We start from the raw sequence: 115,343 nt of genomic DNA on the forward strand, positions 1-115,343 counted from the left end.
GCCAGGGCAGCGCCGGCAGCGTCGCCTCGGGCCGGGTGTCCTACACGTTCGGGCTGGAGGGCCCGGCCGTCACCGTCGACACCGCCTGCTCGTCCTCGCTGGTCGCCATGCACTGGGCGATGCAGGCCCTGCGGTCCGGTGAGTGCTCGCTGGCTCTCGCCGGTGGCGTCACCGTCATGTCGACCCCGGCCACGTTCGTCGAGTTCTCCCGGCAGGGCGGCCTCGCCGCCGACGGCCGCTCCAAGCCCTTCGCCGACGGCGCCGACGGCGTCGGCTGGTCCGAGGGCGTCGGCATGCTCGTCCTGGAGCGGCAGTCCGACGCGCTCCGCAACGGCCACGACATCCTCGCCGTCGTCCGCGGATCGGCCGTCAATCAGGACGGCGCCTCGAACGGCCTCACCGCGCCCAACGGGCCCTCGCAGCAGCGCGTCATCCGCCGGGCACTGGCGAACGCCGGTCTGAGCCCGTCGGACGTCGACGCCGTCGAGGCGCACGGCACCGGCACCACCCTCGGCGACCCGATCGAGGCGCAGGCGCTCATCGCGACCTACGGCGCCGGCCGCGACCCGGCACACCCGCTGCACCTGGGCTCGCTGAAGTCCAACATCGGCCACACCCAGGCCGCCGCCGGCGTCGCCGGGGTGATCAAGATGGTGCAGGCGCTCCGCCACGGGGTGCTGCCGCGGACCCTGCACGTCGACGCGCCGTCGTCGCACGTCGACTGGTCCGACGGCACCGTCGCGCTCCTGACCGGGCAGGCGGCGTGGCCGGAGACCGGCCGCGCCCGGCGGGCCGCCGTGTCGTCGTTCGGGATCAGCGGCACCAACGCCCACGTGATCGTCGAGCAGCCTGCCGCCGTCCCGGCCGAGGAACCGGCGGAGCCCGGGCCCGACGGCCCGCTGCCGTGGGTGCTGTCCGGGAAGACCCCGGAGGCGCTGCGCGACCAGGCCGCCCGGCTCCGTGACGCCGTCACCGAGCGGCCGGAGCTGCGCCCCGTCGACGTCGCCCACTCCCTGGCGACCGGCCGCTCCGCGTTCGACCACCGCGCCGTCGTCCTCGCCACCGACGCCGACGCGACCGGGCGGGCGCTCGCCGCGCTCGCCGACGGCGCGAGCGACCCGGCGACCGTCACCGGCCGCGCCCGCGCGGGCCGCACCGCGGTCCTGTTCTCCGGGCAGGGCTCGCAGCGGCTCGGGATGGGCCGCGAGCTGCACGCGCGGTTCCCGGTGTTCGCCGACGCGTTCGACGCCGTCGTCGCGGCCCTGGACGCCGAGCTCGGGGGCGACCTGCGGGCGACCGTCTGGGGCACCGGTGACGCGGCCGCCGCCGCGCTCGACGAGACCGGAGCGACCCAGCCCGCCCTGTTCGCGATCGAGGTCGCGCTGCACCGGCTCGTCGAGTCCTGGGGTGTGCCCGCCGACCTCGTCGCCGGGCACTCCATCGGCGAGATCGCCGCGGCGCACGTCGCCGGGGTGTTCTCCCTGGCCGACGCCGCCCGCCTGGTCGCGGCCCGTGCGTCGCTGATGCAGGCCCTCCCCACCGGGGGCGCCATGCTCGCCGTGCAGGCGAGCGAGGACGAGGTGCGCCCGCACCTCACCGACGGCGTTGCGATCGCCGCCGTCAACGGCCCGTCCGCCGTCGTCGTCTCCGGCGACGAGGACGCCGTGGCCGCGGTCGGCGAGCAGCTCACCGGCCGCAGGACCCGGCGGCTCGCGGTCTCGCACGCGTTCCACTCGCCGCTGATGGACCCGATGCTCGACGGCTTCCGTGCCGTCGCCGAGCAGCTGACCTACGCCGAGCCGACGATCCCGGTGGTGTCGAACCTGACCGGGGCGCTCGCCGAGCCCGGCGAGCTGAGCGACCCCGGGTACTGGGTGCGGCACGTCCGGGAGGCCGTCCGCTTCGGCGACGGTGTCCGGGCGCTGGCCGAGGCCGGTGCGACGACGTTCCTGGAGCTCGGCCCCGACGGCGTGCTCTCGGCGATGGCCCGCGACACCCTGCCCGACGAGACGATCGAGACCGTCCCCGTCCTGCGCCGCGACCGCGACGAGGCCGGCGCCGCCCTGACCGCGCTGGCCCGGCTGCACGTCGCCGGCGCCCGCGTCGGCTGGACGGAGCTGCTCCCCGGCGGCCGCCGCGTCGACCTGCCGACCTACGCCTTCCAGCACGCCACCTACTGGCCCGCCGCGACCCGTCCGGCGACCGACGCCGGTGCGCTCGGGCTCACCGCGACCGGGCACCCCGTCCTGCACGGCGCCGTCGAGATCGCCGAGGGCGAGGGCGTGCTCTGCACCGGGCGGCTGTCGCTCGCCACCCACCCGTGGCTGGCCGACCACACCGTGCGGGGCACCGTCCTCGTCCCCGGCACCGCCCTGCTCGAGCTGGCCCTGCGGGCCGGCGACGAGGTGGGATGCGACCGCGTCGAGGAGCTCACCCTCGCCGCGCCGATGGTCGTCCCCGCCCGCGGCGCCGTCCGGACCCAGGTCCGGGTCGGGGTCGCCGACGGCGACGGACGCCGCACCGTCACCGTGCACTCCCGGCCCGACGACGCCGGCGACGCACCCTGGACCCAGCACGCCACCGGCACCCTCACCACGGCCGCGCCGGAGCCGGTGCGGTTCGACGCGACGACCTGGCCCCCGGCCGGGGCGGCCGAGCTCGACGTCGAGGGGTGCTACGAGCGGTTCGCCGAAGCCGGGTTCGACTACGGCCCGGTGTTCCGGGGTCTGACCGCGGCCTGGCAGGACGGCGACACCGTCTACGGCGAGGTGGCGCTGCCGGAGCGGGCCGACGGTGCGGCGGACGACGCCGCCCGGTTCGGGCTGCACCCCGCCCTGCTCGACGCCGCCCTGCACGCCGGGATGCTCGACGACGACGGCTCCGCCGGACTCCCCTTCTCCTGGGAGGGCGTCACCCTGCACGCCACCGGGGCCGTCGCGCTCCGGGTGCGTCTGACCCGCACCGGCGGCGGCATCGCGATCGCCGCCGCCGACCCCGCCGGCCACCCGGTCGCGACGATCGACACCCTCGCGGTCCGCCCGGTCGCCGAGGCACAGCTCGCACCCACCGGCGACGCCACCGGTGACGCGCTGTTCGCGCTCGACTGGACCCCGGCCGGCACCCCCACCGGCACCCCCGAGCCCGGGAGGGTCGCCGTCATCGGGATCGGCCGGGGCGGCGCGGCCGCCGCGGAGGTCGCCGACGGCCTGTCCGCCGCGGGCGCCGAGGCAGAGGTCCACACCGGTCTCGCCGCCCTGGCGGACGACCTCCCGGACACGGTGGTCGTCACCGTCGACGGCACCGACACCGGTACCGACACCGGCACCGCGGCCACCACCCACGCCCTGACCGCCGCGGTCCTCGAGCTGCTGCAGGAGTGGACCGCCGGTGCCGCCACCGGGCGGCTGGCCGTCGTCACGCGTGGAGCCGTCGCCGCCGGGGGGACCGCACCCACCGACGTCGCCGCCGCCGCCGTGCACGGCCTCGTCCGTTCCGCGCAGTCCGAGTTCCCCGACGGCATCGTGCTGGTCGACCGTGACCCGGGGACCGCGGGCACCACCGACGACGGCCGCCTGCTGCTCGCCGCGCTGCACACCGGCGAGCCGCAGGTCGCGGTCCGCGACGGCGCGCTGCTCGCCGGGCGGCTGGCCCGCGCGGAGGCAGGTCCCGGGCTCCGGGTACCGGCTGCGGACGCCTGGCGTCTCGACAGCACCGCCCCCGGCAGCGTCGACGGGCTCGCGCTCGTGCCGTACCCGGAGGCGACCGTCCCGCTCACCGGGCACGAGGTGCGGGTCGAGATCCGCGCCGCCGGGCTGAACTTCCGCGACGTGCTCAAGGCCCTCGACATGTACCCCGGCGACGCCGGCCGGTACGGCCACGAGGCCGCCGGCGTGGTCGTCGAGACCGGCCCGGACGTCACCGGGCTCGCCCCCGGAGACCACGTCCTGGGCATGATCTCCGGCAGCTTCTCCTCGCTCGCCGTCGACGACGCCCGCCGCCTCACCCGGCTCCCCGACGGCTGGGACTGGGAGACCGCCGCGTCGGTCCCGCTGGTGTTCCTCACCGCCTGGCACGCCCTGCGCGAGCTCGGGAACCTGACGGCGGGGGAGAAGGTCCTGATCCACGCCGGCGCCGGTGGCGTCGGCATGGCCGCGGTGCAGATCGCCCGGCACCTCGGAGCCGAGGTCTACGCGACGGCATCCGAGCCGAAGCAGGACGTGCTGCGCTCGCTGGGGGTCGCCGACGACCACATCGCGTCGTCGCGGACCCTGGAGTTCGCCGAGACCTTCGCCGGGGCGGGCTTCGACGTCGTCCTCAACTCGCTGGCCGGCGAGTTCGTCGACGCCTCGATGGGCCTGCTCGGCGACGGCGGCCGGTTCCTGGAGATGGGCAAGACCGACGTCCGCGACGCGGACGCGGCACCCGACGGCGTCTCCTACCAGGCGTTCGACCTCGCCTGGGTCGAGCCCGCCGCCGTCGACACGATGCTCGCGGAGCTGATGGAGCTCTTCGCGGCGGGCGTGCTGACCCCGCTGCCGGTCCGCACCTGGGACGTCCGCGACGCCCCCGACGCGTTCCGGTTCATGAGCGCCGCCCGCCACATCGGCAAGATCGTCCTGACCCTGCCGCGGCCCTGGACCACCGAGGGCACCGTCCTCGTCACCGGCGGCACCGGCGGGCTCGGCGGCCTCGTCGCCCGCCACCTCGTCACCACCCACGGGGTCCGGCAGCTGCTGCTGACCAGCCGCTCCGGTGCGGACGCACCGGGTGCCGCGGAGCTGGTGACGGAGCTGGAGGAGCTGGGCGCCGAGGTCTCGGTGGCGGCGTGCGACGTCGCCGACCCCGGCGCGGTCACCGCGCTGGTGGCCGGGCACCCGGTCCGTGCCGTCGTGCACACCGCCGGCGTCCTCGACGACGGCGTGCTCGCCTCGCAGACTCCCGAGGGCCTCGCCCGCGTGCTGGCACCGAAGGTCGACGGCGCGTGGAACCTGCACCACGCGACCCGGGACCTCGACCTGGACGCGTTCGTGCTGTTCTCCTCGGTCGCCGGGGTGTTCGGCGGCGCCGGTCAGGCCAACTACGCGGCCGGCAACGCGTTCCTCGACGCCCTCGCGGCGCACCGTGCCGCCGCCGGCCTCCCCGGCGTCTCCCTGGCCTGGGGTGCGTGGGACCAGGGCGCCGGCATGACCGCCGGTCTCGACGAGCGCGACGTCCGCCGCGCCGCGGACTCCGGGATGCCGCTGCTCGCCGCCGGCCAGGGACTCGCCCTGTTCGACGCGGCGCTCGCCACCGGCCGCCCCGCGCTCGTCCCGGTCCGGCTCGACCTGGCCACGCTCCGCCGTCGCGGGACGGTCCCGCCGCTGCTGCGCGGCCTCGTCCGCGCCCCCGCCCGCCGCGCCACGACCGCCACGGCCGCCGCCGGCGGCCTCGCCGGGCGGCTCGGCACCCTGGACCGCGCCGAGCGGCGCGCCACCCTGCTCGACCTGGTCCGCGGCGAGGCCGCGACCGTGCTCGGGCACGCGGGCGGCGACCGCATCGACCCCGAGCTCGCGTTCCGCGACCTCGGCTTCGACTCGCTGACCGCAGTCGAGCTGCGCAACAAGCTCGGCGCCGCCACCGGCCTGCGGCTGCCCGCCACCGCGATCTTCGACTACCCGACGGTCGCCGCGCTCGCCGAGCACCTGCTCGTCGAGCTCCTCGGCCCGGACACCGACACCGGCGCCGGGACCGGCGCCGACACCGCCGGGATCGCCACGGCGGACGACCCGGTCGTCGTCGTCGGCATGAGCTGCCGGTTCCCCGGCGGCATCGGCTCGCCGGAGGACCTGTGGCGGGTGCTCGACGAGGGCACCGACGTGATCACCGGGTTCCCCACCGACCGCGGCTGGGACCTCGACGACCTGTTCGACGACGACCCCGCGCACCGCGGCACCTCCTACGCCCGCTCCGGCGGGTTCCTCGAGGACGCCTCCGGGTTCGACGCGGACTTCTTCGGGATGAGCCCGCGCGAGGCGATGGCGACCGACGCCCAGCAGCGGCTGCTGCTGGAGTCGTCGTGGGAGGCCGTCGAGCGCGCCGGGCTGGACCCGCACAGCCTGCGCGACAGCCGGACCGGCGTGTTCGCCGGCGTCATGTACTCCGGCTACGGCACCCGCCTCGACGGCGACGAGTTCGAGGGCTTCCAGGGCCAGGGCAGCGCGCTGTCCGTGGCGTCGGGCCGCATCTCCTACTCGTTCGGCTTCGAGGGCCCGGCGATGACGGTGGACACCGCCTGCTCGTCGTCGCTGGTCGCCCTGCACCTCGCCGCGCAGGCCCTGCGCGGCGGGGAGTGCTCGTTGGCGCTCGCCGGCGGCGTCACCGTCATGTCGGGCCCGGAGACCTTCGTCGAGTTCTCCCGGCAGCGCGGCCTCGCCCCCGACGGGCGGTCCAAGCCGTTCTCCGAGTCCGCCGACGGTGTCGGCTGGTCCGAGGGTGTCGGCATGCTCCTGCTGGAGCGGCAGTCCGACGCGGTCCGCAACGGCCACCGCATCCTGGCCGTCGTCCGCGGGTCGGCCGTCAACCAGGACGGCGCCTCGAACGGCCTGACCGCGCCGAACGGGCCGTCGCAGCAGCGGGTCATCCGCCAGGCGCTGGCCTCCGGCGGGCTGTCCACCGCGGACGTCGACGCCGTCGAGGCCCACGGCACCGGCACCACGCTGGGCGACCCGATCGAGGCCCAGGCGCTGCTCGCGACCTACGGGCAGGACCGTGAGCAGCCGCTGCTGCTCGGGTCGGTGAAGTCCAACATGGGCCACACCCAGGCCGCCGCGGGTGTCGCAGGCGTCATCAAGATGATCATGGCTATGCGGCACGGGGTGCTGCCCCGCACGCTCGGGGTCACCGAGCCGTCGTCGCACGTCGACTGGGAGGCCGGCGCCGTCGAGCTGCTCACCGAGCAGGCGGCCTGGCCGGAGACCGGCCGTGTCCGCCGGGCCGGGATCTCGTCGTTCGGGATCAGCGGCACCAACGCGCACGTCGTGCTGGAGCAGCCGGCGCCGGTCGAGCCCGCGGACACCGCGGAGCCCGAGCCCGCACGCGACGGCCTGTCGCCGCTCGTCCTGTCCGGCAGGACCCCCGAGGCGCTGCGCGGGCAGGCCGACCGCCTGCGCGCGCACCTCGAGGACCGGCCCGGTCTGGTCCCGGCCGACGTCGCGGCGGCACTGGCCACGACCCGGTCGCGGTTCACCCACCGTGCCGCCGTCCTGGCCGGTGACCGTGACGACGCCCTGCGTGCCCTGGCCGCGCTCGCCGCGGACACCCCGGACCCGGCGGTCGTCACCGGGATCGTCCGGACCGGCCGCACCGCGGTGCTGTTCTCCGGGCAGGGCTCGCAGCGGCTCGGGATGGGCCGTGAGCTGTACGCGCGCTTCCCGGTGTTCGCCGAGGCGTTCGACGAGGTCGTCGCCGCGCTGGACGCCGAGCTCGGCGGTGACCTGCGGGCGACCGTCTGGGGCACCGACGCAGTCGCGCTCGACGAGACCGGTGCCGCGCAGCCCGCGCTGTTCGCGATCGAGGTCGCCCTGTACCGGCTGGCCGGGTCGTGGGGGATCACCCCGGACCTCGTCGCCGGGCACTCCATCGGCGAGATCGCCGCGGCCCACGTCGCCGGGGTGTTCTCCCTCGCCGACGCCGCACGGCTGGTCGCGGCCCGCGCCTCGCTGATGCAGGCGCTCCCGGCCGGTGGCGCGATGGTCGCCGTCCGGGCGGCGGAGGACGAGGTGCGCCCGCACCTCACCGGCGGTGTCGCCGTCGCCGCGGTCAACGGCCCCGCCTCGGTGGTCCTGTCCGGCGAGCGCGACGCCGTCGAGGCGGTCGCGGAACGGCTGCGCGCCGACGGCCGCACGACGACCGCGCTCCGTGTCTCGCACGCGTTCCACTCGCCGCTGATGGACCCGATGCTCGACGGGTTCCGTGCCGTCGCCGAGCAGCTGACCTACGCCGAGCCGGTGCTCCCGGTCGTGTCGAACCTGACCGGTGCGCTCGCCGCACCCGGGCAGCTCTGCGACCCGGAGTACTGGGTGCGGCACGTCCGCGAGGCGGTCCGCTTCGCCGACGGCGTCCGGGCGCTGGCCGAGGCCGGTGCGACGACGTTCCTGGAGCTCGGCCCCGACGGCGTGCTCTCGGCGATGGCCCGCGAGTCCCTGCCGGAGGAGGCCGGGACGATCCCGGTGCTCCGCCGGGACCGCGACGAGGAGCGCACCGCGCTCACCGCGCTCGCCGCGCTGCACACCGCGGGCGTCCCGGTCGACTGGAGCGCCCTGCTCCCGGCCGGTGCGGAGCTCGTCGACCTGCCCACCTACGCGTTCCAGCACCGGCCGTTCTGGCCGGCCGCGACGACCGGCGCACCGGACGGCCCCGGCGCGACCGGGCACCCGCTGGCCGGCACCGTCGTCGCGCTCGCCGACGGCGAGGGCGTCGTGCTCACCGGGCGGATCTCGGCCCGGACCCGGCCGTGGCTGGCCGACCACGCCGTCGGTGGCCGGGTGCTGCTGCCCGGCACCGCGTTCGTCGAGCTCGCGCTGCGCGCCGGTGAGGAGGTCGGCTGCGACCACGTCGAGGAGCTCACCCTCACCGCGCCGCTGGTGCTGCCCGGCGACGGCGCCGTCCGGACCCAGGTCCGGCTCGGCGCCCCCGACGCCGCGGGCCGCCGCCCCGTCACCGTCCACGCCCGCCCCGACGGGGCCGGCGACGGCGCCGACCCCGGTACCGACTGGACCCTGCACGCCACCGGCACCCTGGTCACCCACCTCCCGGCCGTCCCGGACCCGCTCGACGGGGCCTGGCCGCCGGCCGGTGCCGAGCCGGTCGACCTCGACGGCTTCTACCCGGCCCGCGCGGCCGAGGGCTTCGCCTACGGCCCGGTCTTCCAGGGTCTGCGGGCCGCCTGGCGGCGTGACGGCGACGTGTTCGCCGAGCTCGCCCTCCCCGCACCGGCCGACGAGACCGCCTCCGCGTTCGGCCTGCACCCCGCCCTGCTCGACGCCGCCCTGCAGTCCGCATGGCTGCTCCAGGGCGGCGAGCACGACACGGACGGCGGGGCTCCGGCCGGGGGCGTCCCGTTCGCCTGGAGCGGGGTCTCGCTGGCCGCGGCCGGCGCGTCCGCGCTGCGGGTGCGGCTGCGCCGCGACGACCACGGCACCCTCGCCGTCTCCGCGACCGACACCGGCGGCGCCCCCGTCGCCGAGGTCCGGGCGCTGGAGATGCGGGACGCCGGCACCGTCGGCGGCGCCGCACCCGAGGTCCGGGACGCCCTGTTCCGGCTCGACTGGACCACCGTCCCCGACGCCACCGAGCTCCCCTCCGGCACGACGGCCCTCCTGGTCGGCGACGACCCGTTCGGCCTGACCGGCGCGCTGGAGGAGCTCGGCGCGACCGTCGAGCACCACGACGACCTGCCGTCCGGCCCGCCCGCCGGGCCGGTGCTGCTGCCCGTCGCGGCCGGCCCCGCCGACGACGCCGCCGCGGCGGGCCACGCGCTCACCGCCCGGGTGCTCGGCCTCGTCCGCGCCCGCCTGGACGACGAGCGCTTCGCCGGTACCCGGTTCGTGGTCGTCACCCGCGGCGCCACCACCGGCGACGACCCGGCCGCGGCCGCGGTGTGGGGCCTCGTCCGGTCCGCGCAGTCGGAGAACCCCGGCGCGTTCGGCCTGGTCGACCTCGACCCGCACGCCGCCGCCACGCTGCCGGTCGCCGCCCTCCTCTCGGACACGGACGGCGAGCCGCAGCTGCGCACCCACGACGGCGAGGTCCGGGCGGCACGCCTGGTCCGCCGGGCACCCGCCGGCACCGACCCCGGAACCCCGGAACTCGGCGACGGCACCGTCCTCGTCACCGGCGGTACCGGCGGTCTCGGCGCCGTGCTCGCCCGGCACCTGGTCGCCGCGCACGACGTGCGCGACCTGCTCCTGGTCAGCCGCCGCGGACCGGACGCCGACGGCGCCGCCGACCTCGTCGCCGCACTGGCCGACGCCGGAGCACGGGCCACCGTCGTCGCGTGCGACGTGACCGACCGCGACGCCGTCACCGCCCTCCTCGACGACCACCCGGTCACCTCCGTCGTCCACGCCGCCGGCGTGCTCGACGACGGCCTGGTCGCGTCGCTGACACCGGAGCGGCTCGCGGCGGTGCTCCGCCCGAAGATCGACGCCGCCTGGCACCTGCACGAGGCGACCCGCGACCGCGACCTGGCCGCGTTCGTGATGTTCTCCTCGGTCGCCGGTGTGCTCGGCAACCCGGGCCAGGCGAACTACGCCGCCGGGAACGCGTTCCTCGACGCCCTCGCCGCCCGGCGCCGCGCCGAGGGTCTTCCCGCCGCCGCGCTGGCCTGGGGTCCCTGGGAGCTGGGCATGGCCGGAGAGCTCACCGACGCCGAGGCGGAGCGCCTCGCCCGGTCCGGTGTCCCGGCGCTGCCCGCCGAGCAGGGTCTCGCCCTGTTCGACGCCGCGCTGGCCACCGGCGAGCCGGCGATCGTCCCGGTCCGCCTCGACCCGGCCGCGCTGCGGGCCCAGGGCGAGGTGCCCGCGGTCCTGCGGGCGCTGGTCCGTGGCCGCTCCCGCCGCGCCGCCGTCGCCGGCTCGGCCGCCGCCTCCGGGCTGCGGGACCGGCTGTCCGCCCTCGCACCGGACGAGCGCCGCGAGGTGCTCCTCGACCTCGTCCGCGGGCAGGTCGCGCTGGTGCTGGGCCACGCCGGCGCCGACGACGTCGACGCCGGGCGCGCGTTCCGCGACCTCGGCTTCGACTCGCTCACCTCGGTCGAGCTGCGCAACAGGCTCAACACCGTCACCGGCCTGCGGCTGCCCGCCACGATGGTCTTCGACCACCCCACCGTCGACCTGCTGGTCGACGTGGTCCTCGACGACCTCCTCGGCACCAGCGACGACGTCCCGGCCGTCACGCCGCGCACCGCGGCGGTCGCCGACGACCCGATCGTCATCGTCGGGATGGCGTCGCGGTACCCGGGCGGCGTCGCCACCCCGGAGGACCTCTGGACCCTGGTCACCTCCGGCGGCGACGCGATCTCCGGGTTCCCCACCGACCGCGGCTGGGACCTGGAGAACCTGTACCACCCGGACGCCGACCACCTCGGCACCTCCTACACCCGTGAGGGCGGCTTCCTGCACGACGCCGCCGAGTTCGACGCCGGGTTCTTCGGGATGAGCCCGCGCGAGGCCACCGCGACCGACGCGCAGCAGCGGCTGCTGCTGGAGACGTCGTGGGAGGCGGTGGAGCGGGCCGGGATCGATCCGGTCTCGCTGCGCGGCAGCGCCACCGGTGTGTTCGCCGGTGTCATGTACAGCGACTACGGCGCGGTGCTCGCCGGCCCCGAGTTCGAGGGCTTCCAGGGCAGCGGCAGCTCGCCGAGCGTCGCCTCCGGCCGGGTGTCCTACACCCTCGGACTGGAGGGCCCGGCCGTCACGGTGGACACGGCGTGCTCGTCGTCGCTGGTGGCGATGCACTGGGCGATGCAGGCCCTGCGCACCGGGGAGTGCTCGCTGGCCCTCGCCGGCGGCGTCACCGTCATGTCCACGCCCGGCGTGTTCGTCGACTTCGCCCGGCAGCGCGGCCTGTCCCCGGACGGGCGGTGCAAGGCGTTCTCCGACGACGCCGACGGTGTCGGCTGGTCCGAGGGCGCCGGGATGCTGGTGCTGGAGCGGCGGTCCGACGCGCTCCGCAACGGGCACGACATCCTCGCCGTGGTCCGCGGGTCCGCGGTCAACCAGGACGGCGCGTCCAACGGGCTGACCGCGCCGAACGGTCCGTCGCAGCAGCGGGTGATCCGGCAGGCGCTCGCCGTCGGCGGGCTCGCCGCCGGGGACGTCGACGTCGTCGAGGCGCACGGCACCGGCACCACCCTGGGCGACCCGATCGAGGCGCAGGCCCTCATCGCGACCTACGGCCGCGACCGCGACCCCGAGCGCCCCCTGCTGCTCGGCTCGGTGAAGTCGAACATCGGCCACACCCAGGCCGCCGCCGGCGTCGCCGGGGTGATCAAGATGGTGCAGGCGATGGAGCACGGCACCCTGCCGCGGACGCTGCACGCCGGCGTCCCGTCGTCGCACGTCGACTGGTCCGACGGCACCGTCGCGCTGCTCACCGAGCAGACCGCGTGGCCGGAGACCGGCCGGCCCCGCCGGGCAGCGGTCTCGTCGTTCGGGATCAGCGGCACCAACGCCCACGTGATCCTGGAGCAGCCGGCCACCGTCCGGCCCGCGGAGGTCGTGACCCCCGACGGCGACCGGGACGACGCGGTCGTGCCCTGGGTGCTGTCCGGCCGCACGCCGGAGGCACTGGCCGGGCAGGCCGCGAAGCTGGCCGGCGCACTGGAGCGGCGGCCCGGGCTGCGGCCCGCCGACGTCGGCCTGTCGCTGGCCACCGGCCGCACCCTGTTCGACCACCGCGCCGCCGTCCTGGCCGGTGACCGAGACGACGCCCTGCGTGCCCTGGCCGCGCTCGCCGCGGACACCCCGGACCCGGCCGTCGTCACCGGGACGGCGCGGACCGGACGCACCGCGGTGCTGTTCTCCGGGCAGGGCTCGCAGCGGCTCGGGATGGGCCGTGAGCTGTACGGCCGGTTCCCGGTGTTCGCCGACGCGTTCGACGCGGTCGTCGGCGCGCTGGACGCCGAGCTCGGGGGCGACCTGCGCGCCGTCGTGTGGGGCGAGGGCGACGCCGCCGAGGCCGCGCTGAACGGGACCGGCACGACCCAGCCGGCGCTGTTCGCCCTCGAGGTGGCGCTCTACCGGCTGGCGGAGTCGTGGGGGATCACCCCGGACGTCCTGGCCGGGCACTCGATCGGCGAGATCGCGGCGGCGCACGTCGCCGGGGTGTTCTCGCTGGCCGACGCCGCCCGGCTGGTCGCGGCGCGCGCCTCGCTGATGCAGGCGCTCCCGGCGGGCGGCGCGATGATCGCCGTCCGCGCGACCGAGGACGACGTCACCCCGTACGTCACCGACCGGCTGTCGGTCGCCGCGGTCAACGGCCCGGAGTCGGTCGTCGTCTCCGGCGACGAGCACGCCGTCCGCGAGGTCGCCGCCCGGTTCACCGCCGACGGGCACCGGGCCACCGCGCTGCGCGTGTCCCACGCGTTCCACTCGGCGCTGATGGACCCGATGCTCGACGCGTTCGCGGCCGTCGCCGCCGGGCTCACCTACGCCGAGCCGTCGGTCCCGGTCGTGTCGAACGTGACCGGTGCGCTCGCCGGTCCGGGGGAGCTGTGCGACCCCGGGTACTGGGTGCGGCACGTCCGCGAGGCCGTCCGCTTCGCCGACGGCGTCACCGCCCTGGAGGGCGCGGGCGTCGGCACGTTCCTCGAGCTCGGACCGGACGGCGTCCTGTCCGCGCTGGTCCGGGGCCAGGCCGCCGACGGCGCCACCGTCGTCCCGCTGCTGCGCACGGACCGCCCCGAGCCGGAGGCGGCGCTCGCCGCGCTGGCCCGGCTGCACACCGCGGGCACGCCCGTCGACTGGCCGGCGCTCCTCGCGGGCGGCCGCCGGGTGGAGCTGCCCACGTACGCGTTCCAGCGGGAGCGGTACTGGCCCACCGGGCCGCTCGGCGGCGGCGCCGACCTGCGGTCGGCCGGGCTCGGCACGGCCGGGCACCCGCTGCTCGGCGCCGCCGTCGGCCTGGCCGCCGACGACGGGTGCCTGTTCACCGGGCGGATGTCGCTGCGGACGCACCCGTGGCTGGCCGACCACACCGTGGCCGGCCGGGCCGTCGTGCCCGGCACCGCGCTGCTGGAGATGGCCGTCCGCGCCGGGGACGAGGCCGGCTGCGACCGGGTCGACGAGCTCACCCTCGGCGCCCCGCTGGTCCTGCCCGCCTCCGGGTCGGTGCAGGTCCAGGTCGCCGTCACGGCACCGGACGACGACGGGCACCGCACCGTCGGCATCTGGTCGCGCGGCGACGGCGCCTGGACACAGCACGCCACCGGCGCGCTGAGCAGCACCGGCACCCCGGCCGCCCCCGACGCGGCGACGGCCGAGTGGCCGCCCGCCGGGGCCGAGCCGGTCGACGTCGAGGGCTGCTACGACGCGTTCGCCGGCGCCGGGTTCGGCTACGGCCCGGTGTTCCGCGGCCTGCGCGCGGCGTGGCGCCGCGGCGAGGAGCTGTTCGCCGAGGTCGCCCTGCCCGACGGGGCGGCCGAGACCGCCGACGCGTTCGGCCTGCACCCGGCCCTGCTCGACGCCGCCCTGCACACCTCCCTGCTCGCCGGGCTCGGCGACGGCGGGGCGGCGGCCCTGCCCTTCTCCTGGCAGGGCGTGACCCTGCACGCCTCCGGCGCCACGGCGCTGCGCGTCCGGCTCGCCCCGGCCGGCGCCGACGCGGTGTCGGTGCGGGCGACCGACCCGGCCGGGACACCGGTCGTCACCGTCGAGTCGCTCCTGACCCGCGCCGTCACCGGCGACGCGGCCGTCCCCGGCGTGGGCGACGCCCTGTTCGGCGTCACCTGGCAGCCCGTCGCGGCCACCGGGGCGCCCCGGACGGTCGCGGTGCTCGGCGACGACCCCCTCGGTCTCGCCGGCCCGCTCGCCGACGCCGGCGTGACCGTCGGCACCGGCACCGGTCCCGCTGAACTCGCCGCGGGCCCTGACGTCCCCGATGTCGTCGTCCTCGGTGCCGGCGGCACCGGCGACCCCGTGGCCGGCACCCACCGGCACACCGCCGAGGTCCTGGAGACGCTGCAGGAGTGGCTCGGGCACGACGCGCTCGCCGGGTCCCGGCTGGTCGTCGTCACTCGGGGCGCACGCGACGGCAGCGACCTCGCGGCCGCCGCCGTCGCCGGGCTGGTCCGGTCGGCGCAGACCGAGAACCCCGGCACCGTCGGCCACGTCGACCTGGACGGGACCGGCGCCGACGGGCAGGCCCTCGCCGCGGCGCTCGCCTCCGACGAGCCGCAGCTGGCGGTCTCCGGCGGGCAGGTACTCGCCGCCCGCCTCACCCGGCTGCCGGCCGGCGGCGACCCGGCCGTCTGGAACCCGGACGGCACCGTGCTGGTCACCGGCGGCACCGGCGGCCTCGGCGCGCGGCTCGCGCGCCACCTGGTCGACGTCCACGGCGTCCGGCACCTGGTCCTGGCGGGCCGGCGCGGACCCGACGCCCCCGGCAGCGCCGAGCTGGTCGACGACCTCACGGCGCGCGGCGCCGAGGTGTCCGTGCGTGCCTGCGACGTGTCCGACCCGGCTGCGGTCGCCGCGCTGGTCGCCGCCGCCGGGGCGGAGCGGCCGCTGACCGCGGTCGTCCACACCGCCGGTGTGCTCGACGACGGCGTGCTCGCCTCGCTCACCCCCGAGCGGCTCGGCACCGTGCTGGCGCCGAAGGCCGACGCGGCCTGGCACCTGCACGAGGCGACCCGGGACCTGGACCTGGACGCGTTCGTCGCGTTCTCCTCGGTGGCGGGCGTGCTCGGCAGTGCCGGGCAGGCGAACTACGCCGCCGGCAACGCGTTCCTCGACGCCCTGATGGAGCACCGCCGCGCCGCCGGCCTCCCCGGTGTCTCGCTGGCCTGGGGGCCGTGGGAGCAGGGCACCGGCATGACCGGCACCCTCGACGACGCCGAGGCGCAGCGGCTCGCCCGGTCCGGGATGCCGCCGCTGTCGGCGCAGGACGGCCTGGCGCTGTTCGACGCGGCCCTCGCCGTGAGCGGGACCGGTCACCCCCTCGTCGCGCCGGTGCGGCTGGACCTCGCGGCGCTGTCGGCGTCCGGTGAGGTGCCCGCGATCCTGCGCGGCCTGGTCCGGACCCGCACCCGCCGCGCCGCGGCCGGCGGCTCGGCGACCGTCGCGGGGCTGGTGGACCGGCTCGTCGCCCTCGGGCCCGACGAGCGCCGCCGCGAGCTGCTCGACCTGGTCCGCACCCGGATCGCGCTGGTACTGGGGCACGCGAACCCGGCCGTGGTCGACGCGGAGGCACCGTTCCGGGACCTCGGGTTCGACTCGCTCACCGCGGTCGAGCTCCGGAACCGGCTGAGCACCGCCACCGGGTTGCGGCTCACCGCGACCCTGGTGTTCGACCACCCGACCGCCACCGCGCTGGCGGAGCACCTGCACGACGAGCTGTTCGGTGCCGACGGTGCCGACGGGGCCGTGCCGGCGTCCGTGGCGCCCGCCGCCGCGGTGGCCGACGACCCGGTCGTCGTCGTCGGGATGGCGTGCCGGTTCCCCGGCGGGGTGTCCTCGCCGGAGGACCTGTGGCAGCTCGTCGGGGACGGCGTCGACGCCGTCTCCGGGTTCCCCACGAACCGGAACTGGGACATCGGGTCGGTCTACGACCCGGACCCGGAGCACACCGGGACCTCCTACACCCGGCACGGCGGCTTCCTGCACGACGTCGGCGGGTTCGACGCCGGATTCTTCGGGATGAGCCCGCGGGAGGCGCTGTCCACCGACTCGCAGCAGCGGCTGCTGCTGGAGACGTCGTGGGAAGCGGTGGAGCGGGCCGGGATCGACCCGACCAGCCTGCGCGGCAGCGCGACCGGCGTGTTCGCCGGCGTCATGTACAGCGACTACGGCTCGCTCCTGGGCGGCAAGGAGTTCGAGGGTTTCCAGGGCCAGGGCAGCGCCGGCAGCGTCGCCTCGGGCCGGGTGTCCTACACGTTCGGGCTGGAGGGCCCGGCCGTCACCGTGGACACGGCGTGCTCGTCGTCGCTGGTGGGCATGCACCTCGCCGCGCAGGCGCTGCGGGCGGGGGAGTGCTCGCTGGCCCTCGCCGGTGGCGTCACCGTGATGTCCACGCCGGGCACGTTCGTCGAGTTCTCCCGGCAGCGGGGCCTGTCCCCGGACGGCCGCTGCAAGGCGTTCTCGGAGTCCGCCGACGGCGTCGGCTGGTCCGAGGGCGTCGGCATGCTGGTGCTGGAGCGGCGGTCCGACGCGCTCCGCAACGGCCACGAGATCCTCGCCGTGCTGCGCGGGTCGGCGGTGAACCAGGACGGTGCGTCGAACGGGCTGACGGCGCCGAACGGGCCGTCGCAGCAGCGGGTGATCCGGCGGGCGCTGGCGAACGCCGGGCTGTCCGCGGGTGACGTGGACGTGGTCGAGGCGCACGGCACCGGCACCACCCTGGGTGACCCGATCGAGGCCCAGGCGTTGATCGCGACCTACGGTCGGGACCGCGATCCGGAGCGGCCGTTGCTGCTCGGGTCGGTCAAGTCGAACCTGGGGCACACGCAGGCCGCGGCCGGTGTCGCCGGGGTGATCAAGATGGTGCTCGCCATGCGGCACGGGGTGCTGCCTCGCACGTTGCACGTGGACGCGCCGTCGTCGCACGTGGACTGGTCCGACGGCACCGTCGAGCTGCTGACCGAGCAGACGGCGTGGCCGGAGACCGGGCGTGCCCGCCGGGCGGGTGTGTCGTCGTTCGGCATCAGCGGGACCAACGCGCACGTCGTGCTGGAGCAGCCCACCGCCGTCGCCGAACCGGCGGAGCCGGCCGGGCCCGCGGCGCCCGAGCCCGGCCTCGTGCCGTGGGTGCTCTCCGGCCGCTCGCCGGAGGCACTGCGCGCCCAGGCGGCGCGCCTGCGGGAGGCGCTGGACGAGCGGCCCGGCCCGCGCCGGGTCGACGTCGCCCACGCGCTCGCGACCACCCGGTCCGCGTTCGCCCACCGCGCCGTCGTCCTGGCCGCGGACGGCACCGACCCGCTCGCGGCGCTCGACGCGCTCGCCTGCGGTCGCCCCGACCCGGCGGTGGTCACCGGCGAGAGCGACGGCGGCCGCACGGCGCTGCTGTTCTCCGGGCAGGGCTCGCAGCGGCCCGGCATGGGACGGGAGCTGTACGACCGGTTCCCGGTGTTCGCCGAGGCGTTCGACGCCGTCGTCGCGGCGCTGGACGCCGAGCTCGACCCCGCCGGCGGCGGCACACCGTCGCTGCGCGAGGTGATGTGGGCGTCCGGCGACGACCGGGAGTCCGGCCGCCTCGACGAGACCGGCTGGGCCCAACCCGCGCTGTTCGCGATCGAGGTCGCGCTCCACCGGCTCGTCGAGTCGTGGGGGATCAGCGCGGACCTGCTGGCCGGGCACTCGATCGGTGAGATCGCCGCGGCGCACGTGGCCGGGGTGTTCTCCCTGGCCGACGCCGCCCGGCTGGTCGCAGCGCGGGCCCGTCTGATGCAGGCGCTCCCGACCGGCGGGGCGATGATCGCGGTGCAGGCAGCAGCGGACGAGGTCACGCCGCTGCTCACCGGCGACGTCGCGGTCGCCGCGGTGAACGGACCGGCCTCGGTGGTCGTGTCCGGCGCCGAGGACGACGTGCTGGCCGTCGGGAGGAGCCTCGCCGGACAGGGCAGGCGCACCACCCGGCTGCAGGTCTCGCACGCGTTCCACTCGCCGCTGATGGACCCGATGCTGGCGGAGTTCCGCGCGGTCGCGGAGCAGCTGACCTACACCGAGCCGGTCGTTCCCGTGGTGTCGAACCTGACCGGTGCGCTCGCCGGTCCGGGGGAGCTGTGCGACCCGGAGTACTGGGTGCGCCACGTCCGGGAGGCCGTCCGGTTCGCCGACGGCGTCGCGACCCTCGACGCCGAGGGCGTCACCGCCTACCTGGAGATCGGGCCGGACGGTGTCCTGTCGGCACTGGCCGCGCAGACCGCCTCGGACGGCGCCGTCACCGTGCCGCTGCTGCGCCGCGACCGCGACGAGGAGACGACCGCCCTCACCGCGCGGGCGCAGCTGCACGCCGCCGGCCGCGCCGGCGGCTGGGACGACCTGTTCACCGGGACCCGGCCGGCCCGCGTCGACCTCCCGACGTACGCGTTCCAGCGGCAGTGGTTCTGGCCGGCGGCCCGGACCTCGGGCGGCGACGTCCGCGCGGCCGGGCTCGGCGCACCCGAGCACCCGCTGCTCGGCGCCGCCGTGGAGCTCGCGTCCGGGCAGGGCGTGGTGCTCACCGGGCGGCTCTCCCGGAGCTCGCACCCGTGGCTGGCCGACCACACGGTCCTCGGCCAGGTGCTCGTCCCCGGGACCGCGCTGCTCGACATGGCGATCCGGGCCGGCGACGAGGTCGGCTGCGGCCGGGTCGAGGAGCTGACCCTGGCCGCCCCGCTGGCCCTTCCCGAGCAGGGTGCCCTGCAGGTGCAGGTCACCGTCGACGCCCCGGACGCCGGCGGGCACCGCGCGATCGGGATCCACTCCCGGCCCGAGGGCACGGGCGACGGCGACTGGACCCGGCACGCGGCCGGTGCGCTGGCCCCGACCGGCCCCGCCGCCTCGGCCGGGTTCGACGCGGCGGTGTGGCCGCCGCAGGACGCCGTCGCGATCGACGCCGACGGCTGCTACGACACGTTCGCCGACGCCGGGTTCGCCTACGGCCCGGTGTTCCGCGGCCTGCGCGCGGCCTGGCGCCGCGGCGAGGAGCTGTTCGCCGAGGTCGAGCTCCCCGACGGTGCCGGTGGCACCGACGGGTTCGGCGTGCACCCGGCACTGCTCGACGCCGCGCTGCACGCGTCGCTGCTGACCGCCCTCGCCCCCGACGGCACCGGCGGGACGGGCGGCGGGGCGCTGCCCTTCTCCTGGTCCGGGGTGTCGCTGCTCGCCGGGGGAGCCGCGGTGCTGCGGGTCCGGCTCGCCCCTGCCGGGGACGGCGTGCTGTCGGTGCACGCGGTCGACGGGGCCGGCGCGCCGGTCGTGACCGTCGAGGGCCTGCACACCCGGCAGGTCGCCGCCGAGCAGCTGCGTGCCGCCCGGACCGGCCGCGACGCGCTGTTCGGTCTGGACTGGACGGTCGTCGGCGCGGCGGAGGAGGCCGCACCCGCGGTCGCCGTCGTCGGGGCCGACCCGTTCGGGCTGGCCGGGGCCGTGCCGGACGCCGTGCAGGCCGACGACCTGGCCGCGCTCGCCGCGGCCACGGACCCGGTGCCGGACGTGGTGCTGGTCCCGGTGGCGGCCGAGCCCGGCGTGACCGGACGGCCCGGCGAGGTGCGCGCCTGCACCACCCGGGTCCTGGAGCAGATCCAGCAGTGGCTCACCACCGAGGAGTTCGCGGCGGCCCGGCTGGTGGTCGTCACCCGCGGCGCCGTCGCGGTCGACGACGGCGGCGTGCCCGACCTGGCGGCCGCCGCGGTCCGGGGCCTGGTCCGGTCGGCAGGGAACGAGAACCCCGGGGTCCTCGGCCTGCTCGACCTCGACCCGGACGCGACGGGCACCGACCCGGCGCAGCTGGCCGCGGCGCTCGCCGCGGTGTCCGAGGAGCCCGAGCTGGCACTGCGCGACGGCGAGCTGCGCGCCCCGCGCCTGGCCCGGATCGACGCGGCTCCGGAGCAGGGGAGCGGCGACGGTGGCGACGACGACCGGGCCCCGGCCCTGCGGACCGACGGCACCGTGCTCGTCACCGGCGGGACCGGTGGGCTCGGCAGCCTGGTCGCCCGGCACCTCGTCGCGGAGCGGGGCGTGCGGGACCTGGTCCTCGCCGGCCGCCGCGGCCCGGACGCGGCCGGGGCGGCGGAGCTCGTCGCCGGTCTCGAGGCGCTCGGGGCCCGGGTGCGGGTGGTGGCCTGCGACGTCGCCGACGGCGACGCCGTCAGCGCACTGGTCGCCGAGGCCGGGCGGGAGCGCCCGCTCCGCGCGGTCGTGCACACCGCCGGCGTCCTCGACGACGGTGTGGTCGGCTCCCTCGACGCGGCCCGGCTCGACACCGTGCTGCGGCCCAAGGCCGACGCCGCGTGGCACCTGCACGAGGCGACCCGCGGCCTGGACCTCGACGCGTTCGTCCTGTTCTCCTCGGTCGCGGGCGTGCTCGGCGGTGCCGGGCAGGCCAACTACGCGGCGGGCAACGCCTACCTGGACGCGCTGGCGGCGAGCCGCCGCGCCGCCGGGCTCCCCGGGCTGTCCCTGGCCTGGGGACCGTGGGAGCAGGGCAGCGGCATGACCGGCACACTGGGCGAGGCCGAGGCGCAGCGCCTGGCCCGCTCCGGGATGCCGCCGCTGCCCGCCGGGCAGGGCCTCGAACTCTTCGACGCCCTGCTCGCGGCCGGCTCGACCGGCCGGGCGCTGGCCCTGCCGGTCCGGCTCGACCTGGCCGCGCTGCGGGCGCTCGGGGAGGTCCCGGCGCTGCTGCGGGGTCTGGTCAGGGCCCCGGCACGGCGGACCGCCACCGCGGGCGCCGCACCGGACGCCGACGCGCTGACCCGGCGGCTCACCGGGCTCGGCGCGGCCGAGCAGGACGAGATCCTGCTGGCCGTGGTCCGGGGCCAGGCGGCCGAGGTCCTCGGGCACACCGACGCCGCCGCGGTCGGGGTCCGGCAGCAGTTCCAGGAGCTGGGCTTCGACTCGCTCACCGCGGTCGAGTACCGGAACCGGCTCAACGTGGCCACCGGGCTGCGGCTGCCGGCCACCCTGCTGTTCGACTTCCCGACCCCGGCCGAGGTCGTGCGGCACCTGCGGAGCCGGCTCGTCGTCGCCGAGCCCGTCGGCGCCGACGCCGTCCTCGCCGCGCTCGACGGCCTGGAGCGGGCGATCGCCGGCCTCAGCGTCGACGACGAGGGGGAGCACCGCCGGGTGGCGGGCCGGATCGAGGTGCTCCGGACCAAGTGGGCCGGGGCGCGCGCCGAGGACCGGCCGTCGGAGACCGGCGACGGCGTCGACGGCGGCGAGGGCGACACCCTCGCCGACGCGTCCGACGACGACATGTTCGCCCTGCTCAACGACGAGCTCGGGCTCGGCTGACGCCGTGGTCCCGGGGTGGGGCGGCCGGTCCCGGCCGCCCTGCCCCCGGGACCAGGACTAGGGATTCACCGGCCTGCCGGCCGGTTCACTGGGCGGGCCGTCCGGCAGCACGCCGGGTGCGTCCGCGAGGAGGGAACCCCATGACGACGACCGCCACCGAGGAGAGCCTCTGGGTCCGGTGCTTCCACCCGGCGCCGGAGCGACCCGTCCAGCTCGTGTGCTTCCCGCACGCGGGCGGCTCGGCCTCGTTCTACTTCCCGGTCTCCGCGCAGCTGCAGTCCGACGCCGAGGTGTTCGCGGTGCAGTACCCGGGCCGCCAGGACCGGCGCCGCGAGACCAGCCCCGGCGACCTCCACACGCTCGCCGACCAGGTCCACGCCGCACTGCGCGACTCCCTGCAGGACCGCCCCACGGTCTTCTTCGGACACAGCATGGGCGCGACACTGGCGTTCGAGGTCGCCCGCCGGCACGAGGCGGGCGGCGGCGAGATCGCCCACCTGTTCGCCTCCGGGCGGCGCGCCCCGTCCCGCGTCCGGGACGAGAACGTGCACCGGCTGACCGACGAGGGCATCGTCGAGGAGCTCACGCTGCTGGCGGGCACCGACACCGCGCTGCTCGGTGACGAGGAGATCCTCCGGATGATCCTCCCCGCGATCCGCAGCGACTACCAGGCGATCGAGACCTACCGCTGCGCGCCCGGGGCCACCGTGCGCGCGCCGCTGACCGTCCTCACCGGGGACAGCGACCCCAAGACCTCCCACGACGAGGCGGAGTCCTGGCGCGACCACACGACCGGACCGTTCGACCTGCACGTCCGCCCGGGCGGGCACTTCTTCCTCGGCTCCGACGCCCCGGCGATCATCGCGATGCTCCGGAAGGTCCTCACCACCCTGGCATGACCCCGCCCACGCGACTCCCTGTCGCCGTCCCGCCGCGCTGCGTCCGGTGCCCGGTATGGGACAGAATCTCCTAGGCTCAAGATCGTCGAGCCGGGTCCGCCCGGCCGGCCCGGTCGCTCGTGGAGGTAGCCCAGGATGTCCGACGCCACCGATCTCCGCGAGCGCCTGGTGGGCCGCGGGACCGAGTCGGACCGGCTGGCGTCGGCCGGCACCGGGGCCGCCGCCGGCACGCACACCGCACGGCTGCTCGTCGGCCCGCCCGGGATCGGCAAGTCGGCCCTGCTGGACGCGTTCTGCGCGGGCGTCCCGGCGGGCGTGCGGACCGCGCGCGCCCGGGGCCGGGAACGGACGTCGGACATCTCGTTCGCGGTGGTCCGCGACCTCTTCCGTGACCTCGTGCCCGGTGACGCCACCGAGGACCCGGACCTGTTCGAGGGCGGCGCCCGGTGGAGCGTCTCCGCGCTCGACGAGGGCTCCGCCGGCGCCGAGCCGGACAACCTCTACCCGGTGCTGCACGGCCTCTACTGGCTGACCGCGAACCTCACCGCCCGGTCCCCGCTGGTCCTGGTCGTGGACGACCTGCAGTGGTGCGACGACGCGTCGCTGGCCTTCGTCGGGTTCCTGCTGCGGCGGTCGGTGGGCCTCCCGCTCGGGGTGGTGCTCGCCTCCCGCACCGACGGCGCGGGCGCGCTCCCGGACCGGCTCGCCGAGGTCGGCGCCCAGGTCGGCGCCGCGCTGACGGAGGTGCGCCCGCTGGACCGGTCCGGCGTCGGCCGTCTCGCGGCGGCGCGCAGCGGAGGCGGCGCCGGCGGCGCCGGCGGCACGGTCCCCGAGCTGCCGCAGGCCCCGCTGCTCGACGCGCTGACCGAGGCGTCCGGCGGCAACCCGCTGCTGGTCGAGCAGCTCGTCGCCGAGCTCGGCCCGGCGACCGGCGAGGGGGCGACCGACCGGGTGCACCGGCTCGGCCGCGAGGTCATCGACAGCCTGGTCGAGCGGCACGTGTTCGACGCCCCGCCGCACGTCCGCGCCGTCGCGTCGGCGGTCGCGGTGGTGGGTGCCGAGCAGACGGCGGTGCTCGCCACGCTGTCGGGGGTGCCCGCCGGCTCGGTCGTCGACGCGGTCGGGACGCTGGCCCGGACGGAGGTGTTCGCCCCGGACCGCTCCGACTTCCGGCACGACCTGCTGCGCTCCGCGGTGCTGCGCGGGCTCCCCGGCGACGAGCTCGACGACCTGCGCCGGCGCGGGGCGCGGGTGCTCAGCGACGCGGGCCGCCCGGCCGAGGTGGTGGCCGCCGTCCTGCTCGTCCTGCCCGGCGCCGGCGAGCCCTGGATGATCGACGTCCTGCTGGAGGCGGCGGACGCGGCCGCGCACCGCGGCGCCCGCCCCGCCGTCGCCCGCTACCTGGAACCGGTGGTCGCGGCACGGCCCGGCGACATCGGCGTCCGCACCCGGCTGGCCGCGGCGCTGGGCCAGAACGAGCCGGAGCGGGCCGTCGCGCACCTGCGCGACGCGCTCGACCGGGCCGCCGACCTGCCGTCGCGTGCGCAGGTCGCGGTGCAGCTGGCCATGACGTCGCTGGCGGTGCAGCAGGCGCCCCGCGCGGTCCGGGTGCTGGAGGACGTCCTGGACACGATGGACCGCGAGCTCCCGGCCGACCCCGGTCCCGGGGCGACCGAGCTGCGCACGCACGTCGAGGCCGCGCTGCTGGTCGTCGGGCTCGACGAGAAGAAGACCGTGGCCGCGACGATCGACCGGATGGGCCGGATGGCCACGCCCGCCGGCCGCACCCCCGCCGAGCGCCAGAAGCTCGCGATGATGACGGTGACCAGGGCGATGGACGGCGAGGACGCGCCCGCCACCGTGGATCTCGCGCGCCGGGTGCTGCTGGTCGACGAGGCCACCCTCGGCGGCTGGGCGGTGCTGGCGTCGTCGCTGGTGCTGCGGCTGGCCGACGAGGTCGACGAGTCGACGGCGGTGCTCGACCGGCTCGTCGCGCAGAGCCGCGAGCAGGCATCGGCCTGGACCTACAGCCTCGCCGTGGGGACCCGCGCGACCAACCACGTCGTCGTCGGCGACCTGGCCGAGGGCGAGGCCGACGCCCGGACGGCGCTCGACATCGCCGAGCAGGAGGCCTGGCGGGGCAACACCGTGGTGCCGACGATCGCCCTCGCGAACGTGCGCCACCTGCAGGGCGACCCGGAGGCGGCGCTCGCCCTGCTCGACGGCATCGTCCGGCCCCGGCTGGAGGACTTCGCCTGGGAGTACCACGACTACCTGATGGCCCGGGCGGGGGCGACCGCCGACACCGGCGACACCGACCGGGCGCTCGCGACCTACCGGCGCTGCGGCGACAGCCTGGAGGCGGCCGGCATCGCGAACCCCGTCCTGGCGCCGTGGTGGCTGCACGCCGCAGTGCTGCTCGCCGGCAGCGGCCGCGCGCACGAGGCGCACGGGATCGTCGAGCGCGGCGCCGACCGGGCCCGGCGCTGGGGCACCGCCCGCGGGCGGGGGCTCGCGCTCGTCGCCCGCGGCGTGGTCACGCCGGGCCGGGGCGGCACGGACCTGCTCGGAGAGGCGGTCGCGGTCCTGGAGGGATCGCCCGCCCGGACCGAGCTGATCCTCGCCCACCACCTCCTCGGCCGGGCGATGCTCGACGCCGAGTACCCCGAGGCCGCCCGCGAGGAGCTGCGGCAGGCGGCGACCCTGGCCGCGCGGTGCGGGGCCCTCCGGGCGGCGACGGCGGCCCGCGAGCTGCTCGTGCAGGCAGGCGGCCGGATGCGCCCGCCCACCGGGTCCCCGCTGGACCCGCTGACCAGCGCCGAACGCCGGGTGGTCGCCCTCGCCGCCGAGGGCGCCCGCAACCGCGAGATCGCGGAGGCGCTGTTCGTCACCCTCCGCACCGTGGAGGTCCACCTCACCAGCGCGTTCCGCAAGCTCGGCGTCCCCGACCGGGCCGCACTGGCCGGGATCGTCGGCGCGGCACGGACCCGCCTCGGATGAACGAGCGCCTGCTCCGCGAGCGCGACGCCGAGTGCACCGCCCTCGACCGCGCCCTCGACGCGCTGGTGGCCGGGTCGTCGCCGTTCGTCGCCGTCACCGGCGAGCCCGGCACGGGCCGGTCGGCGCTGCTGCGGCGGGCGACCGGGCGCGCCACGGCCCGCGACGTGCGCGTGCTGACCGCACGGGCCGTCCCCGCGGAGAGCGGGTACCCGCTCGGGGTGGCGCACGGCCTGGTCGGTGGCCTGGACCCGGCGCCCGCGCTGCCCCGGTCCGGCCCGGTCGGCGCCGGGCTCCTGCACGAGTGGTGCCGCGCCGTCCTCGACGCCGCCCGCACCGGACCGGTACTGCTGGTCGTCGACGACCTGCACTGGGCCGACGACGAGTCCCGGCAGTGGCTGCAGATGCTGCTGCGGCGCCGGAGCGAGGCGCCGATCGGGCTGCTGGTCGCCCTCAACGGCACGCACGACGGCCTCGGCTGGGCCACCGCGCCCACCGCCCCGTCGGACGTCGTGCTGCGGACCGGTCCGCTGTCCGCCGACGCGGTCCGGGCCGTGGTCACCACCGAGTACGGGATGCTGCCCGACCGCGTGTTCGCCGTCCTCGCCCGCCGCACGACGGGCGGCAACCCGGCGGTGCTCGCGGCGACGCTGGCCCGGCTGGACCGCTCGGAGTCCCCGACCGCGGCCGCGGTGCCCGAACTGGTGCGGTGCGCCGCGACCGCCCGCCGCGACCACGTCGCCGGGGTGCTCGACGGCCTGCCCGCCGCGCTGGTCGACGCGCTGCGCGCCGCGGCGGTGTGCGGCACGGAGCTGGCGCCGGTGCGGGAGCGGATCGGCGGGACGGGGCCGTCCACCGGGGGTGGGACGCGCGCCGCGCTGGCCGCCACCGGCCTGGTCCGCGGCACCGATCCCGAGCTGCCCGCCGACGGCACGGTCACCGACGCCGTCCTCGCCGGGATCGACCCCGAGCGGCGCCGCGCGCTGTTCGCCTCCGCCGCCGGACTCGCCGCCCGGGCCGGTCTGCCCGAGGACCGCATCGCCCGCGCCCTGCTCGCCGCGCCCGCGCTCGGCGAGCCGTGGGCGGCGGAGCTGCTGCACCGGGTCGCCACCCGGCACCGGGCCGGGAACCGGCACGCCGACGCCGCCGACGTCGCCGAGCGCGCGCTGCAGGAACCGGTCCCGGAGCAGCTGCGCGGGGCGCTGATGGTGGAGCTGGCGCTGTCCCGTGCGCACAGCGCCCCCGGGACGGCGGCCCGGGTGCTCGCCCGGATCACCCTCGACACCGACCTGGCGGCGAGCACGCACGGGGCACGGGCGGTCGACCTGCTGCTGTCCGACGGCGAGGTCGGCGCGGCCCGGCGGGCGCTGAACATCGCCGTCCGGCGCTGCCCGGAGGACGCGCCGACCCGGGAGGACCTGCTGTCGTTGTCCCGGCTGACCGACGAGCTGGGTTTCGAGGAGCGCGCCGCGCTGCGCGGGCCGGTCGGTACCGCCGTCGCCGAGTCCGACGACGGCGGGCCCGTCGCGCGGGGCACCACGGCCTGGGCCCTCGTCCTGCGCTGCCAGGACCGGGACCGCGCCACCCGGCTCGCCCGCGCCGCCCTGGCCGGGCCGGTCGGCGCCGCCCCCGCGATGCCGCAGGTCATGGCGGCGCTCACCCTCGACGCCGCGGGCTGCCGCGGCGAGGCCGTCGACACGATGCACCACCTGCTGCTCGAGATCACCCGGGACCGGCCCGTGCCGCCCGCGGTGCTCGCCGTCTCCGCGCTCGTCGGGCTGCGGGCCGGCGACCTCGACGGAGCCCGGCGCGACCTGCGCGCGGCCGGCGACGCACCGGTCTCCTCGGACGGGGCCGATCCGCTCGCCGGTGCCGCCCGGGTGCTGCTGCACCTGGCGGAGTCCGACCACGCCGCGGCGGCCGCCGCCGCCTTCGCGCACCCGGTCGCCGGCCGGGAACGGCCCGGGTCCGCGCTGCTCGAGTACGCGCGCGGGCGGGTGCGGGCGGCCGAGGGACGCCACCGCGAGGCGATCGAGATGTTCATGGGGTGCGGGCGGCTGCTGCTGGACCGGGGCCGGGTCAACCCCGTGCTCGCGCAGTGGCGCTCCGCGGCGGCGACCTCGCTGCAGGCCTGCGGCACGCACGCGGCCGCCCGCCGGATGGCCGACGACGAGCACCGGCTCGCCGTCCGGTGGGGCGCGCCCGGCCCGATCGCGGTGGCCGAGGCCGCCCTGGCCGGGCTGGACGGGGACCCCACCGGCACCGGTGGACCCGAGCGGGACGGGGTGCGGCGTGCTGTACGACCGTGACCCCGAACTGCGCTGTCTGCGCGACGCCGTCGCCGGCGCCGCCGACGGCCGCGGTGCCGCCCTCGTCGTCGGCGGCGGTGTCGGCACCGGTCGTACCGCCCTGCTCGACGCGGCGGCCGGTGCCGCGACGGGGACGGGCCTGACCGTCCTGCGGGCCGCGGCGGCGCTCGTCGAGCGCGACTTCGAGCACGGCGTCGCCCGGCAGCTCTTCGACCCGATGCTCGCCGCCGCCGGTCGTGGCACCCGCAGCCGGTGGCTGGCCGCTGGCGGCGGCGAGCTCCCCGCCGCGCTCGCCGCGGAGCCGGTCGACCCGCCGGCCCCGGAGGTCCGGCACGGCCGGGTCCGCGAGCTCCAGGAGCTGCTCGAGACCGTGAGCGCCGAGCGGCCGGTCCTGGTGCTGGTCGACGACCTGCAGTGGGCGGACACCGCGTCGTTGCGGTGGCTGAACCGGCTCGCCGCGCGCGTCCCGGAGCTGCCGGTCGCCCTCGTCGGCACCGTCCTGCACGGCGACCCGGGCGCGGGGCGGGCGCTGGTGCGCGGCCTGGCGGGGTCGGCCACGCCGTTGCGGACCCGCCCGCTGGGGGACGCCGCCGTCCGCGGGGTCGTCGCCGACCGCCTCGGCCGCGACGGCGAGCCGGAGTTCGTGCAGGCGTGCCGGGACGTCTCCGCGGGCACGCCGTCGGTGCTGCACGCCGTGCTCGACGACGTCGCCGCCACCGGCTGCGGCCCGCTCGCGGTGCACGCCGGCCGGGTGCGGGAGGCACTGCCCGCCGCCCTGCGCGAGCGGTTCGCCCGGTGCCTGCGGGCCCAGGACGACCCGGCCCGCCGGTACCTCGGCGCGCTCGCGGTGCTCGGGACCGACGCCGACCCGATGACCGTGCAGCGCCTCGCCGACCTGGACCCCCACGGGCTCCGCACGGTTCAGGGACAGCTGGCCGAGCAGGGCCTGCTCAGCGAGGACCACACCGGGTTCGCGCACCCGCTCGTGCGGGAGGTCGCCACCGGACCGGCCGAGCGGGAGCGGCTGCACCTGCGCGCGGCGTGGCTGCTGCACGAGACGGGGCACCACGTCCGGGAGGTGGCCGTGCACCTGCTCGCGGTCGCCGCACCGCTCGACGACTGGGCCGTCGAGGTCCTGCGGGCCGCCGCCCACCAGGCGACCACGGCGCACCGCCCGGACTCCGCCGACGACCACGACGGCGACCCGGCCGCGGTCCGCTACCTTCGCCGTGCGCTGCTCGACAGCGACGTCACCGGTCACGAGCGCGGTGTCCTGCTGGTCGAGCTGGCCGCGGCGGAGCGGTTCACCGAGCCCGGCACGGCGGTCCGGCACGTGTCGCAGGCGCTGCCGCTGCTGGCGTCGGCGCGGGACCGGGCGACCGCTCTCACCCTGATCGACCCGTCGACGGTCCGGGACGCCACGGACCCGGTCCGCGACGCCGTCCGCGCCGCCGACCGCGACGACCGCGACGACGGCGGGACCGGTCCCGCCGACGACGACGGGCGCGCGGTGACGGTGCGGATCCGCGCCCGCGCCCGGCGGCTGGACGAGCAGCGCCCCGAGGGACTGGCCCGCTCGTGCGCGCTGCTCCGCGAGGTGATCGACGCGCCGGACGAGCTCCTGAGCACCTCGGCCGGCCGCGAGCTGGTCGGCGTGCTGCTGCACGCCGCGGCGTTGTCCGGGCGGGTCCCGGCGGCCGACGTCGCCCACCTCGGCGAGCGCCTGCTGCGGATCACCCCGGCCCGCGAGGTCCGGCCACCGCACGGGGTACCGCCCGGCGACGGCCCGCGCGGCCTGCTGGTGCTCGCGCTGGTCGCCGCGGACCGGCCGCGGTCATTGGGGACCTGGCTCGTGCCCGACCCGGCGTCGCCCGCGGCGGCCACGGCCGACGAGCTCGCGCTGGTGCTCCTCGCGCACGGGCGCCCCGCGGAGGCCGCCGCGCTGCCCGGCGGCGTCCTGCGCGAGCGGGTGCCGCCCGCGTCGGCGGCGTTCCACGCCGCGCTGATCGCCGCGGCGATCGAGGCCCGGGTGCCTGCCCTCGGCCCGGAGCCCGCCGGGCGGCCGCCCGGCGGGGGCCTCGTCGCGCACGCCACCCACCAGCTCGTGCGCGCGGCGGGCGCGCTGCTGGGCGAGCAGCGGGACCTGGCGCTGGAGTGCTTCCTCGACTGCGGCCGCCACCTGGAGCACCTCGGCTGGTCCAACCCGGCGCTGTTCCCGTGGCGGAGCTGGGCGGCGCGGCTGCTGCGGCGGCGCGGCGAGACGACGGCGGCACTCGACTGGGCCGACGAGGAGCTCGCGCTGGCCCGGGCCTGGGGGGCGCCGGCCGCGCTCGGGCGTGCCCTGCGGGTACGGGGCTCGCTCGTCGGCGGGTCCGCGGGCGAGGCGCAGCTGCGCGAGGCCGTCGCCGTGCTCGGGGACTCCGCCGACACGGCCGGCCTGGGGCGCGCCGAGATCGCACTGGGGCGGCACCTCGCCGCGGCGGGGGACCCGGCGGGGGAGGACCTGCTGCGCCGGGGCCGCCGTCGCGTCGACGAGGCCGGGACCGGCGACGCCGGTGCGGCGGGGTCGCCGCAGGCCGTGGCACCGGCCGTCGAGATGCCGGTACGGACCGACGGCGCCGCCGGCCCGACCGGCTCCGACGGCTCCGACGGCGCGGCGACCGCGGGCCCTGCCGACGTCCTCACCGATGCGGAGCGGCAGGTCGTGGACCGGGTGGTCGGCGGGGCCACCAACCAGATGATCGCCGAGGAGCTGGGCGTCAGCCGCCGGGCCGTGGAGAAGCGGTTGACGAGCGCCTACCGCAAGCTCGGGGTGAGCGGTCGCACCGCGCTGCCCGGCGCGGGCTGACGGCCTCCTCCGGTGCCGGGTGGTCCCGGCACCGGAGGAGGAGCTCAGCGGGCGGCCCCGGCCCGGCCCGCGGTGGACCCGGCCCAGCTCGCCGGGGACTGGTAGCCGCCGGGCCCGGCCCAGGTCGTGGGACGGCGCCGGGGCGCCTCCGGGGCGCCGTCCGCACGGCCGGCCAGGGCCAGCAGCGCCACGGTCACCGCCGCGACCTCGGCCGGATCCGGGTGACCGGCGGTGATCCTGATCCGCGGGGCGGCGTCCGTCGCGGCGCTCACGTCGGCGGGTTCCCGTGCTTGCGGACCGGCAGGTCCGTGCGCTTGGCCCGCAGCATCGCGAGCGCGTCGACCAGGGCCGAACGGGTGTCGGCCGGGTCGATGACGTCGTCGACGAGTCCGGCCTCGGCCGCGTAGTACGGGTGCATGAGGTCGTTGCGGTACTGCTTGATCCGCTGGGCGCGGGCGATCTCGGGGTCGGGTGCGGCCGCGATCTCGCGCCGGAAGACGACGTTGGCCGCGGCCTCGGCGCCCATGACCGCGATCTCGTTGGTCGGCCAGGCCAGGGACAGGTCCGCGCCGATCGAGCGGGAGTCCATCACGATGTACGCGCCGCCGTAGGCCTTGCGCAGGATGAGCTGCACCCGCGGGACGGTGGCGGCGCAGTAGGCGTAGAGCAGCTTGGCGCCGTGCCGGATGATGCCGCCGTGCTCCTGGTCGCCGCCGGGCAGGAAGCCCGGGACGTCGACGAGCGTCACCAGCGGGATGCTGAAGGAGTCGCAGGTGGAGACGAACCGGGCCGCCTTCTCCGAGGCGTGGATGTCGAGCACCCCGGCCAGCGACGCCGGCTGGTTCGCGACGATCCCGACGGTGTGCCCGTCGAGCCGGGCGAGCCCGCACACGATGTTGGTCGCCCACCCGGCGTGCACCTCGAACAGGTCGCCGTCGTCGACCACCTCGGCGACGACGTCGCGCATGTCGTACGCGCGGGTGGTGTCGGCGGGGACGATGTCGAGCAGCGACGGGGTGGCGCGGTCCGGCGGGTCCGCCGTGGGCGCGACCGGGGGCTGCTCGCGGTTGTTCGACGGCAGCAGCGACACGAGGTGCCGGACGTCGGCGAAGCAGGACTCCTCGTCGTCGTACACGAAGGCGCTGGCCCCGGACTCGGTGCTGTGCACCTCCGCGCCGCCGAGCTCCTCGTGGGTGATGTCCTCGCCGGTCACGGCCGACACCACGTCCGGTCCGGTGATGTACATCTGGGCGATGTCGCGGACCATGAACACGTAGTCGGTCAGGGCGGGGGAGTAGGTCGCACCCCCGGCGCACGGGCCGAGCATCACGCTGATCTGCGGGACGACGCCCGAGGCCCGGACGTTGCGCCGGAAGATCCCGCCGTAGCCGGCCAGTGCGGTGACGCCCTCCTGGATCCGGGCGCCCGCACCGTCGCTCAGGCTGATCAGCGGGGCACCGGCCGACTCGGCCAGGTCCATCACCTTGTGGATCTTGGTCGCGTGCGCCTCGCCGAGCGAGCCGCCGAAGATCCGGAAGTCGTGGGCGTAGACGAACACGGTGCGGCCGTCGATCGTGCCCCAGCCGGTGACGACGCCGTCGGTGTGCGGTCGCCGGTCCTCGAGCCCGAACCCGGTGGCGCGGTGCCTGCGGAACTGCTCGATCTCGCGGAAGCTGCCCTCGTCGAGCAGCATCGCCAGGCGCTCGTGCACCGTGAGCTTGCCGCGGGCGTGCTGCTGTTCGGTCGCCCTGGCGGACGGGCCGGACCGGGCCTGCTCGCGGGCCGCGTGCAACTCGGCCACCCGCGACCGCAGGTCGGCCGTGGTGGTCTGGATGTCGTCGGTGGCGGTCATGTCCTCACCCCTCGCCTCGGGCCGTCGGCGTCACGTCACGTGGTCACTTCACGTGGTCGGGAACGACCTGGGGCGGCCAGGACCCCAGCTCGAAGAAACCCATCGAGTAGGCCTTGGAGATCAGTGCCGGCCGGTTCTTGACCTTCATCTTCCGGAGCAGCGCGGTCACGTGGTACTCCACGCCGCCGCGGCTGAGGAACAGGGTGGAGGCCAGCTGCACGGTGGAGGCTCCGGAGGCGACGCCCTCGAGGATCTTGGCGTCCATGTCCGAGAGCAGCCGGCGCGGCCCGCTCCTGGCCGACGACGGCTCGGCGTCACCGGTGCGGAGCACGGCGACGACACCCTCGACCCGGCCGGCGTTCCGCGCGATCGCGGTCGCCATCAGGTCGCCCTGGAGCGACGAGTCGGGCCCCGCGAGGGCGACCGACCGCTCCTGGAACCGGGGCTGCTGACCGTCCAGCAGCCGCTCCATCTGGTGGCGGACGCGGGTACGGATGCTCGCGTCCAGCAGGTCGCAGAACGCCGACCCGCACACGTCACCGGAGCCGATGTCGCACATCCGGCGGAACATCTCCTGATTCGCCGCGACCACGCGCAGACCCCGGTCGAGCGATACCATGCACGCACTGGTGGATTCCTGGGAAATTCGCTCGTCGGTGGCGCCGTCGTATGGCAGTGCTCGCATGGAATAACTCCCCGAAGTTCAACGGAACGCGCTGTTCCGGGAGCGGACCGGACAGTCGCGGTAGCCGTTCTCGATAACCGATTTCGACCGTATGGAGGACACTCGACGGGGGTCAACGGCTCCCGGACGTAAGCGCTTAACACTGTGGCATCGGAGGTACGGGGGTTCGGTGGGGTGCGGTACGGTGTGTGAGCTGGATCACTACGGTGCGGGGTGCGGACACTATGGTTCTGCTGGTCGCCACCGTGGTCCGCGTGCGCGCCCGGCGGGTGCGCGAGATGTGCTGCCGGCGGTCGTGCGGGGCCGCTCCGGCGCTCCGCAGTGCGGGTGCTCAGTGCTGCACGAGACCGGCTTCCTGCAGGTCGGCCAGCCAGTCGTCCATCATGTCCCGCATCCACCAGGGATCGGCGTCCCAGAGCTCGGCGAGGTGCGCGGCCGCGTCGCCGAGGTTCCAGGCGGACCGGCACAGGGCGATCCACATGGCGGTGCCGAGCTCGTCGCACATCAGCCGGTCGTCGTGCCCCGGGTGCCCCAGCTCCATCCAGCCGGTGTCGAGTACCCGGACGGTCAGTCCTGGAACCGGTTCCACGTCCATCCCCCTCGGTGCCGGACGGGGTCCGTCCGTGAATCCGTGGCCGACCGGATCGCCGGTCGGCCGCACTGCCGACATGATGTGTTCACGTTCGCCGTCCTCGATCGTCATCGCGGTGGACTATGCCTTCGGCGAAACCCGGATACCACCAGTATCCACTGCGCGGATCGAACCCGCACTGCCCGGAGCGGACGAAGAACGGGTGTTTTCCCGGTGCGTTCCGTAGTCGGGTGGCGTCCGACCGAGGTGCTCCGTTCCCCACCGGACGGGGGCCGTAAGGTCATGATCGACTTGTTCCCGTCCGTGGTGTCGGAGGTCGCATGAGCGTCGAGGGCGTACCCGAGGGCACCGGCCGCCGCGCGGACCCGGACACCACCCGGGCCCCGGTACGTCGGCGGGGATGCCGCTGATGCCCCGGCCGGTGCTGGTCGACCGCGACGACGACCTCGGTGCCGTCGACGCGGCGGTCGACCGCGCCGTCGGCGGGTCGGGGAGCCTGCTCGTGTTCACCGGCCCGCTCGGCATCGGGCGCACCGCGCTGCTCGACGAGTGCGCGCGCCGCGGCACCGCCCGCGGGGTGCGGGTGCTGCGCGCCCGCGGCACCGACGACGAGCGCGGCGTCCCGCTCGGCACCGCCCGGCGCCTGCTCGCCGTCGCCCCCACCGACCTGCCCGGACGCGCCGCCCACGGGGACTTCGAGGCCCTGCACGCCGAGCTGGCCGCGCACGCGGCCGACGGGCCGGTGCTGCTGCTCGTCGACGACGCGTCCCGCTGCGACGCGGACTCGCTGCGCTGGTTCGCCTTCCTCGGCCACCGCCTGGCCGGGCTGCGGGTGACGATCGTGCTCACGGCGCTGGACGGCGACGGCGGCCACGACGGCGGCGCCGGCCCGGTCCCGGCGGACCTGGCGGGTCAGGCCGGCGCGGTGCGTCCGCTGCGCCCGCTCTCGGACGGGGCGGTCGCCGTCGCCGCCCGGGCCGGGCTCGGCCGGGACGCGACGCCGGTCGTCGTCACCGCGCTCGCCGAGGTGACGGGCGGGAACCCGCTGTTCCTCGCCGAGGTGGTGGAGGAGGTCGCGGCCGGCCCGCAGGGCTGTCCGGAGACGCTGGCGCACCGGGTGCGCGAGTGCGCCCCGGCGCGGTTGCGGGACCGGCTCGCCTGCGCCGTGCGGCGGATGCCCGAACCGGAGCGCCGGTACCTGACCGCGGTCGCCGCTGCGGGTGACGTCACCGACGACACGATGCTCGGCCGGCTCGCCGGGCTGGACGCCACCGACACCGCCGCCGCCGGGTCCGTCGCCCGGCGGATGGGGCTCACCGGGCCCGCGGAGCACCGGCTGCGGCACCGCGTCGTCGGCGACGCCCTGGACGTCGTCCAGTCCTCGGGCCAGCGCCGCGACACCCACCTCCGGGCGGCGGAGCTGCTGCGTGACTTCGGCGGGTCCTCCGACCGGGTCGCCCTGCACCTGCTCGCGGTCGGCGGACCGGCGCCGGGCTGGGCGATCGACGCGCTGCGCGAGGCCGCGGGGCCCGCCGCCGGACGCGGCGAGCCGTGGACCGCGATCCGCTACCTGCGGCACGCGCTGCTCGCCGAGCCGGGCGAGGCCGAGCGGGCCCGCGTGCTCGTCGACCTGGCCGGTCTGGAGCGGTGCCTGGACGCCGGGCTCGCCCTGCGCCGGGTCGTCCAGGCGGTGCCGTTGCTCGGGCCGGTGCGTGACCGGGCCGAGGCGCTGTGCCGGGTCACGCCGCTCGCGCTGGAGGGCGCGGCGCCCCCGGTGATCGCGATGCTCCGGGGGGTGGCCGGGGAGCTGGGACGCGCCGTCGCCGGGGACACCGGGGACGCCGCGGGCCGCGAGCTCGCGCTGCGGCTGGAGGCCCGGCTGCACTACGTCGACAAGCACACCCGCGCCGGGCTGTCCGCCGCGGCCGCCCGCCTCGACGAGCTCGAACGGCGTCCCGGTGGGCTACCCCTCGACACCCCGGGCGAGCGGGAGCTCGCCTGCGTCCTGGTCCACTCCGCCGCCGTCGGCGGTCACCGCCCGGCGGCCCGGGTGGCGGCGGTGTGCCGGGCCGTCCTGGCCCGCGAGCCGGCGTCGTCGGAGCACGTGCACAGCACCGTCGGGATGCTGGTGACCTGCCTGTGCATGGCGGACGCGGTCGAGGACCTCCCGGCCTGGCTGTCGGTCGCGGCCGGGCACGCGCGGACCGAGCGGGCCGGCGTCGCCGAGGCCGTGATCCGCGCCGAGCTCGCCGCGGTGCTCCTGTGCTCCGGGCGCCCCGCGGAGGCCGAGGAGGAGGTGCGGCGCTCGGTCGACCTCGTCGACGACCTGGCCGACGACTCCCTGCTGCCCGGCATGGTGCTCGCGCCGGTCCTGACCGCGGTGCACCACCCCTCCGGCGCCGAGCGGGTCCTGGCCCGGTACGGCGCCGCCCCGTCGGTCCCGCCGGGCTTCGGCGCCTGCCTGCAGATGCTGCGGGCCCGCGCCGCGGTCGAGGCCGGCGACGCGGACACCGCTCTGGAGTACTGCCTCGACGCCGGACGCCGGTTCGAGCGGGCCGGCTGGACCGCGACGCCGGTGCCGTGGCGCCCGTGGGCGGTGGAGATCCTCGCCGGGCGTGGCCGGTGGCCGGAGGCCAGGGCGCTCGCCGAGCAGGAGGTGGCCCGCGCCCGCCGCTGGGGGGCACCGACGCAGCTGGGCCGGGCCCTGCGGATGCTCGGGGAGCTGTCCGCTCCCGCCCGGGCCGGCGAGCTCCTCACCGAGGCGGTCACGGTCCTGGACACCGCCGGTGACCGCACCGAGTCCGACCGGGCGGTCCGGGCGGTGGCCGCGCACCGGGACCGGGCCGCCGATCCCGGCACCGGGCCGCTCCCGCGGACGCCCCGCGCCCCGGCGGAACCGCCGCGCGGCCACGACCCGGCCGGAGCACCGGCGCCGGCGGGCCACCCCGGCGGCGATGCCCGGCCCGCCCCTGCCCTGACCCGGTCCGAACGGCGGGTCGCGACCCGCGCCGCGCAGGGCCGCACCAACCAGGAGATCGCCGGTGACCTCGCCGTCAGCGTCCGCGCCGTCGAGAAGCACCTGACCGGCGTCTACCGCAAGCTGGGGGTGTCCGGCCGGGCCGCGCTCCGCCGGGTCTGGGAGGGCGGGTCCGATCGCATCGCCTGACCCCGCCGACACCGTCCCGGCCGCGCCGCCGTCCGTCCGCAGCGCGGTCGCGACGCTGCGCGACGAGCCGTCCGGCGTGGTCGCCCTGGCCCGGGCCGCCGCGGTACTCGGCCCGGACACGACCGCCCCCACCCGCGCCCGGGTGGCCGGGCTCGACGACGCCGAGTCCAGCCGCGCCGCCGAACGGCTCGCGGAGCTGGGCGTGCTCGACGGGACCCGGTTCCGGCACGAGCGGGTGCGCGACGCGGTCCTCGCGGACGCCGGCGACGACCGGCTCCGGCAGGTGCACGCCCGCGCCGCCCGGGTGCTCGACTCCGAGGGCGCCCCGCTGGAGCGGGTGGCGGAGCACCACCTCGCGGCCGGCCCGCCGCAGGACGGCGGTGTGGTCGAGCTGCTGCACGTCGCCGCGTCGCGGGCCGAGCAGCGCGGCGACCGCGCACACGCGACCGCCCTGCTGGAGCACGCCCTCACCGGCCCGGTGACCGGACGCCGGCGTGCCGCCCTGCTGGTGGACCTGGGCGTCAGCCGGCGGGTCGTCGCGCCGGCGACGGCGCACGGCCACCTCGTCGACGCACTGGCCCTGCTGCCCTCCGCGCGGGAACGGGCCGAGGTGCTCGCGCACACCGTGCCCCTGCTGTCCGGGACCGATGCCGCGGGCCTGCTCCGGACGCTCGACGACGGCCTGCGGGACCTCGCCGCAGGGACCGTCGGCGCCGGGACGCCGGAGGACCGCGAGCTGCGGCGGCGCCTGGAGGCGCTGCGGCTCTACGCGGCCTCCGAGGACACCGCGCACGTCGGCCGGGTCTGGGACTGGGTGGCGCGGACCGATCCCGGCGCGCTGGGCGCCGGGACCGGCGCCGACGCGCTGCGCGGCGCGCACCTGTTCTTCTCCGCGCTGGGCCTGCACGACGACGCCGCGACGGTCGCCGCCCGGACCGTGGAGGTGCTGCGCGGCGACCTCGACGACAGCGCGTACTTCCAGCCGATCCGGATGGGGGCGCTCGGCCTGCTGTCCTGGACCGAGGCCGACGCCGACCTCGACGCCGTCCACCGTCGTGCCCTCGACGCGGCGCACCGCCGGAACCGCCCCGACGTCGAGGCGTTCCTGCGCGGGGTCCGCTCGCTGCTGCGCCTGCGGTGCGGCCGGGTCCCCGAGGCGCTCGCCGACGCCCGCGCCTCGCTCGACGTCCTCACCGGGGAGGTCAGTGGTGAGGCGCGGTTGATGGTCCTCTACTCGGCGGCGCTCGCGCTGGTCGAGCTCGGCGAACCGGAGGAGGCCGGGCGGCTGCTCAGCTCGGGCGTCCCCGACGGCACGTCCGACCGGACCTGGCGGTGGAGCTGCCTGCTCGACGCCCGTGCCGCCGTCCTGGCGGCGACCGGGCGGACCCGGGAGGCGCTCGCGCTGTCGCTGGAGTCCGGGCGCCGCCTGACGGCCGTCGGGATCGTCAACCCGGCCGCGCTCGACTGGCGGCGGCGGGCCGCCGAGCTGCACCACGACCTCGGTGAGCACGAGGCGGCGCTGGCCGTGGCCGGGGAGCACCTCGCGCTCTGCCGGCGCTGGGGCACCAGCGGGCACGTCGGCGGGGCGCTGCGGGTGCTCGGGGTCGTGCAGGGCGGGGAGCGCGGGCTCGCGACGCTGCGCGTGGCCCGCGCCGAGCTGGCCGCGTCGCCGCGGGTGCTCGACCGGGCGCGGTGCACCGTCGACCTGGGCGCTCTGGTGCGGGAGCACGGCGGCGTGGGGGAGGCGCGGGCCCTGCTGCGGCACGGGCTGGACCTGGCCGACGAGTGCGGGGCGCCGGTGCTCGCCGGCCGTGCCCGCGCGGAGCTGGCCGCCGCCGGTGGCCGGATGCGCCGTTCCGGGCCGTCCCCGCTGACCCCGGCCGAGGTCGACGTCGCCCGGCTCGCCGCCGGGGGAGCGACCAACCGGGACATCGCCGGGACGCTCGGCGTCACGCAGCGCGCGGTCGAGGGTCACCTCACCCGGTGCTACCGGAAGCTGGGCATCGGTGGCCGGGCGGAGCTGCCGTCGTCGCCGGCCGACGGGGTCTCCTGACGGTCCGGCGCGTCCGGCGGGCCGGCCCCGGGGGCGCGGCCGGGGAACTCCGCCCCGAGCAGCGCCAGTACGGGGGTCGCCTTGACCGCGGTCTCCTCGAACTCCGCCGCCGGGTCGGACAGCGCGATCACCGCGCCGCCGACGCCGTAGCGGAGCCGGTCCCCGCTCAGGACGGCCGTCCGGATCACGATGCTCAGGTCCACCGTGCCCGTCACCGACAGGTAGCCGACGGCACCCGAGTAGACCCCGCGCGGGCCGGCTTCCAGCCGGTCGAGGATCCGCATCGTGCGGACCTTCGGGGCACCCGTCATGGACCCGCCGGGGAACGCGGAGCGCACCGCGGCGACCGGGCTCGTCCCGGGCCGCAGCCGGGCCCGCACCGTGCTCACCAGCTGGTGGACGGTCGGGTAGGACTCGATGTCGAACACCGGGCCGGCGACGACCGAACCGACCTCCGCGCAGCGGCCCAGGTCGTGCCGCACCAGGTCGACGATCATCAGGTTCTCGGCCCGGTCCTTCTCCGACGTCGCGAGCTCGGCGCGCAGCCGCGCGTCCTGCGCGGGTGATGCGCCACGCGGCCGGGTCCCCTTGATCGGCTTCGACTCCACGACGCCGTCCCGGCCGATCCGCAGGAACCGCTCCGGGGAGCTGCTCAGCACGGCGGTGCGCCCGAAGTGCAGGAACGACGCGAACGGTGCCCGGTTCGCCCGGCGCAGCCGCCGGTACGCGGACCAGGGGTCCAGCCGCACCCCGGCCTCGACCATGTTGGTCAGGCAGATCTCGTAGGTCTCCCCGTCGAGGATCTCGTCCTGGCAGGCGCGGACCAGGTCGAGGTAGGTCCCGCGGTCGTGCCGCAGCCGGACGGGGGCGGGGTCCGCCACGACGTCCGGGACGGGATCCGGCTCGCGTCCGGCCGCGCCCGCGAGGGTCGCCGCGGCGGCGCCGAGCCATTGCCGGGCGGCGGTGTCGTCGCCGCACTCGGCCAGCGCCAGCAGGTACCCGGAGCCGTCCTCGTGGTCGAGGACGAGGGCGCGGTCGCAGAACACCATCGACGCGTCCGGGTCGGGCGAGCGGTGCACGGCCTCGCCGCCGCACTCGGCCTTCAGCTCGTAGCCGAGGTAGCCGACCCAGCCGGGGGCGAAGTCGAACGGCAGCTCGGGGACCTCCGCCCGGATCCCGGCGAGGTCGCGCTCCAGCCAGTCCAGGAACGGCGACGGGACGACCTCGCGGCCGCTGCGTGTGGTCACCGTGACCGTCCCCGCGTGCACGTCGGCCTCGGCGGTGCGGCCCAGCGGGCCCGACGCGTCGCCCATCGCGGACAGCCGGCCGAGCGGTCCGCCGGGTCTGCTGCTGTCCAGCCAGAACGGGTGGTGCCCGGTGCGGAACAGCCGGTCGAACGCGACCTCGCCGTCGATCCCGGACGGCACCCGCTCGACGAGGACGCGGAGGCGGCGCGACGGGTCCGGGCCGCCCCGGTCGCCGCGATCGGGCCGACGGTGCCCCGGGGAACCCGGCCCGGCGGGGGCCGCGCCCGGTCCGGGGCCGCCCGCTCCGCCCGGACCGTGGGACCCGGCCGCGGACCCCGTCCGGCCGGTGGCCGCACGATCCGGCGCCGGTGTGCGCCGTGGCCGGTCCGCGCGGTCCGCCCACCGCAGGGTCAGGTCACGGAAGTTCCGCAGCAGCGCCGTCCCGTCGAGGGTGCCGATCGACTCCGGGTGGAACTGCACCCCCCACAGCGGCAGCGTGCGGTGCCGCAGTGCCATCAGCACCCCGTCCGGTGTCCACGCCGTCGCCGCGAGCGCCGCGGGCAGGTCCGTGACCGCAAGCGAGTGGTAGCGGACCACCTCGATCGGCGACGGCAGGCCGGCGAACAGCCCCGTCCCGTCGTGGTGGACCGGGGAGCTGCGGCCGTGCCGGGGCTCCGGCGCCCGCCCGACCCGCGCCCCGTGGGTGAGCGCGATCGTCTGGTGCCCCAGGCAGACCCCGAGCACCGGGACCCGGTCCTGGGCGGCGAGCTCCGCGCAGATCCCGACGTCCGCCGGCCGGTGCGGGGTGCCCGGTCCGGGGGAGAGGACGACCTGGTCGAACCCGTCGAGCAGTGCGGACCGCCACGCCGGGTCGTCGTTGCGGACCACCTCGGGCTCGCACCCGTTCACCCGGCTCAGCTGGTGGAACAGGTTGTAGGTGAACGAGTCGTGGTTGTCGACCAGGAGCGTGCGGATCCCCGCCCCGGGCGACGACGTGTCCCGCGCGGTGCTCACCGGCGCTCCTCTCGATGCGTGCCGGCCGGATCGGCCCGGCGGGTACGGGTCGGTGACGAGTGTGGACGCCGGCCCGCGGACGTCGTCGGTCAGGGCCGGTGCGGTCCGTCACCCCGGACGGGTGTGACACCGTCCCCGCCATGGCCGCACCCTCCGCGGGACACACCCCCGGCACCGACGACGACCGGGTGCTCCGCGCACTGGCGACCACCGGCTACGGGCACTTCACGACGATGCTCGTCACCGACGGCCGGGTCCGCGGCCTCGACCTGCACCTCGACCGGCTGGCCCGGGACTCCCGCGCGTTGTTCGGGACCGTCCCGGACCGCGACGCCGTGTGCGGGCGGATCCGGGCGGTGGCGCCGGGCGACGGCGCCGTCGTCGTCCGGGTGTCGGTCGCCGATCCCGCGCTCGGGCTCGCCACGATCGGTGCGCCTGCCGACCCGCGGATCGCCGTGACCGCCCGGCCCGCACCGCAGGCTGCGCCGCCCCCGCTGCGCGTGCGGACGGTCGGGCACCAGCGGTACCTGCCCGAGGTCAAGAGCGTCGGCCTGTTCCCCACGATGCACCTGCGCCGTCTCGCGAGCCGCGACGGGTTCGACGACGTCCTGCTCACCGACGGACGCGGCACGGTGCTGGAGGGGAGCACCTGGAACGTCGGGTTCGTGGCGGGGAACCGGGTGGTCTGGGCCGCGGGCCCGGTGCTCGCCGGTGTCACCCGCACCCTGCTGCGGGACGCGCTGCGGGAACCCCCCGCGGAGCTCCCCGGCGTCGACGACCGGGAGGAGACCGTCCGCACGGCCGACCTGCCCCGGTTCGAGGCCGCCTTCGCCACGAACGCGACCGGGATCCGCCCGATCGCCGCGATCGACGACACCCCCTTCCCCACGACCCACCCCGTCCTGACCACCCTGACCGACCTGTACGCCTCCCTCCCCACCACCCCGATCCCCGCCTGATCACGGATCGGGCAGCGAGGCGGCCGGATCCGGCCGGGATCCTTCCCGATCCGTGATCACCGGGTAGGTTCCCGGGCATGGGTGGTGCGGCCGGGGGGCGGCGCCCCACGCTCGACGACGTCGCCGCCGTCGCCGGGGTGTCGCGGGCGATGGTGTCGATCGTGCTGCGTGGTGCGGCGGGCTCGCGCCCGGCGACCCGGGAGAAGGTGCTCGCGGCGGCCGAGCGCGTCGGGTACCGGCCGGACGCGCGGGCCCGGCTGCTCGCCAGCGGGAGCGCGCGGCAGATCGGTGTCGTCCTCGGCCTCTCCGGGCGCTTCCACGCCGAGCTGCTCGACGGCCTCTACCGCGCCGCCGGCGCCGTCGGTCACGAGCTGATCCTGTCCGCGATGACCCCGGAGCGCGACGAGCGCGCCGCGGTCGAGACGCTGCTGGACTTCCGCTGCGAGGCCGCGATCCTCCTCGGCCACGACCTGGACCGGGTGCCGGTGGTGGCCGGCCGGATGCCCGTCACCGTCGTCGGCTGCCGGGTGCCCGACCCGTCGGTGGACGTCGTGCGGACCGCGGACCCGGTGGGCATGCGGCTGCTCGCCGACCACCTCGCCGGGGCCGGGCACACCCGGATCGCGCACGTCGACGGCGGGAGCGGCCCGATCGCGTCGTCGCGCCGGTCGGCCTACCGCACGGCGCTGCGGGAGCGGGGGCTGCGCGCCGGGGGCGTCGTCGTGCCCGGCGGTGACAGCCTCGACGCGGGGGTCCGCGCCGCCCGCGCCCTGCTCCGCCTGCCGGAGCTGCCCACCGCCGTGATCGGCTTCAACGACGACGTCGCCGCCGGCCTGGTCGAGGGGCTGCTGGCGCGCGGCGTCCGGGTCCCCGGCGACGTGTCCGTCACCGGCTGGGACGACAGCGCGCTCGCCCGGCTGCCCGAGGCCGGCCTCACGACGGTCCGCCAGGACCCGGACGAGCTGGCCCGCCTCGCGGTCGGGCGCAGCGTCGCACGGCTGCGGGGAGAGCGGCCGGAGCCCCGCGAGATCGTCCTGACCCCGGAGCTGGTGGTCCGCGGCTCGACCGCGCACCCGCCGCCGGGTACCTGACCGGTCCGGCGGGAGAGCCCCGCGCGGATCCGTTGACGCCTCGCTTTGAAGCGCTCTAATCTCCTCGTTGGAGCGCTTCAATCGCTCCTCGACGACACGTGCCCGTGGCCGGAGGAGGCTTCCATGACGGCAGTCCAGTACGACCCGTTCGACCCGGACTTCTATCCGGCCGATCCGTTCTCGGTGTACCGGCGGATGCGCGACGAGGCGCCGGTCCACTACAGCGAGCGCTACGGCTGGTACGCGCTGACCCGGTTCGACGACGTGCGCGACGCCATCACCGACGCGGACACCTTCCGCAGCTTCGAGGGCATGGACATCGACGACTCCCGGCTCGAGCACGTCCCGCCGGGCTCGATCGGGTCGATGGACAACCCGCGCCACGACCAGGTCCGCCAGGTCGTGCAGCCGTTCTTCGTGCCGCGCCGGGTCGCCCACCTGGAGGAGGGCGTCCGCGGTGTCGTCCGGGAGCTCGTGTCGTCGTGGGCGGGCCGGGACCGGATCGACATCGGCGAGGAGCTCGCCTGGCCGATGCCGTTCGACGTATTCTTCCACCTGATGGGGTTCCCCGGCCGGGCCGAGGCGACCGACGCCGACCGGGCCCACCGCGCGCAGCTCGAGCACTGGACGCACGAGCTCAAGGACCGCGTCCCCGGCACCCCGCACCTGGGCCCGAAGGCGAAGGTGGCCACGCCGAAGGTCCAGCAGTACTTCGTCGACGTGCTCGAGTCGCGCCGCCGCCGGGGCCGCGACGACCTCATGACGACGATGGTGCACGCCGAGATCGACGGCGAGCCGTTCGTGCCGGGCGAGATCACCCCGGTCTCCGAGATCAGCGGCCTGATGATGATCCTCTTCCTCGGCGGGGTGGAGTCCACCGCCGGGCTGGTCACCACGATGTTCAAGCTCCTCGCCGAGAACCCGGACCAGCTCGCGCTGCTGCGCTCCGACCCGTCGCTGATCCCGGCCGCGGTCGAGGAGACGATGCGCTGGGCGACCCCGCTGCAGCTCACCGCCCGCACCACCGCGCGCGAGGTGACCCTGCACGACGTCACCCTCCCGGCGGGCTCGCGGGTCGTGCTGGTGCCCGGCGCGGCCAACCGGGACGACCGCCGCTTCCCCGACCCCGACCGGTTCGACATCACCCGCCCGCCCGGCCGGCACGTCGGGTTCGGCGAGGGCGTGCACGGCTGCCTCGGCGCGCCGCTGGCCCGGCTGGAGGCGCGGATCGCCCTGGAGGAGGCGCTGCCCCTGCTCGGGAACTTCGCCCTCGACGGCGAGCCGCGCTTCTACGCCAGCAGCCCGAACATGTACGTCTGGAAGACGATGCCGCTCGCGCTCGACGCGCCGGTGCCGTCCGCGCCGGAACCGTCGCGCCGCCGCCCGGCGCCGCGGGCCGAGCCCGAGATCGAGGCGACGGTCGTCGCCAAGGAGGCCGTGGCCGACGGCGTCGTGACCCTGACCCTGCGGGCCGCCGACGGTGCGCCGCTGCCCGGGTGGGCGCCGGGCGCGCACGCCGACCTCGTCTGCGGCGGGGCGCAGGCCCGGCAGTACTCGCTGTGCGGCGACCCGGCCGACACCGGTACCTGGCGGCTCGGCGTGCTCCGCGAGGCGGACGGGCGTGGCACGTCCCGGCACGTGCACGACACCCTCGCCGCGGGCGACACCGTGCGGCTGCGCGGGCCCCGCAACAACTTCCCGCTGGCCTGCTCGCGCCGCTACCTGTTCGTCGCGGGCGGCATCGGGATCACCGCGATCCTGCCGATGATCGCCGCCGTGGACGCGCTCGGCGCGGACTGGCACCTCGTCTACGGCGGGCGGCGGCGGGCGTCGATGGCGTTCCTCGACGAGCTCGCCCGCTACGGCGACCGGGTCTCGGTCGTCCCGCAGGACGAGGCCGGTCTGCTCGACCTGGACACGCTGCTGGGCACGCCGCGCGACGACACGCTCGTCTACTGCTGCGGGCCGGAGCCGCTGCTCGCGGCGGTGGAGCAGCGGTGCGCGGGCTGGCCGGACGGCGCGCTGCACGTCGAACGGTTCAGCCCGAAGCCGCAGGCCGGACCGCGGCGCAGCACGGCGTTCGAGGTGGAGCTGGTCCGGACCGGGGTGACCCTGACCGTGCCGCCGGAACGGTCGGTGCTCGACGTCGTCGAGTCCGCGGGCGCGACGGTGCTCTCGTCGTGTGCGGAGGGCACCTGCGGCACCTGCGAGACTCCGGTGATCGCCGGCGAGGTCGACCACCGTGACTCGGTCCTCGACGACGGGGAGCGGGCCCGCGGCGACTGCATGATGATCTGCGTGTCCCGGTCCTGCTCGGACCGGCTGGTGCTGGACCTGTGACGCGACGGCGCCGCCGGTCGCCGGGGGACCGGCGGCGCCCCGCGGGGAGCGGGTCAGTGCTCGACGTCGACCCAGGCGCGCTCGTCGACCGACCGCGCGACGGCGTCGAGCACCCGGGCCGCGGCCAGCGCGTCGTCGATGGTGGCGCCGCCGCTGCGCCCCTCGGCGATGCCGGCCAGGAACGCCGCGCACTCCGACACCTTGAGGTCGTCGAAGCCGGTCGGGTTGCCCGCGCCCGGCTGGAACAGCCCGAAGTCGCCGTCGCCCGGCGCGGCGGCCCAGGTGGTCGCCGGCTGGTCGACGTAGCGGTCCCCGGCCGCGACGACGAGCTCGCCCGGCCGCCGGAAGTCGAACGAGAGGAGGCCCCGCGTCCCGTGGATCTCGAACCCGTAGTCGTTCTGGTCGCCGGCGGCGACCCGGCTGGCCTCCAGCGTGACGATCGACCCGGCGCCGATCCGGCCGAGGACCGAGACGAAGTCCAGGTTCTCCACTTCGCCCGTGGGGGAGTCCGCGTCGCCCCGGACGTACTGGCTCGCCCCCGCCCCGGCGAGCGGGCGCCGCGGGACGAACCGTTCGCCGTCGGCGACGACCGTGGTGAGGTCGCCGACCAGGAACCGGACCAGGTCGACGCCGTGCACGGCGAGGTCGTTGAGCACGCCGGAGCCGCCGTGCTCCCGGGTGAACCGCCAGCTCAGCACGCCGTACGGGTCGGCGGCGAAGTCGGTGAGCAGCCGGAACCGGGCGTGCGTGAGCGTGCCGAGTGTGCCCGCGTCGATGACCCGCTTCGCGCGGGCGACGGCCGGGACCATCCGGTAGTTGAAGCCGACGGTCGCGCACACCCCGGCCCGGTGCACCGCGTCGGCGACGGCGGCGGTGTCCGCCGTGGACAGACCGACCGGCTTCTCGATCCAGAGGTGCTTGCCGGCCTCGGCGACGGCGACGCCGATCTCCCGGTGTCTGCTGTTCGGCGCCGCGCAGCTGACGGCCTCGACCTCCGGGTCGGCGACGAGGTCCTCCCAGCGGGCGTGACCGCGGGCGAAGCCGTAGCGCGCCCGGTGGTCGGCCACGGCCGCCGCCACGGGATCGGCCACCGCGACCGGACGGGGACGCCGCGCGAGGTCCGGGACGTGGTGCGGGACCCGGGCGTACGCGCGGGCGTGCAGGTGGCCCATCCAGCCGGCGCCGACGACGCCGATCCCGATCTCGTCGCCCACGGCTCAGCCCTCCGGCTTCACGGCGACGACGGGGACCGGGCTCTCCAGCAGCAGCCGCTGCGAGATGCTGCCGAGCAACGCCTTGCTCAGGCGGTTGCGGCGGCGCAGCCCGATGACGAGGCGCTGCACGTCGCCGCGCTCGTCGATCTCGTCGAGGACGGCGTCGGCGGGGTCGCGGTCCCCGGGGCCGCGACGCTCCAGGACGGTGACGCCCGGCCCGGCGTCGGGGATCGGCTCCAGGGTCAGGTTCAGCAGCACCAGCGCGGTGCCGAGCAGTTCGGCCTCGGTGGCACCGGCCGTCCGGGCCGCCCGGCCCTCGGCCCCGGCGCTCACGGCGACGAGCACGCTCATGGTCTCTCCCTCCTCGTACGGGGATGCTCAGGCGTAGCGGGAGCGGAACTCGGCCTCGAGCTGCTCCAGGGTGCGGCCCCGGGTCTCCGGGACCGTGCGGACGGTGAAGACGATCGCGGCGACGCCGAGCGCCGCGAACAGGAAGAACGAGTTGGCGATGCCGATGGCCTCGACGACCGGCGGGAACAGCAGCGCCACCAGGGCGTTCGCGATCCAGAGCACGAACACGCTGATGCCGATCGCGAGGCTGCGGATCTTCAGCGGGTAGATCTCGGACAGGATCAGCCAGACCAGCGGCCCGATCGTCCCCTGCATGCAGAACACGAACGCCACGACGAACACCAGGATGAACCAGGCCTTCGCCGGCCCGTCGGGCAGCAGCAGCGCCGACAGCCCGACCAGCACGTGGAACGTCGTGGTCAGCACGAACCCGCCGACGAGCATCCGCCTGCGGTCGATCTTGTTGATCAGCAGGATGCCGACGGTGATGCCCAGGACCGAGAACAGGCCGTTGAGGGTGTTGGCCAGGATCGCGGCGTTGGCCGAGAAACCCGCGTCGGCGAGCAGCTGGGTCCCGTAGTACATGATCGAGTTGATGCCGGTGGCCTGCTGGAAGACGCCCAGCCCGGCGCCGATCAGGATGAGCCTGCGGATCCAGCGCACACCGAGATCGGTGGCACCGCCGGTGCGGGCGGTCGTCTCCTCCTCGGCGAGCCGGTGCACCTCCGCCATCTCGGCCTCGGCCCGCTCGGTGCTGCGCACCTGCCTGAGGACGGCGAGCGCCTCGTCCTCGCGGCCCTGCGCGACCAGCCAGCGCGGGCTCTCCGGCATCCGCAGCATCCCGACGAACAGCACGATCGCGGGGGCGACGGCGACGAGCAGCATGACCCGCCAGATCCAGTCGATCTCGCCCCACACGTTGTAGATCAGGGCGTTGACCACGAACGCGGCGAACTGGCCGGAGACGATCATGACCTCGTTCCGGGTGACCAGGCCGCCGCGCCGCTCCACCGGGGCGATCTCGGCCAGGTAGACGGGGACGGTCGCCGACGCGCCACCGACGGCCAGGCCCAGGATCAGCCGGAACAGGGCGAGGACCTGCCAGTTCGGGGCGAGGACGCACCCGATCGTCCCGATCATGAACACGACGGCGAGCAGCAGGATGTTGTGCCGCCGGCCGTGCCGGTCGGACAGCATCCCGCCGAACAGGGCGCCGAACGCCGCACCGAAGATCAGGATGCTGACGACGAAGCCCTCGGTGAGCGGGGTCAGGCCCAGGTCGCGGGTGAGCGGCTCCAGCGCTCCGTTGATGACGCCGGTGTCGTAGCCGAACAGCAGCCCGCCGAACGTGGCGATGACGGTGATCAGGCCGAGGCGTGCCGAGTGCGGCCCGCGGACGTCCGGGGGCAGACCGGCGGGAGTGTTCGTCGCGCCGTGAGCGCTCATGGTTCCTCCACATCGAGGCGCGGCGGACGAGGACAGGGGTGACCGCCGGGCGGCCGGCCGCGAGCGGGGCCCGGTGGGATCGACGGGGGACCGGGTGGCCGCCGTCCACCGGCGGTCACCCGGGGCGGATCAGGTGTTGGTGGGGAAGCCCAGGTTCACGCCGGCGTGGCCGGGGTCGAGCCAGCGGGTGGTGACGACCTTGCCGCGGGTGAAGAAGTGGACGCCCTCGGTGCCGTGGGCGTGGGTGTCGCCGAACAGCGAGTTCTTCCAGCCGCCGAAGCTGTAGTAGGCCATCGGCACGGGGACGGGCACGTTGATGCCGATCATGCCGACCTCGACCTCGTTCTGGAAGCGGCGGGCGGCGCCGCCGTCGTTGGTGAACAGGGCGGTGCCGTTGCCGTAGGGATTGGCGTTGACCAGGTCGACGGCCTCGGCGTAGGTGCCGACCCGGATCACCGACAGGACGGGCCCGAAGATCTCGTCGCCGTAGATGCTCGACTCGGTGGAGACGTGGTCGAACAGGGTGGGGCCGACGAAGAAGCCGCCGGCGGTGCCGGGGGCGGCGTCGGCGTCGAACTCGCCCGTCCGTCCGTCGACGACGAGGGTGGCACCGGAGGCGACGCCGGCGTCGATGTAGCCGGTGACGCGTTCCTGGGCGGCGCGGGTGACGAGCGGTCCCATGTCGCTGGCACGGCGGCCGTCGCCGGTGCGCAGTGCCTCGGCCCGGTCGGCGATCTTGCCGACGAGGGTGTCGGCGATGTCGCCGACGGCGACCAGCGCGGAGACGGCCATGCAGCGCTCGCCCGCGGAGCCGAACCCGGCGTTGATCGCCTGGTCGGCGGCGAGGTCGAGGTCGGCGTCGGGCAGGACGACCATGTGGTTCTTCGCGCCGCCGAGTGCCTGGACGCGCTTGCCGTGCGCGGTGCCGGTCTCGTAGACGTAGCGGGCGATCGGGGTGGACCCGACGAACGAGATCGACTTGACGTCCGGGCTGGTGAGCAGGGTGTCGACGGCGGTCTTGTCGCCGCCGACGACGTTGAACACGCCGTCGGGCAGGCCGGCCTCGCGCCAGAGCTCGGCGATCCACAGGGCGGCGGAGGGGACCTTCTCCGACGGCTTGAGGACCACGGTGTTGCCCGCGGCGATCGCGACGGGGAAGAACCACATCGGGACCATCGCGGGGAAGTTGAACGGGCTGATGATCCCGACGACGCCGAGCGGCTGGCGCACGGAGTGGACGTCGACGCCGGTGGAGGCGTTCTCGGTGGCCGAGCCCTTGAGCAGGTGCGGCATGCCGCAGGCGAACTCGACGACCTCCTGTCCGCGGGCGACCTCGCCCGCGGCGTCGGAGGCGACCTTGCCGTGCTCGGCGGTGATCAGCGCGGCCAGCTCCGGGGCGCGGGCGTTGAGCAGCTCGCGGAACCGGAACAGGATCTGGGTGCGCCGGGTGAGGCTGGTGTCGCGCCAGCCCGGGAACGCGGCCTTCGCGGTGGCGATCACCGCGGCGGTCTCGTCGGCCGAGGCGAGGGGCAGGTGTGCGGTGACCGCGCCGGTGGCCGGGTCGGTCACGTCGGAGAACCGCCCGGAGGTGCCCTCGACGCGCTTCCCGCCGGCCCAGTGGTGCAGCGTCGGGACGTCGGTCTTCGGGAGCGTGCTCGTCATGATCCTCTTCTTCCTCAGGAGCTGCTGGGGCGCAGGTACGGGCGCTGGGTGGCCTTGTGCCCGTCGTAGACCGTGCGGGCGGACCGTGTCGAGTCGAGCTCGCTGACCTCGGACACCGGGACGTCCCACCAGGACGCCGAGTCCGGGGCGCCGATCAGCGGGTCGGTCTCGACGTGGATCACGGTGCTGTCGTCGGCGGTCTTGGCGGCCTTGATCGCGTCGGCGAACTCGGCCGGGGTGTGCGTGCGGATCACCCGCAGCCCGAAGCTCTCGGCGTTGGCGGCGAGGTCCAGCGGGAGCCGGTCGCCGTCGAGCCGTCCGGAGCCGGCCGAGCGGTAGCGGTAGCGGGTGCCGAACCGCTGCGAGCCGAGCTCCTCGGACAGCGCGCCGATGGAGGCGAAGCCGTGGTTCTGCACCAGCACGGTGATCACCTTGATGCCCTCCTGCACCGCCGTGGCGAGCTCGGTGGCCATCATGAGGTACGAGCCGTCGCCGACCATGACGAACACGTCGCGGTCCGGGCAGGCGAGCGCGACGCCCAGGCCGCCCGCGACCTCGTAGCCCATGCAGGAGTAGCCGTACTCGACGTGGTAGCCCTTCGCGTCCCGGGTCTGCCACAGCTTGTGCAGGTCACCGGGCATCGACCCGGCCGCGCACACGACGACGTCGCGCGGGTCGGACAGGTCGTTCACCAGGCCGATGACCTCGTTCTGGGTCAGCAGGCCACCGGCGCCACCCGCGGGGACCGCGGGGTGGAACGCGGCGTCGACGGTGGCGGCCCACTCGGCGTCGAGCCGGGTGTACTCCGCGACGTAGCCGTCGGCGACGCGGTGGCCGTCGAGCCGGGCGGTGAGCTCGGTGAGCGTCTCGCGGGCGTCGGCGACGACCGAGACCCCGGAGTGCTTCACCGCGTCGATCGGCGCCACGTTGACGTTCACGAACCGCACGTCCGGGTTCCGGAACGCGGTGCGGCTGGCGGTGGTGAAGTCGGAGTAGCGGGTGCCGATCCCGATCACCACGTCGGCGTCGGCGGCGATCGCGTTCGCCGTGGTGGTGCCGGTGGACCCGATGGCACCGAGGCACTGCGGGTGGTCGTGCACCAGGGTGCCCTTGCCGGCCTGGCTCTGCCCGGCCGGGATCCCGGTCGCGGCGCAGAACGCGGCAAGGGCGTCGGCGGCGGCGGAGTAGTGCACCCCGCCCCCGGCGACGACGAGCGGCCGCTGCGCGCCGCGGATGATCTCCGCGGCCTGGTCGACGGCCCACGACTCGGGCCGGGGGCGGGCGACGTGCCAGGTGCGCTCGGCGAACAGCTCGACCGGCCAGTCGTGGGCCTGGGCCTGCACGTCCTGCGGGAAGCAGACGGTGACGGCGCCGGTGGCGGCCGGGTCGGTGAGCACCCGCATCGCCGACAGCAGTGCGGCCGGCAGCTGCTCGGGGCGCCACACCCGGTCGAAGTACGCCGAGACCGGCCGGAACGCGTCGTTCACGGTGACGTCGCCGGCGTCGGGGCGTTCCAGCTCCTGCAGCAGCGGCGACGCGGCGCGGTCGGCGAAGGTGTCGGCGGGCAGCAGCAGCACGGGCAGCCGGTTGATCGTCGCCAGCGCGGCACCGGTGACCATGTTGGTCGCGCCCGGCCCGACGCTGGAGGACACCGCCCAGGTCCGCAGCCGGTCGTTCGCCCGGGCGTAGGCGACGGCGGTGTGCACCATCGCCTGCTCGTTGCGGCCCAGCACGTAGGGCAGCAGGTCCGGGTCGTGCAGTTCGGCCTGCAGCAGCGCCTGGCCGAGGCCCGCGACGTTGCCGTGGCCGAAGATGCCGAAGCAGCCCTCGAACAGCTTCTGCCGCACGCCGTCGCGCTCGCTGTACTGCGCGCCCAGGAACCGCACGGTCGCCTGGGCGACGGTGAGCCGGATCGTCTCGGGCATGGTCACTGGCCTCCGGTGAGCCGGGTGTCGATCTCCTGGTCCGCCCACGTGTCGCGGACCCAGGCCTGGTCGGGATGGTCGCTGATCCGCCAGGCCCGTTCCTCGCCCGGGCCCGCCATCACGTTGAGGTAGTACATGTCGTGCCCGGGAGCGGCGGCGCACGGGCCGTGCCAGCCCCACGGGACGAGCACGGTGTCGCGGTCGCGCACCTCGACGAGGACGTCGATCTCGTGCCCGGGGGAGCTGGAGGTCCGGTGGAAGCCGAGACCCGGCTGCCCGGCGGGGCCGGGGGCGATCTCGAAGTAGTAGATCTCCTCCAGCTCGCACTCGTGCGGACCGGCCTCGTCGTGCTTGTGCGCGGGGTAGCTGGACCAGTTCCCGCCCGGGGTCACCACCTCGACGCAGATCGCCGACGCGGCCTCGAACACCCCGGCGGCGCCGAAGTTGCGCACCTTCCGCGACGACTGCCCCGCCCCGCGCAGCTCCACCGGGACGTCGGACCGGGGGCCGTGGCGGAACGGCAGCTCCCGCTCGGTGCGCGCCCCGCAGAGGGCGAACCGGCCGCCGGCCTCCGAGGTCACGGAGACCGCGGACCGGACCGGGAGGTAGGCGAAGTCGGTCGGGCCCTCGAACACACCGGCCCGCCCGGCCAGCACGATGGACTCCGCGCCGCGGGTGACCGTCGCCGAGCCGGACAGCGGGACGAGGAACATCTCCTCGCCCGCGGTGTCCACGGTGCGCGATCCGCCCGCGGGCAGGGCCAGGATCCGCAGGCTGGAGTGCTCCCAGCCCGCCGTCCTCGGGGTGACCTCCAGCTCGTAGCCGTCGGCCGGGGCGGATCCCGCCGGGATCACGTACTCGTCGTTCCCCTTCACGCGGCCCGCACCTCCTGCGGCCGCACGAGCGAGACGGCGGTGTCGACGGCCGCGGCGACGTCACCGTCCTCCGGGTACAGCAGGGCCCGCCCGACGATCAGGCCGCGCACCGACGGCAGCTCCAGCGCCGCCTTCCAGGACGCGTAGGTCTCGTCCGGGCTGGTCGTCGGGTCACCGCCCAGCAGCAGCGTCGGCAGCGTGGTCGCCTCCATCACCCGCTCCATCTCGTCGACGACGGGCAGCTTCATCCAGGTGTAGGCGCTGGAGGCGCCGAGGCCCTGGGCGATGTGCACGGACCGGATGACGGCCTCGGGGGAGAGGTCGTTGACCACGTGCCCGTCGACGCGCCGGGACCAGAACGGCTCGACCATCGCGACGAGCGCGGCCCGGTTGGCCTCGGTGACCACCTGCGCACAGGTCTCCAGCGTGGCGACCGACGCGGGGTCGGCCGGGTCGATGCGGGTGAGCATCTTGATGGCCTCGAACCCGGCGTCGACGGTGCCGCGCACGTCGTAGCCGGTCAGCCGGTCGTCCAGCTCGAACACCGAGCCCTGCAGCCCGCCCCGGTTCATGGACGAGACGACGACCTTGCCCTCCAGCGCGCCGAGCAGCAGGAGGTCCTCGAGGACGTCGGCGGTGCCGAGGACGCCGTCGACCCCGGGGCGGCGCAGCGCGGTGACCAGGCGGTCGAGCAGCTCGGGGCGGCTGGCCATGGCGTCGGCGCGGCCACGGGCGGACAGCGCCCCGCGGGCCGGGTGGTCCGCGGCGACGATCATCAGCCGGCCGTCGGCGGGGACGAACGGGCGCCGCCGCCGCGACGCGAGCAGCGCCGGGATGCGCTCGGGGGCGAGGGCGCGGATCTCGCGGACCTCGTCGTAGTTCCGCGCGAAGTTCACGCTGTCTCCTCGGAGGTCGTGGCGGCGTTCGGGTCGCCGCCCGACAGCAGGACGTCGATCTCGGCGTCGGTGGGCATGGCGGTGGAGCACTCCAGGCGGGAGGCGACGATCGCGCCCGCGGCGTTGGCCCGCCGCAGCACCTCGTCCAGGGGCCACCCCGCGAGCAGGCCGTGGGCCAGTGACCCGCCGAAGCTGTCACCGGCCCCGAGGCCGTTGTAGGGGGTGATGTCGATCGGCGGGGACACCACGCGCTCGGAGCGGGACTTCGCGAGCACGCCCTTCGGGCCCTGCTTGACGACCGCGAGCTCCACCCCGGCGCCGAGCAGGGCGTCGGCGGCGCGTTCCGGGTCGGTCTCGCCGACCGCGACCTCGCACTCCTCGCGGTTGCCGACGGCGACGGTGACCTGCCCGAGCACCTTCTGGACCTGCTCGGTCGCGGCGGCGGGGGACTCCCAGAACATCGGGCGGTAGTCGAGGTCCAGCACCGTCGGGCGACCGGCCCGGGCCGCGAGGGCCTCGTGGTGCGCCGAGCGCGACGGCTCCTCCGACAGCCCGGACACCGACAGCCAGAACAGGCCCGCCCCGGCGATCGCGTCCCGGTCCAGGTCCGACGGCGCGACCTGCAGGTCCGGCGCGGTCGGCTTCCGGTAGAAGTACAGCGGGAAGTCGTCCGGCGGGAAGATCTCGCAGAAGGTCACCGGCGTCGGGTACTCGGTGTTCGTGACGACGTGCCGGTCGTCGACGCCGAGCCGGCGCAGCTCGCGGCGCACGTAGCGGCCGAACGGGTCGTCGCCGACCCCGGTCACGATGGCGGCGCGGCGCCCCAGCCGGGCGGCGGCGACGGCGACGTTCGCGGTGGTCCCGCCGAGGAACTTCCCGAACGAGGTGACGTCCTCCAGCCCGACGCCGACCTGCAACGGATAGATGTCCACCCCGGCGCGGCCGAAGGTGAGGATCTCAGCGGGGGCGTTCATGGGTCCTCGGCGACCTCTCGTGTGTGCGGCGGTGACGATGACGACGGTAGGCCGTGGTCACCTCCGTGGTCAATAGTTTGTACAGACATAAGGACAACATGACGTCGCGCGGTAGGGTGGGGGACATGGCCACCCGCTCCGACGCCGTGCAGATCGACGTCCGGCTGGACCGCTCCAGCCCGGTGCCGCTCTACCACCAGCTCGCGCAGGCGATCGAGACGGCGATCGACCGCGGTGCGCTGCAGCCGGGGGACCGGCTGGAGAACGAGATCACCCTGACCGAGCGCCTCGGGCTCGCCCGCCCGACCGCGCGCCAGGCGATCCAGGAGCTCGTGCGCAAGGGCCTGCTGGTGCGCCGCCGCGGCCTCGGCACCCAGGTCGTGCGCCCGGCGATCCACCGCGACGTGCGCCTGACCAGCCTCTACGAGGACCTGACGGACGCCGGGCGCGCACCGGAGACCCGGCTGCTCGCCCACGAGGCCGTCACGCCGGCGACCTCCGGGGTGCCCGCGCTGCGGGACCTCCTCCCGGCCGACGAGCCGCTGCAGATGCTGCGGCGACTCCGCCGCGCCGACGGCGAACCGCTGTCGATCATGACGAACTACCTGCCCGCGCGGTTCGACCTCGCCGACGACGTGCTCGCCGAGCGTGGCCTGTACGCGCTGCTGCGGGAGCAGGGTGCGCAGATCGCGATCGCCCACCAGACCATCGGTGCCCGGCTCGCGCACGACGACGAGGCCGCGCTGCTCGAACGTCCGGCGCCGCTGGCCTGCGTCACGGCCGAGCTGACCGTCTACGACGACGCCGGCGCCCTCGTCGAGCTGGGCCGCCACCTCTACCGCGCGGACCGCTACACCGTGCAGACCTCGCTGGTGGTCTGACCCCGGACACGGCTCCGCCCCGGGCCGTCACCGACGACCCGGGGCGGAGGAGTGCGGCGCGGTCGCTACCGGGCCAGCGCCTTCAGCAGGTTCTGCACGCTGGTGTGCACGTCGGCCGCGGGGCCCGCACCGGAGGGCGGGCCGTGCAGGATCGTGTCCTGCTCCAGCACGTGCCAGCCGTCGTAGCCGTGGGCGGACAGGTGCGACAGCACGCCGTCGAGATCGACGTCGCCCTCGCCGAGCGGCCGGTACATCCCCCTGCCGACGGCGTCGGTGTAGGTCAGCCGTCCGTCCTGCACCTGCCGCGCCAGCCCGAGGTCGACGTCCTTGAGGTGGGTGTGCGCGATCCGTTCCGGCGCCTGCCGGGTCAGCGCCGCCGGGTCGGTGCCGCCGATCAGCAGGTGCCCGGTGTCCAGGCACAGCCGGATCGACGAGCCCTCCAGCACGCGCGCCACGTCGTCGCCGGTCTCCACCATCGTCCCGACGTGCGGGTGCAGCACCGCGGTCACGCCGCGGGTCGCCGCGTACCCGGTGATGCGGTCCAGGTTCGACAGCAGCAGGGCCCACCCGGCGCCGTCCAGCTCGGGGCGGGAGTCGTAGCCGGTGCCGCCCGAGTCGGCGGACAGCACCAGCGTCGCGGCGCCCGCGGCGTCGTAGCCGGCGAGCAGCTCCTCGACGCCCGGCAGCGGGTCGTGACCGGGGACGTGCAGCAGGGTCGGGGTGAACCCGCCGACCGCCTGCAGGCCGTACCCGTCGAGGGTGGCGGCCTTCTCGGCGGGCGCGTCCGGCAGGAAGCCGTCCGGCCCGAACTCGGTGGCCGACAGGCCGACCTCGCGCATCTCGGCGAGCACCCGCGACGGTGCGAGCTGGTGACCCCAGCCGGGCACCTCGCACACGCCCCAGGAGATGGGGGCTCCGGCGATCCGCCCGCTCATCGGACGACCTCCTCGACCCGCACCGGGCGGCGGGACGTGAGCGACAGGGTGGCGGCCTCGGCGATCCAGCCGGCGGCCATGGCGTCGGCGACCGTGCACGGCGAGGGCCGGGTGCCCGCGACCAGCTCGGTGAACGCGGTCAGCTCGGCCCGGAACGCGGGTGCGAGCCGGTCCATGAAGAACCCGTGCGGGGTGCCGCCGGGGAACGTGACGCCCGGCTCCACCGAGCGCAGCGGCAGCCCGGCGTCGAGGCCGACGGCGACCGAGTCGGCGTCCCCGTGCAGCTCCAGGCGCACGTCGTAGCCGCGCGGGTTGTACCGGGAGTTGGACACGACGGCGGCCGAGCCGTCGTCCAGGGTCAGGATCGCCTGGGACGTCGACACGTCCCCGGTCTCGGCGAACACCGGGTCACCGTGCGCGTCGCCGGTGGCGTAGACCTCGACGACCTCGCGGCCGGTGACCCAGCGGACCGCGTCGAAGTCGTGCACCGAGCAGTCCCGGAAGATCCCGCCGGAGATCCGCACGTAGTCGGCGGGCGGCGGGGCGGGGTCCAGCGTGGTGGCGCGCACCGTGTGCACCCGGCCGAGCTCCCCGGCGGCGACGGCGGCGCGGGCGGCCGCGTAGCCGTCGTCGAACCGGCGGGGGTAGCCGATCTGCACCCGCTCGTCGCGGCCGGTCAGCTTCGCCGCGACGTCGACGGCGTCGTCGATCCGCCCGGCGACCGGCTTCTCGCAGAACACCGGCAGCCCGGCGTCGACGGCGGCCAGCAGCAGCTCCGGGTGCGCCGGGGTGGCCGCCGCGATGACGACACCGTCCACGCCGGACGCGAGCAACTCGTCCGGCGAGCTCACGGCGGTGGCGCCGGCCTCGGCCGCGACCGCGGCGGTGACGTCGGGCCGGGCGTCGGTGACGACCAGTTCGCCGACGGCGTCGAGCCCGGCCAGCGTCCGCGCGTGGAACGCGCCGATCCGGCCCAGGCCGATGAGTCCGATCCTCATGGGTGATCCCTCGTGTTCAGTCGTGGGCGCCGACGACGTTCTGGTCCCAGTCCATGACGGACCCGGTGACGACGCCGGAGCGGTCGGAGAGCAGGAAGACGACGGCCTCGGCCGCGTCCCGGGCGGTGGCCAGCCGCCCCATCGGCAGGCGCTCGCCGGCGCGTTCGCGCCAGTCGTCGCCCGCACCGTGGAAGCGGCGCTGGGTCGCGTCCTCGCCCTCGGTGTCGGTCCAGCCGATGTTGAGGCCGTTGATCCGGACCCGGTCGAACCGGTGCGCGTGGGCGGCGTTGCGGACCAGGCCGGCGAGCCCGGCCTTCGCCGCGACGTAGGGGGCGAGCACCGGGGCCCCGCCGTGCGCCGCCTCGGAGACGACGTTCACCACGGTCCCCGGCTCGCCGCGGCTCACCATGTCGGCGACGGCGGCCTGCATCAGGAAGAAGGGCCCGCGCAGGTTGACCGCGACGTGCCGGTCGAACAGCTCCGGTGTGGTGTCGAGCAGGGTTCCGCGGTCGGTCAGGCCCGCCGCGTTGACCAGGCAGTCGACCCGTCCGTACCCGGCGACGACGGCGGTCACCGCGTCCCGGCAGGCGTCCGGGTCGGCGACGTCGCACGGCACGAACAGTGCCCGGACGCCCTGCTCGGCCAGCTCGGCGACGAGCTTCTCGCCCGGCTCCCGGCGCCGCCCGGTGACGGCGACGGCCGCCGCGCCCTCCCGGGCCGCGGTGCGGGCACATGCGGCGCCGACACCGGCCGTGCCGCCGCTGACCAGCACGACCCTGCCGTCGAGCAGCCCCGCGCCGCTCATGCGGGCACCCCACGGCGGCGTGCGGTCTGGCCGGCGAGGACGTCGTCGAGCCGGTCGGCGTCCCAGCCCTCGCGGACCGCGCGCAGCAGCACCGCGGCCGGGGACGGCGGGGCGAGCCCGTCGACCGGCGGATCGGCGTCGAGGTCGGTCGGGAAGGCGTAGCCCTCCGCGGCGGCGGACACGGCGTGCGCGACCAGCTCGTCGGGTGCCCCGCCGGTGTGCATCCGCCGCAGGGCGGGGAACACGGCGCGGGCCATCGCGGCCCGGTCGGCGCTCTCCATCGCCCGGCCGAACGCCGACGACACCTGCAGCAGGTTCGCCATCCGTCGGACGCCGGCGGACCGGTTGTGCCCAGCCCCGTGGATCAGCGCCGGGTTGAAGAACACCGCGTCGCCCGCGGCGAGGGGCAGCTGCACGTGGGCGTCCGCGAAGTACTCCCGGAACTCGGGACGGTCGGCGACCAGGTAGCCGTGCGGGTAGGTCTGCGAGCCGGGCAGGTACATCGTCGGCCCGGACTCGACGGGCATGTCGCAGTGCGCGACGGCGCCCTGCAGGGTCAGCGCGGGGGAGAGGCGGTGGACGTGCGCCGGGTAGCGGGCCGCGCCGGCCGCGTCCATGAAACCGAGGTGGTAGTCGCGGTGCGGGTTCTGCGCGGCACCGCCCGGGTTCACGACGTTGACCTGCGACGTCACCTGGTAGCCCGGACCCAGCCAGGCCTCGCACACGAGCGCGGTGAGCGGGTTGGCGTAGTACGCGGTGAACACCTCGGGGGCGCGCAGCGCGAGCTTCTCGACGGCGTTCCAGATCCGGTCGTTCGCCCCGGGCTTCGCGAAGTGGTCGCCCGCGACCGCGCCGGAGGCGCGCTGCTCCGCGATCATCGCGTCGAACGCGGACGTCGCCGGGCCCAGCTCGGCCGCGGCGAACGCACCGGTGAACACGGCGATGCCGGGCCCGTCGAGCAGGGTGTGCACCAGCTCGGCCTGCACGGCGCGCCGTCCCTCGGGCGTCGCGGCCTCGGCGGTCAGGTCGGCGGCCCGGTAGAGCGGCACGCCCTGCTCGATCGTCGTCGCCCGCGGGTGCGCGGCGGGATCGGTGCCTCGCTCGACGTGCGCACACAGGTCCTCGACCCGGGCCTCGGCCGGGTCCAGCCAGGCCGGGTCGCGGGTGGCTGCCCAGGGTGTCGTGGTCACGGGGACCTCCTCAGCTCCTCGTCGAGCGCGCCTTAAAACGCTTTAATGACGGGTCGAGTCTCCGGGCTCGTGGCTGATCATGTCAAGACAAACTCGTGGAGGAGGTGCGGCGCGATGATGCGGGACGTGACCGACCGATCGACCGCCCGCCGTCCCCGGCTCTCGGACGTCGCCGCCGAGGTCGGGTTGTCCCCGGCGTCGGTGTCGCTGGTGCTGCGCGGCGCGCCGGGCCCGAGTGCGGAGACTCGCGAACGGGTGCTGGCCGCGGCCGACCGCCTCGGCTACCGGCCGGACCGGGCCGCGAGCCTGCTGGCGAGCCGGCGCAGCGGGACCCTCGGGGTGGTCCTCGACATCCGCTCCACCTACCACGCCGAGCTCGTCGAGCAGCTCCTCGAGATCGCCGAGCGCCGCGGGCACGATCTCGTGCTGGGTGCGCGGTCGCCGTCGCGGGACGAGCGCCGGGCCGTGGAGTCGCTGGTGGACTCGCGGTGCGAGGCGCTGGTGCTGCTCGGCAGCGACGCCCCGGCCGCCCGGCTCGCCGAGCTCGGCCGCCAGCTGCCGGTCGTCGCCGTCGGGCGCCGGCTGCCGGGGACCGGTGTCGACGTCGTCCGGGTCCCCGACGACGAGGGCGCCCGCGAACAGGTCCAGCACCTGATCGGCCTGGGGCACCGGGAGATCGTGCACGTCGACGGCGGGCGCGGCTCGATCGCCGCGGACCGCCGGAAGGGCTACCGGGCGGCGATGCGCGCGGCCGGCCTGACCGGCCGGGTGCTGCCCGGCGGGCACGGGGAGGCCGACGGCGCCCGCGCCGCCGCGACCCTGCTGGACGGCACCGCGGACCTGCCCACCGCGGTCGCGGTGTTCAACGACCGGTGCGCCGTCGGACTGCTGGACGCGCTGAGCCGGGCCGGGACGGGTGTGCCGGGGACCGTCTCCGTCGCCGGGTACGACGACAGCCCGCTGTCCCGGCTGGCACACGTGGACCTGACGACGGTCAGCCAGGACGTCCCGGGCACCGCCGAGCACGTCCTCGACCTGGTGGCCGAGCGGCTCGACGGCGACCGGACCGCGGCCCGGGAGGTGGTGCTGGCGCCGCGGCTCGTGGTGCGGGGGACGACGGCCCCGCCGCGCCCCGCCGCGGTGTGACGGGGCGCCGCGGTCCCGCCGGTCAGAGCCGGAGCGGTGCCCGGCGCGGCCGCGGCTCCATCCCGGCCGCGCGGTAGACGGCGTCGATCAGCTCGGCCGTCGCGACGGCGTCGTCGAGGTCCAGCGGGAACGGGTCCCGCCCGCGCAGGTGCGCCCGCAACGCCTCCAGCTGGTAGGTGTAGGTCGGCCGGGTGCCGAGGTGCTCCGTGCGGGTGACACCACCGGCCCGCACCTCGATCCGGTCGTCCCGGGTCGGCAGGACGACGTTGCGGGCCAGCGCCTCGCCGCGCTCGCCGACCACCCGGGCGGTGATCGTCCAGCCGTCGGCGTCCATGTCGCAGTGCGCCGCGCCCGTCGCCCCGGACGGGAACCCGAGGTCCGCGGTCACCGACGCGTCGACGCCGGGGGAACGCTCCCGCGCCGTCGCCGCCGTCACCGTGGGCTCGCCGCCCAGCTGCGCGCCGAGCCGGCGCTGGATGTGCAGCGCGTAGCAGCCCAGGTCCATCAGCGCGCCACCGGCGAGGTCCAGTGACCAGCGGGGATCGGTGTTCGGCGGTGCGGGCATCCGGAACGTCGTCTCGACCGTCGTGATCCGGCCGAGCTCCCCGGAGCCGGTGATCGCGGCGAGCCGCCGGAACACCGGGTGGTGGACGTGGTGGAACCCCTCGACGACCGTCACCCCGGCGGCGCGGGCCGCAGCGGCGACCTCACGGGCCTCGCCGGCGTCGGACGTGAACGGCTTCTCGCTCAGCACGTGCTTGCCGGCCGCGACGGCCGCGAGGTTCCAGGGGCCGTGCAGCGCGTTGGCCAGCGGGTTGTAGACGACCTCGACCCCGGGATCGTCGAGCACGGCGGCGTAGTCGTCGTGCACCCGCTCGACGCCGTGCTCGGCGGCGAAGCGCTCGGCCCGGCCGCGGTCGCGCGCGGCGACGGCGACGAGGCGGTCCCCGGTCTCCGCGGCCGGGGCACAGAGCGCCTCGCCGGCGATCCGGGCGGCGCCCAGGATCCCGATCCGCAGTGGACGGTCGTTCACTGTTCCTCCTCGCGGTGGTGCGGGTGCGGTCAGCGCTGCAGCTCGTGCGACAGCTCGGCGAGCTCCTGACCGCCCGCCATCTCGGTGGTGAGCTCCTCCAGGGAGACCTCGGAGCGCGCCCGGTCGAGCACCCGGCGGCCGAGCTTCAGGATGATGAAGTGGTCGCCGACCATGTAGGCGTGGTGCGGGTTGTGGGTGATGAAGACGACGCCGAGGCCGGCGTCGCGGGCCGCGGCGGTGTACCGGAGGACGACCCCGGACTGCTTGACGCCCAGCGCCGCCGTCGGCTCGTCGAGGATCAGCACCCGGGCACCGAAGTAGACGGCCCGGGCGATCGCCACGCACTGGCGCTGGCCGCCGGACAGCGTCCCGATGGGCTGGTTGATGTCCTTGACCTGGATGCCCATCTTCCTCAGCTCGGCGTCGGCGATCTCGCGCATCCCGCGGATGTCGAGCGGGGCGAGCGGGTAGTTGCCCTTCCGCAGCTCGGAACCGAGGAAGAAGTTCCGCCACACCTCCATCAGCCCGACCACGGCCAGGTCCTGGTAGACGGTCGCGATGCCCAGGTCCAGGGACTGCCGGGGCGAGGAGAAGGTGACGTCCTCGTCGTGCACGGTCAGCGTGCCCTCGGAGTGCGGGTGCAGGCCGGACATGATCTTGATGAGGGTCGACTTCCCGGCGCCGTTGTCACCGAGCACGCAGGTGACCTCGCCCGCCCGGACGGTCAGGTCGATGCCCTCCAGGGCACGGATGGCGCCGTAGGTCTTCCCGATCCCGGCCATCCGGACGAGTGGGGTGCCTGCCCGCAGGTCGGACGCGGCGTGGTCGGAGATCGTGTCGGTCATCGTCGTCACTTCCGCGTCGAGGCGTAGTTCTTGATGTAGAGGTTCAGCACGACCGCGAGCAGCAGCATCGCGCCCAGGAACGTGTAGAACCAGTTCGGGTCGAAGCCGGCGAACACGATGCCCTGGGTGGTCATGCCGAGGATGAAGGCGCCGATCGCGGCGCCGATCGCCGAACCGAAACCGCCGGTGAGCAGGCAGCCGCCGACCACCGCGGCGACGATGTAGATCAGCTCGTTGCCGACCCCGAGCCCGGACTGCACGGACGAGAAGTTGAACAGGATGTGCATCCCGAGTACCCAGCCGACGAACCCGACGCCCATGAACAGACCGATCTTGACCCGCTTCACCGGGACGCCGACGGCGCGGGCGGACGCGGCGTTGCCACCCGCCGCGAAGATCCAGTTGCCGAGGCGGGTGCGGAACAGGATCCAGGACGCGACGGCCGCGAGCCCGAGCCACCAGAAGACCGTCACCTTGACCGTCATGAACCCCAGCGGGACGTCGGAGGCGAAGATCGTGTGCGCCGAGACGAAGCCGTCGAGCTCGGAGGCGTTGTCGGTCGCGACGGTGCCGGTGATGCCCTTGGTGACGCCGATGTTGGCGCCGCGCAGGATGAAGAACATCGACAGCGTGATCAGGAAGCTCGGGATGCCGGTCGTCACGACCAGCCACCCGTTGACGAAGCCGACCAGCAGCGCGACGACCAGGCTCAGCACGACGCCGACCCACATGTTCAGCGACAGCTGGTAGGTGATCAGGGCGGCGGTGAGCGCGGAGGTGGTCACCGCGACGCCGGAGGACAGGTCGAACTCGCCGCCGATCATGAGCAGCGCGACGCCGACCGCGACGATGCCGATGGTCGACGACGCGTACAGCACGGTCGCGAAGGAGTCGAGCGTCCGGAACGGCTCGGCGATGGCGTAGAAGAAGACGAAGATCGCCAGGGCGGCCGCGACCGTGCCCGCCTCGGGCCGGGTGAACAGCCGGGCGGACAGCGACCGGGCCTGCGAGGCCGGCGGTGCGGGGTCCGGTTCGGTGGTGGCGCCGGTCGTGCCGGCGGCGGTGGGTGTGCTCATGGGTGGGCTCCTGGAGGAGGGGACACCCGGGGGCGACGGTCGTCGGTGCCGCCCCCGGGGAGCCGCCGTCAGCGGGTGTTGGCCTCGGTGTAGGGCAGGATCTGGGCGATGTTGGACGCGTCGACCACGGACGGACCGGTGAGCGTCGGCTTCCCGCCGCCGATGTCGTTGCCGTTGGAGAGGTTCAGCCACAGCGACTCGACGGCCAGGTAGCCCTGGACGTAGGGCTGCTGGTCGACCGAGAAGGCGATCCGCCCGTCCTGGATGGCCTTGGCGGCGTCCTGGTTGAGGTCGAAGGTCGCGATCTTCGCGGTCGAGCCGGTGCCCTGCTGGGCCTGCAGCGCCGCCATCGCGATCGGCGCGCCGAGGGTGACGACGTCGGTGATCGCGGGGTCCTCGGCCAGCTTCGCGTTCAGGGTCTGCTGGACCGACGGCAGGTCGGCCCCGTTGACCTGGATGTTCTCGGTGTTCGGGTAGCCCTTCTTGACGCCCTGGCAGCGGGTCTCCAGCGCCACCGAGCCCTGGGCCTGGATGACGCAGAGGGTCTTGCCGCCCGGGCTCAGCGCGGTCAGCTTCTCGCCGACGGTCTGGCCGGCGAGGGTCTCGTCGGAGCCGAAGTACATCGTCGCGCCGGCGGCCTTGTACTGGTCGATGCCCTGGTTGAACGCGACGACCGGGATGCCGGAGTCGGCGGCCTTCTTCGCGACCGGGACGACGGCGTCGGCGCTGGACAGCGTCACGGCGATCCCGTCGACCTTCGAGTCGATCGCGTTCTGCACCAGCGTCGCCTGCTCGGGCCCCTGCTCGTTGTTCGAGTACTTGAGGTCGATCCCGTGCGTCGCGGCCGCGTCCTCGGCGCCCGCGCGGATCTTGTCCCAGAACGTGTCACCCGCCTGCTCGTGGGTGACCATCGCGATCGTGTAGCGCTGCCCCTGGTCCGCGGCGTCGTTCTGGGCCCCGCCCTGGCTGCTGCAGGCGGTGAGCCCGGCCAGCAGCGAGACGGCGGCCAGTCCGACGGCGACCTTCCGAATACTCCTCATCGAGCATCAGTTCTCTCTGTGATCGCGATCGGCTCGGTCGCCGTCCGCGGGGGTGGGTGGTCCGCTCCGGCCGGGCCCCGACGTCCGGAGAGTGATGCAGACCACGGACAGGTGTACGCTGCCGCACACGTCACGTCAATGCTTTGTCCTGACAAAGATGGTCGATCGTCACATGTGGGGAGGCGCGGTGACCGGGCCGTCGGGCCAGGTGGACCGGGGGAGCCCGGTGCCGCTCTACTTCCAGGTCGCGACCCGGATCCGGGGCATGGTCGAGTCCGGCGAGCTGCCCGCGGGGAGCCGGCTCCCCGCCGAGGCGGAGCTCGCCGCCCGCACCGGCGCGAGCCGTCCGAGCCTGCGCCGCGCCGTGTCCTACCTGGTCGAGCAGGGGGTGCTGGCCCGCAGGCGCGGCGCCGGGACCCGGGTGCTGCCCACCCGGATGGAGCGACCGGTCGATCTCACGAGCCTCCACGACGACCTCGCCCGCGACGGCCGCGCCCCGGCCACCGTGCTGCGGGCGTTCTCCGTCGGGCCGGTCGGTGACGTCGTCGCCGCGGCGCTCGGGATCCCGCCCTCGGCCCCGGCGGCGCGGTTCGAGCGGCTGCGCCTCGCCGGTGGGGAGCCGCTCGCGCTGATGACGAACGTCGTCCCGGCCGACGTGCTCCCGCTGCGCCCGGACGATCTCACCGGGCACGGCCTCTACGAGCTCCTCCGTGCCGGCGGGCACGCGCCGCGCTCGGCCCGGCAGGTCGTGGGGGCGCGGGCCGCCGGTGCCGCCGAGGCCGCCGCGCTCGACGAACCCCCCGGCGCCCCGCTGCTGACGATGACCCGCACCGCCTGGGACGAGACCGGCCGGGCGGTGGAGTACGGCTCCCACCTGTACCGCCCGACCCGCTACGCCGTCGAACTGACCCTGTGATCACGGATCCGGAAGCGGGGCGGCCACATCCGGCCGCCCCGCTGCCCGATCCGTGATCAGGCGTTCGCTCGCGGGAACGGCGGAGCCGGTTCCGGCGTGGGGCGGGGGTCGGGGGCGCAGGGTCGGGGCATGGAGCTCGACCGGCTGCTGCGGCACCAGGACGGCGTCGTGTCCGTCGCGCAGGCGGTCGCGAGCGGGGTCTCGGCCCGCACCCTGCGGCGGTGGGTCGCGACGGGGCGGTTCTCGTCACCGCTGCCGGGCGTGCTCCTCGGGGGAGGGCATCCGTTCGGTGCCGCGGCCCGCTGCCGCGCCGCCGTGTTCTGGGCGGGACCGACGGCGCTGCTCGCGGGCCCGGCCGCCGCCTGGTGGCACCGGATGCTCGACACGTCGCCGTCGACGGTCGGGGTCACCGTCCCCCGGTCCGTGGCCCGCACACCCCGCCCGGGGGTCCGTCTCCGGCGCCGGGACATCGCCCCCGCCGACCGGACGGAGGCCCGCGGGCTCGCCCTCACCACCCGGCCCCTGACCGCGCTCGAGACGGCGATCGCGGTCCGCGACGGTGCGGCGTTCCTGGACCGGGCGCTGCAACGGTGGGTCACGTTCGAGGACCTGCACGCCGCCTGGTGCCGGATGAGCGGCGCGACCGGCGCCACCGCGGCACGGAGTCTCCTGGTCGTGGCCGGGGACCGGGCGGCATCGCACGCCGAACGACGCCTCGTCCGGCTGCTGCGCGACGCCGGCGTGACCGGCTGGGTCCTCGGGTACGCGTTCGGCCCGTACGAGCTCGACCTGGCCTTCCCGGAGCAGCGCGTCGCGATCGAGCTCGACGGCTGGGCGTGGCACAGCGACGTCGAACGCTTCCGCCGGGACCGGATCAAGGGCAACGACCTGGTGACCGCCGGCTGGACGCTGCTCCGCGTGAGCTGGCACGACCTGGACACGGCCCCCGCCCGGGTCGTGGCCCAGCTCCGGCACGCCCTGAGCCGGCCCGTGATCACGGATCGGGAAGCCACGCGGCCATATGTGACCGGGCGGCTTCCGGATCGGTGATCAGCGGTCGTCGTTTGACCATGCCGTTACGGCACGGCGTTTCATCGGGGGTATGGAGCAACCTGGACCGACCCCGCCCGCCCACGAGCCGCCGGCGGGGGTGTCGACGACCGGCGTCTGGAACGGTCTCGGCTACCGCGCCGACGCGCAGTGGATCGTGCTGCGTCAGGAGGAGAAGCCCGCGGCGGAGATCTTCACGGTCTCCTACGTCGCGGAGGACCGGGGCGAGCGGCCGGTGACGTTCGTGTTCGGCGGCGGGCCCGGCGGTGCGTCGGCCTACCTGCACCTGGGCGTCGTCGGGCCGCGGCGCATCGCCTTCCCCGGGGACGGGACCATGCCCTCCCCGCCCGCGCGCCTGGTCGACAACCCGGAGTCGTGGCTGGCGTTCACCGACCTCGTCGTCGTCGACGCGGTGGACACCGGCTTCAGCCGCAGCGCACCGGGCGCCGAGCCCACCTCGTACTACGGCACCGAGCGTGATCTCGACGCGCTGGTCGAGGTCATCACCCGGTGGCTGGGGGACAACGGCCGGTGGCACTCGCCCGTGCTGGTCGCGGGGGAGAGCTACGGCGGTTACCGCGCGGCCCGGCTGATCCGCCGGCTGCAGGAGAGCGCCGGGATCGGCGTGTCCGGGTCGATCCTGATCTCCCCCGCGCTGGAGTTCGCGGGTCTGTCCACCATCGGGCTGGAGCTCGGTGACTACGACGTGCTGCCGTGGGTCGACACGCTGCCCACGATGGCGCTGGCCGCCGCCCACCACGGACGCTCCCGCGCGTTCGGGCCGGACACCCCGCCGTCCGAGATCCGCCGCGCCGCCGAGGAGTTCGCCACCGGCGAGTTCGCGACGTTCCTCGTCCGCGGTGCCGCGACGGACCCTGCGGACCGGCAGCGGGTGTTCGAGCGCCACGCCGCCCTGACCGGACTCGACGTCGAGGACGTCGCCCGGGCCGAGGGACGGATCCGCATCACCCGGTTCACCCGCGACCTGCTCCGCGCGGACCGGCTGGCCCTCGGGATCTACGACGCCACGGTCACCACCACGGACCCGTACCCCGACCGCGAGCTGTACATGGGCGCCGACCCGACCCTGACCGGCATCGCCGCGGCGTTCGGCGCGGGGATCAACCAGTACCTGCGGGGCGAGCTCGGGGTGCGGACCGGGCGGACGTACACGCTGCTCGACCCCACGGTGGTCGCCCCCTGGCAGGACGACACCCGCGCCGTCTACAACCACCCGCCGAAGGGCGCGACCGACGACCTCCGCTACGGGCTCGCCCTCAACCCGGGCGTCCGCGCGATCATCACGCACGGCCACCACGACCTCGTGACCCCGTACCACGCCGGTGACCGGTTGCGGAACCAGATGCGGTTGACCCCGGGGGTGGCTTCCCGGCTGACCGCGCAGCACTTCGACGGCGGGCACATGTTCTACCTGTGGGACGACAGCCGCCGCGCCTTCACCGCCGCGATCACCGACTTCGTGACCACCGCGACCGCCCGCTGAGAGACCCGGTGATCACGGATCGGGAAGGGACCCGGCCACATCCGGCCGTCCTGCTTCCGGATCCGTGATCACCGGCGGGAGCTGGGCGGGGGTGCGGTCGTTCCCCGGACCACCAGGTCCGGGGGGAGGAGGCGGTCCTCGGGGGTGGCGGTGGTGTCGTCCAGGCGGGTCGCGACGGCCCGGACGGCGCCGCGGGCGAGTGCGCCGGCGTCCTGGCGGACGGTGGTCAGGTCGACGTGCGCGAGCCGGGCGAGCCGGTCGTCGTTGTAGCCGACCACCGACAGGGTCCCCGGGACGTCCACTCCGGAGCGGCGCAGGGTGTCGAGCAGGCCGAGCGCGCAGCGGTCGTTCGCGGCGACCACCGCGGTCGGCGGGTCCGGTGCGTCGAGCAGGGCGCGTGCCGCGGCGATCCCGGCCTGCTCGTCGTACCCGCCGTCGAGGACGCGGGCCGACGCGCCGAGCCCGTGCGCGGCCATGGCGTCCCGGTAGCCGTCCCGGCGGACCCCGGCGTTCGGGCCGTCGCCGCCGTCGACGTGGGCGACCGCGCGGTGCCCGAGCCCGACGAGGTGGTCGACGGCCTGGCGCAGGCCGACGTCGTCGGCGGTGCGGAGGCTGTCCATCGCCTCGCCGGCGGGCGCTGCGCGGCCGACGAGCGCGACCGTCGTCCGCCCGGCGAGTGCGGTCAGCGCGGTGTCGCCGAGCGTGGGTCCGAGCAGGACGAGCGCCTCGCACCGGTGGGCGAGGAGCCCCTCGACGGCGTCGGCCTCCGGGTGGGTCGGGGTGCGCGCGGAGAGCAGGACGTCGTAGCCGAGCCGGGCCGCCTCGTCGTAGATCGACTCGAGCATGTCGGCCTCGTAGGGCTCGCCGACGGTCGTCACGACGCCGACGGTGCGGCTGCGCCCGCGGGCCAGCAGCCGGGCGGCCCCGTCCGGCCGGTACCCGAGCTCCTCGGCCGCGGCGAGCACCCGGGCCCGGGTCCGCTCCGAGGCGCCGGGCCGGTCCCGGAACACGATCGACACCAGGGCGCGGGAGACCCCGGCGCGTGCGGCGACGTCGAGCATCGTCGGACGCCTCGGTGCGGCCACGGGCACCTCCTGGGCCGATCTTTGTCTTGACATAGTTCCGGACGGCCTGGATAGTTCCCGGCCAGGCGCTACTAGCGCGCTCTAGTTCAGCGTAGACGAGGAGGCGGCAGCGTGGTCAGCACAGGGCGCATCAGGGTCGGGTCGGCACCCGACTCGTGGGGGGTCTGGTTCGCATCCGACCCCGACCAGACCCCGGCGGACCGGTTCCTCGCCGAGGTCTCGGCGGCCGGCTACGACTGGATCGAGCTCGGTCCGTACGGCTACCTGCCGACCGACCCGGACGAGCTCACCGACCAGCTCGGGAAGCACGGTCTGAAGGTGTCCGCCGGCACCGTCTTCGAGCACCTGCACCGACCGGGCTCCTGGGAGGACGTCTGGAAGCAGGTCACCGACGTCGCCGCCCTGACCCGGGCCACCGGCGGCGGCCACATCATCGTCATCCCGGAGCCGTGGCGCGACCACCGGACCGGCGACGCCCTGGAGAGCCCCGAGCTCGCCCCCGAGCAGTGGCGCAGCCTCACGGACGGCATGAACGAGCTGGGCAGGCGCATCCTCGACGAGTACGGGCTGCACGTGCAGTTCCACAGCCACGCCGACTCGCACGTCGGGTACCAGCGCGACATCGAGCGCTTCCTCGCCGACACCGACCCGGCGGACGTGAACCTGTGCCTCGACACCGGGCACGTCTCGTACTACCGCGGCGACAACCTCGACCTGGTCCGCCGCTACCCCGACCGGATCGGCTACCTGCACCTCAAGCAGGTCGATCCGGCCGTGCTGGACGAGGTCGAGGCCGAGGACCTGACCTTCCCCGAGGCCGTGCGACGCGGCGTGATGACGGAGCCGCCGCGCGGCGTGCCCGAGATGGGCCCGCTGCTCGACGCCGTCGCGGGCCTCGGGCGGGACGTCCACGCCATCGTCGAGCAGGACATGTACCCCTGCGCGCCGGACGCCCCGCTGCCGATCGCCCGCCGCACCCACACCTACCTGTCCGGCTGCGGCACCGCGGCCGTCGAGATCGGGAGCCCACGATGAGCGAGGAGCTGCGCGTCGCCGTCGTCGGCGTCGGGAAGATGGGCGCGTTCCACGTCGACTCGCTGTCCCGGCGGGTCCGCGGCGCCCGGGTCACGGTCGTCAGCGACGCCGACGCCGACCGGGCCGCCGAGGTCGCCGCCGTCGCCGGGGCCCGGATCGAGCCCGATCCCGTCACGGCGATCGGGGCGTCCGACGTGGACGCCGTCGTGCTCGCCAGCCCCGGGGCCGCGCACGAGAAGCAGGTGCTCGCCTGCCTCGACGCGGGGAAGCCGGTGCTCTGTGAGAAGCCGCTGACGATGGACGAGCCGAGCGCGCACGCCGTCGTGCGGGCGGAGGCCGCGACCGGACGACGGCTGATCCAGGTCGGCTTCATGCGCCGGTTCGACGCCGAGTACGCCCGCCTGCGCGAGATGGTCACCGGCGGCGAGCTGGGCGACCCGCTGATGCTGCACTGCGTGCACCGCAACCCGGCGGTCCCCGAGCACTTCACCTCGGTGTTCGCGATGGCCGACTCGGTCGTCCACGAGGTCGACTGCACCCGGTTCCTGCTCGGCGAGGAGATCACCGCCGTGACCGTGCTGAAGCCGGCCGCCACGTCGTCGTCGCCAGCGGGGAACGCCGACCCGATGCTCGTGCTCTTCGAGACCGAGTCCGGACGCCTGGTCGACGTCGAGTCGTTCGTCCGGACCGGCGTCGCCTACGAGGTCCGCACCGAGCTGGTCGCCGAGCACGGCATGGCGACGATCGGCCTCGACCAGAACCTGCTGCTGCGGCGCGCCGGCCGCTGGGGCGGGGAGATCGCACCGGACTTCGTCGTCCGGTTCGGGCAGGCCTACGACTCCCAGATGCAGGCGTTCGTCGACGCCGCCGCGCAGGGCACCGTCACCGGGCCCGGCGCCTGGGACGGCTACGCCGCCGTCGCGGTCTGCGCGGCCGGGGTCGAGGCCGTGACCAGCGGGAAACGGGTCGAGGTCCGTCTGGGGGAGAAGCCGTGAAACTGGGTGCCTACACCGCCTGTCTGCACGACCGCCCGCTCGCCGAGGCGCTCGACGAGCTCGCCGCGAACGGCCTGACCTCGGTGGAGGTCAACACCGGGGGTTTCCTGCCCGCGCCGCACTGCCCGGTCGACCTGCTGCTGTCCTCGGAGACCGCCCGGCGCGACTACCTCACGGTGTTCGCGGAGCGGGGGATGGAGCTGACCGGGCTGAACTGCAACGGGAACCCGCTCAGCCCGCTGCCCGGCGTCGGGCCAAAGCACGCCGAGGACCTGCGCCGCACGGTCCGGCTGGCCGGTCTGCTCGGGGTGCGCCACGTCGTCACGATGTCCGGCACGCCGGGCTCGGACCCGGACGCCCGCTACCCGTCCTGGGTGGTGAACCCGTGGGACGGCGTCTACCTCGACGTCCTCGACCACCAGTGGTCGGTCGCCTGCGAGTTCTGGACGGGGATCGACGAGCTCGCCCGGACCTCCGGCGTGCGGGTCGCGATCGAGATGCACCCGCACAACCTGGTGTTCTCCCCGGTCACGCTGCGCCGCCTGGTCGATGGGATCGGCGCGACGAACCTGGGTGCGGAGATGGACCCGTCGCACCTGATGTGGCAGGGGATGGACGTCGAGGCCTGCATCCGCTGGCTGGGGCCGCTGGTCTTCCACGCCGCGGCGAAGGACGCCCGGATCGAGCCCGGCGCCGCGATCCGGGGCGTGCTCGACACGTCCTTCACCCGGGTGCCCGCCGACGACCCCGACCGGGTCCCGACCGGGATCGGGCACTGGTGCTCGGCCTGGCCCGACGACCCGGCGTGGTCGTTCGTCGCCGTCGGCGAGGGGCACGACGTCGCGTACTGGACCGGGTTCCTGCGCGCGCTCGCCGAGGTCGACCCGGACATCGCCGTGAACATCGAGCACGAGGACGCCGCGTACTCGCGCACCGAGGGACTCGCGCTCGCCGCGAAGACCCTGCACGCCGCCGCGGCCGCGCTGTAGAAGGGGAGGACCACCGTGAAGCTCGCGCTCGACCCCCAGATGTTCTACGCGACGCACCCGGTCCAGGAGCTGCCCGACGTCGTCGCGCGGATGGGCTACTGCTGGATGGAACTCTCCCCGAAGGACGACTTCATCCCGTTCTTCCGCCACCCCCGCGCCGACGACGCCGCCGTCGCCTCGCTGCGCAAACGGGCCGCCGACGCCGGTGTCGGCATCGCCTCGGTGCTGCCGGTGCTGCGCTGGTCCGGCCCCGGCGAGGACGAGCGGCAGGCCGCCGTCCGCGCCTGGAAGCGGGCGATCCGGATGACCGTCGACCTCGGGGTGGACGTCATGAACTCCGAGTTCAACGGCCGCCCGGAGGCGCCGGAGCACGCCGAGAGCCAGTTCCTCCGCTCGCTCGACGAGCTGGCACCGGTGTTCGAGCGGGAGGGTGTCCGGCTGGTGCTCGAACCGCACCCCGACGACTTCGTCGAGGACGGCCACGCCGCGCTGAACCTCGTCCGCGGGCTCAACGCCGACTGGATCGACTTCCTGTACTGCACCCCGCACACCTTCCACCAGGGCGACGACGCCGCCGGGATCATCACCGCGGCCGCGGGGAAGCTGGCCTCCGTGCACCTGGCGGACACCCTGGACCACACGGCGTCGAACGGGTTGCGCTACATCGTCAACCCGCCCGGCTCGACGGTGCGGGTGCACCAGCACGCCGAGATCGGCCGCGGCGAGGTCGACTTCGACGAGGTGTTCGCCGCGCTCGCCGCGACCGGCTTCGACGGCGTGCTCTCCAGCTGTGTGTTCGGCTGGGAGGAGCACGCGGAGGAGATCAGCGTGCGCCAGCGGGAGACGATCCTCGCCCTGGTGGACAAGCACTTCGGCGCGGACCGGCGCCCGGCGACCCACGCCTGAGCCTTCGGCGCGGACCACCACCGGCGGGTGATCTCGGTAGCGCTACGCAGGCCGTGGCGGGCCGGCCGGGCCTACGGTTCCCCCCATGTCCACCGCACCGCAGACCACGCGACCCGGGACCGGTCCTGTCACGACGGCCCGCGGCGCCCGCCGCGGGATGATCGTGCTGGTCGTCGCCTCGCTGGTGGTGGCGTCGCTGCTCGGCATCGTCGCCCTGCTCACCGGCGAGTTCGGCGAGCTGCAGGGCCGGATCGTGGTCACCACGCTCGTCGTCGCCGCGTTCGGGACGACGGCGCTGTGCCACCTCGCCGTGGTCACCCGGGCGGTGCGGGCGGTCGGCTTCGGCGGGCTCGCGGCGAGTCTCGGGGCAGCGGTCTGCGCGCTGGTGCTGATCTGGCAGGACTGGTCGGGCCCGGGGCCGGGGGAGGGCTGGTGGAAGTCGCTCGCCCTGCTGACGATCGCCGCGGTGAGCCTGGCCCACGCGAACCTGCTCCTGCTGCTCGCCGGGCGCCCGCACCCGGCGATCCGGACCGGGCTCGCCGTCACCCTGGCCGCGATCGCCGTGGTCGCGGTGATGCTCGCGATCCCGGTGGTGACCGACGGCGAGATCCCCGGCTCGTCGGACGAGTGGTACTGGCGCTGGTTCGGCGTCGCCGGGATCGTCGACGCGCTCGGCACGATCGCGCTCCCGGTCCTCGGGCTCGTGCTGCGCCGCCCGGAGCCGGTCACGGCACCGGCGGCACCGGCGCCGGAGCCCGCGGGGGAGACGGTGCGACTCGTCCTGGACCTGCCGGCCGATCTCGCGCACCGTCTCGACGACCACGCCGGGGGCGGCTCCCGGGAGAACGCCGCGCTCGACGTCCTGCACCGCGGCCTGCCCACCGGCTGATCAGGGCAGGTCGGGGGCCCGCAGGATCATCCAGCCCAGCACGGTCGCCGCGCTGTCCAGCCGCGCCGTCTCCGCCGCCAGCGCCCGCCGGTAGGCCTCGTCGTCGCCGCGGTGCCGCCACACCCGCTCGGCCGCCTCCCACGCCTGCCCGCGGGTCGCGCGCACCAGCAGGTCGGACAGTGCGTTGCCGAGGCGGTCCAGCAGCCCGCCCTCGGTGGTGCCGGCGAGGAACGCGTCGAAGTCCTCCCGCAGGTCGTCCATCTCCTCGGCGAAGATGTCGTTGACCCGGTCGTAGTCCGCACGCCGGGCGGGGGTCGGGGGGAAGTCCTCCCAGGTGTCCAGCAGCGCGAGCGCGAGATCGTGGTTCACGTGGGCGTTGACGCCGCAGGCCGCGAAGTTGACGTGTCCCATCGAGGGGTCGCGGCGATGGTCGAACAGGACCTTCCAGCACGCGGGGACCGAGCCGTCCCGGCGCTCGTGGGCGTGGATCGCGGCGAAGTAGCGGCGGGCGAACGCGACGTCGAGCCGGGTCAGGAACTCGGGGTCGTCGAACGACCGGCCGGGGTGGGCGCCCTGCAGGGTGGCCAGCACGTTCTCGGTGATGGTCGTGTAGAGCCTGCTGAAGCAGGAGATGCCGTCGATCCGGGGTGCCCGGATGTCCTCGGCGGCGGCGTCGCGGATCGCGCGCAGCGCCTCGACGACCTCCTCGACCGTCTGCACGTCCACGCCGTGCACCGACAGGTTGCTGGCCGACATCCTCGTGGTTCCCCCTTCGCCCGGTTCCTCATCGGAGGTGATCGTGTGATCGTCGCGCTCCGTTACCGGCCGGGCACGCTGCGGCCGCGCAGCCAGGGCGCCGCGAGCGCGGCGAGCCGGTCGAGCTCCTTGTACCCGGCCACCTCGGGCGGCAGCGTCTCCAGCACCGACGCCAGCCGGTCCCGCCACGCCGGGACGAGTGCGACCCGTTCCAGCGGGAGCAGCCGGATCCCGATGAGGAACAGCAGCGAGCCGGTGAGGGGCAGCCGGACGAGGTGCTGCACCTCGGTCCGCAGGTGCAGGTCCCGGCCGGGGTCGAGACCGTCGAGCGCGTCGCGCGCGGGCAGCCACTCCGGGGAGGCGTCGAGGGAGAGGTCGAGCCGGTCGCCGGGCTGCAGGCCCCAGTTCAGCCGCCGGTACGCCTCGCCGGGGGCCAGCCGCAGCAGGAACCGCTCGGCGCGCTCGAACACCCCGCCGGGGCCGTTGCCGGGGACCGGGCCGTGCAGCTCGCGGAAGCTCATGCCGGCGTCGAACCCGATCGACCAGACCGACGCGGCCGCGACGGCGCCGGCGTCGAGCCAGAGCCGGTCGTCGCGGGCCCCGAGGACGACGACGTCCTCGGCGAGCAGGCGGGAGGCGAACCGCAGCGGGTGCTCCGGCAGCGTCGATTCGTCGCCGAACACGAACTCCTGGTCGACGCCGGTCCCGTCGTCGCGGAAGCGGTACCGGTCGCCGTCGCGGGTGAGGGAGCACTCGTCCGGCCGTTCCGCGGCGAGCAGCCCGGTGAGGTGGAGCAGCGCGTCCCAGGAGGCGGCGCGGGCGTGCGGGGCGGCGACGAAGCGGGCCGGTTCGCGGTCGAGGACCGCGGTGCGCCCGGCCGCGACCGCCGCCCGGTCGTCACCGGGGTGCAGCACCGTCGCGCCCCAGGACCCGGCCTCGGTGCGGCGCTCCGCACCGGCCGGTTCGACGTTGGCGCTGATCCGGTACGTGGGGTGCGGCAGCGGGAACGGGTAGGACGCGACGTCGGCCGGGTAGCTGCTCACAGGTCCAGCTCCAGGGAGTCGCCGCCGGCGCGGGACACGCACGGTGCCATCCGGTGGTCGCGGTCCGCCGGATCGAGGACGGAGTCGCGGTGGTCCACCGCGCCGGCGTGCACCGTGGTGGCGCACTCGCCGCACACCCCCTGCCGGCACATCCGCGGTACCGGGATCCCGGCGCGGTCGAGCGCGTCGAGCAGCGACTCCCGGGCACCGACGTCGACGGTGCGGCCGCTGCGCCGCAACACCGCCCGGAACGGGCGGCCCGGCTCCGGGGCGTGGACGAACGCCTCGGCATGGATTCGCGCGTCCGGCCAGTGCGCGGCCCGGGCGGCGTCCGCGGCGGCGGCGATCAGCCCGGGCGGCCCGCAGACGTGGAGGTGGCTGCCGAACGGTGCCGACCCGAGGAGCCTGCGGAGCGCGACGAGCGCCGCGGCGCGACCGGTCACCGCCTCCAGCCGGTCGCCGCAGACGGCGCGCAGCTCCTCGAGGTGCGGGGCGACGCCCGGCCGGTGCACGAACAGCACGGTGAACCGGTGCCCCCAGAACGCGTGCCAGCGGGCGTGCGAGAGCACCGGCGTCACCCCGATGCCGCCGGCGACGAGCAGGTGGTGCGTCGCGGTCTCGACCGGCCGGAACGTCGCGCGCGGCCGGCTCGCCCGGACCCGGTCCCCGACGGCGAGTGCGTGCATCCACCGGGACCCGCCGTGTCCGTCCGGGCGCAGCGCCACCGCGAGATGCAGCCGCTCGGGCGCGACCGACGGGCCGGTGAGCGAGTACGGGTTCCACCGGTCCGGCGCCCACCGCACCGCGACGTGGCTGCCCGGCGGGTACGACGGCAGCGGCCCGCCGCCGGCCGGCGCCAGCTCCAGGCTGCGCACTCCCGGGCACGGCGTCCCGAGCGCGGCGACGACGAGATCGAGCGTCACGCGCCGGGCCCCCCGACCCGGGTACCGGTGGGGACGCCGAGGAACGCGGCGTGCGTGCGGGAGTGGTGGTGGGCGACGACGAGCTCCGAGCGGCAGCCGGGGCAGCCGAGGGCGTCGCCGGGTGCGGTCTCCGAGACGAACCGGACGTGGCAGTGACCGCAGTGGACGGCCCGGCGCCGGACGCCCTCGACGGCGGCGTCCCCGGTACCGGTGACGTCGGTCGGCACGAGCAGCAGCTCCTCGTCCAGTGCGCCCCGGGCCAGGGCGGCGGACCGGACCTCCTGCACCTCCAGCTCGGGGCCGGTGACGAGGATCCGCCAGCCGGTCGTCACGCCGGCCAGCTCGATGCCGAGCCGGTCCCCGGTGGCGGCCCCGGGCGCGATCTCCACGAGCCGGTCCTGCGGCCGGACCTCCGGCGCGGCGGCACCGCCCACGGTGACCACCAGGTGCGGCGCCGGGCCGCGGGCCCGGGCGGCGTAGCGGGGCTGGGACGTCTGCTCCGACGGGACGTGCGGTGAGCGCGGGGCGGCACCGGTGCGCGACGGCGGGACGGGAGCGGGCATGACGGTCCTCGGTCGAGGTGGCGGCGGGACCGATCCTAGGCGCGGATCACCGGTCGAGCAGCTGGGCCAGGTGCAGCGCCGGCCGGTCGCGCAGATCGGCGATCTGCGTGCGGCAGGAGAAGCCGTCGGCGAGTACGACGGCGCCGGGGGCGGCGTCGAGTGCGGGGAGCAGGTTCTGTCCGGCGACGGCGACCGACACCTCGTAGTGGCCGCGTTCGACGCCGAAGTTGCCGGCGAGCCCGCAGCATCCGGCCAGGTTCCGGACCCGGGCACCCGTCGAGGCCAACAGGTCGGCGTCGGGTTTCCAGCCCAGCACGGCGTGGTGGTGGCAGTGGGGCTGGACGACGAGTTCGAGGTCCGACAGGTCCGGCGGGGTCCAGCCGGGGGTCTCGGCGAGCAGCTCGGACAGGGTCCGCACCGCCGAGGCGACGGGTGCGGCGTCCGGGTCGTCGGGCAGCAGCTCGCGGACGTCGGAGCGCAGCACCGCGGTGCACGAGGGCTCGATGCCCACGATGGGGATGCCGGCGCGGGCGTCGTCGGCGAGCGTGGCCACGGTCCGGCGCAGGATCTTCTTGGCCGGGTCGAGCTGCCCGGTGGTGATCCAGGTCAGGCCGCAGCACACGGTGGAGGACGGCAGCCGCGGCTCGTAGCCCGCCGATCGCAGGACGCGGACGGTGGCCTCGGCGACCTCGGGGGAGAAGGCGTCGGAGAACGAGTCGGCGAACAGCACCACCGGGGTCCGGTCGGATGCCGTGGGGCGGAAGAGCCTGCGGAAGGGGCGGCGGGCGAAGGCCGGGACCGAGCGGCGGCCGTCGACACCAGCGAGCCACAGCAGAACCGGGCCGAGGCCGGGCAGGCGTACCGCGGCGTTGGCCAGGCGCGGGGTCCGTCCGGCGATGCGGGCCCAGAACGGCAGCTTCCCGAGGGTGTAGTGCGAGCGTGGGCGCAGCCGCCGGCGGTAGGTCTGGTGGAGCGCCTCGGACTTGTAGGTGGCCATGTCGATGCCGGTCGGGCAGTCCGAGGCGCATCCCTTGCAGGACAGGCACAGATCCAGGGAGTCGTGCACGGCCGGGTCGGACCACGCGAGCTCTCCGCGCACGACCTCCTGCAGGACGCGTGCGCGTCCGCGGGTGGAGTCCTTCTCCTCGCGGGTGGCGAGGTAGGAGGGGCACATGACCCCGCCCGAGGCGGAGTTGTCGGCCCGGCACTTGCCGACCCCGGTGCAGCGGTGGACGGCTTGGGCGAGGTCGCCGTCGTCGTGGGGGTAGGCCATCGCCAGGTGTCGCCGGCCCAGCGGGAAGGTTCCGGCGACGCGGACGTCGGCGTCGACCGGGTCGGGGTCGACCAGGACGCCGGGGTTGAGCAGGTTGCCGGGGTCGAAGGCGTGCTTGACGGCGCCGAACAGGGCGATCGCGTCGGCTGAGTACATGTGGGGCAGCAGCTCGGAGCGGGCGCGGCCGTCGCCGTGCTCCCCGGACAGCGAGCCACCGAACTCGCCGACCAGTTGCGCGGCGTCGGTGAGGAAGTGGCGCAGGACGGTGCTGCCGTCGGGCCGGTCGAGGGGCACGTCGAGCCGGACGTGCATGCAGCCGTCCCCGAAGTGGCCGAACGGGGCCGAGGTCATGCCGTAGGAGTCGACCAGCTCGTCGAAGCGGGCCAGGTAGCGGCCGAGCTGCTCGGGCGGCACGGCGGCGTCCTCCCACCCGGGCCAGGCGGGCCGGTCGGACGGGGCGCGCCCGGCGAGGCCGGCGCCGTCCTCGCGGATGCGCCACAGCCGGGCCTGGACCGCGGGGTCCTCGACGACGGTGGAGTCGTCGCCGATCCCGTCGGCGGCGAGGCGGCGGGCCCGGTCGAGGACCTCGCCGGGCTCGTGGCCGGCGAGCTCGACGAACAGCCACGCCTTGCCCCGCGGCAGGGGCGGGACGGCGTCGGGGCCGCGGCGGGCGCGCAGGACGTCGAGCAGCCGTGAGTCGAGCCCCTCGCACGAGGTGGGGCCGTGGGCCACGACCGACGGTGCGGCGTGACCGGCGGCGACGATGTCGGAGAAGCCGAGCACCACCACGACCCGCACCGGTGCGTCCTCCACCAGCTTCACCGTCGCCCGGGTGATCACCCCGAGGGTGCCCTCGGACCCGACGAGGGCCCGGGTGAGGTCGAAGCGTTCGGGCAGCAGGTGCTGGGCGGCGTAGCCGGAGACCTGCCTGCCGAACCGGTCGAACTCCAGGCGGGCGGTCTGCAGGTGCCGCGAGACCGCGGCCCGGACGCCGGAGACGACGGTCTCCGAGCCGCGGGCGTACGGGACGCCGTCCTCGTAGCCGGTGACCAGACGGTCGCCGGCGGCGGTGAGCAGTTCCAGGCCGGCGACGTTGTCCGAGGTGCGCCCGTAGGCCAGCGAACGTGACCCGCACGCGTTGTTGCCGATCATCCCGCCGATCGTGCACCGGGGGTGGGTGGAGGGGTCCGGCCCGAACCGGACACCGAACGGGGCGGCGGCACGCTGCAGGACCGCGTGCACCGTGCCGGGCTCGACCACGGCGGTGCGCGAGTCGGGATCGACCGAGAGCACCCGCCCGAGGTGGCGGGAGAAGTCGATGACGATCCCGCGGCCCACGGCGTTGCCCGCCACCGAGGTCCCCGCTCCGCGGGAGGTGACGGGCACCCCGGTCTCGCGCGCCACGGCGAGGACCGCGGCGACCTCGTCGACGTCGCGGGGGCGCACGACCGCCAGCGGCGGGATCCGGTACAGCGAGGCGTCGGAGGCGTACATCCCCCGGGTGGCTGCGTCGGCCCGCACCTCCAGGCCGGCACCCCGCAGCGCCGCCTCGACCCCGTCCGTCCCTGCGCCCGCGAGTAACATGTTACTTCCCACGGCTAACATGTTACTCATGCCGAGGCTCGTGCTGTCCACCGATGCGCCCTCGCTGGCCGCCGGGGTGGCTCAGGCCGTCCGGGACGCGGTGGCCGCGGGCGAGCTCGTCGCCGGCGAGACGTACTCGGTCTACCAGCTCGCCGACGAGCTCGGTGTCTCCCGCAGCCCGGTGCGGGAGGCGTTGCTGCAGCTCGCCGAGGCCGGGCTGGTGCGGATCGCGCGCAACCGGGGTTTCCAGATCGTCGTGCCGACCGCGCACGACATCGAGGAGATCATCGAGATCCGGCTCGCCCTCGAGCCCGCGGCGGCCGGGCGCGCCGCGCGGGAGGGCTCGGACGCCGACCACGACACCGTACGCGCGGCGCTGGCGGACATGACGGATGCCGCGGCCCGGGACGACGAACAGGCGTTCTGGGCGGCCGACCGGACCCTGCACGACCGCCTGCTGCGCGCTGCGGGCAACGCGCGTGCGGCCGCGACCGTCGAGCGGCTGCGGGCCACCACCGCCCTGCTCGGTCCGCCGACGACCGCCGGTGGGCGCACCCTGGCCGAGATCCTCGCCGAACACGAGCCGGTCGTCGCCGCGGTGGTGCTCCGCGACGACACGTCGGCCGAGGTGGCCATGCGGGACCACCTGGAACGGACCGGTCGTCTCCTGGTCGAGCGCCTCGGTGCGCACTCCGTCCGCGACGTCGCCGCCGGCGGGCACGTCGAGCGGTCGGGCTGACCGGACCCGTCCTGGCCGATCACGGCCGGCTGGTCGTGCACCCGCGCCCGATGTGGCCTCGCCGTCGCGGCAGGCCGCGGGCGTGCGGATCCCGGGTGGGTCGCGGGCATCACCCGGGCGGGTGGTGGCCGTCGACACATCTGATGACGTCCGCCGTCTCCGGCTAACGGCTCCGTCCGTACCGCGATGTCGTGGCATCACCGTCGTCGTGGGTGTCGTGGAGAGGGGGTGCCGCCGTGGACCGGGTTCCTCCGTACGTCGCGCGGGACGCACCCGTCGCGCCGCCCGCGCCGGTGGTCCCGGCACCCCGCCGGCCGTCCGGCGGACCGCCGCGGACGACCGCGCGGCCGTGGTGGGACGTCCCGCCCGGCCCGCCGGTGGAACCGGCCGGCCCGCCGGACGCCGACGGCCGTCTTCCCGGCTTCCCCGCCGCGCTGTTGCCCCGCCCGCCGCGGCCGCCCCGCGTGGTCGGCGGCGGCCTGCTCGTCGGCATCGCGACGCTGATCGGGGTGTTCACGCTGGTCGTCGGCGCGGCCACCGCCGCGGGACCGGTCCCCGGCACCGCGGTGGCGGCCGCCGAGATCTCCGAGTGGCGCGACGGCGGCGGCCGGACCCGGGTGGACGCGATCACCCGCGACCTCGCGGCCGTCGTCCGCGCCGGTGAGCGCCGTGACGTGGCCGCGATGGGCGACGCCTGCCGGGACCTGCGTGACGACGTCGCGGCCGCGCGGGCCTACCGGCCCATCCCGGACGAGCGGGCCCAGGCGTCCTGGACGGCCGGTCTCGACGCCGGCGCCGACGGTGCGCGGCACTGCGTCGCCGGGACCGCGCTCGCCGATCCCGGCCTGCTCCGGCAGGCCGCCGACGATCTCGACGCGATGAGTGCCCACGTCGACGCGGTGGCGGCCCGGATCGCCGAGCCCACCGGGGGGTGAGCGGGGGTCACCGCAGTGACGGGGTCCTCGTGTCGTAGCCACGCCTCGTGCCGATCCGGCGCGGACGGCCGCGCAGCACCTCGCGGAAGGTCGCGGCCGAACCGGTGACGACGAGTGCGGCGAGCAGGATCTGGGTCAGCATCGTTCTTCCTCCGGTCGGTGACGGGTGGCTCCGGCGGTGCCCGGGCGTTGCGCCCGGAAAGGAGCCACGACCGAGGATCCGCCGGTCCCGGTGACCCGGACAGGGGCAGGAAGGACAGCGCCCGGCAACTTCCTGCCAATCCCGTCCACGGCACGCGTGGGCGACCCGACCCCGGCGCCTGCGGGCGCGGAGGTCCCGGCGGGGCTAGTGTGCGCGGCTGTCGGGTCCGGACGAACGGGGAGGATCATGAAGTCGCGGTCGCAGCCGGCGGTCCAGGAGGACGGCCGGGCCGCCCCACAGCGGGATCCGGCGGGTGGGTCGGTGCTGAGCCCCGTTCCCGTCGCGACGGTCGCGAGCCGTGGCACGGTGATCGGCAACGGGCTCACCTGGCTCGCCGCCTGGAGCCTGCGGGTCGCGCTCATCGCCGTCGGGCTCGTGATCGCCGGCTGGGTGATCGGCACGTTCTGGGTGGTCGTCTGGCCGGTCGTGCTGGCGATCCTGCTCACAACGGTGCTGCGCCCACCGGCCGGCTGGCTCATCCGGCACCGCGTGCCACCGGCGCTCGCGTCGATCGTGGTGCTGCTCGTCGGGATCGGCGCGGTCAGCGGGCTGTTCGTCGCCATCGCCCCGTCGGTGGCGGGGCAGACCCAGCAGATCACCACCGGGGTGATCCAGGCCGTCGGGCAGATCCAGCAGTGGGTCAGCGGCCCGCCGCTGAACCTGGGCGACGGCCAGATCGGTGACATCATCAACCAGGTCACCGCGCAGCTGCAGCAGAGCATCACCGCGATCGCGGGTGGCGTGCTGACCGGTGTCTCGACCGTCGCGTCCGGCCTGCTCGCACTCGTGCTCGCGCTGGTGCTGACGTTCTTCTTCGTGAAGGACGGGCCGCGGTTCCTGCCGTGGATCAGCGCCATCAGCGGGCGCACCGCGGGCCGGCACCTCACCGAGGTGCTGTCCCGGATGTGGTCGGTGCTCGGCGGCTTCATCCGGGTGCAGGCCCTGGTGAGCCTGATCGACGCCGTGTTCATCGGCATCGGCCTGGTCCTGCTCAGCGTGCCGCTGGCGCTGCCGCTGGCGATCCTGACCTTCCTCGGCGGCTTCATCCCGATCGTCGGTGCGTTCGTCGCAGGGGCGCTCGCCGTGCTCATCGCGCTGGTCACCCAGGGCTTCACGACCGCGGTGCTGGTGCTCGTCCTGATCCTGGTGGTCCAGCAGGTGGAGGGGAACGTCCTGCAGCCGTTCCTGCAGGGGCAGAGCCTGAAGCTGCACGGTGCCGTCGTGCTGCTCGCCGTCACCGCGGGCAGTTCGCTCGCGGGGATCGCCGGTGCGTTCCTCGCGGTCCCGGTCGCGGCCGTCGTCGCGGTGCTGCTGCGCTACCTGGGCGAGCAGATCGACATCCGGGACCAGCGGTTCTCGGAGGAGCACCCGGACGAGATCGAGGACGGCGCCGGGGACACGACCGCCGAGGTGCCGGCACCGGCGGAGTCCGGGGCGGACGACACCACCGGACGGAACGGCGCGACCACCGTGGCGGCCACCACGGCCGGGACCGCCGACCCCGGCGACGCCGCCGGGACCGGCGGGACGGCGCCGGCCCCGCCCGACTCCGCCCGGCAGGACGGCCGCTGACCGCCCGTCGGCGGACGCGGCGGCCCGGGTTCAGCGGCGCCCGGGCAACCGGTCGATCCCGAGGATCCGGTCCAGCGCCCGGTACCGGAACGCGAGCCACAGCAGCACGAACCAGGTCAGCAGCGACGGGACGACCACGCTGAACACCGGCCGTGCCGCGCCGGTCAGGCCGAAGTACGTCGACAGCACCGGGGTGAACACGACCCCGGCGAACGCGGCCGTGAGCGCGAGGACCAGCCAGGCGGGGCGCCGGTCGGCCACCGGCGCCGTCCACGCGGCGAAGATCCGGTGCGGCGGGCGCAGGAACAGGATCAGCACGAACGACGCCAGGCTGACGAACGTGGACAGCCCGGTCTGGGCGCCGATCGTCGCGGCGGCCTCGGCGAAGTCGGCGTCCCGCCCGTAGGTCAGACCGGTGTAGGACTGGAACGCCTGCACGACCTGGTCCGGGGTCCGGCCACTGGTGAGGCCCTGCAGGATCGCCTGGTGGAGTGTGGTGTAGACGATCGCGCCGATGCTCGCCGTCACCACCGACGCCGGGACGACGAACCGGGCCAGGTTCCCGAGCAGGTCCGGGTCGGGCTCGTCCTCGCGGGCCCACATCGTCAGGAAGAACGTCGGCACACCCACCGTCAGCAGGGTGAGCCCGACCTGGGTGGGGGAGTACGGGAAGCCCAGCCCGAGCATCGCCACGATCGCGATGACCAGGCCCTGGGTCGCGACCCGGGCGAGGAACACGTACATCGAGACGGCGATGCCGTCGATGATCCGGCGGCCCTCGGCCCGCGCCGGGAGCAGCGCCGAGAACGAGTCGTCCACCAGCACGATGTCGGCGACGTCGCGGGTGACGGGCGACCCGCTGCGCATCGCGACGCCGACGTGGGCGCCCTTGAGCGCGCGGGCGTCGTTGACCCCGTCGCCCAGCATCGCCACGTACCCGCCGCCGCGGCGCAGGGCGGCGACGATGCGCTCCTTCTGCTCCGGCGCGACCCGGCCGAACACGGTCGTGCGGGCGACGAGCCGGTCGAGCTCGGCGTCGTCGAGCGCGTCGAGCGAGGGCCCGGTGACCGGGTCCCCGGCGTCGAGCCCCGCCTGGACGGCGAGCGCGGCGACGGTCCGCGGGTCGTCCCCGGACAGCACCTTGATCGCGACGCCGCTCCCGGCGAACCGGGCGATGCTCTCGACCACCTCGGGCCGCAGCTCGTCGGCCAGCGCGACCAGCGCCACCGGCTCCAGCCGGGGGAGCGCGGGGCGCCCGTCGCGGCGCAGCCCGGCCGCCGGGTCCGCGGCCCGGGCCAGGAGCAGCACTCGCAGCCCGAGCGCCGTGCGCCCGTCCACGGCACCGTCCGGCAGCGCGGTGGTGAGGTGCGGGGCGAGTGCGTCGGGCGCGCCGAGCACCCAGGCGCCGTCGTCGGTGACCTGGCCGGACCACCGCTGCGCGGAGGTGAAGGGGACCTCGTCGCGCAGCTCCCACGGCTCGCCGGGCAGTGCCGCGGCCAGCGCGGCCGAGGTGAGGTTCGGGTCGGACACGGCGGCGGCGTAGCGGGCGAGCACCGGATCGGGGTCGGTCCCCGCCAGGGGCTCGGTCTCCTTCAGCCGCAGCCTGCCGGTGGTGAGGGTGCCGGTCTTGTCGGTGCACACGACGTCGACGTGGGTGACCGACTCGACCGCGTTGACCTGCTGGACCAGCGCGCCCTTCCGCGCGATGCGGGCGGCCCCGCGGGTGTAGGCGACGGCGATGAGGAAGAACAGCCCGTAGGGCACCAGCCCGGACAGCACCGCGGTGATCTGGACGACGCGCAGCAGGGAGAAGCCCTCCAGGAACGCCTGCGCCAGGATCGCACCGCTCATCAGCACGACCAGCGCCATCGTCAGGCGCACGACGAAGTCGATGCGGCGCTGCAGCGGCGTCGCGTCCGTCGTCGCCCGGCGGGCGTCGAGGGTCAGCCGGCCCGCGTAGCTGCCGGCGCCGACGGCCTCGGCGCGCTGCCGGGCCTCCCCGGCCACGCAGTGGCTGCCCGACCGGAGGACGTCGCCGGTCTCCTTGACGACCGGGTCGGACTCGCCGGTCAGCAGCGACTCGTCGGCCTCGGCCCGGCCGGTGAGCACCGGCCCGTCGACGACGATCTGGTCACCGGCCCGCACGAGGAGCACGTCCCCCGCCACGACGTCGGTGGCCGCGACCCGCTGCTCGGCGCCGTCCCGGACGACGGTGACACCGGCCTCGTCGAGCAGCTGGAGGTTGTCGAGCTTGCGCTTGGCCCGGATCTCCTGGACGGCGCCGATGACGGCGTTGATCAGGCCGAGCCCGACGCTGACCAGGGCGTCGTTGTAGCGGCCGAGCACCAGCAGGATGGCGCCGATCGCGAACAGGATCGAGTTGTAGAACGAGAAGACGTTGGTGCGCAGGATCGTCGCGTAGGTGCGCGAACCGCCCGAGACCGGCGCGTTCACCAGTCCGGCCCGTCGCTGTGCCGCCACCTGGCCGGCGGTCAGGCCGTGCTCGGGCGGTGCCTCGAGGATGCCGGCGGTCATGGTCCTCCCCAGCCGATGTGCCGTGCCGGGGGCCGATCATGGCAGGTGAGGCTGTGGCCCACCTGTGCGCGCACGCGGACCTCGGCGGAAACCGGATGAACCGCCCGGATCGTGCGGTTAGGCTGCTCCCATGAGACGAGGCATCTGGGCCCAGAGGCTGCGCACCGCCCGCTGACGGCGGCGCCCTCTCCCCGTTCGATCCGCGCCCGCCGTCCCGGTCCCGCCGGGCGGCCGTCCCGTGCTGCCCGGCCCACTGCGAGCCGCGGAGCGATCGTTGCACCCCATCTCCGAACCCATCCTGTCCGCCCCCGCCGTCGAGGCGGGCGGCAGCGCCCACGTCCGGGCCGAGAACGTGTCCGTGACCCGCGGGTCCCGCCGCGTGCTCGACGACGTCTCCGTCACCGTCGCGGCCCGGTCCCGGATCGCCGTCGTCGGCGAGAACGGACGCGGGAAGACGACCCTGCTGCACGTCCTCGCCGGGATCGTCCGGCCCGACGAGGGCACCGTCCGCCGGGCCGGCACGGTCGGCCTCGCCCGTCAGGAGCTCCCGGCGGGAGCGGGCGAGACCGTCGGCACCCTCACCGGCCGGGCGCTGGCCGCGAGCCTCGGCGCGCTCGGCGCGCTCGACGAGGCGGCCCGTGCGATGGCCGCGGGCGACCCGGCCGCCGGCGACCGCTACGCCGCGGCGCTCGAGGCCACGACCCGGCTCGACGCGTGGGACGCCGAGCGTCGCGTCGACATCGCGCTCGACGCGCTGGGTGCCTGCACCGACCGGGACCGTGAGCTGACGACGCTGTCGGTGGGGCAGCGCTACCGGGTCCGGCTGGCCTGCCTGCTCGGCGCCCGGCACGACGTGCTCCTGCTCGACGAGCCGACCAACCACCTCGACGGCGACGGCCTGGACTTCCTGACCCGGACACTGCGCGCGCACCCCGGTGGGCTCGCCGTCGTCAGCCACGACCGGGCCCTGCTGCGCGACGTCGCCGACCGCTTCCTCGATCTCGACCCCACCCGGGACGGGCGGGCCCACCTGCACTCCGGCGGCTACGACGCGTGGCAGGACGGCCGCCGCCGGGAACGGGAACGCTGGGAGCAGGACGTCGCCGAGCAGCAGGCCGAGCACCGGCGGCTCCGGGAACAGGTGTCGCAGGCCCGTGACCGGCTCAGCACCGGATGGCGCCCCGACAAGGGCACCGGGAGACACCAGCGCCAGTCCCGGGCCCCGGGCGTGGTGCAGGCCCTGCACCGCAGGCAGGAGGAACTGGAGGCGCACCGGCTCGACGTGCCGGTCCCTCCGCCGGCGCTGCACTGGCCCGACCTCGGCGTCCGGCCGGGGGCGCCGCAGCTCCGGGCGCACGGCGTCGCCGTCGACGGGCGGCTCGGCGGCCCGGTCGACCTGACCCTCGACGGCGGCGACCGGCTCCTCGTCACGGGCCCGAACGGGGCCGGGAAGTCGACCCTGCTGGCGGTGCTGGCCGGTGCGCTGACGCCGTCGTCGGGGGAGGTGCGGACGGCGCCGGGTGCCCGCGTCGTCCGGGTCAGCCAGGAGACCGCCGCACAGGACCCGGACCGCACCGCCTGGGAGGCGCACCGCGCGCATGCCGGGCGGCTGGTGTCCCGCGGCGTGCTCGCCGAGTCCGACGTCGTCCCGCTCGGGTCGCTCGGCCTGCTCGACGCCGAGGCGGCGAGTACCCCCGTCGGCCGGCTGTCGGAGGGTGGGCGCCGCCGGCTCGACCTCGCGCTCGCACTGGCCGGACGGCCCGGGACGATCCTGCTGGACGAGCCGACCAACCACCTGTCGGCGGCCCTCGTGGACGATCTGACCGCGGCGCTCCGGCGGACGGGCGCCGCCGTCGTCGTCGCGACGCACGACCGGCAGCTGCTGCGCGACCTCGCCGGCTGGCCGCGGCTGGAACTGCGCGCGGGAACCGGGAGAATCGGGCGGAGCACCGGTGTCCGATCCGGCCCGGCCCGTTCGTCAGCAGGGTGACCGCACCGAGAACGAGGGAAGGATCCACCGATGGCCCGCTACGTGTTCCTGATGTACGACGCCGAGGACTGGTACGACACCGCCGACGAGCAGGGCGTCGCCGACGAGGTCCGGCTGCACGAGGAGTTCATGGCGGCCGTGCGCGAGGCCGGCGCGGAGGTCGTCGGCGGGGAGGCGCTCGAGCGCTCCGCCACCGCGAGCACCGTGCGGCGTGCCTCCGGCGGCGACCCCCTGGTGACGGACGGCCCGTTCGCCGACACCAAGGAGGCACTGGGCGGCTTCTACGTGATCGAGGCGCCGGACCTCGACGTGGCGCTCCGGCTGGCCGCGGTGTGCCCGGCCGGGAACGTCGAGGTCCGCCCGGTCATGGACCTGCCCGACGACGGCGGCACCGGCTGACCACGGTGCCGGACGCCGCGACGGCCGTCCGGCGGGCGTACCGGGAGTCGTGGCGGGTGGTCGTCGCCGCCACGGCCCGGTCCGTCCGGGACCTCGACCTGGCCGAGGACTGCGCGCAGGAGGCGTTCGAGCGGGCGCTGCGCAGCTGGCCGGACGGGGTCCCGGACAACCCGGCGGGCTGGCTCACCACGACCGCCCGCCGGATCGCGCTGGACCGGCTGCGCCGGGAGACGTCGATGCGGCGGAAGCTCCCGCTGCTCGTCGAGCCCCCGCCCGGCGGCGGCAGCGACGACGACGGCAGCGACGACGACGGCGCACCCACCGATCCGCTGCGCCTGGTGTTCACCTGCTGCCACCCGGCGCTCGCCCGCGAGTCGCAGGTCGCGCTGACCCTGCGCCTGGTGTGCGGGCTCGACGTCCCCTCGATCGCCGCGGTGATGCTGAGCGGGGAGGCGGGCGTCGCACGGCGGATCACCCGGGCCAAGCACAAGATCGCCGCCGCCCGGATCCCGTTCCGCGTCCCGCCCGACGACGAGCTGCCCGCCCGTCTCGACACCGTGCTGACCGTGGTGCACCTCGCCTACACCGCCGGGCACGCCGGAGCCGGTGAGCGTCTCGCCGACACCGACCTGACCGGACGGGCGACCGGGCTGGCACGGATGCTCGTCCGCCTGCTGCCCGGCGAGCCCGGCCCGCGCGCGCTGCTCGGTCTGGTCCTGCTCACCGAGGCACGCGGCGGCTCCCGCACCGACGACGGCGGGGACCTCGTCCTGCTCCCCGACCAGGACCGGGCGGGCTGGGACCGGCGCCTGACCGCCGAGGGGCTCGCGCACACCACCGCGGCGCTGCGGACGGGCCCGCCGCACGGCCGGTTCGCGTTGCAGGCCGCGGTCGCCGGTCTGCACGCGGTGGCCCCGACCTGGGCGGACACCGACTGGGCCCAGCTGGCACGGACCTACGACGCGTTGCTGGCGGTCTGGCCGTCCCCGGTCGTCGCCCTCAACCGGGCCGTCGTCCGCGGGCGCCTGCCCGATGCCGATCCGGCGGCGGTCCTGCGCGAGATCGACGGGCTCGCGCCGGGGCTGGCGGGCTACCCGTACCTCCCGGCGGCGCGGGCCGACCTGCTGGCCCGGCTGGGGCGGAGCGGCGAGGCCGCCGCGGCCTACGGGACGGCGCTGGAACTGACGACGAACCCGACGGAGCGGCGGTTCCTGGAGCGGCGCCGTTCCGCGCTCGTCGCCGCGAGCGACCCGGAAGTCCCGGAGGTCCCGGAGGTCCCCGGAACGACGGGGTGACCGGCGTCAGCCGTCGCGGCGGGCCGGGACGACGGTGTGTGGTGTCCGCTCACCGGCCCGCGCCGCACGGACGGTCCGGCTCCGCACCGTGAACCCGGCGCCGGCCAGCCGGTCCGCCGGCTCGTCCGGTCACGGTGCGGGCTCGACGGCGTCGAGTGTCCGGCGCAGGCCGCTGTCGAACAGCGGCTCCACGCCACCGGGCCCGCGGACCGCCGCCCCGCCGAGCAGCCGCGCGAGCACCGGCAGCCCGTCGGACCGGCCGGAACGTTCCAGGTCGTGGGCGGTGGGGAGCCGGTCCCCGGCGAGCGCGGCCGCACCGCGGACGTAGCCGTGCACCAGGTGCAGCACCTCCACCGCCTCGGGCAGCGGGCGGCCGCGGTCGACGGCGTGCGCGAGCAGCGCCTCCGCCCACCCGCACTCGGCCGGTCCGGCGGTGCGGTCGCCCGCCATCAGCGGCACCGCCCACGGGTGCTCGGCCAGCACGTCGCGCAGCGCCGTCGCCCACCGCTCGCAGCCCGCCCGCAGGGACCGTCCGGCCAGCTCGGGCGGCGCGCCGAGTGCCTCGTCCAGCACCAGATCGACCAGGGCCTCCTTGCCGGGGACGTGCCGGTACAGCGACATCGGCGCGGTCCCCAGCTCGCGGGCGAGGCGGGGCATCGAGAGGGCGGCCAGCCCGTCGGCGTCGGCGACCGCCAGCGCCGTGGACACGATCGTCGGCCGGTCCAGCGACGGCCGGGCGGGGGCGGGCGGCGCGGCCCAGCGCAGGTCGGCGGTCACGAGATGATCATGACACGCAGCGCGTCGAGGGGCCTACGCATGTGGCGTCCGCCTTACGCACGACCGGTCGTCCCGTCGCGCAACGGCCGCTTCGTAGGGTGGCGGTCATGGAGTGGTGGGAGGTCGCGGTCATCGCGCTGGCCGGGCTGTGGGCCGGGTTGATCAACACGGTGGTCGGCTCCGGGACGCTGGTGACCTTCCCGGTGCTCGTCGCGCTGGGCTTCCCGCCGGTCACCGCGACGACGTCGAACGCGGTCGGGCTCATCACCGGGAGCATCACCGGCGCGGTCGGCTACCGCGCCGAGCTGGCCGGGCACGGCCGGCGCCTCGCGCGCTACGCGGTGGCCTCGCTCCTCGGCGCGATCGTCGGTGCCGCGCTGCTGCTGACACTGCCGCCGGACGCGTTCGAGTCGATCGTCCCCGTGCTCGTCGGCCTGTCGGTCGTCCTGGTCGCGGTGCAGCCCCTCATCGCCCGGCGGCTGCGGAACCGGGAGCGGCCGGACCGGACGTCGTCGCCGCTGGTCTACCTGGCCGTGTTCCTCATCGGGATCTACGGCGGCTACTTCACCGCCGCCCAGGGGATCATGCTCGTCGGGGTGCTGGGGCTGCTCGTCGCGGACCCGCTGCAGCGCCTCAACGCCTTCAAGAACGCGTTGTCGTCGGTGGTGAACCTGGTCGCCGGGATCATCTACGCGGTCGTCGCGCCGGTGGACTGGGCGGTCATCGGGATCATCGCCGCGAGCTCGATCGTCGGCGGGCTGCTCGGTGCCCGGATCGGGCGCAGGCTCCCGCCCACCGTGCTCCGCGGGATCATCGTCGTGATCGGCGTGACGGCGATCGTGTTCCTGCTGCTGGAGTGACCCGGCCGTGACTGTCGGTGGCCCGTGCTCTGCTGGTCACCGGCACACCGAGCGAGGGGACCGGCCACGTGGAGGACGAGCGGGCCGCCGAGCTGGCCGTCGCGTTCGCGGCGCTGGCCGGGCGGGAGATCGGCGGCGCCGAGGCGCGGGCCGCGGTCGCGCACGCCCGCGGGCTCGGCCCGGCCGAGGCGAACGCGATCTGGGCGCGGCACCGGCGCGCTCCCCGCACCGTCGCCCTGCGCGACTACCTCGCGATGACCCTGCGGTTCGTCGAGCAGGATCCGGCACAGCGCTGATCCCCGTTCGGGTCGTTCCGTGCGCCGCACCGCCCCGGTGGTGCGAGCATGATGCTCCGACCGACGACCCCCGCGAGGAGACCGCGTGACGCACGCCCTGCTCGACGCCGCGGAGGCGGCCCTGCCGTCGATGCTCGACGACCTGCGCGGCTACGTCGAGATCGAGACACCGAGCGACGACCGCTCCTGCCTGGAGAAGGGCCTGGCCTGGCTGGACGGCCTGGTCGCCGAGCGGTGCGGGCCCGCGTCGTCGTCGGAGTCGGTCGACGGCGGTCCGTACGGCGACGTCCGGGTGCTGGACCTCGCGGGCTCGTCCGCCGCGCCGGTGCTGCTGCTCGCGCACTACGACACGGTCTGGCCGGTCGGGACGCTGGCCGGCATGCCGTTCGCCGTCGACGGCGACCGGATCACCGGCCCCGGTGTCTTCGACATGAAGGCCGGCCTGGTGCAGGCGCTGTGGGCGGTCCGGATCGCCCGCGGCGCGGGGCTGGCGCTCCCGCCGCTGCGCCTGCTGCTGACCGGGGACGAGGAGATCGGTTCCCCGGCGTCGCGCCCGGTCATCGAACGGGCCGCGGACGGCGTGCGCGCGGCACTGGTGTTCGAGGCCGCCGGTCCGGGCGGTGAGGTGAAGACCGCGCGCAAGGGCGTCGGGATGTTCCGGGTCGAGGTCGACGGCGTCGAGGCGCACGCCGGGCTCGACCCGACCGCCGGGACCAGCGCCGTCGACGAGCTCGCCCGGGTGGTGCTGGCCCTGCACGGCGCCCGCGACCTCGACGCCGGGACCAGCGTGAACGTCGGCGTGGTGGGCGGCGGGAGCCGGTCCAACGTCACGGCAGGGCGCGCCTGGGGCGAGATCGACGTCCGGGTGTCGAGCGCGGAGGAGATCACCCGGATCGAACGGGTGCTCGCGGAGCTGCGGCCGGCCGACCCGGCGGCGGCGCTGCGGATCTCGGGGGAGTGGAACCGGCCCGTGATGGAGCGGACCCCGCGGACGGCCGAGCTGTACGGGATCGCGCGGTCGGCGGCGTCCGGGATCGGGGTGGACCTGCCCGAGATCGCCGTCGGTGGGGCCAGCGACGCGAACTTCCTCTCCGTGCGCGACGTCGGCGTCCTGGACGGGCTCGGCGCGCTGGGGGCGGGGGCGCACGCCCGGCACGAACACGCACTGGTCTCCGGGATGGTCCGCCAGACGGCCCTGACCGCGGCGCTGCTGCACGCACTCGCCTGATCCCACCCGGCCGGGCGACCGGCGGCGGTGCTTTCACCGGCGTCACACGGGACGCGCGGTGGGATGGCACGGTGAGCACGACTGGGCCGAACGCCACCGACGACACCTCCGCGGCCGGTTCCCCGGCCACCCCCGCGCGGGACGCCGAGCGGCTCGAGCGCGCGGTGCTCGAGGTGAAGCGGGTGATCGTCGGCCAGGACCGCCTGGTCGAACGGATGCTCGTCGGCCTGCTGGCCAAGGGGCACCTCCTGCTGGAGGGTGTCCCGGGCGTTGCGAAGACCCTGGCGGTCGAGACCTTCGCCCGGGTGGTCGGCGGCAGCTTCTCCCGGCTGCAGTTCACCCCGGACCTCGTGCCCGCCGACATCCTGGGCACCCGCATCTACCGGCAGGGCCGCGAGGAGTTCGACATCGAGCTCGGCCCGGTCGTCGCGAACTTCGTGCTCGCCGACGAGATCAACCGTGCACCGGCGAAGGTCCAGTCCGCGATGCTGGAGGTCATGGCCGAGCGGAAGCTGTCCCTCGGCGGCCGCGACCACCCCATGCCCGACCCGTTCCTCGTGCTCGCGACCCAGAACCCGATCGAGAACGAGGGCGTCTATCCGCTGCCCGAGGCGCAGCGCGACCGCTTCCTGTTCAAGCTCCTGATCGAGTACCCGGGCGTCGAGGAGGAGCGGGAGATCATCTACCGGATGGGGGCGACCCCGCCGGAGCCCACCCAGGTGCTCAGCCCCGCCGAGCTGGTGCGGCTGCAGCGCACCGCCGCCGACGTCTTCGTGCACCACGCCCTGGTCGACTACGTCGTCCGGCTGGTCGTCGCGACCCGGCTCCCGGGTGAGCACGGGCTCTCCGACGTCGCGTCCTGGATCGCCTACGGCGCCTCGCCGCGGGCGTCGCTGGGCATCGTGGCAGGCGCCCGCGCGCTCGCGCTGGTCCGAGGCCGGGACTACGTGCTCCCCCAGGACGTGCTGGAGGTCGCGCCGGACGTGCTGCGGCACCGTCTCGTGCTGTCCTACGACGCCGTCGCCGACCAGGTGCCGGTCGACCACATCGTCTCCCGTGTCCTGCAGACCGTGCCGTTGCCGCAGGTCAGTGCCCGTCCGGGCACGGCGCCCGCGCCCGCTGCGGCACCGGCCGGTCCGGCGTGGCCGCAGGCCGGCGGCCCGGACCAGGCCGGTCCCGGCACCGGTGCGGCGAGCGGCCCGGCAGGTGGCCCGGCGTGACGGCGGGGGAGCCGGCGGGCGGCGCGACCGCCGATCTCGCCCGGCTGGAGGCGTCGCTGCGCACCCTGGAGCTGACCGTCCGCCGGCGGCTCGACGGCCTGCTGCAGGGCAACCACATCGGCCTGCTCCCCGGCCCCGGCAGCGAGCCGGGGGAGGCACGCGCCTACCAGCCCGGTGACGACGTCCGCCGGATGGACTGGTCGGTCACCGCCCGCACCACCAGCCCGCACGTCCGGGAGACCGTCGCCGACCGGGAGCTGGAGACCTGGGCCGTCGTCGACCTGTCCCGCAGCATCGACTTCGGCACCGCCGACACCGACAAGCGCCACCTCGCCCTGGCCGGGCTCACCGCCGTCGCCCAGCTCACCGTCGGCGGCGGGAACCGGCTCGGCGCCGTCGTCGCGAACGGGGCCGAGACGATGCGGCTGCCCGCGCGCGGCGGCCTGGTGCACGCCCGCGGCCTGGTCCGCCGGGTCGCCACCGCCCCGCCCGCCCCGGAGGGGGTGCGCGGCGACCTGACCGCGGCGCTCGACCAGCTGCGCCGCCCGCCCCGCCGCCGGGGCCTCGTCGCGGTGGTGTCGGACTTCCTCGGCGAGCCGGTGTGGGAGCGCTCGCTGCGGGCGCTGTCCGGGCGGCACGACCTGCTGGCGATCGAGGTCGTCGACCCGCGGGAGCTGGAGCTGCCCGACGTCGGCACGGTCGTGCTCGCCGACCCGGAGACCGGACGCCAGCGCGAGGTCGCGACGACGCCGCTGCTGCGCCGCGAGTTCGCCGCCGCCGCGTCGGCGCACCGGGACCGGGTCGCGGCCGCGCTGCGCCGCTGCGGCGCCGCGCAGCTGACCCTGCGCACCGACCGGGACTGGGTCGCCGACATCGTCCGGTTCGCCGTGGCCCGCAAGCACGCCTGGTCCGGCGGCGGGGCGACGCCGCGCGCGGGGAGGCCCGCATGACGTTCGCGAGCCCCTGGTGGCTGCTCGGTCTCCTCGCCGTCGCCGGGCTGGTCGCCGGCTACGTCTGGCTGCTGCGCCGGCGTCGCCGCGACGTCGTCCGGTTCACGAACCTGGAGCTGCTGGAGACGGTGGCGCCGGAGCGCCCCGGCCGGTGGCGGCACCTCCCGGCGATCGCGATGATCGCCGCGCTCGCGGTGCTGACGGTGGCGCTGGCCGGCCCGCAGGCGATGGCGAAGGTCCCGCGCAACCGGGCCACGGTGATGCTGGTGATCGACGTGTCGCTGTCGATGAAGGCCACCGACGTCGCCCCGACCCGGCTGGCGGCGGCGCAGGCCGCGGCCAAGCAGTTCGCCGACCAGCTGACCCCGGGCGTCAACCTGGGTCTCGTCTCGTTCGCGGGGACGGCCGCCGTGCTGGTCTCGCCGACGACCGACCGCAACGCGGTGAAGAACGGCGTCGACAACCTGCAGCTCGCCGAGTCCACCGCGACCGGCGAGGCGATCTTCACCGCCATGCAGTCGATCGACACGTTCTCCCGGTCGCTGCAGGGCGGGCCGGACCAGCAGGGGACGCCGCCGCCGGCCCGGGTCGTGCTGCTCTCCGACGGCACCCAGACCGTCCCCGGCCCGGACGGCGAGAACGAGCCCCGCGGCTCCTTCACCGCCGCGTCCGACGCCCAGCGCCGCGGCATCCCGGTCTCGACCATCTCGTTCGGCACCAGCTACGGCTCGATCGAGCTCGACGGCGGGCGCACCCCGGTCGCCGTCGACGACGCGTCGATGGAGCGCATCGCGTCGCTGTCCGGCGGCCGGTTCTTCACCGCCGCCACCGAGTCGGAGCTGCGCGCGGTCTACTCGGACCTGTCCGAGGAGCTCGGCTACGAGGAACGCGAGGTCGACGCGAGCAGACCCTGGATGATCGGCGGGGTGCTGCTGCTCATCGGCGGGCTCGGCGCCGGGATCCTGCTCGGGCGGCGGCTGCCGTGACGCGGGTGAGCCATGTCCCGTGGTGATCTCCGCCGGTACCGGCCGGTAGTGCGTTAGGTTCTGCCCCCGTGGGACGCAGCGTGCTCGTGACCGGAGGAAACCGCGGCATCGGCCTGGCGATCGCCCAGGCGTTCGCCGCCCAGGGCGACCAGGTGGCGGTGACCTATCGCTCCGGCAAGGACGGGGTGCCCGACGGCCTGCTCCCGGTGCACTGCGACGTCACCGACGCCGAGTCGGTCGACGCCGCCTTCACCGAGGCCGAGGCCGCGCACGGCCCGATCGAGGTGCTCGTCTCGAACGCCGGGATCACCGACGACGGCCTGCTCATGCGGATGAGCGAGGAGTCGTTCACCGGGGTCGTGGACGCCAACCTGACCGCCGCCTACCGGGTCGCCAAGCGCGCCTCGCGGGGCATGCTGAAGGCCAAGGCAGGCCGGATGGTCTTCGTCTCGTCGGTCGTCGGGCTGTCCGGCTCGGCGGGCCAGGTGAACTACGCGGCGTCCAAGTCCGGGCTGGTCGGTCTCGCCCGTTCCGTCGCCCGCGAGCTCGGCAGCCGGGGTATCACGGCGAACGTCGTCGCCCCCGGGTTCGTCGACACCGACATGACCCGCGCGCTGTCCGACAAGCGCCGCGAGGAGATCCTCGGTTCCGTGCCGCTGGGCCGCTACGCCGAGCCGGCCGAGATCGCCTCGGTCGTCACCTTCCTCGCCTCGCCCGCCGCGGCCTACGTCACCGGGGCGGTCGTCCCGGTCGACGGCGGCGTCGGCATGGGCCACTAGACACCCCGAACCCGCGCCACCACCCCGAAAGGACGACATGGGACTGCTCGACGGCAAGCGCCTGCTGATCACCGGAGTGATCACCGACGCGTCGCTGGCCTTCCACTCCGCCAAGATCGCCCAGGAGCAGGGTGCCGAGGTGGTGCTCACCGGGTTCGGCCGGATGCGCCTCGTCGAGCGGATCGCGCAGCGGCTGCCGAAGCCGGCCCCGGTGGTCGAGCTGGACGTGTCGGACCAGGAGCAGCTGGACTCGCTCGCCGACCGGGTACGCCCGCACCTGGGTGACGACCCGCGCCTCGACGGCGTCCTGCACTCGATCGGGTTCGCGCCGGCCGGTGCCCTCGGCGAGGGCGCGTTCCTCACCGCCGAGTGGGAGGACGTCGCCACCACGATCCAGGTCAGCGCCTTCTCGCTGAAGTCGCTGGCCATGGCGTGCAAGCCGCTGATGGGGCCGGGCGCCTCGATCGTCGGGATGGACTTCGACAACCGGCAGGCGTGGCCCGCCTACGACTGGATGGGCGTCGCGAAGTCGGCGCTCGAGTCCGTCACCCGCTACCTGGCCCGCGACCTGGGCAAGGACGGGATCCGGGTCAACCTGGTCGCCGCCGGGCCGGTGAAGACGATGGCCGCCAAGTCCATCCCCGGCTTCGGCGCGTTCGAGGACGTCTGGGACAAGCGTGCCCCGCTGGGCTGGGACATGAACGACCCGGTGCCGGTCGCGAAGACCGTCTGCGCGGTGCTGTCGGACTGGATGCCGACCACCACCGGCTCGATGGTGATGGCCGACGGCGGGGTGCACGCGGTCGGCGTCTGACGCCGGGCGCGCGGGCACCGGGGCCGGGGTCGATAATCGGAGCCGTGCCCGAACACCCCTGCACCGACCCCGACGCCATCCTGGTGCTCAGCTTCGGCGGTCCCGAGGCCCCCGACGAGGTCCGTCCCTTCCTGGAGAACGTGACCCGGGGCCGCGGGGTCCCGCCGGAGCGGCTCGACGCCGTCGAGGAGCACTACCAGCACTTCGGGGGCGTCTCGCCGATCAACGCCCGCAACCGGGAGCTCGTCGAGGCGATCGCCGCCCGCACCGAGCTGCCGGTGTACTTCGGCAACCGCAACTGGCACCCGTTCGCCGAGGACACCGTCCGGGAGATGGCCGGGGCGGGCGTCCGGCGGGCGCTGGTGTTCGCCACCAGCGCCTACGGCGGCTACTCGGCGTGCCGGCAGTACCACGAGGACATCGCCCGGTCCCGCGACGCGGTCGGCGACGTGGCACCGGAGCTGGTGAAGCTGCGGCACTTCCACGACCACCCGGACTTCGTGCGGGCCAACGCCGACGCCGTCCGGGCCGCGCTGCTGGGCCTGGACGACGACCAGCGCGAGCACGCCCGCCTGGTCTTCACCGCGCACTCGATCCCGAACTCCGCCGACGCGGCCGCGGGCACCCCCGCCGAGGGCGGGCACCGCTACTCCCGCCAGGTCGCCGAGACGTCGGCGCTGGTCGCCGCCGAGCTGGGCGTCGACGACTTCGACGTCGTCTGGCAGTCGCGGTCCGGCCCGCCGCAGGTGCCGTGGCTGGAGCCCGACATCGTCGACCACATCGACGACCTGCACGCCAAGGGCGTCCCGGCGGTCGTCGTCGCGCCGGTCGGGTTCGTCTCCGACCACGTCGAGGTGATCTGGGACCTCGACAACGAGGCCGCCGAGCGGGCCGCGGAGCACGGCATGGGCTTCGCCCGCGCCGCGACCGCCGGCCCGGACCCGCGGTTCGCCGACATGGTGATCGCGCTGGTCCGCGAGCACACCGACGGCGCGGACGCGCCCCGGCTGGGCGTCGTCCCCGCCGCCGGGTGCACCCGCGACGGCGCGCCGTGCGCGGTGGACTGCTGCGTCCCGCAGCGCCGTCCGGCCCGGCCGAGCTGAACCCGGGCCGTCAGGCGCGCACGATGCGGGCGAGGTGCGCGGGCACGTCGACCCGGGTGCCCGCCGGCTCGCCGTAGGACGCCGCCAGGTCCGGGGTGACGACACCGCGGTAGGTGGTGCGGCCGACCGACTCCACCGACCAGGCCGGCCCGGTGAAGGCGGTGCGGATCTCCGACTCGTCGATGACCGGCCCGAACTCGGCGTCCGCGCCGGTCCGGGCCAGCGCCAGGAGGTGCACGACGCCGCCCGGCCGCACGATCCCCGCGAGCGCGCGGGCGTAGCGGGCCTGGTCGCCGGCGTCGAACACGTGGAACAGGGCACTGTCCAGGACCGTGTCGAACGGCCCCGGCCCGGCCGGGTCGAGGGCGTCGGCGACGGTGAACCGGGCGGTGACGCCGGCCGCCGCGGCGCGGGCCGCGGCCCGCTCGACGGCGGCGGCGGAGCCGTCCGCGCCGACGACGTCGTACCCGCGGCGGGCCAGCAGGATCGTGTGCTCGCCGGTACCGCAGCCGAGGTCCGCGACGGCTCCGGTGAAGGCGCCCGCGTCGGCGAGTGCGACGACGGCGGGCTGCGGCTCGCCGATCACCCAGGGCGGGTCGCCGTCGCGGTAGGCCTGCTCGAACCGGGCGACCGGCGGGGTGACGTCCATGGTGTCCTCCTCCTCGAACGGATCCCGGCCAGCCTGCGAGCTGAAGCCGGGTCGAGGTCAAGTCGCCGGGTGACGACCGCGTAACCGTTTGCGTCTTCCATTGCCTTTTGTCCGTCTTTCGGGTGAGGTGCCGGATCATGACGACAGTGCTTCCCCCGGGTGCGGCCACGAGCTCTCCACCCGCCGACGTGCTCGCCGCCGCTCCGCCACCGGCCGGGATCCTCGAGAGCATCGAGAACGCCGTGAACACCGTGTTCGACCCGATCTCCTCGGGGCTGTCGAGCATCGTGTTCTACGAGGTGACCGTCTTCGGGATCAGCTTCCCGTGGATCGTGGCCTGGCTGATCCTCGCCGGGATGATCTTCACCGTGTACTTCGGATTCGTGCAGTTCCGGAGCCTGGCACTCGCGGTGCGGATCGTGCGCGGCCGCTACACCCGCAAGGACGAGCCGGGGGAGATCACCCATTTCCAGGCGCTCGCGTCAGCGCTGTCCGGGACGGTGGGGTTGGGCAACATCGCCGGCGTCGGTGTCGCGGTGACCATCGGCGGCCCGGGTGCGACGTTCTGGATGATCGTCGCCGGGCTGCTGAGCATGGCGACGAAGTTCGTCGAGTGCACCCTCGGCGTGAAGTACCGGGAGATGCACGCCGACGGCACCGTCTCCGGCGGACCGATGCACTACCTGCGGCTCGGTGTCGCCGAACGCATCCCGAACGGCTTCGGCCGGGGGCTGGGCAAGGTGCTGGCGGCGGGTGCGGCGGTCATGATCCTCTTCTTCGGCGTGGCCGGCGGGAACATGTTCCAGGCCAACCAGACCTTCGCCCAGCTGCGCGAGGTGACCGGCGGCGAGTCGGGGATGCTCGGCAGCAGCGGCGCCGCACTCGGATTCGGCGTGCTGCTCGCGCTCGTGGTCGGCGCGGTCGTGTTCGGCGGGATCCGGTCGATCGGAGCCGTGACCGGCCGCCTCGTCCCCGCGATGGCGATCATCTACGTGGCGGCCTGCCTCGTGGTCATCGCCGTGAACATCGCCCAGGTGCCCTCCGCGATCGGGCTCATCCTCGCCGGTGCGTTCAGCGCCGAGGGCGTGGTGGGCGGCGCGATCGGCGCGTTGATCGTCGGTTTCCAGCGGGCGGCGTTCTCCAACGAGGCCGGACTCGGATCGTCCCCGATCGCACACTCCGCCGTGCGGACCCGCCACCCGGCGACCGAGGGCTATGTGGCGATGATCGAGCCGCTCGTCGACACCGTGCTCATCTGCACGATGACGGCGCTGACCATCGTGATCGCGGGTACACCGTTCTGGGCGGAGGCCCGGGCGACGGCGTTCGCGAGCGGCGGCGACGACGTGCCGGACGGTGTCCTCGTGACCTCGGACGCGTTCGCCACCGTGCTCCCGTGGTTCCCGTACGTGCTGGCGCTGGCAGTGCTGCTGTTCGCGCTCTCGACGATCATCACGTGGGGCTACTACGGCCAGAAGGCCTGGACCTACCTGTTCGGGAAGAGCCCGGTCAGCGAGCGGATATACCAGACCGTCTTCTGCCTGTTCGTGATCGTCGGTTCGGTGCTGACGCTGGGCAGCGTGCTGGACTTCGCCGACGCCGTCCTGTTCCTGCTGGCGGTCTTCAACATCATCGGCCTCTACCTGCTGGCGCCGATCGTGAAGCGTGAGGTGCGCGCCTTCCGGGAGCGGCTGCGGCAGGGCGAGATCACCGAGGTGGAGCCCTCCGAACGTTCCATGCTGTGAGGGCCCGGCCCGTCACCGGTCCGGTCGCGGATCGGTGACGAGCCCGGTGACCAGGTCCGCTGCGCTCCCGGACCGGGAGCGCAGCGACCGGTCGTAGTGCCGGGTGGTGGCGATGCTGGCGTGCCCGACGTCGGCCTGCACGTGCTGGATCGGGGCGCCCGCCTCCAGGGCGAGGGTGACGTAGGCGTGCCGCAAGGTGTGCGGATGTATCCGCTCGGCGACGTCGGCGAGCGCGGGCCCGGCCGCCCGGGCGATGCGGCGCAGCAGATGGTGCAGGTCGTGGCGCGAGCAGCGCCCGCCGTCGCGGGTGGCGAGCAGCGGTGACCGGCGGTCGGCAGAGCCGCGGGCCGGGAGCGGGTCGCCGTACTCCCGGTCCCGCAGCAGCAGGTAGCCGGTGAGGGCGTCGATCGTGGTGTCGCCGGGGAAGACCTCCCGCACGGTGCCGCCCTTGCCCCGCACCCGCAGCACCCGTTCACCGCCGGAGACGACGAGATCGTCGCGGTCGAGGCCGGTGATCTCGGAGATCCGCAGCCCCAGGCAGAGCAGCGCGACGAAGGCGACGGCGCGGGCCGCGTACAGCTCGCGGTGCCGGGTGCGGTTCGGAAGGTCCGCGGCGGCCGTCCAGAGCTCCCGCACCTGGCCGGCGGTGAGCCGGATCGTCGGCGACGGGTCGCGGGACGTGCCCGCCAGTCCGAGCCGGCCGCGGTGCAGCGCGGCCGGGTTGCCGCCGAGCACGCCCTCCTCGGCGAGGAACGCGTAGAACGCCGACACCGTCGACAGCATCCGCGCGCGGGTGCGCTTGCCGGCGCCCGCCGCGTCCAGAGCGTGCAGCCAGGTCGTGACGTGTGCGGCCGTCACCGCACGCGGGTCGAGCCGGTGGCCCGCACACCACCGGAAGAAGGCGAGACGGTGCAGCCGCCCGCGGCGGGCCGGCGGGGGAGTGCGGCCGTGCTCCGGCCGCTCCGGCCGCGGCACACCGGTGACGGCGTCGGCCCACTCCGGGGGCAGGCCGAGCGCGTAGGCGTAGGTGCGGCGGGTCTGGGCCGTCCCGTACCCGGCGAGCCAGCGGGCGACGAGCGTCCGGAGCTCCGCGGGGTCGTCGACGCCCGGCCAGTCGCCGCCGGTGCCGTCGTCGTGCGGGCCGGGGACCTCCGGGGCCGGACGCGCGGGCAGCGCGGTGAGCACGGTCAGCGCGGCGGACGGGGTGGGATCGGCCATCGGAGGTGATGCTCCCACCGGTCGCGCGCCGGCAGGTGTTCCCACGCCCGGGCCGGGTCCGTGGTCCGTGAGGACGGCGGAGGACGGCGGAGGACGGGGTGATCGGACTTTCGGCCGAGCCCCCACGGCCCGGTTCCACCGGACGGCCGATCCGCGCGCCCGGGCGCGCCGATCATGCTGCGCGGGTCCGGTCACCGTCCGAACGGGAGAGTCCATCGTGAGCCGCACCGCCGTCCTGCCCGTACCGGGGGTGGGCGTCCCGTGAGCGAGCGGCTGCGCGTCCTCGACGTCCTGCGCGGAATGGCGATCGCCGGGATCGTCCTGGTCAACGTGCCGGACATGCTCCTGCTCGATCCGGTCGGGGCCGGGTCGGCGCCGCTGCGCACCGGGCTCGACCTCCTCGTGCAGGGGCGCCTCGTCCCGATCTTCGAGGTGCTGTTCGGCGCCGGGATGTTCCTCGTCGCCCGCTCCGCCCTCGACCGCGGCCGCTCGCCGTGGCCACCCCTGCTGCGCAGGCTGCTCGCCCTGCTCGGGATCGGTCTGCTGCACCAGCTCGTGTATCCCGGTGAGATCCTCACGGTCTACGCGGTCGTCGGGCTGGTGGTCCTCCCGGTGGTCCTCCTGGTGCCCCGCGCGGTCCAGCTCGCCCTGGGGGTCGTGGCCACGGCCGTCGTCGTCGCCGTGGCGGGGAGCTCGGTGCTGGAGACCCCGGGCCTGTTCCTGATCGGTGCGGCCGGTGCGGCCTACGGGGTGCCGGCCGTGCTGGAGCGGGCCGGGCCCCCGGTGTGGTGGGCCATGGCGATCGCCGTGCCGGTCGCCGCTGTGGCGCTGTACCTGCAGATCCTCGAACCGGGCGACCCTCGCTTCACCGTCGCCGGCGGCCGGGCCGGGTTCGCGCTGGCGGTCGTGTACGTCCTGGCGGTTGCGCTCGTCCTGTCCGGTCCGCTGCGCCGGGCGGTGTCCGCGGTGTTCGCCCCGCTCGGCCGGATGGCGCTGACCTGTTACCTGACGGCGTCGCTGGTCGTGGTGCCGGTCGGAGCCCTGCTCGCGCTGCCGGGATCCGGGAACCTGCCCGCGGCACTCGGGCTCGCGGTCGCCGTCGTCACCGCGCAGTCCGTGGCCTGCCGGTTCTGGCTGCGCCGGGCGGACCAGGGGCCGGTCGAGTGGTTGTGGCGGGTGGTGACCTGGGGCTCGTGGCGGCGGACCACGACGGCGCCGTCGTCGTGAGTCCGGGTCTCAGACCTCCCGCCAGGCCCTGGCGATCAGTTCGGTGGACCGCAGCCGGTCCTCCAGCGTCGGCGCCACCGTCTCGACCACCAGCTCGTCGGCCTCGACGGCGTCGACGATCGCGGCCAGCCGCTCGGCCACGGCGTGCGGGGTGCCGGTGACCCGGGTCCGCAGCCGGTCCTCCAGGGCGACGGCGTCGTCGGTGTCCAGTGGCGGCATGAGGGCGCGCTCGTCCGCCGTCGGGTGGTAGGCCGGCCCGCGGTCCCGGTCGAGACCACGCAGCCAGACGTCGTATCCGGCGGTGAGATCGGCGGCTTCCGCCTCGGTGCGCGCGGCGAGCGCCGACACCGCGACGGCCACGTGCGGCCGGTCCCGGTACGGGCCGGGGGTGAACCGCGCGCGGTAGTCGTCGACGGCCTCGAGCGCCGTCGTCGGGCGGGCGAAGTAGGCGATACCCAGTGGCAGCCCGGACCGCGCCGCGTAGCCGGAGCTCTCCCCGGCCGCCGTCGCGTGTACCCAGACCTGCGGCGGGACGGCGTCGAGCAGTCGCACCGGATCGCCGTGCAGCCCCGGCTCCTTCCCGTCGAGCAGCCGAAGCAGCTGGTCGCAGCGCCCGGAGAAGGTGCCCAGCCCGCGTTCCAGGAGCCGGGCCTCGACCCGGGAGCGGTCCTGGTCGCCGCCCACGGTGCGCGGGATGCGGTCGGTGTCGGACCGGCCGAGCCCCAGGTCGGTCCGGCCGCCGGAGAGCGCGGAGAGCAGCAGCGAGTCCTCGGCGAGCCGCAGGGGCGGGTGGTGGGCGACCGGTGTCGCGGCGACGCCGAGGCGGATCCGCCCGGTGCGGGCGGCGAGGTGCGAGAGCAGGACCATCGGGCTGGTCGAACCGAGTCCGGGGGTGAGGTGGTGCTCACCGACCCAGTAGCGCAGCAACCCGAGCGACTCGGCGTGCTGGGCCATGGTGATCGCGCCGTCGACGACGTCGGCGGCGGACCCACCGGGCCGCACCGGGGACAGGTCCAGGCAGGACAGCGGGATCGTGGACAGCGGTGCTCCTCGGGCGGCCGGGCGCGGGGTGCGGTGGCACGGACGGCAGGCGAATCCTGGGCCCGCACCCCGGCGGGGTCAATCCGGCGGACGGAGCCACGTGGGTGCCGCCGGACGCCACTCACGGGGCGCGGCGTCCCGGCCCCCGACCAGCATGCTCGCAGGGGCGGCCGGGTACGGCCCCGCCGGGGGAGCGGCCCGGCCCGGCGCACGGTCTCACCCGCCGCAGGTGATCCGCCGATCCGGTGGGCCGACCACGATGACCTGCGACCGGACCGGGTTCGGCAGCGGAGGGGCCGGTATGGACGCGATCCCGAGCGGCCACGGCGACGTGGCCCCCGCCGGTGGGCTCGGACCGCTCGCCCGGGCCAGGGTCCGGTCCCTGCTGACCGGGTCGATCTTCGCGATGGCGGTGCTGGTCTACCTCGGTGACCGGGAGACGACACTGGTGGCGGCGGTCGGCACGGTGGCAGGCACGGGGCTGGTGGTCTTCTTCGGTGAGGCGTACGCGGGTCTGCTCTCGGCCTCGCTCGCGTCGGTGCGTGCGGTCCCGTGGACCGAGGTGCGGGACGAGCTCGGTGCGAGTTCGGCGGCGGCGGCGCCCGGTGTCCTGGCGGGGGGCATCCTGTTGCTCGTGGACCTGGCGGGTTCCACCGTGCAGACCGGCATCGACATCGCGTTGTGGGCGGGCGTCCTCACGCTGACGGTGTGCAGCGTCCTCGAGGGCCGCGGCTCGCACCGGCCACTGCCGGTCCGGATCGCTGCCGTCGCCGGCTCGGTCCTGCTGGGCATCGGAATCATCGTCCTGAAAGCCGCACTCCACTGACGGTGATCACGGATCGGGAAGCAGGGCGGCCGTATGCGGCCGGTTCCCTTCCCGATCCGTGATCACCGGGGTCCGGTCAGGCGGGGCCGAAGCGGAATGCGGGGTGGGTGCCGGTGGCGGTGAAGGGGTGGAGGATCCGGGTCACCTCCGTGCGGGCGGTGGCGGGGTCCACCGCCCCGTCGCCGAAGGGGGCCAGGGCGTTCACCAGGTACGCCGCGTCGCGGCCCCGCACCGAGTCCGGGACCCGCGGGGCCCGGCCCGCCGCCCCGCCGAGGTGCCGGATCCCGGTCACCGCCATCGGGCCGGTGCGGGTCGCGACCCGGTCGAGGGCGGCCGGGTCGAGCCCGTCGACGAGGACGCAGTCGCCCAGGTAGGCGTGCGGGAACTCCGGCTCGGCGTACACCCGCGCGGAGTCGACGGGATCGAGCGGACCGACCGTGTCGTCGTCCCAGCCGACGGCCGCGCGCAGCGGTGCGAGCCACCGGTCGGCCTCGGCGGTCGTCCCGGTGACGGTGACGCCGACCCGCAGCACCCGTCGTCCGCGCAGGTGCGGCGGCAGGAACGGCAGGTCCGGGTAGGGCACGACCGAGACGCCGGACGTCACCGCGTCGGGCAGCCCGGCCGTCCACGAGGCCCAGGCGTGCAGCGGAGCCGGGTCGCCGGGCTCGTCGGCGGGTCCGAGTACCGTCACCAGCCCGCCACCGGTGAGGGGGTCCGCGGGGAGCAGGCCGATCGTCACCGCGGTCACGACCTCCCCGGACCGCGGACCGGTCCCGCGCAGCCGCGTGAAGACCTCCCCGCCCGTGACCTCGCGGACGCCGTCGCGGTCCACCACCTCGATCGACCGCACGTGGTCGGCCGCCCAGCCGTCGGACCGGACGGCGAGGCCGAGACCGCCGCCGGACAGGTACCCGGCCACCCCGACCGACGGGGCGCTGCCGCTCGGCGCCCGCAGGCCGTGCGGTGCCGCCGCGGCCGCCACGTCCGCCCAGGTCGCGCCGGCCCCGACCCGTGCCGACGCCGTCGCCGGGTCGACACCGACCCCGCACATCGCCGAGGTGTCGAGCAGGACCCCGCCCGCGGCGGGGACCCGGAGCCCGTGGCCCGACGCGTGCACCGTCACCGGCGCGCCGTGCCGGTCGGCGACGTCGAGCACGGCGGCGACGTCCGCGGGACCGCCGGCGGCGACGGTGACCTCGGACCGGTGCGCCGTCCCGGTCTGGAAGCAGGTGCCCGGCGCGGCGCCGGTGACGACCCGGCCGGTGACGCGGGCGGAGAGAGCGGTGTGCAGGGACTGTGTCGTCGTGGTCATGGCAACGAGCCTGCGACGCCGAGCGGCATAAGTCGAAGAGCTGGTTCATCTGCCCGCTAGCATTCGCGGTTATGGAACTGCGGCATCTGCGCTACCTGGTCACCGTGGTCGACGAGGGCACCGTCACTGCGGCCGCGGAGACGCTGCACGTCGCGCAGCCCGGCGTGAGCGCGCAGCTGCGGCAGCTGGAACGGGAGCTGGGGGAGACCCTCCTCGAACGCGGTCCCCGTGCGGTCGTGCCGACCGAGGCAGGACGGGCGGTGCTGCCGCACGCCCGGGCCGCGCTGGCCGCCGTCGAGGGAGCCCGGGACGCCGTCGCCGCCCTCCGCGGGCTCGTGCAGGGCCGGGTCGCGGTGGGGATGGCCAGCTCGCTGCCCGACACCGTGCTCGCCGACCCGGTGGGCGACTTCGCCGCCGAGCACCCCGGGGTCGAGGTGACACTGCGCGAGGGCACCACCGACGAGCTCGTCACGGATCTGCGTGCCGGGCGCGTCGATCTGGCGGTCCTCGGGTTCCCCACCGCACCGCCCGACGGGCTCGACGGCCGGGTGCTGGTCGAGTCCGAGCTGGTCGCCGCCGTCGCCGCGGACGACGCCGTCGCCGGCGACGCGGTGCTCCCGCTCGCCGAGCTGGTGCGGCGCCCGCTGATCTGCCTGCCCCGCGGCCACGGACTGCGCACCGCGCTGGACGGCGCGCTCGCGGCGCACGGCCTGACCGCCCGGGTGACGTTCGAGTCCGGTGCGATGAACCTGCTGCTGCGGCTGGCCGCCCGCGGGGCGGGGACGGCCGTCGTCCCGGCACCGGCGCTGCGGGCCGCCGCGGTGCAGGCGCTGGAGCGGCCGCCGGCGGCGCTGGCGCTCGAACCGGAGGTGCGGACCCGGCTGCACCTGGTGTGGCGATCGGGCGGGCCCGGGGGACCCGCCGCGCGCGCGTTGCTCGACCGGCTGCTCGGCTGACCCCGCAGCCGCTCAGGTGCGGGGGACCGACACCAGCACGCGGACGGCCTCGGCGACGGCGGCGCGCCGTGCCACCCGGACCGCGGACGCGATCGGCCGCAGCGCGTCGGAGCGGGCCACCGCGGCCGACGCCGACAGCGCCCCGCCCGGGGCGTCGCCGTTCGCGGCGGAGAGGATCGCGTCGACCTCGTCGGCCTGCTGGAGCACCCGCAGCGCCTGCGGCGGCATGCCGTCCGGCCACAGTGCACGCGGCCGGCCGCGCAGCGCCGCGGCGATCTCCTCGCGCACACCCGGCCGGTGCCGGGCGACGCCCATGTCGGACAGCGCCGCCGCGGCGTTGCGGACCTGTCCGCGCAGGTCCCGCTCGGCCTCGTTCAGCGCCACGTACTCCGGCACCGGCCCGCTGTCGGGCACCGCGTGGACGGTCCAGCGGACGACGCCGTCGGCGATCGGGGACGGGACGACGCCGAGCCCGGCGTCCGGGAACAGGACGCCCTCGCCGGCCGTCGTCGCCTCGCGGGAGAACGGGCCGGGGCCGGGCAGCCCGCGCACGTCACCGGGGGCGGGCAGCACGACCCGGGCCGACCCGCGCGGCGCCGCCCGGCGGACGGCGGCCAGCAGCAGCGTGGTCGACGTCGGGGTCGTACCGGGGCCGGGCAGGTCGGTCAGGGCAGCCGTCCCGTCGTCGGCGGCCAGGACGTCGTGCGCCTCCGACCACGGCGCGAGCGCGTCGAGGACGTCGTCGGGGGCGGCGGTCCCGGCCAGCCAGGCCGAGGCCCAGACGGCAAGGGTCGCGGAGGCACTGGACACGGCCGTCAGGCTAACGATCGTGGGCGCCGCGCACACCCGGCAGGAGGGTGACGCTGAGTGCCCGCGAGTCAGCGGGGTGTGACCACGACCGGGTGGGCGTGTCGTACACCGGTGACGGGCGGGTCCCGCGGCGATACTCGACGACCATGAGCCGGACCCACGACTACCGCGGCGCGTTCGACGCCGCAGGCACCCGTGCCGCGCGCCCGTCCCGCGTCGCGGAGGTCCCGGCCGAGCCCGGCCTCGTCGTGGAGGACCCGGCGAGCGGGTTCTGCGGAGCGGTCGTCGGGATCACGGGGTCCGAGGTGACGCTGGAGGACCGCTTCGGCGGGCGGCGGATCTTCCCGCTGCGGCCAGCTGCGTTCCTGTTCGAGGGCGCTCCGGCCACGCTGGTGCGCCCGAAGGCCGCGCCGGCCGGGCGGACGCTGTCGGCGTCGGGGTCGGTGCACGTCGCGGGCCACCGGGCCCGCACGGCCCGCGCCGCCCGGATCTGGGTCGAGGGCCTGCACGACGCCCACCTGCTCGAGCAGGTGTGGGGGCACGACCTGCGGGTGGAGGGTGTCGTCGTCGAACCCCTGCACGGCGTCGACGACCTGGCCGCCGCCGTCCGCGACTTCGCACCCGGGCCGCACCGCCGTCTCGGGATCCTGGTCGACCACCTCGTCGAGGGCACCAAGGAGACCCGGCAGGCGCGCGAGGCGTACCGCGCCACCCGGGAGGCGCAGCACCACGTGCTCGTCACCGGTCACCCGTACGTCGACGTGTGGCAGGCGGTGAAACCGTCCGTGGTCGGGATCCGGGAGTGGCCGGTGATCCCGCGGGGGACGGACTGGAAGACCGGGGTGTGTGCCCGGCTCGGCTGGGGCGAGCCCGCGGACGGCGCGCGCCGGGTGCTGGGCGCGGTCTCGAGCTACCGCGACCTGGAGTCGCCGATGATCGGGGCCGTCGAGCGGCTGATCGACTTCGTGACGGCGATCGAGGAACCGGACGCGAGGGCCTGAACCGGCTGCGCCCCAATAACGATCAGGCCAACCGACGGTGGATCCGCGCCGCCGAATGTCCGATTCTGGCACCCTGGACGCATGACACCGGCACTGATCTGGCTGCTCGTCGGGGTGGTCCTGGTCGGGGCGGAGTTCGTGTCCGGCGAGCTGTTCCTGGTGATGCTCGGCGGGGGTGCGCTCGCCGCGGCCGGGGGCGCCGCGCTCGGACTGGGGCTGCTGCCGAGCGCGGGACTGTTCGCGATCGTGTCCGTGCTGTTGCTGCTGGCCGTCCGGCCGGTCGCGAAACGGAAGCTGCAGGAACGGATGGGGTCGCTGGAACGCCACCAGGACCGGTTCGTGGGCTCCGCCGCCGAGGTCGTCCAGCGGGTCGACGGCGAGGGCGGCCAGGTCCGGATCGGCAAGGAGGTCTGGTCGGCCCGCTCGATGGACGGGCGCGAGGTCCTCGAGGCGGGCACGACCGTCACCGTCCTGCAGGTCACCGGCGCTGCCGTGCTCGTGACCGGCCGGGGGGAACTGCCGGCGTCCTGAGCGCCGGCGATCGAGCCCCGGGGACTCCGGGGCGTACGTGAGCGCCGGTCCTCCGGCGCGCATCGAGGGGAGGCCGGATGGATGCCGGTGTGATCATCGCGATCGTCCTGCTCGTCCTGGTCGTGACGATCGTCGTCAAGTCGATCGTCATCGTGCCGCAGGAGTGGGCGTACATCATCGAGCGGCTCGGCCGCTACCACAGCACCCGGGAGGGCGGCCCCGCCATCCTGGTGCCGTTCGTGGACCGCACCCGGGAGCGGGTCGACCTGCGGGAGCAGGTCGTGTCCTTCCCGCCGCAGCCGGTCATCACCCAGGACAACCTGACGGTGAACATCGACACGGTCGTCTACTTCAAGGTCAACGACGCCAAGGCCGCGGTCTACGAGATCGCCAACTACATCGCCGGTGTCGAGCAGATCACCACCACGACCCTGCGGAACGTGGTCGGCGGGATGACGCTGGAGCAGACCCTGACCTCGCGGGACCGGATCAACACCGCGCTGCGCGGCGAGCTCGACGAGGCCACCGAGCGCTGGGGCATCCGGGTGGCCCGGGTCGAGATCAAGGCGATCGACCCGCCGCCGTCCATCCAGAACTCGATGGAACAGCAGATGAAGGCCGACCGTGAGAAGCGGGCCATGATCCTCACGGCGGAGGGCCAGCGGGAGTCGGCGATCCGCAGCGCCGAGGGTCAGAAGCAGTCGCAGATCCTCACCGCCGAGGGTGCCAAGCAGGCGTCCATCCTGGAGGCCGAGGCCGAGCGGCAGGGCGAGATCCTGCGCGCGCAGGGCCGCCGGGCCGCGCAGTACCTCGAGGCACAGGGTGCGGCGAAGGCGATCGAGAAGAAGTTCGCCGCGATCAAGGCAGGCCGGCCGACCCCGGAGCTGCTCGCCTACGAGTACCTCCAGACGCTGCCGGAGATGGCGCAGGGCGAGGCCAGCAAGATGTGGGTCGTGCCGTCCGACTTCGGCAAGGCCCTGGAGGGCTTCACCCGCATGCTCGGGGCGCCCGGCGACGACGGCGTCTTCCGCTACACCCCCAGCCCGGACGACGGCACGGTGTCGCGTCCCGCCGACGACGACGACTCCGTCGAGGACTGGTTCGACACCTCCACCGACCCGGAGATCGCCCGGCAGGTCGCCGAGGCCACCGCGGCGGCCCAGGCGGAGGTGCCGCCGGTCGGCGACCGCCCGGCGTCCGGGGGCGACGGTGGCGGGTCCTCCCCGTCGCAGATCGAGGCGTCCCGCCAGGTCCCGGGACTGAGCACCACCCCGGGCGACGTGCAGCCGCACCCGAACGGTGAGCACCAGGGCTGACGCCCCGCTCCACCCGTCCCCTCAGCGGCCCGGGGAACCGCCGTCCGGCACCACCGGACCGCGGCTCCCCGGGCCCGCTCATGCCAGGACGAAGCCGTAGGGCAGTTCGAGGCGGTGCCTCGCCAGCAGGGCATCGTCGGCGAGGAGATCCCGGGTCGGGCCGTCGGCGGTGACCACCCCGCCGTCGAGGACGACGCTGCGCGGGCACAGCTGCAGCGCGTACGGCAGGTCGTGGGTGACCATCAGCATCGTCACGTCCAGCCCGAGCAGGACCTCGGCCAGTTCGCGGCGGGCCACCGGGTCCAGGTTCGACGACGGCTCGTCGAGAACCAGGATCTCCGGGTCGCAGGCGAGCACCGTCGCCAGCGCCACCCGGCGCCGCTGGCCCCCGGAGAGGTGCAGCGGGGACCGGTCGGCGTGCCCCTCCATCCCGACCGCGCGCAGCGCCGTCCGGACCCGGTCGGTGAGCGCGTCGCCGCGCAGCCCGAAGTTCGCGGGCCCGAACGCGACGTCCTCGCCGACGGTGGGCATGAACAGCTGGTCGTCCGGGTCCTGGAAGACGATCCCCACCCGGCGCCGGATCTCCTGCAGGTTCGGCCGCTCCACCGCCAGCCCGCCGACCTCGACCGCCCCCTCGCCGCCGCCGAGGATCCCGTTCAGGTGCAGCACGAGCGTCGTCTTCCCGGCGCCGTTCGGACCGAGGAGCGCGACCCGTTCCCCACGGGCGACGGTGAGGTCGACCCCGTAGAGGGCCTGGTGGCCGTCGGGGTAGGCGTAGGCGAGATCGTGCAGGCGCAGCGACGGGATCACGTCAGCAACCAGCCCGATCCGGCGAGCACCAGCGCGACGGCCGCCGCCGACAGCCCGGCGACCCACTGCCGGGCGGTGGTCCGGGTGCCGCCCAGCGGCGGCATGGTCCCGGTCCAGCCGCGGGACAGCATCGCCAGGTGCACCCGCTCACCACGCTCGTAGGAGCGGACGAACAGGGCTCCGATCCCGCGTGCCGTGGCCGCGGCCTGCCAGAGGAACCGCGGGTCGTGCCCGCGGGAGATCCGGGACAGCCGCATCCGGCGGGCCTCCCCGGCGATCACCTCGGCGTAGCGCAGCATCAGCGTGGCGATCGTGGTCACGATCGCCGGGGCCCGCAGCCGTTGCAGGCCGACGAGCAGGTCGCGCATCGGTGTCGTCGCGGCGAGGGTCAGCGAGGTCAGGACGCCGAGGGTCCCCTTGACGAGGATGTTCCACGCCCCGAGCAGGCCGGGCCCGGACAGTGCGAACCCGAGGACGTCCACCGACGGCGGCGGGCCGGTGAGCGGCAGCAGCACCGCCAGCACGACGAACGGCAGCTCGATCAGCGACCGCCGCAGGATCCAGCCCGGCGGGATCCGCGCCGCGGTCCAGACCGCCACGAGAAGCAGCGCGAACCCGCCGAACACCGCGAACGCCTCCCGCGGCGTGGCGACCACGCACACCACGACCAGGAACGCCGAGACGATCTTGACCTCGGGCGGGAGCCGGTGCACGGGGGAGTCGTGTCCGAGGTGCAGCGGGTGGGTGTGCCCCGCTCCCATCAGACGGTCCCCGCCGGCCGGCGCCCGGTCACCGGGACCGGCGGCGGAGCAGCAGGAACACCCCGCCCGCCACGACGACCGTCACCACCACTCCGGCGACGCCCGCGATCCCGGTGGTCCCGTCGGCACCGCCGACCGCGTAGCCGGCCAGCGGGCTCGACGCCGTCGCGTGCTCGCCCTCGTTCTGCGCGATGCAGCTGCCCTCCAGGCGCTCGTCGCCCTGCGGGGTCTCGACGACCGTGCAGCCGTCGCGGGCGACCGTGTCGAGGCCGTCGGGGTCCGGGGAGGCCAGGGAGGACAGCAGCCCGGCGACGAGCAGCGACACCAGGAGGAACCCGGCGAGGAACACCGCGGTGCGCCGGCCGGTGGCGGGGGTGGTCATCGGGCCGTCCCTCCGGTCCCGGACGGGGACCGGCGCGCGAGCGGCACCGACGTCCCCCTGAGCAGGTACACGAGATCGGGCCGCACCGCGGCGACCGCGCCGACGGTCGCCGCGGTGATCACGCCCTCGCCGATCCCGATCAGCACGTGCAGGCCGCCCATCAGCGCGAACACGGTGCCGAGCGTCGCGCCCCCGGCTCCGCCGATCGCGTACTCGGCCACGAAGCCCATCGCCGCGACGACGGTGTTGAGCAGGGCCGCCACGAAGGCGACGCCGACGAGACCGCCCCGGGACCGGAGGGCGAGCGGGCGCAGTGCCCTGGCGACGAGCCAGCCGACCGTCACGCCGATCACCGCCATGTTGGTGATGTTGAGCCCGAGGGCCGTGAGACCACCGTCGGCGAACAGCAGGGCCTGCACGACCAGGACGATCGAGATCGAGATCATCCCGACCCACGGGCCGACGAGGATCGCGACCAGGGCGCCACCGAGCAGGTGCCCGCTGGCACTGGGCAGGATCGGGAAGTTGATCATCTGGACGGCGAAGACGAACGCCGTCACCAGCCCGGCCATCGGGGCCGTCCGATCGTCGAGGTCGGCGCGGGCCCGGACGACGGCCAGTGCGAGCGCGCCGACCGCCACCACGCCGAAGAGCAGCGCGGTCGGCCCGTTCACCAACCCGTCGCTCATGTGCATGGCGACCGCATGGGTCTGCATCGCGCCCCCTCGCCGGGTCCGGTGGACCGGCCGCCACCCGGCCGGGTGAGGGGATTGAACGCGACACGGGTGCTGCTGCACAGGGCTGGCAGCAGGTAAGGACCTGCATGTCCGGAATGTCCCCTCGGGACCTGCCGGAACGGAGAGTGCGCAGGGCCCTACCGGGCGGAGGCCGCTTCCTCCTGCTCGGCCATGAGCTTGTCGTCCTTGCGGGCGGCGATCCGCGAGACCCGGAACAGCGCCTTGCGGCGGGCACGGCCGAGCGGGAGCGCGATCCGGCCGATGCGGACGTCGAGCGGGCGGACGTCGAAGGTGCCGGACTCGCCGAGCTCGTCGATCAGCTGCTGCTGCTCGTCGGAGATCTGCTGCTCGTACTCCGAGGACACCGAGCCGCGGGCGATGCGGAACGCCGCGAGGGTCTCCGGCACGCCGAGGAAGTCGCCGTACTGCAGCAGCCGCATCCAGAGATCGAGGTCCATGATGAACCGCCGGTCGGCACGCCAGCCGCCGGCCGTCACGAACTGCTCCTGCCGGAACAGGACGTTGCCCGGCTCGCCGATCGGGTTGGCGCCGTTGCGGATGACGCGACGGGCCACCTCGCTGCCCGAGTGCAGTCCGACGAGTCCGGCGCCCAGCCCGCGCCGGGGCACGAGGACGCGGCTCTGCTCGTCGATCATGTGCCGGCGGGACGCGACGAGGGCGAGCGACGGGTCGTCGCGCATCGGCGGCACCTGCAGCTCCAGGCAGCGCGGGTGCAGCAGGTCGTCGGCGCACACGAGCTTGACCAGGGGAGCGCGGCACAGCTGCACCGCGCGGTT

The 115,343-nt window shown here is 75.6% G+C and carries 82 protein-coding genes (2 of these 82 running past the window's edge); 42 read left to right on the forward strand and 40 right to left on the reverse strand.

The genetic code is table 11. The features are described from left to right. The 5 genes from PP1_RS00735 to PP1_RS00755 all read left to right on the forward strand — a co-directional run. Nucleotides 1–21,689 carry the 3' portion of a type I polyketide synthase gene (locus PP1_RS00735; RefSeq protein ID WP_075314297.1) on the forward strand. It extends 11,011 nt beyond the left edge of the window, so 21,689 of the gene's 32,700 nt are visible here — the last part of the coding sequence; its start codon lies beyond the left edge, outside the window; it ends in the stop codon at nucleotides 21,687–21,689. A 140-nt stretch (nucleotides 21,690–21,829) separates the two neighbouring features. Continuing rightward, entirely contained in the window at nucleotides 21,830–22,588 is a 759-nt protein-coding gene (locus PP1_RS00740; protein WP_010240674.1) for a thioesterase II family protein, read from the forward strand. A 135-nt stretch (nucleotides 22,589–22,723) separates the two neighbouring features. Then, nucleotides 22,724–25,588: a tetratricopeptide repeat protein gene (locus PP1_RS00745; RefSeq protein ID WP_075314295.1), complete on the forward strand. Its 2,865-nt coding sequence runs from the start codon at nucleotides 22,724–22,726 to the stop codon at nucleotides 25,586–25,588. Beyond that, complete coding sequence (locus PP1_RS00750) at nucleotides 25,585–27,894, forward strand: AAA family ATPase (RefSeq protein WP_075314293.1); 2,310 nt, start codon at nucleotides 25,585–25,587, stop codon at nucleotides 27,892–27,894. The genes PP1_RS00745 and PP1_RS00750 overlap by 4 nt, the downstream gene beginning before the upstream one ends. Next, nucleotides 27,878–30,742, forward strand: coding sequence for a helix-turn-helix transcriptional regulator (locus PP1_RS00755; protein ID WP_075315100.1), 2,865 nt, complete (start codon nucleotides 27,878–27,880; stop codon nucleotides 30,740–30,742). Before PP1_RS00750 ends, PP1_RS00755 begins: the two co-directional genes overlap by 17 nt. 44 nt (nucleotides 30,743–30,786) lie before the next feature. Here PP1_RS00755 and PP1_RS00760 read toward each other — a convergent pair whose 3' ends face one another. The 4 genes from PP1_RS00760 to PP1_RS00775 form a co-directional block, all read right to left on the reverse strand. After that, on the reverse strand, nucleotides 30,787–31,014 hold the full coding sequence (locus PP1_RS00760; protein ID WP_075294959.1) for an acyl-CoA carboxylase epsilon subunit: 228 nt from the start codon (nucleotides 31,012–31,014) through the stop codon (nucleotides 30,787–30,789). Beyond that, nucleotides 31,011–32,594 (reverse strand): acyl-CoA carboxylase subunit beta, encoded by a 1,584-nt coding sequence (locus PP1_RS00765; RefSeq protein WP_010230831.1) that lies wholly within the window; start codon nucleotides 32,592–32,594, stop codon nucleotides 31,011–31,013. Before PP1_RS00765 ends, PP1_RS00760 begins: the two co-directional genes overlap by 4 nt. A 43-nt stretch (nucleotides 32,595–32,637) precedes the next feature. Further along, complete coding sequence (locus tag PP1_RS00770) at nucleotides 32,638–33,279, reverse strand: helix-turn-helix transcriptional regulator (protein WP_075294961.1); 642 nt, start codon at nucleotides 33,277–33,279, stop codon at nucleotides 32,638–32,640. 331 nt (nucleotides 33,280–33,610) lie between these two features. Beyond that, entirely contained in the window at nucleotides 33,611–33,868 is a 258-nt protein-coding gene (locus tag PP1_RS00775; RefSeq protein WP_139323888.1) for a hypothetical protein, read from the reverse strand. A 412-nt stretch (nucleotides 33,869–34,280) separates the two neighbouring features. Between PP1_RS00775 and PP1_RS00780 the strand changes: the two genes are divergently transcribed. Together PP1_RS00780 and PP1_RS00785 are read left to right on the forward strand one after the other, a co-directional pair. Beyond that, nucleotides 34,281–37,037: a LuxR C-terminal-related transcriptional regulator gene (locus tag PP1_RS00780; RefSeq protein ID WP_170918898.1), complete on the forward strand. Its 2,757-nt coding sequence runs from the start codon at nucleotides 34,281–34,283 to the stop codon at nucleotides 37,035–37,037. Between the two features lie 76 nt (nucleotides 37,038–37,113). Next, nucleotides 37,114–39,090, forward strand: coding sequence for a LuxR family transcriptional regulator (locus PP1_RS00785; RefSeq protein WP_060722050.1), 1,977 nt, complete (start codon nucleotides 37,114–37,116; stop codon nucleotides 39,088–39,090). Here PP1_RS00785 and pabB read toward each other — a convergent pair. After that, the gene (pabB, locus tag PP1_RS00790; RefSeq protein ID WP_249265996.1) at nucleotides 39,024–41,351 is read right to left on the reverse strand and encodes an aminodeoxychorismate synthase component I; all 2,328 of its coding nucleotides are present in this window, start codon (nucleotides 41,349–41,351) and stop codon (nucleotides 39,024–39,026) included. The two genes, PP1_RS00785 and pabB, sit on opposite strands and share 67 nt — an antisense overlap. Nucleotides 41,352–41,491: 140 nt before the next feature. Here pabB and PP1_RS00795 point away from each other — a divergent pair, with 140 nt between their 5' ends. The 3 genes from PP1_RS00795 (at nucleotide 41,492) to PP1_RS00805 (ending at nucleotide 45,741) form a co-directional block, all read left to right on the forward strand. After that, nucleotides 41,492–42,310: an aminotransferase class IV gene (locus PP1_RS00795; RefSeq protein WP_075315098.1), complete on the forward strand. Its 819-nt coding sequence runs from the start codon at nucleotides 41,492–41,494 to the stop codon at nucleotides 42,308–42,310. A gap of 77 nt (nucleotides 42,311–42,387) precedes the next feature. Further along, nucleotides 42,388–43,401: a LacI family DNA-binding transcriptional regulator gene (locus tag PP1_RS00800; protein ID WP_075314289.1), complete on the forward strand. Its 1,014-nt coding sequence runs from the start codon at nucleotides 42,388–42,390 to the stop codon at nucleotides 43,399–43,401. Nucleotides 43,402–43,524: 123 nt separating this feature from the next. Further along, nucleotides 43,525–45,741 (forward strand): cytochrome P450, encoded by a 2,217-nt coding sequence (locus tag PP1_RS00805; RefSeq protein WP_010233751.1) that lies wholly within the window; start codon nucleotides 43,525–43,527, stop codon nucleotides 45,739–45,741. A 53-nt stretch (nucleotides 45,742–45,794) separates the two neighbouring features. Here PP1_RS00805 and PP1_RS00810 read toward each other — a convergent pair whose 3' ends face one another. From PP1_RS00810 to iolC, 8 genes are all read right to left on the reverse strand, one after another. Then, nucleotides 45,795–46,955: a Gfo/Idh/MocA family protein gene (locus PP1_RS00810; protein ID WP_010233754.1), complete on the reverse strand. Its 1,161-nt coding sequence runs from the start codon at nucleotides 46,953–46,955 to the stop codon at nucleotides 45,795–45,797. Nucleotides 46,956–46,958: 3 nt separating this feature from the next. Next, nucleotides 46,959–47,306 (reverse strand): universal stress protein, encoded by a 348-nt coding sequence (locus PP1_RS00815; RefSeq protein WP_010233757.1) that lies wholly within the window; start codon nucleotides 47,304–47,306, stop codon nucleotides 46,959–46,961. Nucleotides 47,307–47,333: 27 nt separating this feature from the next. After that, complete coding sequence (locus tag PP1_RS00820) at nucleotides 47,334–48,752, reverse strand: sugar porter family MFS transporter (protein WP_010233759.1); 1,419 nt, start codon at nucleotides 48,750–48,752, stop codon at nucleotides 47,334–47,336. Between the two features lie 129 nt (nucleotides 48,753–48,881). Next, nucleotides 48,882–50,414 carry a CoA-acylating methylmalonate-semialdehyde dehydrogenase gene (locus PP1_RS00825; RefSeq protein WP_010233761.1) on the reverse strand — a complete coding sequence of 511 codons (1,533 nt, stop codon included), beginning with the start codon at nucleotides 50,412–50,414 and terminating at the stop codon, nucleotides 48,882–48,884. Nucleotides 50,415–50,428: 14 nt separating this feature from the next. Beyond that, nucleotides 50,429–52,339, reverse strand: coding sequence for a 3D-(3,5/4)-trihydroxycyclohexane-1,2-dione acylhydrolase (decyclizing) (gene iolD / locus PP1_RS00830; protein WP_050802433.1), 1,911 nt, complete (start codon nucleotides 52,337–52,339; stop codon nucleotides 50,429–50,431). A 2-nt stretch (nucleotides 52,340–52,341) separates the two neighbouring features. Then, on the reverse strand, nucleotides 52,342–53,214 hold the full coding sequence (gene iolB, locus PP1_RS00835; RefSeq protein ID WP_010233767.1) for a 5-deoxy-glucuronate isomerase: 873 nt from the start codon (nucleotides 53,212–53,214) through the stop codon (nucleotides 52,342–52,344). Beyond that, nucleotides 53,211–54,110 carry a class I fructose-bisphosphate aldolase gene (locus PP1_RS00840; RefSeq protein ID WP_075314287.1) on the reverse strand — a complete coding sequence of 300 codons (900 nt, stop codon included), beginning with the start codon at nucleotides 54,108–54,110 and terminating at the stop codon, nucleotides 53,211–53,213. The genes iolB and PP1_RS00840 overlap by 4 nt, the downstream gene beginning before the upstream one ends. Next, nucleotides 54,107–55,084 carry a 5-dehydro-2-deoxygluconokinase gene (gene iolC, locus PP1_RS00845; RefSeq protein ID WP_010240615.1) on the reverse strand — a complete coding sequence of 326 codons (978 nt, stop codon included), beginning with the start codon at nucleotides 55,082–55,084 and terminating at the stop codon, nucleotides 54,107–54,109. The genes PP1_RS00840 and iolC overlap by 4 nt, the downstream gene beginning before the upstream one ends. A 125-nt stretch (nucleotides 55,085–55,209) precedes the next feature. Here iolC and PP1_RS00850 point away from each other — a divergent pair, with 125 nt between their 5' ends. Beyond that, entirely contained in the window at nucleotides 55,210–55,965 is a 756-nt protein-coding gene (locus PP1_RS00850) for a GntR family transcriptional regulator (protein ID WP_010240613.1), read from the forward strand. A 65-nt stretch (nucleotides 55,966–56,030) separates the two neighbouring features. On the opposite strand, the gene PP1_RS00855 is transcribed toward PP1_RS00850, so the two are convergent. From PP1_RS00855 to PP1_RS00870, 4 genes are read right to left on the reverse strand one after another with little or no spacing between them, the layout of a single operon-like run. After that, the gene (locus PP1_RS00855) at nucleotides 56,031–56,900 is read right to left on the reverse strand and encodes a sugar phosphate isomerase/epimerase family protein (RefSeq protein WP_010240612.1); all 870 of its coding nucleotides are present in this window, start codon (nucleotides 56,898–56,900) and stop codon (nucleotides 56,031–56,033) included. Beyond that, nucleotides 56,897–57,898, reverse strand: a complete 1,002-nt coding sequence (locus PP1_RS00860) for a Gfo/Idh/MocA family protein (RefSeq protein WP_010240611.1) — start codon at nucleotides 57,896–57,898, stop codon at nucleotides 56,897–56,899. Before PP1_RS00860 ends, PP1_RS00855 begins: the two co-directional genes overlap by 4 nt. 16 nt (nucleotides 57,899–57,914) lie before the next feature. Continuing rightward, a complete protein-coding gene (locus PP1_RS00865; protein WP_010240609.1) occupies nucleotides 57,915–58,703 on the reverse strand; it encodes an SDR family oxidoreductase in 789 nt (262 codons plus the stop codon). Next, nucleotides 58,700–59,893, reverse strand: coding sequence for a phytanoyl-CoA dioxygenase family protein (locus PP1_RS00870; protein ID WP_010240607.1), 1,194 nt, complete (start codon nucleotides 59,891–59,893; stop codon nucleotides 58,700–58,702). Before PP1_RS00870 ends, PP1_RS00865 begins: the two co-directional genes overlap by 4 nt. 117 nt (nucleotides 59,894–60,010) lie before the next feature. On the opposite strand from PP1_RS00870, the gene PP1_RS00875 reads away from it, so the two are divergent. After that, nucleotides 60,011–61,039: a LacI family DNA-binding transcriptional regulator gene (locus PP1_RS00875; RefSeq protein WP_075315096.1), complete on the forward strand. Its 1,029-nt coding sequence runs from the start codon at nucleotides 60,011–60,013 to the stop codon at nucleotides 61,037–61,039. Nucleotides 61,040–61,061: 22 nt separating this feature from the next. On the opposite strand, the gene PP1_RS00880 is transcribed toward PP1_RS00875, so the two are convergent. The 4 genes from PP1_RS00880 to PP1_RS00895 form a co-directional block, all read right to left on the reverse strand. Beyond that, nucleotides 61,062–62,072, reverse strand: a complete 1,011-nt coding sequence (locus PP1_RS00880) for a Gfo/Idh/MocA family protein (protein WP_075314285.1) — start codon at nucleotides 62,070–62,072, stop codon at nucleotides 61,062–61,064. Between the two features lie 29 nt (nucleotides 62,073–62,101). Further along, nucleotides 62,102–62,917, reverse strand: a complete 816-nt coding sequence (locus tag PP1_RS00885) for an ATP-binding cassette domain-containing protein (RefSeq protein ID WP_029239894.1) — start codon at nucleotides 62,915–62,917, stop codon at nucleotides 62,102–62,104. A 5-nt stretch (nucleotides 62,918–62,922) separates the two neighbouring features. After that, on the reverse strand, nucleotides 62,923–63,993 hold the full coding sequence (locus PP1_RS00890; RefSeq protein ID WP_010240292.1) for an ABC transporter permease: 1,071 nt from the start codon (nucleotides 63,991–63,993) through the stop codon (nucleotides 62,923–62,925). Between the two features lie 68 nt (nucleotides 63,994–64,061). Further along, complete coding sequence (locus tag PP1_RS00895; protein WP_010240290.1) at nucleotides 64,062–65,033, reverse strand: substrate-binding domain-containing protein; 972 nt, start codon at nucleotides 65,031–65,033, stop codon at nucleotides 64,062–64,064. Nucleotides 65,034–65,220: 187 nt separating this feature from the next. On the opposite strand from PP1_RS00895, the gene PP1_RS00900 reads away from it, so the two are divergent. The 3 genes from PP1_RS00900 to PP1_RS00910 all read left to right on the forward strand — a co-directional run bounded on the left by PP1_RS00900 (nucleotide 65,221) and on the right by PP1_RS00910 (nucleotide 68,503). Then, nucleotides 65,221–65,949: a GntR family transcriptional regulator gene (locus PP1_RS00900; RefSeq protein WP_227012589.1), complete on the forward strand. Its 729-nt coding sequence runs from the start codon at nucleotides 65,221–65,223 to the stop codon at nucleotides 65,947–65,949. 129 nt (nucleotides 65,950–66,078) lie between these two features. Further along, a complete protein-coding gene (locus tag PP1_RS00905; protein WP_010240286.1) occupies nucleotides 66,079–66,999 on the forward strand; it encodes a type IV toxin-antitoxin system AbiEi family antitoxin domain-containing protein in 921 nt (306 codons plus the stop codon). A 52-nt stretch (nucleotides 67,000–67,051) separates the two neighbouring features. After that, a complete protein-coding gene (locus tag PP1_RS00910; RefSeq protein ID WP_075314283.1) occupies nucleotides 67,052–68,503 on the forward strand; it encodes a S10 family peptidase in 1,452 nt (483 codons plus the stop codon). Between the two features lie 68 nt (nucleotides 68,504–68,571). On the opposite strand, the gene PP1_RS00915 is transcribed toward PP1_RS00910, so the two are convergent. After that, a complete protein-coding gene (locus PP1_RS00915; RefSeq protein ID WP_249265994.1) occupies nucleotides 68,572–69,588 on the reverse strand; it encodes a LacI family DNA-binding transcriptional regulator in 1,017 nt (338 codons plus the stop codon). Nucleotides 69,589–69,699: 111 nt separating this feature from the next. On the opposite strand from PP1_RS00915, the gene PP1_RS00920 reads away from it, so the two are divergent. The 5 genes from PP1_RS00920 to PP1_RS00940 all read left to right on the forward strand — a co-directional run bounded on the left by PP1_RS00920 (nucleotide 69,700) and on the right by PP1_RS00940 (nucleotide 74,402). Next, nucleotides 69,700–70,623 (forward strand): sugar phosphate isomerase/epimerase family protein, encoded by a 924-nt coding sequence (locus PP1_RS00920; protein WP_010240279.1) that lies wholly within the window; start codon nucleotides 69,700–69,702, stop codon nucleotides 70,621–70,623. After that, nucleotides 70,620–71,618, forward strand: a complete 999-nt coding sequence (locus PP1_RS00925; RefSeq protein WP_010240276.1) for a Gfo/Idh/MocA family protein — start codon at nucleotides 70,620–70,622, stop codon at nucleotides 71,616–71,618. Before PP1_RS00920 ends, PP1_RS00925 begins: the two co-directional genes overlap by 4 nt. Further along, nucleotides 71,615–72,607: a sugar phosphate isomerase/epimerase family protein gene (locus tag PP1_RS00930; RefSeq protein ID WP_010240274.1), complete on the forward strand. Its 993-nt coding sequence runs from the start codon at nucleotides 71,615–71,617 to the stop codon at nucleotides 72,605–72,607. Before PP1_RS00925 ends, PP1_RS00930 begins: the two co-directional genes overlap by 4 nt. 15 nt (nucleotides 72,608–72,622) lie before the next feature. Next, on the forward strand, nucleotides 72,623–73,513 hold the full coding sequence (locus tag PP1_RS00935; RefSeq protein ID WP_010240272.1) for a sugar phosphate isomerase/epimerase family protein: 891 nt from the start codon (nucleotides 72,623–72,625) through the stop codon (nucleotides 73,511–73,513). A gap of 85 nt (nucleotides 73,514–73,598) precedes the next feature. Beyond that, on the forward strand, nucleotides 73,599–74,402 hold the full coding sequence (locus PP1_RS00940; protein ID WP_010240270.1) for a hypothetical protein: 804 nt from the start codon (nucleotides 73,599–73,601) through the stop codon (nucleotides 74,400–74,402). Here PP1_RS00940 and PP1_RS00945 read toward each other — a convergent pair whose 3' ends face one another. The 5 genes from PP1_RS00945 to PP1_RS00965 all read right to left on the reverse strand — a co-directional run bounded on the left by PP1_RS00945 (nucleotide 74,403) and on the right by PP1_RS00965 (nucleotide 80,556). Continuing rightward, a complete protein-coding gene (locus PP1_RS00945) occupies nucleotides 74,403–75,158 on the reverse strand; it encodes a DUF5995 family protein (RefSeq protein ID WP_010240268.1) in 756 nt (251 codons plus the stop codon). A 62-nt stretch (nucleotides 75,159–75,220) separates the two neighbouring features. Then, nucleotides 75,221–76,201: a heme-dependent oxidative N-demethylase subunit alpha family protein gene (locus tag PP1_RS00950; protein WP_010240267.1), complete on the reverse strand. Its 981-nt coding sequence runs from the start codon at nucleotides 76,199–76,201 to the stop codon at nucleotides 75,221–75,223. Continuing rightward, nucleotides 76,198–77,124, reverse strand: coding sequence for a PDR/VanB family oxidoreductase (locus PP1_RS00955; RefSeq protein ID WP_010240266.1), 927 nt, complete (start codon nucleotides 77,122–77,124; stop codon nucleotides 76,198–76,200). Before PP1_RS00955 ends, PP1_RS00950 begins: the two co-directional genes overlap by 4 nt. Next, complete coding sequence (locus PP1_RS00960) at nucleotides 77,121–77,687, reverse strand: dimethylamine monooxygenase subunit DmmA family protein (RefSeq protein WP_010240265.1); 567 nt, start codon at nucleotides 77,685–77,687, stop codon at nucleotides 77,121–77,123. Before PP1_RS00960 ends, PP1_RS00955 begins: the two co-directional genes overlap by 4 nt. Nucleotides 77,688–77,733: 46 nt before the next feature. Then, nucleotides 77,734–80,556, reverse strand: a complete 2,823-nt coding sequence (locus PP1_RS00965; protein ID WP_249265993.1) for an FAD-binding and (Fe-S)-binding domain-containing protein — start codon at nucleotides 80,554–80,556, stop codon at nucleotides 77,734–77,736. Nucleotides 80,557–80,572: 16 nt separating this feature from the next. Between PP1_RS00965 and PP1_RS00970 the strand changes: the two genes are divergently transcribed. Continuing rightward, nucleotides 80,573–81,283, forward strand: a complete 711-nt coding sequence (locus PP1_RS00970; protein ID WP_010240264.1) for a GntR family transcriptional regulator — start codon at nucleotides 80,573–80,575, stop codon at nucleotides 81,281–81,283. A 236-nt stretch (nucleotides 81,284–81,519) separates the two neighbouring features. Next, complete coding sequence (locus PP1_RS00975; protein WP_075314275.1) at nucleotides 81,520–82,218, forward strand: hypothetical protein; 699 nt, start codon at nucleotides 81,520–81,522, stop codon at nucleotides 82,216–82,218. 7 nt (nucleotides 82,219–82,225) lie between these two features. Here the strand turns inward: PP1_RS00975 and PP1_RS00980 are convergent, their stop codons facing one another. Beyond that, nucleotides 82,226–82,360 (reverse strand): hypothetical protein, encoded by a 135-nt coding sequence (locus PP1_RS00980; RefSeq protein WP_010240261.1) that lies wholly within the window; start codon nucleotides 82,358–82,360, stop codon nucleotides 82,226–82,228. Between the two features lie 246 nt (nucleotides 82,361–82,606). Between PP1_RS00980 and PP1_RS00985 the strand changes: the two genes are divergently transcribed. Then, nucleotides 82,607–83,992, forward strand: a complete 1,386-nt coding sequence (locus tag PP1_RS00985; protein WP_075314273.1) for an AI-2E family transporter — start codon at nucleotides 82,607–82,609, stop codon at nucleotides 83,990–83,992. A gap of 30 nt (nucleotides 83,993–84,022) precedes the next feature. Here PP1_RS00985 and PP1_RS00990 read toward each other — a convergent pair whose 3' ends face one another. After that, nucleotides 84,023–86,527, reverse strand: a complete 2,505-nt coding sequence (locus PP1_RS00990) for an HAD-IC family P-type ATPase (protein WP_075314271.1) — start codon at nucleotides 86,525–86,527, stop codon at nucleotides 84,023–84,025. Nucleotides 86,528–86,810: 283 nt separating this feature from the next. On the opposite strand from PP1_RS00990, the gene PP1_RS00995 reads away from it, so the two are divergent. Genes PP1_RS00995 through PP1_RS01005 form a run of 3 tightly spaced genes read left to right on the forward strand, consistent with a single transcriptional unit; the run spans nucleotide 86,811 to nucleotide 90,211 of the window. Next, on the forward strand, nucleotides 86,811–88,517 hold the full coding sequence (locus PP1_RS00995; protein WP_337819687.1) for an ABC-F family ATP-binding cassette domain-containing protein: 1,707 nt from the start codon (nucleotides 86,811–86,813) through the stop codon (nucleotides 88,515–88,517). Nucleotides 88,518–88,547: 30 nt separating this feature from the next. Further along, nucleotides 88,548–88,916 carry a YciI family protein gene (locus PP1_RS01000; RefSeq protein ID WP_010229691.1) on the forward strand — a complete coding sequence of 123 codons (369 nt, stop codon included), beginning with the start codon at nucleotides 88,548–88,550 and terminating at the stop codon, nucleotides 88,914–88,916. 5 nt (nucleotides 88,917–88,921) lie between these two features. Then, nucleotides 88,922–90,211, forward strand: a complete 1,290-nt coding sequence (locus tag PP1_RS01005) for an RNA polymerase sigma factor (RefSeq protein ID WP_010229693.1) — start codon at nucleotides 88,922–88,924, stop codon at nucleotides 90,209–90,211. A 129-nt stretch (nucleotides 90,212–90,340) separates the two neighbouring features. On the opposite strand, the gene PP1_RS01010 is transcribed toward PP1_RS01005, so the two are convergent. Beyond that, nucleotides 90,341–90,988 (reverse strand): TetR/AcrR family transcriptional regulator, encoded by a 648-nt coding sequence (locus tag PP1_RS01010; protein ID WP_010229695.1) that lies wholly within the window; start codon nucleotides 90,986–90,988, stop codon nucleotides 90,341–90,343. Between the two features lie 107 nt (nucleotides 90,989–91,095). Between PP1_RS01010 and PP1_RS01015 the strand changes: the two genes are divergently transcribed. The 9 genes from PP1_RS01015 (at nucleotide 91,096) to PP1_RS01055 (ending at nucleotide 99,224) form a co-directional block, all read left to right on the forward strand. Beyond that, nucleotides 91,096–91,848: a sulfite exporter TauE/SafE family protein gene (locus PP1_RS01015; protein ID WP_010229696.1), complete on the forward strand. Its 753-nt coding sequence runs from the start codon at nucleotides 91,096–91,098 to the stop codon at nucleotides 91,846–91,848. 17 nt (nucleotides 91,849–91,865) lie between these two features. Then, entirely contained in the window at nucleotides 91,866–92,144 is a 279-nt protein-coding gene (locus tag PP1_RS01020) for a hypothetical protein (RefSeq protein WP_060575882.1), read from the forward strand. An 85-nt stretch (nucleotides 92,145–92,229) separates the two neighbouring features. After that, the gene (locus tag PP1_RS01025) at nucleotides 92,230–93,372 is read left to right on the forward strand and encodes a M20/M25/M40 family metallo-hydrolase (RefSeq protein ID WP_010236648.1); all 1,143 of its coding nucleotides are present in this window, start codon (nucleotides 92,230–92,232) and stop codon (nucleotides 93,370–93,372) included. Nucleotides 93,373–93,443: 71 nt separating this feature from the next. Then, nucleotides 93,444–94,592, forward strand: coding sequence for an AAA family ATPase (locus PP1_RS01030; RefSeq protein ID WP_060575883.1), 1,149 nt, complete (start codon nucleotides 93,444–93,446; stop codon nucleotides 94,590–94,592). After that, nucleotides 94,589–95,542, forward strand: coding sequence for a DUF58 domain-containing protein (locus PP1_RS01035; protein ID WP_075315092.1), 954 nt, complete (start codon nucleotides 94,589–94,591; stop codon nucleotides 95,540–95,542). Before PP1_RS01030 ends, PP1_RS01035 begins: the two co-directional genes overlap by 4 nt. Continuing rightward, nucleotides 95,539–96,528: a VWA domain-containing protein gene (locus tag PP1_RS01040; protein WP_010225225.1), complete on the forward strand. Its 990-nt coding sequence runs from the start codon at nucleotides 95,539–95,541 to the stop codon at nucleotides 96,526–96,528. Before PP1_RS01035 ends, PP1_RS01040 begins: the two co-directional genes overlap by 4 nt. Before the next feature lie 68 nt (nucleotides 96,529–96,596). Next, a complete protein-coding gene (gene fabG / locus PP1_RS01045; RefSeq protein WP_010225227.1) occupies nucleotides 96,597–97,307 on the forward strand; it encodes a 3-oxoacyl-ACP reductase FabG in 711 nt (236 codons plus the stop codon). 37 nt (nucleotides 97,308–97,344) lie between these two features. Next, the gene (gene fabI, locus PP1_RS01050) at nucleotides 97,345–98,121 is read left to right on the forward strand and encodes an enoyl-ACP reductase FabI (protein ID WP_010225228.1); all 777 of its coding nucleotides are present in this window, start codon (nucleotides 97,345–97,347) and stop codon (nucleotides 98,119–98,121) included. A 44-nt stretch (nucleotides 98,122–98,165) separates the two neighbouring features. Beyond that, nucleotides 98,166–99,224, forward strand: a complete 1,059-nt coding sequence (locus PP1_RS01055; protein WP_060575885.1) for a ferrochelatase — start codon at nucleotides 98,166–98,168, stop codon at nucleotides 99,222–99,224. 10 nt (nucleotides 99,225–99,234) lie between these two features. Here PP1_RS01055 and PP1_RS01060 read toward each other — a convergent pair whose 3' ends face one another. Then, nucleotides 99,235–99,873 carry a class I SAM-dependent methyltransferase gene (locus PP1_RS01060; protein ID WP_075314269.1) on the reverse strand — a complete coding sequence of 213 codons (639 nt, stop codon included), beginning with the start codon at nucleotides 99,871–99,873 and terminating at the stop codon, nucleotides 99,235–99,237. Nucleotides 99,874–100,010: 137 nt separating this feature from the next. Here PP1_RS01060 and PP1_RS01065 point away from each other — a divergent pair, with 137 nt between their 5' ends. Continuing rightward, nucleotides 100,011–101,618, forward strand: coding sequence for an alanine/glycine:cation symporter family protein (locus tag PP1_RS01065; protein WP_029239693.1), 1,608 nt, complete (start codon nucleotides 100,011–100,013; stop codon nucleotides 101,616–101,618). Between the two features lie 12 nt (nucleotides 101,619–101,630). On the opposite strand, the gene PP1_RS01070 is transcribed toward PP1_RS01065, so the two are convergent. Next, the gene (locus PP1_RS01070) at nucleotides 101,631–102,836 is read right to left on the reverse strand and encodes a tyrosine-type recombinase/integrase (protein ID WP_083697147.1); all 1,206 of its coding nucleotides are present in this window, start codon (nucleotides 102,834–102,836) and stop codon (nucleotides 101,631–101,633) included. A gap of 261 nt (nucleotides 102,837–103,097) precedes the next feature. Between PP1_RS01070 and PP1_RS01075 the strand changes: the two genes are divergently transcribed. Further along, nucleotides 103,098–104,063 carry a DUF418 domain-containing protein gene (locus PP1_RS01075; protein WP_010233393.1) on the forward strand — a complete coding sequence of 322 codons (966 nt, stop codon included), beginning with the start codon at nucleotides 103,098–103,100 and terminating at the stop codon, nucleotides 104,061–104,063. Nucleotides 104,064–104,072: 9 nt separating this feature from the next. On the opposite strand, the gene PP1_RS01080 is transcribed toward PP1_RS01075, so the two are convergent. Beyond that, nucleotides 104,073–105,104, reverse strand: a complete 1,032-nt coding sequence (locus PP1_RS01080; protein WP_083697146.1) for an MsnO8 family LLM class oxidoreductase — start codon at nucleotides 105,102–105,104, stop codon at nucleotides 104,073–104,075. Nucleotides 105,105–105,405: 301 nt separating this feature from the next. Here PP1_RS01080 and PP1_RS01085 point away from each other — a divergent pair, with 301 nt between their 5' ends. Further along, nucleotides 105,406–105,930, forward strand: a complete 525-nt coding sequence (locus PP1_RS01085) for a hypothetical protein (protein ID WP_139323886.1) — start codon at nucleotides 105,406–105,408, stop codon at nucleotides 105,928–105,930. A 76-nt stretch (nucleotides 105,931–106,006) separates the two neighbouring features. Here the strand turns inward: PP1_RS01085 and PP1_RS01090 are convergent, their stop codons facing one another. After that, nucleotides 106,007–107,242: an FAD-binding oxidoreductase gene (locus tag PP1_RS01090; RefSeq protein ID WP_075314267.1), complete on the reverse strand. Its 1,236-nt coding sequence runs from the start codon at nucleotides 107,240–107,242 to the stop codon at nucleotides 106,007–106,009. A 71-nt stretch (nucleotides 107,243–107,313) separates the two neighbouring features. On the opposite strand from PP1_RS01090, the gene PP1_RS01095 reads away from it, so the two are divergent. Beyond that, nucleotides 107,314–108,198, forward strand: coding sequence for a LysR family transcriptional regulator (locus PP1_RS01095; protein ID WP_060575892.1), 885 nt, complete (start codon nucleotides 107,314–107,316; stop codon nucleotides 108,196–108,198). 12 nt (nucleotides 108,199–108,210) lie between these two features. Here PP1_RS01095 and PP1_RS01100 read toward each other — a convergent pair whose 3' ends face one another. Further along, nucleotides 108,211–109,008: a hypothetical protein gene (locus PP1_RS01100; RefSeq protein WP_060633731.1), complete on the reverse strand. Its 798-nt coding sequence runs from the start codon at nucleotides 109,006–109,008 to the stop codon at nucleotides 108,211–108,213. Nucleotides 109,009–109,154: 146 nt separating this feature from the next. On the opposite strand from PP1_RS01100, the gene PP1_RS01105 reads away from it, so the two are divergent. The 3 genes from PP1_RS01105 to PP1_RS01115 all read left to right on the forward strand — a co-directional run bounded on the left by PP1_RS01105 (nucleotide 109,155) and on the right by PP1_RS01115 (nucleotide 111,856). Then, nucleotides 109,155–110,009 carry a DUF3097 domain-containing protein gene (locus PP1_RS01105; protein WP_050802182.1) on the forward strand — a complete coding sequence of 285 codons (855 nt, stop codon included), beginning with the start codon at nucleotides 109,155–109,157 and terminating at the stop codon, nucleotides 110,007–110,009. A gap of 81 nt (nucleotides 110,010–110,090) precedes the next feature. Beyond that, on the forward strand, nucleotides 110,091–110,540 hold the full coding sequence (locus PP1_RS01110; RefSeq protein WP_010224359.1) for an NfeD family protein: 450 nt from the start codon (nucleotides 110,091–110,093) through the stop codon (nucleotides 110,538–110,540). A gap of 77 nt (nucleotides 110,541–110,617) precedes the next feature. Further along, a complete protein-coding gene (locus tag PP1_RS01115) occupies nucleotides 110,618–111,856 on the forward strand; it encodes an SPFH domain-containing protein (RefSeq protein ID WP_010224357.1) in 1,239 nt (412 codons plus the stop codon). Nucleotides 111,857–111,934: 78 nt separating this feature from the next. On the opposite strand, the gene PP1_RS01120 is transcribed toward PP1_RS01115, so the two are convergent. From PP1_RS01120 to PP1_RS01140, 5 genes are all read right to left on the reverse strand, one after another. Further along, nucleotides 111,935–112,666 (reverse strand): energy-coupling factor ABC transporter ATP-binding protein, encoded by a 732-nt coding sequence (locus PP1_RS01120; protein WP_010224355.1) that lies wholly within the window; start codon nucleotides 112,664–112,666, stop codon nucleotides 111,935–111,937. Then, nucleotides 112,663–113,427 carry a cobalt ECF transporter T component CbiQ gene (gene cbiQ, locus PP1_RS01125; RefSeq protein WP_010224353.1) on the reverse strand — a complete coding sequence of 255 codons (765 nt, stop codon included), beginning with the start codon at nucleotides 113,425–113,427 and terminating at the stop codon, nucleotides 112,663–112,665. Before cbiQ ends, PP1_RS01120 begins: the two co-directional genes overlap by 4 nt. 28 nt (nucleotides 113,428–113,455) lie before the next feature. After that, nucleotides 113,456–113,809, reverse strand: coding sequence for a PDGLE domain-containing protein (locus PP1_RS01130; RefSeq protein WP_010224351.1), 354 nt, complete (start codon nucleotides 113,807–113,809; stop codon nucleotides 113,456–113,458). Next, on the reverse strand, nucleotides 113,806–114,525 hold the full coding sequence (locus tag PP1_RS01135) for an energy-coupling factor ABC transporter permease (RefSeq protein WP_010224349.1): 720 nt from the start codon (nucleotides 114,523–114,525) through the stop codon (nucleotides 113,806–113,808). Before PP1_RS01135 ends, PP1_RS01130 begins: the two co-directional genes overlap by 4 nt. A 158-nt stretch (nucleotides 114,526–114,683) precedes the next feature. Beyond that, nucleotides 114,684–115,343: the 3' portion of a glycosyltransferase family 2 protein gene (locus PP1_RS01140; protein WP_010224347.1), read on the reverse strand. The gene runs 234 nt beyond the window's last position; the window shows 660 of its 894 coding nt (coding positions 235–894); its start codon lies off the right edge, out of view; its stop codon occupies nucleotides 114,684–114,686.

Source organism: Pseudonocardia sp. P1, assembly GCF_000178675.2.
Classification (GTDB): domain Bacteria; phylum Actinomycetota; class Actinomycetes; order Mycobacteriales; family Pseudonocardiaceae; genus Pseudonocardia.

Bases quoted from the DNA above. Each gene is read 5' to 3' on its own strand.
- PP1_RS01070 (WP_083697147.1), bottom strand. From the start codon at position 102,836: ATGGCCGATCCCACCCCGTCCGCCGCGCTGACCGTGCTCACCGCGCTG.
- PP1_RS00985 (WP_075314273.1), top strand. From the start codon at position 82,607: ATGAAGTCGCGGTCGCAGCCGGCGGTCCAGGAGGACGGCCGGGCCGCC.
- PP1_RS01115 (WP_010224357.1), top strand. From the start codon at position 110,618: ATGGATGCCGGTGTGATCATCGCGATCGTCCTGCTCGTCCTGGTCGTG.
- PP1_RS00970 (WP_010240264.1), top strand. From the start codon at position 80,573: ATGCCGAGGCTCGTGCTGTCCACCGATGCGCCCTCGCTGGCCGCCGGG.
- PP1_RS01060 (WP_075314269.1), bottom strand. From the start codon at position 99,873: ATGGACGTCACCCCGCCGGTCGCCCGGTTCGAGCAGGCCTACCGCGAC.
- PP1_RS00890 (WP_010240292.1), bottom strand. From the start codon at position 63,993: ATGAGCACACCCACCGCCGCCGGCACGACCGGCGCCACCACCGAACCG.
- PP1_RS00820 (WP_010233759.1), bottom strand. From the start codon at position 48,752: ATGAGCGCTCACGGCGCGACGAACACTCCCGCCGGTCTGCCCCCGGAC.
- PP1_RS00940 (WP_010240270.1), top strand. From the start codon at position 73,599: ATGTCCACCGCACCGCAGACCACGCGACCCGGGACCGGTCCTGTCACG.
- PP1_RS00885 (WP_029239894.1), bottom strand. From the start codon at position 62,917: ATGACCGACACGATCTCCGACCACGCCGCGTCCGACCTGCGGGCAGGC.
- PP1_RS00905 (WP_010240286.1), top strand. From the start codon at position 66,079: ATGGAGCTCGACCGGCTGCTGCGGCACCAGGACGGCGTCGTGTCCGTC.
- PP1_RS01130 (WP_010224351.1), bottom strand. From the start codon at position 113,809: ATGACCACCCCCGCCACCGGCCGGCGCACCGCGGTGTTCCTCGCCGGG.
- PP1_RS00780 (WP_170918898.1), top strand. From the start codon at position 34,281: ATGCCCCGGCCGGTGCTGGTCGACCGCGACGACGACCTCGGTGCCGTC.
- iolC (WP_010240615.1), bottom strand. From the start codon at position 55,084: ATGAACGCCCCCGCTGAGATCCTCACCTTCGGCCGCGCCGGGGTGGAC.
- iolD (WP_050802433.1), bottom strand. From the start codon at position 52,339: ATGCCCGAGACGATCCGGCTCACCGTCGCCCAGGCGACCGTGCGGTTC.
- PP1_RS01105 (WP_050802182.1), top strand. From the start codon at position 109,155: ATGAGCCGGACCCACGACTACCGCGGCGCGTTCGACGCCGCAGGCACC.
- PP1_RS00740 (WP_010240674.1), top strand. From the start codon at position 21,830: ATGACGACGACCGCCACCGAGGAGAGCCTCTGGGTCCGGTGCTTCCAC.
- PP1_RS01095 (WP_060575892.1), top strand. From the start codon at position 107,314: ATGGAACTGCGGCATCTGCGCTACCTGGTCACCGTGGTCGACGAGGGC.
- PP1_RS00770 (WP_075294961.1), bottom strand. From the start codon at position 33,279: ATGCGAGCACTGCCATACGACGGCGCCACCGACGAGCGAATTTCCCAG.
- PP1_RS00805 (WP_010233751.1), top strand. From the start codon at position 43,525: ATGACGGCAGTCCAGTACGACCCGTTCGACCCGGACTTCTATCCGGCC.
- PP1_RS01040 (WP_010225225.1), top strand. From the start codon at position 95,539: ATGACGTTCGCGAGCCCCTGGTGGCTGCTCGGTCTCCTCGCCGTCGCC.
- PP1_RS00850 (WP_010240613.1), top strand. From the start codon at position 55,210: ATGGCCACCCGCTCCGACGCCGTGCAGATCGACGTCCGGCTGGACCGC.
- PP1_RS00945 (WP_010240268.1), bottom strand. From the start codon at position 75,158: ATGTCGGCCAGCAACCTGTCGGTGCACGGCGTGGACGTGCAGACGGTC.
- PP1_RS00800 (WP_075314289.1), top strand. From the start codon at position 42,388: ATGGGTGGTGCGGCCGGGGGGCGGCGCCCCACGCTCGACGACGTCGCC.
- PP1_RS01015 (WP_010229696.1), top strand. From the start codon at position 91,096: ATGGAGTGGTGGGAGGTCGCGGTCATCGCGCTGGCCGGGCTGTGGGCC.
- PP1_RS00750 (WP_075314293.1), top strand. From the start codon at position 25,585: ATGAACGAGCGCCTGCTCCGCGAGCGCGACGCCGAGTGCACCGCCCTC.
- PP1_RS01110 (WP_010224359.1), top strand. From the start codon at position 110,091: ATGACACCGGCACTGATCTGGCTGCTCGTCGGGGTGGTCCTGGTCGGG.
- PP1_RS00980 (WP_010240261.1), bottom strand. From the start codon at position 82,360: ATGCTGACCCAGATCCTGCTCGCCGCACTCGTCGTCACCGGTTCGGCC.
- PP1_RS01090 (WP_075314267.1), bottom strand. From the start codon at position 107,242: ATGACCACGACGACACAGTCCCTGCACACCGCTCTCTCCGCCCGCGTC.
- PP1_RS00960 (WP_010240265.1), bottom strand. From the start codon at position 77,687: ATGCCCGCTCCCGTCCCGCCGTCGCGCACCGGTGCCGCCCCGCGCTCA.
- PP1_RS01000 (WP_010229691.1), top strand. From the start codon at position 88,548: ATGGCCCGCTACGTGTTCCTGATGTACGACGCCGAGGACTGGTACGAC.
- PP1_RS01085 (WP_139323886.1), top strand. From the start codon at position 105,406: ATGGACGCGATCCCGAGCGGCCACGGCGACGTGGCCCCCGCCGGTGGG.
- PP1_RS00860 (WP_010240611.1), bottom strand. From the start codon at position 57,898: ATGAGGATCGGACTCATCGGCCTGGGCCGGATCGGCGCGTTCCACGCG.
- PP1_RS01065 (WP_029239693.1), top strand. From the start codon at position 100,011: ATGACGACAGTGCTTCCCCCGGGTGCGGCCACGAGCTCTCCACCCGCC.
- PP1_RS00815 (WP_010233757.1), bottom strand. From the start codon at position 47,306: ATGAGCGTGCTCGTCGCCGTGAGCGCCGGGGCCGAGGGCCGGGCGGCC.
- PP1_RS00825 (WP_010233761.1), bottom strand. From the start codon at position 50,414: ATGACGAGCACGCTCCCGAAGACCGACGTCCCGACGCTGCACCACTGG.
- PP1_RS00910 (WP_075314283.1), top strand. From the start codon at position 67,052: ATGGAGCAACCTGGACCGACCCCGCCCGCCCACGAGCCGCCGGCGGGG.
- PP1_RS00925 (WP_010240276.1), top strand. From the start codon at position 70,620: ATGAGCGAGGAGCTGCGCGTCGCCGTCGTCGGCGTCGGGAAGATGGGC.
- PP1_RS00895 (WP_010240290.1), bottom strand. From the start codon at position 65,033: ATGAGGAGTATTCGGAAGGTCGCCGTCGGACTGGCCGCCGTCTCGCTG.
- cbiQ (WP_010224353.1), bottom strand. From the start codon at position 113,427: ATGGGAGCGGGGCACACCCACCCGCTGCACCTCGGACACGACTCCCCC.
- PP1_RS00865 (WP_010240609.1), bottom strand. From the start codon at position 58,703: ATGAGCGGCGCGGGGCTGCTCGACGGCAGGGTCGTGCTGGTCAGCGGC.
- PP1_RS00765 (WP_010230831.1), bottom strand. From the start codon at position 32,594: ATGACCGCCACCGACGACATCCAGACCACCACGGCCGACCTGCGGTCG.
- PP1_RS00795 (WP_075315098.1), top strand. From the start codon at position 41,492: ATGGCCGCACCCTCCGCGGGACACACCCCCGGCACCGACGACGACCGG.
- PP1_RS01135 (WP_010224349.1), bottom strand. From the start codon at position 114,525: ATGCAGACCCATGCGGTCGCCATGCACATGAGCGACGGGTTGGTGAAC.
- fabI (WP_010225228.1), top strand. From the start codon at position 97,345: ATGGGACTGCTCGACGGCAAGCGCCTGCTGATCACCGGAGTGATCACC.
- PP1_RS00855 (WP_010240612.1), bottom strand. From the start codon at position 56,900: ATGAGCGGGCGGATCGCCGGAGCCCCCATCTCCTGGGGCGTGTGCGAG.
- PP1_RS00875 (WP_075315096.1), top strand. From the start codon at position 60,011: ATGCGGGACGTGACCGACCGATCGACCGCCCGCCGTCCCCGGCTCTCG.
- PP1_RS00990 (WP_075314271.1), bottom strand. From the start codon at position 86,527: ATGACCGCCGGCATCCTCGAGGCACCGCCCGAGCACGGCCTGACCGCC.
- PP1_RS00745 (WP_075314295.1), top strand. From the start codon at position 22,724: ATGTCCGACGCCACCGATCTCCGCGAGCGCCTGGTGGGCCGCGGGACC.